Here is a 115,343-nt window from a genome sequence, read left to right as displayed (position 1 = left end):
CAGCGTTCGCTGTGCTGGGCCTTGGCGCTGTGACCAACGCGCTGCGCGCCATAGGACTGCTGCCCAGCAACGTTTTCACTGCCAATGCCATGCAGTTTGGATCGGCGCTGGAAATGATCTTGCTGGCGCTGGCCCTGGCCGATCGCTTCAACCAGATGCGCCGCGAGCGAGCAGACATGCAGGCACAACTGCTTGCCACGCAGAAGACGCTGATCGACACGCTCAGGGGCAACGAGCAACGCCTGGAGGCGCGCGTGGCCGAACGCACTGTGGCCCTCGAAGCGGCCAACAGCCGACTCGAATCCCTGAGCCGCACCGACGGCCTCACAGGCATCGCCAACCGGCGCCGGTTTGACGAAGTACTGGCGAGCGAATGGGCGCGCTCGCTGCGCAGCGGCGAACCGCTTGCGCTGGCCATGCTCGACATCGACTGGTTCAAGGCCTACAACGACCAGTACGGCCACCTGGCAGGCGACGACTGCCTGCGCAGCGTGGCGGGCGTGCTGGCACATTGCGCAGTGCGCAGCACCGACCTGGTGGCGCGCTATGGCGGGGAGGAATTTGCCATCATCGCCCCCAGCACCACGGCCGCGCAGATGCAGGCCGTGGTGCTGCAAGTCCAGCAGGCGCTGGCGACCCTGGCGCTGCCCCATCCCACCACACCGGGCGGCTGCGTCACACTCAGTGTCGGCGTCTGTGCGCGCGTCGCCCAGGCAGGCCAAGCACCCGAAAGCCTGGTGGCGGCGGCCGACCAAGCGCTCTACCAGGCCAAGGCCACGGGGCGCAACCGGGTGGTGCTGGCCTGATTGCTATTTATAGCAAAAATCGCCTCTGGCGCTTATAGATAAAGCGCCTACAGCTCTCAAATAAATAGCGAATCACAGATCCCGCGCCAGGCGCACACCACTGAACTGCCAGCGGGCCGTGGCGGGAAAGAAGTTGCGGTACGTGAGCCGGGCATGCCCCGGCGGCGTGGCGCATGCGCTGCCACGCAGCACGTATTGGTTCACCATGAACTTGCCGTTGTATTCGCCCACCGCCCCTTCGGCGGCGCGAAACCCGGGGTACGGCGCATAGCTCGACTGCGTCCACTGCCAGGCCTCGCCCCACAGTTCACGCAGGCCACTGCCCGGTGCGGCCTGCGGCTCGATCCGGGCACGCAGTGCGTCGGCAGGGGCCAGCAAGGCAGGCGCCAGCGGCGCGGCGGCCACCTCCCACTCGGCTTCGGTGGGCAGACGGGCACCAGCCCAGCGCGCGTAGGCGTCGGCTTCAAAGTACGACAGATGCGCTACCGGGGCCTGCGGGATGAGCGGCTGTTCGCCGTGCAGGCCAAACACCGTCCAGCCGCCACCCGGCGCATGGCGCCAGTACAAAGGGTGCTCGATGTGCTGCGCTGCCAGCCAGTCCCAGCCCTCGGCCAACCAAAGCCCGGGCCTGCGGTAGCCGCCGTCGGTAATGAAGGCCGCAAACTCGGCCTGGTTCACCAGCCGGGTGCCCAGGGCGTAGGGTGCAAGGTAGGTGGTGTGGCGCGGCAGCTCGTTGTCGAACGAAAAACCGCGCCCCCCGTGCCCTATCTCGCACAGCCCCCCCGCAAACTCCAGCCAGTCCTGCACCTGCGCAGGCGCGGCAACAGGTGGCGGCGCATCGCGGTAGGCCGGGGCCAAGGGGTTGCCTGAGAACAGGTGCAGCACGTCGGTGAGCAGCAGTTCCTGGTGTTGCTGCTCGTGCTGCAGCCCCAGTTCTACCAAGGCCTGCAGCGCGGCGTTGTCCCCTTGCCGCGCCAGCAAGGCCTGTAGGCGCTGCTCCACGTTGGCACGGTAGGCCAGCACGTCCGAGAGCGCCGGCCGGGTGAGCAGGCCGCGCTGCGGGCGCGGGTGCTTGGCGCCCACGCCGTTGTAGTAGGAGTTGAACAGCACCCGAAATGCTGGGCGGAAAGGCTCAAACCCCGGCTCATTCGGCTCGAGCACAAAGGTCTCGAAGAACCAGGTGGTGTGTGCCAGATGCCATTTGACGGGGCTGGCGTCGGGCATGGACTGGACGCAGCAGTCCTCGGCAGACAGTGGCGCTGCGAGCAACGCCGTGTGCGTACGCACCGCTGAGAAGCGGGAACCCAGGTCGGTCATGGCGGCATCCTTTCTCATGCTTGGGCGTGTACCAGGGCAAACCACTGGCGCGCATCCGTCCACGCGCGGGTGCGTGCAAAACCGGCGTGCGCGAGCATTTCACAAAACGGGGCCAGCGGGTATTTGTAGCTGTTTTCGGTATGGATGCGCTCGCCCGCTGCAAAGGCCCGCTCTCCACCGGGCCAGCGCACGACAACGGGCGTGCAGGCCTCCAGGTGCATCTCGATGCGCGACTCTGCGGCATTGAAGAAGGCGCGGTGCTGCCAGTCATTGGCCTCGAAGTCGCTGCCGATCAGGCGGTTCACATGTGCCAGCACGTTGAGGTTGAACTGCGCCGTCACGCCCTGTGCGTCATCGTAGGCGGCTTCGAGCACCGCCACCTCCTTGGGCAGGTCGATACCGATGAGCAGCCCGCCATCATCCCCCGCCAGTGCGCGCATCTGGCGCAGCAAGGCCAGCGCACCGGGCGGGTCAAAGTTGCCAATCGACGAGCCAGGGTAGAAGACCAGGCGCGGCGCGGCAGGTAAATCGCCTGGCAGATCAATCCCCCGCGTGATGTCGCCCCCCAGCGCACGGGCGTCCATGCCCGGAAAGCACGCTCCCAGCCGTTGCACGGCCCCTGTCAGGTAGTTGGCCGAAATATCGACACCCACGAAGCAGCGCGGTGCAATCAGCCCGCACAGCACGGCCGCCTTGGCACAGCTGCCCGCGCCCGGCTCGATCAGCGTGCAGCCCTGGCCGATGGCACGGGCAATATCAGCGCCCGACGCTTGCAGGATGGCGTGTTCGGTGCGTGTCGGGTAGTACTCGGGCAGGCGCGTGATGGCTTCGAACAGCCGGGAGCCGCGCTCGTCGTAAAAGTATTTGGGAGAAATGCAGGCGGGGGTGCGGCGCAGGCCTTCAATGATCTCGGCATGGCGGGGCTCTTGCATGAACGGAGGGGGCTTTCTCGGCGTGGCCGCTGGCAGAAAGAAGCACCTGCTACCCCGCGCAAGGGGCCGCAGATTCGCCAGCCCATTGTGCCGGGCTACTGCAATCTGCGCTGTAGGCCTTCGCCCCACAAAACACCGCCCACAAAAAAAGGCCGGGGGAAACCGGCCTTGCACCCTATGCGCTGTGTGATCAGAAACGCCAGCCCAGGCCCACGCCGAACAGCACGGGATCGACCTTGAAGCTGCCCACCTTGACTCCGCCCGCACTGACGTCGGTGCCGATGTACACCTTCTTCAGATCCAGGTTCAGGTAGAGATTTTTTTGCAGCGGAATATCCACACCCACCTGCAGCGCCGCTCCAAAGCTGTTGCGGTCAATGTCTACGCCTGCGGGCGCGCGCACGCTGCTAAAGCGTGTGTAGTTCACGCCAGCCCCCACGTAAGGCTTGAAGCCGCCCATATCGTGGTGGTATTGCAGCAGCAGCGTGGGTGGCAGGTGCTTGAGTGAACCGATGTCCGTGGCGCCCGAGCGCAGCGTGTGTTTTTGCGGCACCGAAAGCACCAGTTCCGCCGCCAGGTTCGGGCTGAAGAAATAGCTCACATCGACGTCGGGCATCCATTTGTTGTTGACCGACAGGTTCAGGCCTGTGGTGTCCTTGTTGGCGCTGTCCAGGTGCAGCGCACGCACGCGCACCATCCAGGGGCCTTCGGCCTGCTGCGCCAATGCAGTACCGGCGCTCAGGGCACACACAACAGCGACCGCCAGAAGATTCTTTTTCATGCTCGACTCGGGAATTGGCACGGGGAAATACCCGCAACGCCATTAGGCCTATATTTAGTAAGGCCATCTTTGCCCCAAATCAAAAACAAGGGTTTACCCGCAACTTCAGCAGTAAAGAGAACACTCAGCGGGAGACGCCGCCCGGTTTGCGCAGCCGCTGCACCAGCAACACGCCTGCCAGCACCACCCCGCCCGCCGCCAGACCTGCCAGCGCATTGAGCAGATTGGTCGCAAGCGCCTGCCACAGCCCGCCCATGGCACCGTGCCCCACAGCCGCCCCCGCAGCCTCGACGGCGTGGTGCACCCAGGGAATGCCGTGCACCAGAATGCCGCCCCCCACCAGAAACATGGCCGCCGTGCCGGCCACCGAAAGAAACTTCATCAACCACGGCGCCATGGCGAGAAAACCCCGGCCCAACGCCTGCGCAGCCCCACTGGCCTTGCCGCTGAGCCACAGCCCCAGGTCATCGAGCTTGACGATGCCGCCGACCAGACCATAGACGCCCACGGTCATCAAGAGGGCAATGCCCACCAGCACCGCCACTTGCTGCGAGAAACTGGCCGCCGCCACGGTACCCAAGGCAATCACGATGATTTCGGCCGAAAGAATGAAGTCAGTCCGCACCGCACCCTTGATTTTTTCCTTTTCGAAGGCCACCAGGTCCACGGCCGGATTGGCATTGGCCTGCAGGTGCTGGGCAGTGCCTACAGCGTCCTCTTTGGCGTGCAGAAACTTGTGGGCCAGCTTCTCGACCCCCTCAAAGCACAGATAGGCGCCACCCAGCATGAGCAAGGGTGTGATGAGCGAGGGCAAAAAGGCGCTGATAGCCAGCGCCGCCGGGACCAAAATCGCCTTGTTCACCAGCGACCCCTTGGCCACGGCCCAGACCACAGGCAGTTCCCGCTCGGCGCGCACACCGGTGACCTGCTGGGCGTTGAGCGCCAAATCGTCGCCCAACACACCCGCCGTCTTCTGCGTGGCCACCTTGGTCATGGTGGCTACATCGTCCATCACAGCCGTGCTTTTATGGGCGGCCACCTTGGTCATGGCGGCCACGTCATCCAGAATCGCGGCAATATCGTCGAGCAAAGTGAGCAAACTGGCTCCGGCCATGGAAATCCTTCAAGGGGTGATGGGGGATGGGATTATGAAGGCCCCGTTCATCCCTTGAGGAGCAGCGCTCAAACCCATTCGCACTCACAAGTGAAATGGCGCAGGAACTGCGGCTGCTTGGTGATTTTTACGCCGCGGATGCTGGATGCCTTCTCTTTCACCTCGGCAATCACCTCGGCCGCATAGTCGAAATGCGACTGGGTGTACATGCGGCGTGGGAACGCCAGGCGCACCAGCTCCATGCTGTGGTACGTCTCCTGGCCATCGGGCAGGCGCTTGCCGAACATCACCGAGCCAATCTCGACACCGCGTATGCCCCCCTCCAGGTACAGCGCGTTGCACAGCGCCCAGGCCGGGTAATGCTCCACCGGCATACCGGGCAACACCGTTTTGGCGTCGATATAGACAGCATGGCCGCCGGTGGGCTTGACAAAGCCCACGCCGGCCGCCTCCAGGCGCTCGCCCAAGTATTCGGCAGTGCGCAATCGGTAGCGCAGATAGTCCTCGTCCATGCCCTCCTCCAGGCCCACAGCCATGGCTTCGAGGTCGCGCCCGGCCAGACCGCCGTAGGTGGGGAAACCTTCCATCATGATCAGGCCATTGCGCACGCCGTCCATCCATTCGCTGCTGCGCAGCACGATGAAGCCGCCGATGTTGACCATGGCGTCTTTCTTGGCGCTCATGGTGGCACCGTCGCAGTACGAGAACATTTCTTGCACAATCTCGCGGATGGGGGTGTTCTCGTAGCCCGGCTCGCGCATCTTGATGAACATGGCGTTTTCCGAAAAACGGCACACGTCCATGATGAAGGGCTTGCCGTACTTCTTGAGCAGCTTGGAATATGCGCGGATGTTGGCCATCGACACTGGCTGGCCGCCGCCCGTGTTGTTGGTGACGGTGAGCATGCCAAACGGAATGCGCGCACCCTCCTTTTGCAGCACCGCTTCGACCCGCTCCAGGTCGATGTTGCCCTTGAAGGGGTAGATCAACGCGGGTTGCAGGCCCTCGGGAATGACAAGGTCTACCGCCTCGATCCCCAAATATTCGAGATTGGCCCGCGTGGTGTCAAAGTGGCAGTTGTTGGGCACCAGGTCGCCTTTTTTGCACACTGCCGTGAACAGCACTTTCTCGGCCGCACGGCCCTGGTGCGTGGGCACGAAGTGCTGCATGCCGGTGATGTCCTGGATGGTTTTTTCCAGCCGGTAAAAGCTGCGCGCCCCGGCGTAGCTTTCATCCCCTTCCATGATGGCGCCCCATTGGCGGCTGGACATGGCACCCGTGCCCGAATCGGTCAGCCAGTCGATCAGCACGTCTTCGGCGCGCAGTTTGAAGACGTTGAGTTTGGCCGCTGTCAGCATGTTCTCGCGCTCGGCGCGGCTGGTCATGCGAATGGGTTCCACACTTTTGATGCGGAAGGGTTCAATCAGGGTTTTGGGCATTTTGGCTCCTTGGTGATCGGGTGAGGGACGCAAAGTTATCACCGGGTCGAAGAGCGTGGTGTCGGTTAAAAGCAACGACACGGGAGAGCGATGCCAGCAAGATCGCTTGCCCAAGAATTTCAATGAAAACAGTCTGTAACGCTTACTGCATAAGCGCTAACAGCTATTTATTAGATAGCATCAAAGATAGGGTGACAACAACCACACCAAGCGGTTGCGCAAGCGCGCAGGCAGGCTCTGGCGGGCCAGGGTGTCGGCGTCGAGCAGTGTGGCCTGGGCAATGCGCCCATCAATCAACGGGTCGAGCGCGGCCACCAGTGCCTCGTCGTAGCACTCGAGGTTGTATTCAAAGTTCAGCCGCAGGCTGCGCGCATCCCAATTGGTCGAACCGATCAACGCCCAGTCGTCATCCACCACAAAGAGCTTGCCGTGATCAAACGGTGGCGGGGTCAGATGGATTCGGCAACCCGCTGCCAGCAGCTCGTCGCACTGCGGCCGCATGGCCCAGTCGAGCAGCGGCAGGTTGCTGCGTGCGGGCAGCACAATATCGACCGCCACACCCCGCAGCGCCGTGGTCTGCAGCGTGCTCAGCACCACTTCGTCGGGTAGAAAATACGGCGTGACAATGCGCACCCGCTGGCGGGCCGCAGCCAGCGAGCCCAGGATGACCTGGCGCATGTGGTCGATGTCGGCATCGGGCCCGTCGGTGACACCGCGCGCCAGCAGCGACCCGCGGGGCACGGGCGGTGCAAACCAGGGCGCACCTTGCAGGCGCTCGCGCGTGGTGAAGGCCCAGTCGGTCGCAAAGGCGCGCTGCATGTCGGTCACCACCGGGCCGCGCACCTCGAAATGCAGGCAGTGCACGGGGGTGGATGGCTGGGTGCTGAACCAGTGGTTGGCGCTAATGTTCATGCCGCCGGTAAAACCCACTTCACCATCGACTACCAGAATCTTGCGGTGGTTGCGCAGGTTGACATGCGAGAGCAAGCGCGTAATCGAGGGCCGCAAAAACGACGCACAAGGAATGTCCAAATTGCGCAGCCGCCTGAGCACCCCGGTGGGCCGGTAGCGCGCGCCGACGGCATCCACCAGCACGCGCACCTGCACACCGCGCGCATGGGCGCGTGCCAGCGCCTCTACAAAAGCTTGGCCTGCCTTATCGTTGTGAAAGATGTAGGTCTGCAGCGTGATGGAGTGCTCTGCAGCATCCATCGCCGCCAGCATGGCCGGGTAGGCGTTGTCGCCATCGGTCAGCGGCTGCACGCTGTTACCGCCCAGCAGGGGCTTGCCGGTTACCTGCTGCCCCACACGCGCCACACCGGCCAGCACTGCATCCACCGCGTCGAAAGACACCGCAAAGGCTTCGGCCGCGTCGCCATCACTGTTCCAGGCTTGGCGCAGGCCCAGCGCCACACCAGTGCGCCCGATACGGTTGATGCCCAGCAGCCAATAGGCAAATGCACCACCAAACGGCGCCAGCCAGGCCAGCCCGATCCAGGACACGGCCTTGTGCACCTCTTCCTTTTTCATCAGCGCATGCAGGGTGACCGCCAGCGCCAGCGCGATGTGCACCGACGACAGCAGCCACAGCGCAAACCCGTGCAGCCACTGCAGTAAAAAGAAGGACTCGGGCGTTTCCATGGGGACATGGTAGGCCAGGATGCGCTGCGCGCAGCCTTAGCCTATTCCTGCACGCTCAGGCCAGCGCCTCTGCCTTGCCCGTCAAGCGCTGCACCAGCCCCTGGGCCAGCCGGTTGGTGATGCCGTAGATCGACAATTGCGGGTTGGCACCCACGCTGGTGGGAAAAATAGAACCATCGTGCACCGACAGGTTCTCCAACTGCCAGTGCCCGCCATCGGCGCGCACCACGCCCTGCGCTTCGCTTCCCGCCATGCCACAACCGCCCATGACATGGGCGCTCACCACCTTGGTCAGGAGCGGCTGCATCGGCAGCGCATTAATCGCGCTTTGTGCCTGCGCCCACGAGGTATAGGGCTGCGCCCTCTCGTGCACCGGCAGCACCTCCTGCGCACCAGCGGCAAACTGGATCTCGGCCATGGCCAGCAAGGCGCGGCGCGCGCCTTCCATGACGAAATCGTTCAGTGGGTAGTCCAGCACCGCCGAACCATCACCGCGCAGCTTGACGCGGCCGCCCGCCGCCTGCGGGTGGAAACCATCGCGCAGCAGTGCCAGCAGCACGTGCGTGTGCGGGAACTTGGCCAGCAAATCCGCATGCGGCTGGCCATAGCCCGGCATGGTGGTGGCCAAAATGACGGGATGCAGGGGCGGTGCCTCCAGCTTGAAGCCCATGGGCCCATCGATGGGCTGGGTGTCCATGAAGTGGTCGGTGTAGACCGTTTGCGGCGCACCGGCCCAGCCCTCCACCTTCTGCTCCAGCACCGCGGCCGACATCACCACCGGGTGCAAAAAGGTGCGCGTGCCCACCAACCCATGCGGATCGGGTGCCTTGGAACGCAGCAGCACCGCCGGCGAATTGATGGCGCCCCCCGCCAGCACAAAGTGCTTGGCCACAATGGTGGTGGTCTTACCACCTTCCACAGGCGCGCTGTTGGGTTGCACGGCCACGCAGCGCAGTGCCTGCACCTTGCCGCCGCCCAGCACCAGCTGTTCAGCGCGCGTTTCCACCAGCAGGGTGGCGCCTTTGTCGAGCGCTACCGGAATGGTCGTCACCAGCATGGACTGCTTGGCATTGGTGGGGCAACCCAGACCACAGGAGCCGAGGCTCCAGCAACCTTTCACGTTGCGCGCAATGGCGGCCGCTGGGATGCCCAGTTTGTGCGCGCCGCGCTGGAGCAAGGCATTGTTCTCATTGGGTGGCGCCAGCCAGGGCGAGATGTGCAGACGCCGCTCGGCCTGCTCGAAATACGGCGCCAGTGCGTCCTGGCCGTAGTCCTTCAGCCCAAAATGCTCTTGCCAGAAACGCAATGTGGGCTCGGGCGTTCGGAAGGAGCTGGTCCAGTTCACTGTGGTCGAGCCCCCCACGCAGCGCCCCTGCAGGATGGAGACGCCCTTGTCTTCGGTCTTGCGGCTGCCGCTTTCCTGGTAGAGCGTGGGGTACGCCTCGGATTCGCGCTGGCGGAAGTCGCCGCTGCTCTTGAGCGGCCCCTCTTCCACAATGACGACGGAAAGGCCTGCCCGGGTCAGCAGCTCGGCAGTGATACCAGCACCGGCACCGGAGCCGACGACGGCCACATCGCAGGTGATTTTTTCAGGCAGCGGGCCCAGCGCGCCGCCCAGGACTTTCCAGCCGCGCTGCAGTCCCTCGCGGATGGGATCAGGAAAATTGCTCATGGAATAAAGCTCAAATAGCGAGAGGCCCTGGGTAGCCCACAGCGGCCCAGGTGCTTTCATCAGACAGATAGGCGCCGCCCACGATTTCGTGCAGCGCCTGGTACGCCTGCTGGCGCAGGGCCAGGCTGGAATAGCGCATGCCTTCCAACGCGGCCTGCACCTGCGCCTCGCTGGCATCCGCCCAGGCAGGCGTCAAACCCGCCAGACCCAGACGCCCCGGCGCGGTGCACAGCAAACCCAGAAGTTGCGACAGCTCGGCCTGCACCGTGGGCGGCAGGTTGGTCGCCAGCGCATCAATGCGATCGACCATGCCCGCAAGTGCGCGGCTGCGCGCCTGTGCATCGGCAGGCAGGGTGCCCTGGAGAATGGCACGGCCCAGGCTGGTAAACAGTTCACGGGCCGAAGCGGTCAGTCGCCCCTGCTCCAGCCCAGGCTGCAGCAGCACCGCAGCCCCACCCGCCAACGCCAGCACCGCGCCCGATACCAGGCCCAGCTTTAAAAGAGATCTTCTTTGCATCTTTTAACTATCGCATGCAACACAACACAAGCTCTAGAGGCGGCCGCCTAGAGGAAATGGGGGTTTTCATCGATGCCGCAAACCTGTGTTCACGTCACCTTGCTCCTGATTGATTGGGCTCGGAAAGCACAAAGCCCGAACCGTTGCCAGTTCGGGCTTTGTGAGGATCGCTTGGAGACTGGCTTACTTGCGCGCCGGAGGTACGTCGGTACAACTGCCATGCGCAATCTCGGCCGCCATGCCGATGCTCTCGCCCAGCGTGGGGTGCGGGTGAATCGTTTTGCCGATGTCTACCGCGTCGGCGCCCATTTCAATGGCGAGCGCAATCTCGCCAATCATGTCGCCCGCATGCGTGCCGACGATGCCGCCGCCCAGGATCTTGCCGTGGCCGTGGGCCTCAGGCGAGTCGTCGAACAGCAACTTGGTAACGCCTTCATCGCGGCCGTTGGCGATGGCGCGGCCCGATGCGGTCCAGGGGAACAGGCCCTTCTTGACTTTGATGCCCTGCGCCTTGGCCTGATCTTCGGTGAGGCCGACCCATGCCACTTCGGGGTCGGTGTAGGCCACGCTGGGGATGACGCGGGCGTTGAAGGCGGCGCTGGCCAACTCCTTGTTGCCCTGCAGCTCGCCTGCGATGACTTCCGCTGCCACATGCGCTTCGTGCACTGCCTTGTGCGCCAGCATGGGCTGGCCCACGATGTCGCCGATGGCGAAGATGTGCGGCACGTTGGTGCGCATCTGGATGTCGACGTTGATGAAGCCACGGTCCGTCACGGCCACGCCCGCTTTTTCGGCAGCGATTTTCTTGCCGTTGGGCGTGCGGCCCACGGCCTGCAGCACCAGGTCGTAGATTTGGGGCTCAGGCGCAGTGCCGCCCTCTTCTGCTGGCGCAAACGTGACTTTGATGCCGTCCGCAGTGGCCTCGGCGCCCACGGTTTTCGTCTTGAGCATGATGTTGTCAAAACGCTTGGCGTTCATCTTCTGCCAGATCTTGACCAAATCACGGTCGGCGCCTTGCATCAGGCCGTCCATCATTTCCACCACATCCAGGCGCGCACCCAGCGTGCTGTAGACGGTGCCCATCTCCAGGCCGATGATGCCGCCGCCGAGGATCAGCATGCGTTTGGGCACGCCTTGCAGCGCCAGAGCGCCGGTGGAATCGACCACACGCGGGTCGTCGGGCATGAAGGGCAGGCGCACGGCCTGGCTGCCTGCGGCAATGATGGCTTTTTTGAAGGCGATGACCTTCTTGACACCCGTCTTGTCCTGGCTGGTGCCGGTGGTTTCTTCCACCTCCAGGTGGTTGGCGCCCACAAAGGCACCGTATCCACGCACGGTGGTCACCTTGCGCATTTTGGCCATGGCGGCCAGGCCACCGGTGAGCTTGGCGATGACCTTTTCCTTGTGGCCACGCAGCGTGTCCACATTGATTTGGGGGGCACCAAAGTCGATGCCCGCCGCCGACAGGTGGCTCACCTCGTCCATGACGGCGGCCACATGCAGCAGCGCTTTGGAGGGAATGCACCCCACGTTCAGGCACACGCCGCCGAGCTGGGCGTAGCGTTCGACGAGGACGACCTTGAGGCCCAGGTCGGCCGCACGGAATGCCGCCGAATAGCCGCCAGGACCGCCACCGAGCACGACGAGGTCGCACTCGATATCCGCAGTGCCACCCAAACTGGCTGCTTCATTTTTAGGAGCTGGTTGCGCTTGATTGCTGGCGGTTTCAGGTATTTTTTTATCTGAAACACTTGTAGATAAAGCGCTAGCAGCTCCATTTTCAGGAGCATGAACGGTGGTGGCAGCGGGCGAGGATGCTGCTGCAGTAGCGGTCTCGAGCGTCAGCACCACCGAGCCTTCGGCGATCTTGTCGCCCAGCTTCACGCGCAGCTCTTTGACCACGCCGGCGTGGCTGGAGGGGATTTCCATCGAGGCCTTGTCGGACTCGACCGTGACCAGGCTTTGCTCGGCCTTGATGGTGTCGCCGGGCTGGACCAGCACTTCGATGATGGCCACTTCGGCGAAATCGCCAATGTCGGGTACCTTGATGTCGATGATTGCCATGTGCATTGCCCCCCGGTTAAAGCACGATGCGGCGGAAGTCCGCCAGCAGCGAGGCAAAGTACACGTTGAAACGCGCAGCGGCAGCGCCGTCGATCACGCGGTGGTCCCAGCTCAGGCTGAGCGGCAGCGAGAGGCGCGGCACGAACTGCTTGCCGTCCCATTGGGGTTCAATGCTGCTCTTGCAGACACCCATGATGGCCACTTCGGGCGCGTTGATGATGGGCGTGAAATACCGCCCGCCAATGCCACCGAGCGAGCTGATGGAGAAGCACCCGCCGCTCATCTCGGCCGGGCTCAGCTTGCCTTCGCGCGCCTTCTTGGCCAGTTCGCCCATCTCCTGGCTGATCTCGAAGATGCCTTTCTTGTCGGCATCCTTGATGACCGGCACCATCAGGCCGTTGGGTGTATCGGCCGCAAAGCCGATGTGGAAGTAGTTTTTGAACACCAGCTGCTCGCCATCGAGCGAGGCGTTGAACTCGGGAAACTTCTTGAGCGCAGCCACGGCCGCCTTGATCATGAAGGCCAGCATGGTGACCTTCACGCCACTCTTCTCGTTCTCTTTGTTCAGTTGCACGCGGAAGGCTTCGAGCTCGGTGATGTCGGCATCGTCATGGTTGGTGACGTGCGGGATGACCACCCAGTTGCGGTGCAGGTTGGCACCGCTGATCTTTTTGATGCGCGAAATATCTTTGCGCTCGATGGGACCAAACTTGGCAAAGTCCACCTTGGGCCAGGGCAGCAGGTTCAGGCCCTCGCCCGAACCACCCGCCGCCGGGGCCTTGGCAGCGGCAGCGCGGGTTTGCGCTGCGCCGCCCATCACCGCCTTGGTGAAGTTCTGCACATCGTCCTGGGTGATGCGGCCCTTGGGGCCTGTACCGACCAGTTCGTCCAGCGGCACGCCCAGCGCCCGCGCAAACTTGCGCACTGAAGGCGATGCATGGGGCAAGCCCGCACTGGGCGTACCAGGCTGATGGGCCGGTACTGCGGCGGCGGCCAGCGGCGCCGCCGCGGGAATGGCGGCGGGTGGCGGTGCCGCAGCGGGCGCTGCTGCAGGTGCAGCTACAACTTCTTCTGTTTTGATAGCTGCTTGCGCTTGCACGGCGGGCGCTGGAGCCGAATTTGATGCAGATTCTGAGCCCCCCGCCACTTCAAGTGTCAGCACGACGGAGCCCTGCTTGACCTTGTCGCCCACCTGCACGCGCAGCTCCTTGACCACGCCTGCATGGCTCGACGGGATTTCCATCGACGCCTTGTCGGATTCCACCGTAATGAGCGACTGCTCGGCCTTCACCGTGTCACCGGGTTTGACCAGCAATTCAATCACGCCTACTACGTCAACGTCCCCGATATCCGGGATCTGGATGTCTACCAATGCCATGTTATGCCTCCTGCCGAACCGCCTCGAAGGAGGCATGCGCCCCCTTGGGGGGCAGCGAATGAATATGAGCGTGGGGGTTCACGGTTTGCCTCCGGTTCTGGTTATGCGTGCAGCGGATTGATCTTGTCGGCCTGAATGCCATATTTGGCAATCGCCTCGGCCACCTTGGTCGCAGGCACGGCGCCTTCTTCGCTGAGCGCCTTGAGCGCGGCAACGACGATGTAGTGGCGGTTGATCTCGAAATGCTCGCGCAGCTTGCTGCGGAAATCACTGCGGCCAAAGCCGTCTGTGCCCAGCACTTTGTACGCACGGCCTGCGGGAATGTACGAACGAATCTGCTCGGCAAACGCCTTCATGTAGTCGGTCGAAGCCACCACCGGGCCGCTGCGGCTGGCCAGCTGCTGCGTGGCAAACGGTACACGCGGTGTCTCCAGCGGGTGCAGCAGGTTCCAGCGCTCGGCGTCCTGGCCTTCGCGGGTCAGCTCGTTGAAGCTGGTGCAGCTCCAGACATCGGCCTGTATGCCCCACTCCGCCGCAAGCAGCTTTTGCGCTTCGAGTGACTCGCGCAGGATGGAGCCCGAGCCCAGCAGTTGCACGCGCTTGTCGCCTTCAGCGCCTTGTTTGCACAGGTACATGCCCTTGATGATCTGCTCTTCGGTGCCGGGCGTGAGGCCGGGCATGGCGTAGTTTTCATTCAATAGGGTGATGTAGTAGTACACGTTTTCCTGGCGCTCCACCATGCGCTTGAGGCCCTCATGCATGATGACGGCCACCTCGTGCGCAAAGCTCGGGTCGTAGCTCACGCAGTTGGGAATGGTGTTGGCCAGAATGTGGCTGTGGCCGTCTTCGTGCTGCAGGCCTTCGCCGTTGAGCGTGGTGCGGCCCGAGGTGCCGCCCAAAATAAAGCCGCGCGCCTGCATGTCGCCCGCCGCCCAGGCAAAGTCGCCAAAGCGCTGAAAGCCGAACATCGAGTAGTACACGAAGAACGGAATCATGATGCGGTTGTTCGTGGAATACGACGTTGCCGCCGCGATCCATGAGCACATGCCGCCCGCTTCGTTGATGCCTTCTTGCAGGATCTGGCCGTCCACCTGCTCCTTGTAGTACATCACCTGCTCGCGGTCGACCGGGGTGTAGAGCTGGCCACGGGGGTTGTAGATGCCGATCTGGCGGAACATGCCCTCCATGCCGAAGGTGCGCGCCTCGTCCACCAGAATGGGCACCACGCGCGGGCCCAGGGCCTTGTCGCGCAGCAACTGCGTCAGGAAGCGCACATAGGCCTGGGTGGTGCTGATCTCGCGGCCTTCGGCCGTGGGCTCCAGAACGGCCTTGAACGTCTCCAGCGACGGCACGGTGAAGTGCTCGTCGGCCTGCTGGCGCCGCTTGGGCAGGTAGCCGCCCAGCGCCTTGCGCCGCTGGTGCAGGTATTGCATTTCCGGCGTGTCGTCGGCCGGCTTGTAATACGGCAGCTTTTCCAGTTCGCTGTCGGGGATGGGAATGGCGAAGCGATCGCGGATGTAGCGGATGTCCTCGTCCGCCAGTTTCTTGGTCTGGTGCACCGTGTTCTTGGCCTCGCCGGCCTTGCCCATGCCATAGCCCTTGACGGTCTTGACGAGCAGCACGGTCGGATGGCCCTGGTGGGCGTTGGCCGAATGGAAGGCGGCGTACACCTTTTCAGGGTCGTGGCCACCACGGCGCAGCTCCCAGATGTCATCGTCGCTCAGGTGCTCTACGAGCTTGAGCGTCTCGGGATACTTGCCAAAGAAATGCTTGCGAATGTAGGCGCCATCCATGGCGCGGTAGGTCTGGTAGTCGCCATCCAGCGTTTCCATCATCACTTGGCGCAGCTTGCCGCTCTTGTCGCGCGCCAGCAGGTCGTCCCAGCCCTTGCCCCACAGGAGCTTGATGACGTGCCAGCCGGCACCGCGGAAGTCACCCTCGAGCTCCTGGATGATCTTGCCGTTGCCGCGCACCGGGCCGTCGAGCCGCTGCAGGTTGCAGTTGATGACGAAGATCAGGTTGTCGAGGTTCTCGCGCGCCGCCAGGCTGATGGCGCCCTTGCTTTCTGGCTCGTCCATCTCGCCGTCGCCCAAAAACACCCAGACTTTGCGGTTGGCCGTATCGGCAATGCCGCGGGCGTGCAGGTACTTGAGAAAACGCGCCTGGTAGATCGCCATCATCGGCCCCAGGCCCATGCTGACGGTAGGGAACTGCCAAAAGCCCGGCATCAGCTTGGGGTGCGGGTAGCTAGAGAGCCCCTTGCCGCCCACTTCTTGCCGAAAATTTTCCAGCTGGTCTTCGGTAATGCGGCCTTCCAGGTAGGCGCGGGCGTAAATGCCTGGCGCGCTGTGGCCCTGGAAGTAAATGCAGTCGCCGCCGTGGTTTTCGCTCTCGGCGTGCCAGAAGTGGTTGAAACCGGCGCCCCACATGCTGGCCAGCGAAGCAAACGAGCCGATATGGCCGCCCAGGTCGCCGCCGTCGGCCGGGTGCAGGCGGTTGGCACGCACCACCATGGCCATGGCGTTCCAGCGCATGTAGGCGCGCAGGCGTTTTTCAATCGAAATATTGCCCGGGCAACGCGCTTCCTGGTCGGGCTCAAGCGTATTCACGTAGCCGGTGTTGGCAGAAAACGGCAGGTCGATGCTGCTCTGGCGGGCATGCTCCAGGAGCTGCTCGAGCAGGAAGTGGGCACGCTCAGGGCCTTCTTTTTCGATGACGGCGGAGAGTGCCTCCATCCACTCACGGGTTTCCTGTTGGTCGATGTCGGTGGGCTCGCCGTGAACGGCCGGGGAATCGGGTTGAGTGGACATGTTTTGTCTCCTAGGTAATTGCCACAATTTAGTGCGTTCGCCCTATTTTTGCACAATTTTTCTATTTTTCAAATTATGCTTTTCATTTTTACTATGTGATATTTTGCTGCAAACGCACATTTGCTGGGCGAAGGCTCGCCCGGCGCTCCCCTACACTCGGGGGCATGTTGGAACAACCACCCGCCACACCACCGCGAAAGCTGTCCCGTGCCGCACTGGCCCAGTGGTGGCGTGTCTGGTGGCGCAGCCTTTCTCCGGTGCGCCAGGACCGGTTTGCCGCCCTGGCGCCGCTGGCCGCCGTGCTGATCTTCATGGCAGCCATCGTGGCCGCTTTCTGGTACCTGCGCGTGGAAGAAGGCGAGCGCGAGCAAGAAGCTTTGCGCCGCGACATCGAATACGCGCAACAGCGGGTGCGCCTGCGCCTGCTCGAGCGCCAAGAGCAGATCATGCGCATCGCACGCGACCTCTCCAACCAGGACATGGAGCGCACCCAGTTCGGCCAGCGCGCCGAGTCTCTGGTCAGCCAATACCCTGAACTGCAGGCCATCACCTGGATCGACGAGCGCGGCCGCATCCGCGCCAGCCACTCCGCACCCACACTGGCGGGTAGCCAGGTGCGCGTGGCGGGTGAAGTGCTTAAGCCCGGCCCCACCGCAGACAACTTTGGCCTGACCCGGGACCTGCAGCAGCCCGTGTATGTCCAGCCATCGGCCGTCGCTAACGAGTCAACGCCTTTGCTGCAGGTGCTTGTTCCACTCAACGTGCAAGGCAAGTTCGGCGGGGTGGTGCTCGGCGAATACTCCATTGACAGCCTGCTGCGCTATGGCACGCCCACCGAGGTGCTGGCACGTTACGCCGTGACACTGCTGGACGACAAGGGCCAGGTGCTGGCGGGCACTCCCCTGCAGAACCGCAACCGGGCCGCACAGTGGATACCCTGGAGCGCTAAGGCCAACGAGTACGCCGTGCCTATTTCACCAGTGGGCAACGGCCTGGTGCTGCGTGCGCAGGCCTACCGCACGTCACTCGGTGTGGTGGGCAGCGGCTTGTTCTGGCTGGTGGGTACCCTCAGCGCCATGACGGCCTGGATGCTGATTGCCACCTGGCGCCACACCCGCCGCCGCATGCAGGCCCAACTGGCCCTGGTGGCTGAAACCAATTTCCGCCGCGCCATGGAAAACTCGGTGCTCACCGGCATGCGCGCGCTCGACCTGCAGGGGCGCATCACCTACGTGAACGCGGCTTTCTGCCAGATGACCGGCTGGACCGAAGCCGAGCTGGTGGGCCAGACCGCCCCCTTCCCTTACTGGCCCGAATCCGAATATGAGCAGCTCAGCGCCCGACTGCAGGATGAGCTGAACGGCAAAACCGTCTCCGGTGGCTTCCAGGTGCGGGTGCGGCGCAAGAACGGGGCCCTGTTCGATGCGCGCCTGTATGTGTCGCCCCTGATCGACGCCCGGGGCCAGCAGACAGGCTGGATGACCTCGATGACCGACATCACCGAGCCCAACCGCATCCGCGAGCAGCTGTCGGCCTCGCACGAGCGCTTCACCATCGTGCTCGAATCGCTGGACGCCTCGGTCTCGGTGGCCCCTTTGGGCAGTGAAGAGCTGTTGTTTGCCAACAAGCTCTATCGCTTGTGGTTTGGCTCGCAAACCGGCGGTCACCTGCAACTGGTCGCCCAGGCCGGTGTCTTGCCCGCCTCCAGCGCCAGTGCCAGCGGTGCGGACGACGAAGACGGCCTGATGGGCCTGCCCGCCGACCCGCTGACCAGTGCGCACTCGGAAAACGCCGAAATCTACCTGCCCGACCTGGGCAAATGGCTGGAGGTGCGCTCGCGCTATCTCAGCTGGGTCGATGGGCGCCTGGCGCAGATGGTGATTGCCACAGACATCACGCCGCGCCGCCTGGCCGAAGAACAGACGGCGCGCCAGACCGAGCGCGCCCAGTCGGTCAGCCGCCTGATCACCATGGGCGAGATGGCGTCGAGCGTGGCCCACGAACTGAACCAACCGCTGACCGCCATCAGCAACTACTGCAGCGGCATCATTTCACGCATCCACAGCGGCAATATCACCGAAGAAACCTTGCTGGCCGCCCTGGAGAAAACTGCGCACCAGGCACAGCGCGCGGGCCAGATCATCCAGCGCATCCGCGATTTCGTGAAGAAAAGCGAGCCCAACCGACAGCTGGCCGACGTGGCCGCCATGGTGAATGAGGCCGTAGAGCTGGCCGACATCGAGCTGCGCCGCCACAACGTGCGCCTGACCCACTATGTGGCCGCCCGCCTGCCTCCTGTCATGGCCGACACCATCCTGATCGAACAGGTGCTGGTCAACCTCATGAAGAACGGCGCCGAATCCATTGCCCACGCCGAGCGCGCCCTCGCAGGGCGCAGTGTGGAACTGCGCGTGGTTCCGCGCCAGATCGAGGGCCTGCAGGTGGTCGAGTTTTCGGTACAGGACACGGGCAAGGGCCTGGCCACTGAAGTGCTCGAACGCCTGTTCGAAGCCTTTTTCTCCACAAAAAGTGAAGGCATGGGCATGGGTCTGAACCTGTGCCGTAGCATTGTCGAATCGCACCAGGGCAGGATGCAGGCCGAGAACATCTACAATGGTTTAGAGGTCACGGGTTGCCGATTTTCTTTCTGGTTACCGCTCGCTGCGCCTGCCAACGACACTACAGAACCTGTAGCAAACGCACATACCCCAAGGACAATTGCATGAGTTTGATTCCCAAAAAAGGCACCGTCTATGTGGTGGACGACGATGAAGCCGTCCGCGATTCGCTTCAATGGCTGCTCGAAGGCAGAGACTACCGGGTACGATGTTTCGACTCGGCCGAATCGTTTCTGTCGCGCTACGACCCGCGCGAGATTGCATGCCTGATCGTCGATATCCGCATGGGCGGCATGACCGGACTGGACCTGCAAGACCGCTTGCTGGAGCGCAATTCTCCCTTGCCCATCGTCTTCATCACCGGCCATGGCGACGTACCCATGGCTGTCGACACCATGAAGAAAGGCGCGCTGGATTTCATCCAGAAGCCTTTCAACGAAGAAGCACTGGTGAACCTCGTCGAGCGCATGCTCGACCACGCACGCGAAGCCTTTGCAGGCCACCAACAGGCCGCCAGCCGCGACGCCCTGCTTTCCAAACTCACCAGCCGCGAAGCACAGGTGCTCGAGCGCATCGTGGCCGGCCGCCTGAACAAGCAGATCGCCGACGACCTGGGCATCAGCATCAAGACCGTGGAGGCGCACCGCGCCAACATCATGGAAAAGCTGGGCGCCAACACCGTGGCCGACCTGCTCAAAATCGCCCTGGGCCAGAATGCGCCCAAGGCTTGATGACTCCTCTTTTTATAGCTTTCAGCGCTTACCAGTAGTGCGTTAGAGTCACTTTTTATTTAAATTTTGAGCATGACAGCCCAACTGATTGACGGCAACGCCCTCTCCCGCCAGCTGCGCACGGAAGTGGCCGAACGCGCCCAGGCCCTCAAAGCCCGTGGCATTACCCCTGGCTTGGCCGTGGTACTGGTGGGCGATAACCCTGCCAGCCAGGTCTATGTGCGCAACAAGGTCAAGGCCTGCCATGAGGCGGGCTTGCACTCGGTGCTGGAGCAATACCCCGCCGACCTGGGCGAAGCCGAGCTGCTGGCGCGGGTCAACGCCCTCAACAAAGACCCCGCCATCCACGGCATCCTGGTGCAGCTGCCCCTGCCCGCGCACATCGATGCGCAAAAGGTCATCGAGGCCATCTCGCCCGCCAAGGACGTCGATGGCTTCCACATGGCCAGCGCAGGCGCATTGATGACCGGCATGCCCGGTTTCTGGCCCTGCACGCCGTACGGCTGCATGAAAATGCTGGAGAGCATCGGCTACGACCTCAAGGGAAAGCACGCCGTCGTCATCGGCCGCAGCAACATCGTCGGCAAGCCCATGGCACTGATGCTGCTGGCCCAGGACGCCACGGTCACCGTCTGCCACTCGCGCACGAAGGACCTCAAGGCGCAGACCCTACAGGCCGACGTGATCGTCGCCGCCGTGGGCAAGCGCAACGTGCTCACAGCCGACATGGTCAAGCCCGGCGCCGTGGTGCTGGACGTGGGCATGAACCGCAACGATGAAGGCAAACTCTGCGGCGACGTGGACTTTGACGGCGTCAAGGCCGTGGCCGGCCATATCACCCCAGTACCCGGCGGCGTAGGCCCCATGACCATCACCATGCTGCTGGTCAACACCCTCGAAGCCGCTGAACGCACGGCTGCACGCTGACACCGCGCCCCCGCCTTGAACCTGCGCCCCGCGCCGCCATCTAAGCCCGCATGAGCAATCCCCTTCTCGACTTCTCCGACCTGCCCGCATTCGACCGCATCGCGCCTGCCGATGTAGCACCCGCCATCGACGCCCTGCTAGGCCGCGCTGATACGGCGCTGGAAGCGGTGACAGCCACCGATTTCCCTGCGCGCTGGGACGCCATCGCCCAGGTGCTGGACGTTGCCACCGAGGAACTGGGGCGCGCCTGGGGTGCGGTGAGCCACCTCAACAGCGTGGCCGACACACCTGAGCTGCGCGCCGCCTACAACGAGGCCTTGCCGCGCGTGACCGAGTTCTGGACGCGCCTGGGCGCCGACGAACGCCTGTATGCCAAGTACAAAGCCATCGACCCGGTTCTGCTCAATGCCGAACAGCGCCAAGCCCTGAAGAACGCCGTGCGCAACTTCGTGCTCTCGGGCGCCGAACTCACTGGGGCCGCCAAAGAGCGCTTCGCCCAAATCCAGGAGCGCCAGGCCGAGCTGCAGCAAAAATTCAGCGAAAACACGCTCGACGCTACCGACGCCTTTGCCTACTACGCCCGCGCCGAAGAACTCGACGGCGTTCCACAAGATGTGCAGCAGGCCGCACGGCAGGCTGCCGAGGCCGAAGGCAAAGAGGGCTACAAGCTCACGCTGAAAATGCCGTGTTATCTGCCCGTGATGCAGTTTGCCCGCAGCAGCGCCTTGCGCGAGCGGCTCTACCGCGCCTACACCACCCGCGCCTCTGACCAGGCCGAAGGCGATGCCACGCGCTTTGACAACAGCGCCTTCATCCAGGAAATTCTGGCTTTGCGCCAGGAAGAAGCACGCCTGCTGGGCTACGCCAATTTTGGTGAAGTGTCCGTGGTACCCAAAATGGCACAGTCGCCCACCGAAGTGGTCGCTTTTTTGCGCGACCTGGCCCGCCGTGCGCGCCCCCATGCCGAAAAAGACGTGGCCGATCTGCGCGCCTTTGCCGCCGAACAGCTGGGCTTGAACGACCCGCAGGCCTGGGACTGGCCCTATGTGGCCGAGAAGCTCAAGGAAGCCCGCTACGCTTTCAGTGAGCAGGAACTGCGCCAGTATTTCCCGGCCCCCACGGTGCTGGCCGGCCTGTTCAAAATTATTGAAACGCTGTTTGAAGTGGCCATCCGGCCCGACCAGGCTCCGGTATGGCACCCGGCGGTGGAGTTCTACCGCATCGAACGGGGCGGCACTCTGGTCGGCCAGTTCTACCTGGACCAGCCCGCGCGCACCGGCAAACGCGGCGGCGCCTGGATGGACGACGTGCGTACCCGCTGGCTGCGCCCCGACACCGGCGCCTTGCAAACCCCGGTGGCCCATCTGGTGTGCAACTTTGCCAGCGGTGTGGACGGCAAACCGGCCCTGCTCACGCACGACGACGTCATCACCCTGTTCCACGAATTTGGCCACGGCCTGCACCACATGCTGACGCAGGTGAATGAACGCGATGTTTCGGGCATTGGCGGCGTGGAGTGGGATGCGGTGGAGCTGCCCAGCCAGTTCATGGAAAATTTTTGCTGGGAATGGGAGGTTCTGCAGCACATGACCGCCCATGTGGACACGGGGGCGCCCCTGCCCCGGCCGCTGTTCGACAAAATGATCGCCGCCAAGAACTTCCAGAGTGGCATGCAAACCTTGCGCCAGATCGAGTTCGCATTGTTCGACATGCTGCTGCACACCGAGCACGACCCAGCGCAGGATTTCATGCCCCTGCTGGACCTGGTGCGCGCCGAAGTGGCCGTATTGCAGCCACCGGCCTTTAGCCGCACGGCGCACACCTTCAGCCATATTTTTGCAGGCGGCTATGCCGCTGGTTATTACAGCTACAAATGGGCCGAGGTGCTCAGTGCCGACGCCTACGCCGCGTTTGAGGAAACCGCGGCCCCCGATGGCACACCCAATGCCGAAACCGGGCGCCGTTACCGCCAGTCCATTCTGGAGGCGGGCGGTAGCCGCCCTGCCATGGAATCCTTCAAAGCCTTCCGGGGCCGCGAACCCAGCCTGGATGCGCTCTTGCGCCACCAGGGAATGGCTTGAAAATACTGCGATTGCCACCGCTTTTGGAGACCGTCCGATGAACCTGATGCGCCCATCCTTCGCCCTGCTTTCCTTGCTCTGCGCCGCCAGTGCCTGCAACCTGGCCTTGGCCCAGTCTGTTCACCGCATTGTCGGACCGGACGGCAAGGTCACCTTCTCGGATCGAGCCCCCAGCAAGGCCGCTGCGACCGAGAGCATGGTGATGCCGGGACCCGCATCATCAGGCGCTACGGCATCCCTGCCCTACGAGCTGCGCCAGGTGGCATCCAAGTTTCCCGTCACTCTCTACTCGGGCCCGGACTGTTCGCCTTGTGTCAACGCACGCAACTTGTTGACGCTGCGCGGTGTGCCGTTCACCGAACGTACCGTCGAAACGCAAGACGATGTCGCCGCGCTCCAAAGGCTGAGCGGAGACGCCAGCCTGCCCTTTGGAACCATTGGTGGGCAACAGCTGCGCGGTTTTTCTGACACGGAATGGACGCAGTACCTTGACTTGGCCGGGTACCCCAAAGAATCGAAACTGCCACCCAGCTACCGGCGCCCCGCCGCGACGCCGCTGGTCGCTCTCAAGCGTGCTGAGCCAGCTTCAGCCCCTGCCGAAGCCGCAGAAGCCCAGCGTGCGCCTGTGCGCGCACGCCCCGCACCGCCCCCACCGGAACCAGGCACTCCAACGCCATCCAACCCGGCCGGCATCCGATTCTGAGCAAACGGGCCACGGCACCGGAGCCCGTTAACACGCTCAATAGGTCAGCGTCTGCACACCTTGGGCCGTGCCCAGCAGGCAGACCTGCGCCTTCTGGTGCGCAAAAATACCCACGGTGACCACCCCAGCCCACTGATTGATCTCTGACTCGATCGCAAGCGGATCAGCAATGCGCAGACCTGTTACATCCAGGATGTGCTGTCCGTTGTCGGTCACCAGCGGCTGGCCATTCTTCAGGCGCAGCGTGGCCTGGCCGCCCAATACGGCAAAGCGGCGGGCAATATGCGCCGCTGCCATGGGGATGACCTCTACCGGCAGGGGAAAGCGCCCCAGCGTATCCACAAGCTTGGATTCATCAGCGATGCAGACGAATTGCCGCGCCAGCGACGCCACGATTTTCTCTCGCGTCAGGGCAGCGCCGCCGCCCTTGACCATGTAGCCCTTCCCATCGATTTCATCGGCGCCGTCCACATAGACCGCGAGCTGCTCGACCTCGTTGGCGTCGAACACCGGGATGCCGATAGCGCGCAGACGCTCGGTGCTGGCGATGGAGCTGGAAACAGCGCCGCGCACCTGGTCCTTGATCGTGGCCAGTGCGTCAATAAACTTGTTGACGGTGGAGCCGGTGCCCACGCCCACAATGTCGCCGGGCACCACATAGCGCAGGGCAGCCTGGCCAACCAGGGCCTTGAGTTCGTCTTGGGTCAGGGGGGTAGGTGTCGTCATGGGAGAGAATCAAGGGGTGAACACTGAATTATCCCCATGTCGCTGATCCCCTACGCCCTTACCCGCCCATTCCTGTTCGGCCTCGACGCCGAAACCGCTCACGACCTCACCATGGACATGCTGGCCCGCGGCCAGGGCACGCCCTTGCAGTGGGCCTGGTGCAATGAAACCGTGCACGACCCTATCGAGCTGGCGGGGTTGCTCTTCCCTAACCGCGTAGGCCTGGCGGCCGGGCTGGACAAAAATGCACGCTGCATCGACGCACTGGGCGCCATGGGCTTTGGTTTTGTCGAAGTGGGCACGGTCACGCCCAAGGGACAACCGGGCAACCCCAAGCCGCGCATGTTCCGCCTGCCCGAAGCGCGCGCGCTCATCAACCGACTGGGTTTCAACAACGACGGGCTGGACGCCTTTCTCCACAACGTGCAACAGGCGAAATTCCGCACCAAGCAGCAGCACCCCCTGCTGCTGGGCCTGAACATTGGCAAGAATGCCACTACGCCCATCGAAGAGGCCACGCGCGACTATCTCACCTGCCTCGATGGCGTTTACCCCCATGCAGACTATGTGACAGTGAACATCAGTTCGCCCAATACCCAGAACCTGCGTGCACTGCAAAGCGATGCTGCCCTGGACAGCCTGCTCGGCGCCATTGCCGAGCGGCGCGAACAACTGGCCGGAAAGCACCGCAGGGCCGACGGTCAACCGCGCCGCGTGCCGATTTTTGTAAAAATTGCGCCCGATCTGGACGAAGCCCAAGTGGCCGTCATTGCCGCAACGCTGCAGCGCCACGGCATGGATGGCGTGGTTGCCACCAATACCACCATCAGCCGCACTGCGGTGCAAGGTATGCGCCATGCCGAAGAAGCCGGCGGCCTGAGCGGCACCCCTGTTCTGGAGGCGAGCAACCAGGTCATCCGCCAGTTGCGCTCCGCCCTGGGCAGCCGCTTCCCCATCATCGGGGTAGGCGGCATCATGGGCCCTGAAGATGCCGTCAGCAAGATCCGCGCAGGTGCTGATGTGGTGCAGATTTACACCGGGTTGATCTACGAAGGCCCAGCAATCGTGGCGCGCACGGCGCGCGCGCTCAAAAACCTGGCCTGACGAGGCAGGCGGGTCTTATCGCCCGCGCAACTGCATGACGAGGGGCAAAATCACCCCCGCCCAGCGCACCAAGCGCCGCGGCCCCGCCGCCAATGCGGCGCCCAGCACGGCCGTCACAACCACAGGATGCAGTTTGGCAAAGACCGCTAGCCGTTGAATCACAGGCGCATCGGGGGAAACGCCTGGGGTATTACGGGCTTGGGTCTGCAGCTGTTGGCGCTGCGCGCTACGGGCACGCAGTCTGGTCCGCTGGGTTGCAATACGCTCTAGCACCCGTTGCTGCTGAGCGGTGGGGCGCCGAGCGGTGGGCACGGATGCAGGGGAAGACGACATGCTCACAGGTGCTCCTTGATTTCGCGCCAGTCTTGTTGCAACTCCTGGCGGGTCAGTGCAAAGGCATTGCCTGCCTGGCGGGTTACCGACAGCAGTGCGGCCAAGGAGCCGCCCCAGACCAACAACCACAGGGCCGCCAAAATCCAGGCCACCAGTGAACGGTGCGGCGTGTCCCAGAACTGCACCAGCAAAGCCAGCGAAAGCACAACCAGCGCCACCACGGTCAGTGCGGCCACGGCAATGCCGAGCAGCAGCAGCTGACGCAGCCTGCGTTTTTGCTCCTGCCATTCGAGACGCGCCAACTCAGCCCTGTCTTCGATGGCCATGGCACCTTCCATGGCTGCGGCGCGCCAGCGCAAGACAAGCGTTTCAAGCCCGAAAAGGGAAATCCAGTTCATGACACCTCCCTCCCCACTTGCAGTCTGTCTATTGCCAGAACGCTCGCTTCAACGGCGTGCAAGCAGGAATCCCACCAGCGCGCCCACAGCCATGGCGGCACCTGCAACACGCCAGGGCTCGTCGTGGGCATAACGGTCGGCAGCGCGTGCGGCATCCTTGGCCTGGCGCGCGGCTTCCTGGGCTGCACGCACGGCGGAATCGCGGGCGTTGTGCAGGCCATCGTCCAGGCGCTGGCGCAGCATCTTGATTTCGGGTACGCCGTCAAAATCCTTGTTGGACATCAGGGCACGCAGGTCGGAGACCAGTTTCTCCAGTTCGGACTGGGTGCTTTGGAGTACATCGTTTGCAGAAGTCGTCATATCAGCCTTTCATGAAAAATACAAATCAGGCATGCCCGCAGGTGCCAATTTGCGACCACCATGGGCTCATCTTAGCGATGATGGGCAAAACCCCGCAAGAAAGTTGGTCGGATGCGGCTATCACCCGTCAGTCTTGCAGCAGGGCAGCGACATGGGCGCCAATGGCCAGCGCACTGGTCAGGCCGGGCGATTCGATGCCGAACAACTGAACCAGTCCGGGCACCCCGTGCACTGCCGGCCCCTGGATACAGAAGTCGGCCATCAGTCCCTGCGGGCCACGCACCTTGGGCCGAATGCCGGCGTAGCCCGGCGCCAGCGCACCATCGCGCAGCCCCGGCCAGTATTTGCGTACTTCGGCATAGAACGCATCGCCCCGCGTGGCATCCACCAGCAGGTCGTTGGCACTGTCCACCCATTGCACATCGGGACCAAACTTGGCCTGGCCACCCAGGTCCAGCGTCAGGTGTACACCCAGGCCGGAGGCTTCGGGCACGGGATAGATCAGGCGCGAGAAAGGTGCCCGGCCAATGAGCGTGAAATAGTTGCCCTTGACGTAACACGCCTGCGGCACGTGCACCGGGTCCATGCCCGCAAACCGCGCCGCCAGACCGGGAGCGGCCAGACCGGCCGCGTTCACCACGGTTGTTGCACGCAATCGCGTACCGTCCTTCACTACCAATTCAATAGCTTCTTGCGCGCATTGGGCTTGCTCTAGAGGCGAATTCAATGCCAAAACACCGCCTTGACTCTCCAGATCACCCAGCAAGGCCAGCATCAGGCCGTGGCTGTCCACAATGCCCGTGCTGGGCGAATGCAGGGCAGCTACGCATTCCAGGGCAGGTTCCAGCGCCTGCGCTGCATTGCGATCGAGCCACTCCAGGTCGAGCACGCCATTGGCCTGTGCGTGGCGCTGTACCGCCTGCAAGGCGGACAGCTGCGCGACATCCGTGGCCACCACCAGTTTGCCGCAGCGCTGGTGGGGAACATGGCGCTCGGCGCAGTAGCCATACAACATCTCGCGGCCCTGCACACACAGGCGCGCTTTGAGCGAACCCGCAGCGTAGTACAGGCCCGCATGGATAACCTCGCTGTTGCGCGCACTGGTGCCGGTACCCATGGCGTTCGCCGCCTCCAGCACCAAGACCTCGCGCCCCTGCAGCGCCAGCGCACGCGCCACTGCCAGCCCCACCACACCAGCACCCACCACCACGCAATCGACCTGGTCCACCATACCCATTCCTTCTGCCGTCAAGCCTGTTCAAAACCATCGAGCACGTTCACGGCATTGGTGCCCAGTTCTGCAGCCGCATAGCCCCCCTCCAACACAAACACCGTCGGCATGCCCAGCCGCGCCAGGCGTTCGCCCAGCCGCAAGAAGTCGGGCGACGCCAGCGCAAAGCGCGAGATCGGATCACCCTCATAGGTATCGAGCCCCAGCGATACCACCAGGGCATCGACACCATCCGCCGCAATGCGCGCACAGGCCTGATCCAGGGCGTCAAACCAGGCCACGACAGAGCTCCCCGCTGCCAGCGGAAGGTTGAGGTTGAAGCCAGCCCCGGCGCCTTCACCGGCTTCATCGGCATGGCCCAGGTAGAACGGATATTCGGTGCGCGGGTCGCCGTGGATGCTGACGAACAGCACATCGGCGCGGTCATAAAAAATGCCCTGCGTGCCGTTGCCGTGGTGGTAGTCGACGTCCAGCACGGCAACGCGGGCGGCGCCCTGATCGCGCAGCGTTTGCGCGGCCACCGCCGCGTTGTTGAGAAAGCAGTAACCCCCCATAAAGTCAGGCCCTGCATGGTGACCCGGCGGGCGTGTACAGCAGAACGCAGCGCGCGCACCACCGGCCACGCGCACTGCTGCGCTGGCAGCAGCATCGGCGCCGGCCTTGGCTGCCTGCCAGGTGCCAGCGGCCAAGGGTGAGCCGTTGTCCATGGAATACAGCCCGAGGCGGGCAACGAAGTTGTCGGGTTCGATGTCGCTGCGCAGGGTACGCACAGGCCAGACCGACGGAAAGGGCTGGACATCGGCGTTGGCCGGATCGAGCGCCAGCCACTGCGACCAGGCCGTCGTGAGGAATTGCAGGTAGCGCAGCATATGCACCTGGGCCAGCGCAGGGGTGCTGTCGTGGTCAGGCGCCAGCAGCACATGGCCTTGCTCGGTCAGGCGGGTCTCGACATAGTCAACGCGCGCAGGCTTCTCGAAACACGGCACCCGCTCACCCCGGAAAAACTCATAGGCCGGAGCGTGCAGGTGGTGCAGCGGGTTGTGAAAGGTGATCATGCTGCTGAGTGTAAAAGCGGCGCAGCATGATTTAAGCCCGCATCAGGGCAGTATCTCGGCCCAGGGCTGGTGCCGCACCCCATCCGCGAACAAGGGGTGCGCCTGCGCTTCTTCCAGCGTGAGCACCGGCGTTACGCAGGCATCGGCCTGTGCAAAGCGCTCGCTCCAGTACTCCAGCGGGTGCGACGCCACAAGCCGCGCCACCGCATCGCGCAGAGCGGCGGACTCGGGCGAGCCCGGCAGTTGCCCGCGTTGCCAGTGCTGCGCCACCCAGTCAGCGCGGCCAAAGACCTCGCACGCTGCCTTCCAGAACTTGAACTCCAGCGCCCCCACGGCCAGGTGGCGCCCGTCCTGCGTGGCGTAGAGGTTGTAGCAAGGCAGCACGCCGTTGAGCAAGTCTTCGCCCGCGCCGGGGCGGCGCCCCAGCAGCGGCGCCAGCATGGCGCCCGTGGCCTGGGGCATGACCAGTTGGGCGTGCAGGCCATGGACCATGCTCACGTCCAGGTGCCGACCCTGCCCCGTCTTCTGTGCCTCGAACACGGCCGCCAGCACGGCGATGCAGGCCATGGCGCTGCCGCCCGCGAGGTCGCCCCACTGCACGTTGGACAGGGCCAGTTCGCCCGTGGGCGCGCGCATCTGGTCCAGCACGCCCGACAGCGCCATGAAGTTCAGGTCGTGCCCCGCCTTCTGCGCCCAGGGGCCGTGCTGGCCGTAGCCGGTGATGGACACCATCACCAGGCGCGGGTTCAGCGCGTGCAACGTGGCCGCATCCAGCCCCAGGCCCTGCAGCACACCGGGGCGGAAGCTGTCGAGCAGCACGTCGGCCTCCTGCACCCAGGCGCGCAGGCGGTCCAGGTCGGCGCTGCTGCGGAAGTCGATGCTGCGGCATTCCTTGCCGTGGTTGAGCGCCTCGAACAGCGCCGCCAGCGGCCGCGCCGGGTCACCCTCGGGCGGCTCCACCTTGACGATGGTGGCGCCCAGGTCGGCCAGCAGGCGCGTGGCGAAGGGACCGGGCAGGTTGCGCGTGAGGTCGAGCACGCGCAGGCCGGACAGCAACGGTGGCAATGCGGTATCGCCCATCAGAGTCCCAATTGCTTAGAAATGATCTCGTTCATGATCTCGTGCGTGCCGCCACCGATCGAGAGGATGCGGTTGTCGCGGTACAGGCGCTCGACCAGCGACTCGCGCATGTAGCCCATGCCGCCAAAGATCTGCACCGCCTCATCCGTGACCATGGTGGACACCGAGGTGGCGAAGTTCTTGGCCATGGAGACCTCGGCAATCGCCGACTCGCCCGCCTGCATGCGCGCGGCGCAGCGGTAGGTGTACTCCCGCGCCACGTTCACCTGCGTGGCCATTTCGGCCAGCTTGTGGCGGATGACCTGGTGCTTGGACAGCGGCTTGCCGAAGGTGGTGCGCTCCTTCACGTAGGCCAGGCATTGCTCCAGCGCGAGCTGCGCCGTCATGGTCGCCATGATGGCCAGGCTCAGGCGCTCGGCCTGGAAGTTGGCCATGATGGTGAAGAAGCCCGAGTTCTCCGGCCCCAGCAGGTTTTCCGCCGGCACGCGGCAGTCCTGGAAGAACAGCTCGGCCGTATCCGAGGCCCACCAGCCCATCTTCTTGAGCGTGCGCCCCACGGTGAAGCCCGGCGTGCCCTTCTCGATGAGCAGCAGCGAGACGCCGCCAAAACCCGCCTCGCCCGTGCGCACGGCCACGGTGTAGTAGTCGGCGCGCGCGCCCGAGGTGATGAAGGTCTTGGAGCCGTTGACCACATAGTGGTCGCCATCACGCACCGCGCGGGTCTTGAGGTTGGCCACGTCCGAGCCGCCGCTGGGCTCGGTGATGGCCAGGGCGATGATCTTCTCGCCCGCGAGCACCTGCGGCACGATGCGCTGCTTGAGCTCGTCCGAACCCGTGCGCCAGACCGGCGGCAGGCCGATGTCCAGCGAACCCAGGCTGGCGACGAAGCCACCCGAGCCGCTGCGCATCAGTTCCTCGCTGGCGGCTACCTTCAGGAACACGTCCTGCTCGCCCGAGCCGCCGAACTCGGTGGGGTGGCCTATGCCCAGCAGGCCCAGGCTGCCGGCCTGCTGGTACACCTCGCGCGGGAAACCGCCCGCCTCTTCCCATGCGTCGATGTGCGGCTTGACCGCCTCGTTGACGAAGCGGCGCATGGTGTCGCGCACCATGCCGTGCGTTTCGTTGAAGTAGTCCACGTACACGCTGGCCAGGGCGGGATCACGCATCCTGGAACCTCGCGTTTTCCTGCGCCATCTGGACCAGAATGGCCGCGGGCTCGAAGCGCGCGCCATGCTGCCGCGCCAGTTCACGCGAGCGCGCTACGAAGCGCTGTACGCCCATGGCGTTGATGAACTGCAGCGCGCCGCCCTGGTGCGGCGCGAAGCCCCAGCCGAAGATGGAGCCGATGTTGGCGTCGGCCACCGAGCGCACCACGTTTTCCTCGAAGCAGCGCGCGGCCTCGTTGGCCTGGATGAACATCAGCCGGTCCACCAGCTCCTGCTGCGTGGGCTGGTCGGCGCGCGGCGGGTACAGGGTGGTCAGCTCCGGCCACAGGCTCTTTTCCTTGCCCTGGTAGTCGTAAAAGCCCTTGCCGGCCTTCTTGCCGACGCGGCCCAGTTCGGCGCAGAGCTTGCGCAGCACGGCCTCGCCAGGGTGCGTGGGGTAGCTCTTGCCTTCGGCCTCCAGGTCGCGGCGCGTCTGGTCGCTCACGTGCAGCGACAGGCTCAGCGACACCTCGTCCTGCAGGGCCAGCGGCGGCATGGGCATGCCGGCCTTGACGCCCGCCACCTCGATGGAGCGCGGATGCACGCCCTCGGCCAGCATGGCGATGCCCTCCATCACGTAGGTGGCGAACACACGCGAGGTATAGAAGCCCCGGCTGTCATTCACCACGATGGGCGTCTTGCCGATCTGCAGCACGTAGTCGAAACCGCGCGCCAGCGTGGCGTCCGACGTCTTCTCGCCCACGATGATCTCGACCAGCGGCATCTTGTCCACGGGCGAGAAGAAATGCAGGCCGATGAAGTGCGCCGGGCGGCGGCTCACCTGGGCCAGGCCGGTGATGGGCAGCGTGGAGGTGTTGGAGGCGAACACCGCGTCCTCGCCGATCACGGCCTCGGCCAGCTTGGTGCAGTCGGCCTTGATGGCGCGGTCCTCGAACACGGCCTCCACCACCAGGTCGCAGCCCTGCAGGTCTTCGTAGCGCGTGGTCGGCTGGATGCGCGCAAGCAGCGCATCTCGCTTGTCCTGCGTGGTCTTGCCGCGCGACAGGGCCTTGTCCAGCAGGCCCTGCGAGTAGGCCTTGCCCTTGTCGGCGTTCTCATGCGTGGTGTCGAGCAGTACCACGTCGATGCCAGCCTTGGCCGAGACGTAGGCGATGCCCGCGCCCATCATGCCCGCACCCAGGATGCCGACCTTTTTGACTTTGCCCTGCGGCTGGTTCGCGGGGCGCGACTGGCCCTTCTTGATGGCACCCAGCTGATACCACAGCGTGCCGATCATGTTCTTGCTGATCTGCGAGACGATGCAGGCCGCGAAGTAGCGCGACTCGACCTGCAGCGCGTTGTCGATGTCGAGCAGGCAGCCTTCGAACAGGCAGCTCATGATGTGCGTGATGGCCGGGTAGTTGCCATGCGCCTTGGCGTTGGCCATGGAGGGCGCGATGGCCAGCATCTGCACCACGGACGGGCTCTTGCTGTCGCCGCCGGGGATGCGGAAGCCCTTGGCGTCCCAGGGCTGCACGGGCTTGGGGTTGGCCAGGCACCAGTCACGCGCCTTTTGCAGCAGCTCCTCGCGCGTGGCCGCCAGGTCGTTGACGATGCCCAGGCCCTTGGCCTTGGCGGGGCTCAGCTCCGTGCCCTGGGTGATGAGTTCAAAGCTCTTCTGGATGCCGATCAGGCGCGGCAGGCGCTGCGTGCCACCGGCGCCGGGCAGCAGGCCCAGCTTGACCTCGGGCAGGCCGATCTTGGCCTTGGGGTCGTCGATGGCGAAGCGGGCGTGGCAGGCCAGCGCCAGTTCCAGGCCGCCGCCCAGCGTGGTCCCGTTGAGGGCGGCCACCACGGGCTTGCCGCATTTCTCCATGCGGCGCAGCAGGGCCTTGAGTTCTTCGCCGAGCTGGAAAGCCTGCTCTACGGTGGTGATCTGGCTGAGCTGGTCAATATCGGCGCCCACGATGAAGGAGGGCTTGCCGGAGGTGATGACCAGCCCTTTGAGAGAGTCTTCTTTCTCCAGCCGCTCCAGAAGGGTGGCGAAGCCGCCCAGCAGCTCGGGCGTAAGCACATTCATCACGCGGCCAGGCTGGTCGAAGGTGACCAGGCCGATGCCGCTGGCATCCACGTCGAAGGCGATGGTGTTGTTCTGTGTCATGGTTCGGCCTTTCCTCAAACGCGTTCGATGATGGTCGCGATGCCCATGCCGGCACCGACGCACAGGGTGGCCATGGCTGTGGCTTTGCCGGTGCGTTCCAGCTCGTCCAGCGCCGTGCCCAGGATGATGGCGCCCGTAGCGCCCAGGGGGTGGCCCATGGCGATGGCACCACCGTTCACATTCACGCGGTCGAGCGAAACGCCCAGGTCGCGCGCCGTCTTCATCGGCACGGTGGCGAAGGCCTCGTTGATTTCCCACAGGTCGATGTCAGATGCCGCCATGCCCGCCTTGGCCAGGGCCTTGCGCACCGCCGGCGTGGGGCCGGTCAGCATGATGGTGGGCTCGGAGCCGATGACGGCGCACATTCGCACCTTGGCGCGGGGCTTGAGGCCCGCCTTATCGCCCGCAGCCTTGCTGCCCAGCAGCATCAACGCCGCGCCATCGACAATGCCCGAGGAGTTGCCCGCGTGGTGGTGGTGGTGGATCTTCTCGATGGTGGTGTACTTGTCCAGCGCCGTGGAATCAAAACCCATGGCGCCCATCATTTCGAACGAGGAATTGAGCTTGGCGAGCAATTCGACCGAGGTCCCCGGGCGGATGGTTTCGTCATGGTCCAGCCAGGTCATGCCATTGATATCCGTGACCGCGACCAGCGATTTTGCAAAGCGCCCCCCGGCCTGTGCGGCCGCCGCACGGCGGTGCGACTCGGCTGCAAAGGCATCCAGGTCCTGGCGGCTGAAGCCCTCCAGCGTGGCAATCAGGTCGGCGCCGATGCCCTGGGGCACAAAGGCCGTTCCGCTGTTGATGCGTGGGTCCATCACCCACGCTCCACCGTCACTGCCCATGGCCCAGCGGCTCATGGATTCGACACCTCCCGCAACGACCATGTCCTCCATGCCGGACATGATCTTGGCCGTGGCCAGGTTCACAGCCTCCAGGCCCGAGGCACAGAAGCGCGAGAGCGTCACGCCAGCCACACTTTGCGCCCAGCCAGCATCCAGCACGGCTGTACGGGCGATGTCGGCACCCTGCTCTCCTACCGGGGTGACACAGCCGAGAACGAGATCGTCCACCAGCGCGGTATCGAGCTGGTTGCGCTGCTGCAAGGCCTGCAGCAGCGTGCGCAGCAGCCACACGGGCGTGGCCTGGTGCAGGCCGCCATCTTTTTTACCCTTGCCGCGCGGGGTACGCACGGCGTCGAAAATATAGGCTTCGGTCATGGAAGCTCCTTCAATGGTTAAAGTTTTTCTGGTCTGGCATCACAGAAAACGCGAAGCCAGTTCCTTCATGATTTCGTTGGTGCCGCCGTAGATGCGCTGCACGCGGGCATCGGCATACAGGCGGGCGATGGGGTATTCCTTCATGTAGCCGTAGCCACCAAAGAGCTGCAGGCATTCGTCGATCAGCTTGCACTGGTTGTCGCTAATCCAGTATTTGATAAGCGCGGCACGGTCCACGCCTAGCCCACCCTGGAGGTGCGCCACCATGGCCGCATCGACCAGCGCGCGCGAGGCCATCAGCAGTGCCTGGCATTCGGCCAGCTTGAAACGGGTGTTTTGGAACGAGAAGATCGGCTTGCCAAACGCCTTGCGCTCCTTGGTGTAGGCCAGCGTTTCCTGCATGGCCAGCTCCATGGCGGCAATACCTGCAAACGCCACGATCAGGCGCTCCTGCGGCAACTCCTGCATCAGTTGCACGAAGCCCTGTCCCTCATGCTCACCCAACAGGTTGGCAGCCGGAATCACCACATCGTCAAAAAACAACTCCGAGGTGTCCTGCGCATCCATACCCAGTTTGTCGAGATTGCGGCCGCGGCGGAAGCCCTGCACCTGGTCGGTCTCAACCACCATCAGCGACATGCCTTGCGCTCCCTGGTCCTTATCGGTCTTGCAGACCACAATGACGAGGTTGGCCAGCTGCCCATTGGTGATGAAGGTCTTGCTGCCGTTGATGCGGTAGTTTTCGCCCTCTTTGATCGCGGTGGTGCGCACCGCCTGCAGGTCCGAGCCCGTGCCCGGTTCGGTCATGGCAATGGCGCCAATCAGCTCGCCCGTGGCCAGGCGCGGCAGCCAGCGCTTCTTCTGCTCTTCGGTGCCATGGTGCAGGATGTAGGGCGCCACGATGCCCGAGTGCAGCGAGCCGCCAAATCCCGAAACGTTGGCCGAGCCCTGCGCCAGGATGAGCACCGCCTCATGGCCAAAATCTCCCCCGCCACCGCCGTATTCCTCGGGCATGGAAGCACACAGAAAACCATTGGCGCCTGCCTCTTCCCAGGCTTCGCGGTCCAACATGCCCGCCTTGCGCCAGGCTTCGTCCTTGGGTGCCCACTGCTCCTTGAAAAAACGACGTGCCGAGTCGTACAGCATCTGGTGCTCTTCGGTCATCCAGGCAGGGGCAAAATTTTGAATAGCCACGGGTTCAAATCCTCCGGTAATGCAAACAAAAGAACTTGCATCGATGTATCGCACCACCAAATTAGTAATTTCAGTTACCGAAAATTGGTGTGCCGACACAGACCCATCTGCAAGCTCTTGCATGTGCCATCACCCTTTTCATACAAGAGAATATGAGGGTGACGCAACAGTCCGTATCTTGACCAAACCGGCTCTGGATGACAAGTTGACGCAATTTTCTTCCGCTGCCATAGCTCATTTGGTAATATAAATTTCCATGACAGCTCCCCCCCTTGCTCCGACACCCGACGCTCCGCCTGCACAGACAGGCGCCAAGCTTCACCGCAGTGCCCAGCTTTCGCAGATGCGCAGCGACACCCAGGCGCGCATCGAAAAAGCAGTTCTGGCGCTCTTTTCCAGCCGTGATTTCCATGAAGTAGGCCTGATCGACGTGGCGCGCGCCGCCAATGTCTCATTGCAGACGATCTACAAGTACTTCGGCAGCAAGGAAGTGCTGGTCTACACCATGCTCGACGTGATGCTGGGCCGCCTGGCCGAACGCATGATCGACCACCTGCAGGGCATTGACGGTGTCCGCGAACGCCTGCGCAAAACCTGCTGGGTCACTCTGGACTACATGGACAAGCACCCCGCCTTGATGCTGCTGATGTTCACGGCCGTGCCCGTATCGCGGTACAAGAACATCGACATCTACGAAAGCCCCAAGCTGATGGGTGCTTTTTTGGGGGTCTTCAAGGATGGCCAGTCCCGGGGCGTGCTCAACAGCAAGGTGTCATCCAAGGTGCTGCTGGATGTCTTCATGGGCATGATCGGCCGGGTCGTGCTGATGCACATCGTGCGCGAAGAAAAAACGCCACTGACCGATCAGTTCAATGAACTGTTCCAGATTTTGTGGCGTGCAATGTCGGCCGACTGATGTCTGATTGGGCTTGGTACAACAAGCAAAAGGTTGGGCCCATGCCCATGCCCACGCACTGGCCACACAGCGCCTGAGCGGGCCCAGGAACATGCGTACCATTGCCAGTGACGACTGGAGACTGGCCAGCCCGAGCGCAGCGTGGGCGGCAGGTGGTAGCGAAACCCGAAGTAGGCCAGCACCATACCCATCGGGCCGTACACCGCCCAAGCGTGAAATTCCCAGTAAGAGAAGGTCAATTCAAGCGCCTCGCGTGCAGCCGCTGGTGTGCCACCCGTTTTGGTCGGGCGCGGCGGCGTCCGGCCCCAGGCGGATGTCGTCCAAACGGCTGGTCGCGATCAACACCAGAACCCCGTGACGGCTACGGTATAGAACCAGTCGGAAACCCCCCTCAGGTCTGTACACCGGAGAAAAGCTGGTCTGTACTGTCCGGGTACAACCCGCAAAACACCAGCAACGCTGGCACGACCACCGGGGCGCCAGCGTGGCGAAGGGCTGAGCCTCTGCAGTGACGGGAGGGTACAGGAGCGCCTTCTTACGGCTCTGTAGATTTCACAGGTGTTTGGACCGTGGGTCAGCCTCAAAGGAATGGATGAACCACACTGCCCCCGATAGGCCGCAGGGACGCATCGGCGAAAAATACCACGCCAGACGGCGCAACGCGGGGCCGATTCCATTGCCAGTGAATGCGTCCGTTACGGGCGATCTTCCTCTTTGCAGTAGCCAAAAACAATGCCAGTCCGCGATGAGCGGACTGGCAGGGGTGCGAGGCGGCAATGTAAATGGTGGGCGATACATGGATCGAACATGTGACCCCTGCCGTGTGAAGGCAGTGCTCTACCGCTGAGCTAATCGCCCGTCAGGTCTGCAATCGAGAAAGAATGCAGACTGAGGAATATTGGTGGGTGATGCAGGGTTTGAACCTGCGACCCCTGCCGTGTGAAGGCAGTGCTCTACCACTGAGCTAATCACCCTAATTATGCTAACTGCAACAAGCCTTCAATTATGGCACAGCTTTTTTAGGCGCCTTCCAAACTACGCCAAATTGTTTTGCCTTTGCTGTCCTTGTCGATCTGAACCAGGATTTGCTCGTGGGCCGTCAACTCCTGTGCATTGGCACGAAGAACCTGCAGCGCCAGGCTACGCAAATCGACTGCAGGCACGAACACACCCCCTGCGGAAGCACCGGCAGAGTCATCGGTCATCAGCAGCGCATCTTGACCGCGGGTGAGATTGATGTAGACGTCTGCCAGCAACTCTGCATCCAGCAGTGCACCATGCAGGGTGCGACTGGAGTTGTCCACACCCAGGCGATCGCACAGCGCATCGAGCGAATTGCGCTTGCCGGGATACAGCTCCTTGGCCATGGCCAAGGTGTCGGTCACCTGCGCAACGTGGGTGCGGAACGCGGGTCGACCCGACAGCTCCAGTTCCTTGTTGAGAAAGCTGACGTCGAACGCCGCGTTGTGGATGATGATCTCAGCACCCTGCAGGTATTCGAGCAGCTCGTCGGCCACGGCCTCGAAGCGGGGCTTGTCGCGCAGGAACTCATTGCTGATGCCGTGCACCTTGAGCGCATCCTCGTGGCTGTCGCGCCCTGGGTTCAAGTAGAAGTGCTTGTTGTTCCCCGTCAGCTTGCGGGCCACGAGTTCGACGCAGCCAATCTCGATGATCCGGTCGCCGCCTTCTGCCGACAGGCCCGTGGTTTCCGTGTCCAGAACGATCTGGCGCATCATGCGCTCCGCCGGGCCGCCCCAAAGGGGGCGTGCGCCGCCTCAGAGGCGAGCAGTGAATAGTCAACGTGGGGGTCAACAACCATCAGTGGTTTTCCTTGGCGTGGTTGATCGAGTATTTGGGAATCTCTATGGTCACATCCCGGGTTGTCAGTATGGTCTGGCAGCTCAGGCGTGACTGCGGCTCCAGGCCCCAGGCGCGGTCAAGCAGGTCTTCCTCTTCTTCTTCGGCCTCATTGAGCGAAGAAAAACCATCGCGCACGATGACATGGCAGGTCGTGCAGGCACAGCTCATGTCGCAGGCGTGCTCGATGTTGATATGGTTTTCCAGCAAGGCCTCGCAGATCGAGGTGCCCACGGGGGCAGTGATCTCGGTGCCTGCGGGGCAATACTCGGGGTGGGGCAGGATTTTGATGACAGGCATGGCGTGTATTGAATGTTAGAGGGTCTGGACGTTTTTACCGGCCAGCGCCTGGCGGATGCCGCGGTTCATGCGCTGAGCAGCAAAGGCCTCCGTACCCTTGGCCAGGGCCTGCGTGGCGTCTTCCAGCGTGGCGGCGCTATCGGCCACCGAAACTGTTTGGCGCAAGGCGTTCATGAGAGCGTCAATGCTGTCGCGCTCGCTCGGAGACAGGATATCGCCATCCGCGTCGAGTGCACTTTGCGTGGCGATCAGCATGCGGTCGGCATCGACACGGGCTTCTACCAAGGCGCGCGCCTGCATGTCCTGCGCGGCCGTGGAGAAGCCCTCCTGCAGCATGCGGGCGATCTGTTCGTCACTCAGCCCATAGCTGGGCTTGACGTCGATATACGCTTCCACACCGCTGATTTGCTCGCGCGCACCCACGCTGAGCAGGCCATCGGCATCGACGGTAAAAGTGACACGGATGCGCGCGGCGCCCGCCGCCATGGGGGGAATGCCCCGCAACTCAAAGCGTGCCAGGCTGCGGCAATCCTGCACCAGATCGCGTTCGCCTTGCACTACATGGATGGCCAGGGCGGTCTGGCCATCTTTATAGGTGGTGAAATCCTGGGCCTTGGCGGTGGGAATCGTCTCGTTGCGCGCAACGATGCGCTCCACCAACCCGCCCATGGTCTCCACACCCAGTGAGAGCGGGATCACGTCCAGCAGCAGCAAATCACCCGTGGTGTTGTTACCCGCCAGCTGGTTGGCCTGGATGGCGGCGCCCAGGGCGACCACTTCGTCAGGGTCCAGGTTGGTCAGAGGTTCACGGCCGAAAAAATCTCCAACGGCACGTTGCACCTGCGGCATACGTGTGGAGCCACCCACCATGACCACGCCCTGCACGTCATCGCGGGTCAGCTGGGCATCGCGCAGCGCCCTGCGCACGGCGGCAAGCGAGCGCGCCGTGAGCGCAGCCGTAGCTGCCTCGAAATCATTGCGATTGACATCAAAACTTACTCTAGAGCCCGCCAATAGGGCGCTATAAACTACATTTTTGGTAGCAGTCAACGCCTCTTTGCAGGCCCGTGCAGCCAATTGCGCCGCCGTCTTGTCGGCCGGGGTGTGCACCTGCACACCGCACTGCGCCAACACCCAATCGGCCAGCGCCGTGTCGTAGTCATCTCCTCCCAGGGCTGAGTCACCACCCGTGGCCAGCACCTCAAAAACCCCTTGCGTCAGCCGCAAGATGGAAATGTCAAAGGTTCCGCCGCCCAGGTCATAAACGGCATAAACGCCTTCGCTGGCGTTGTCCAGGCCATAGGCAATCGCGGCAGCCGTGGGCTCATTGATAAGGCGCAGGAGGTTGATACCCGCCAGTTGCGCGGCATCCTTGGTGGCCTGGCGCTGGGCATCGTCAAAGTAGGCCGGCACGGTGATCACGGCGCCATACAGGTCGTCATCGAAAGTGTCTTCGGCCCGCTGGCGCAGGCTGGCCAGGATCTCGGCGCTGACCTCTACCGGCGATTTGGTGCCATCGGCCGTGGCAATGCTGACCATGCCGCCACCCTGCCCTGCGGCCACCAGCTCATAAGGCAACTTGTCGACCTGGGCAATATCGGCCAGGCCCCGCCCCATCAGACGCTTTGCGGAGGCAATGGTGTTACCGGCATCACCCTGCTGCGCTGCCACGGCAGCATACCCAATCTGGCGGCCCCCGCCCTGCAGGTAACGCACGACCGAAGGCAGCAGCACCCGGCCTTCGCCATCGGGCAGGCATTCAGCCACGCCGTTGCGCACAGCGGCCACCAGCGAATGGGTGGTGCCCAGGTCAATACCCACAGCAATGCGTCGCTGGTGGGGTGCGGGGGACTGGCCGGGTTCGGAAATCTGCAACAGCGCCATGGGTTCCTGTCTTGTCTGGGGGATGCGCCTGCACGCTCGGCGGCACGAAAAATCGATAGGTCTGGGCGCTATTGTCCCAGTTGCTCCTGCTTGCGCTCGATGTCGAGCGCAAAACGCGCAATGAACATGAGGGCTCTGACCTGGCGGGCTGCAGCAGCATAGTCCTGCTGCTGGTCGATGAAATCGGCGCAGCGCTCCAGGGTGGTGCGCCGGGCCTGGTGCACCTGGGCTTCCAGCGCATCGACTTCGGCCAGATTTTCTGCATCTTCGAGCGCTTCGCGCCATTCCATTTGCTGCACCAAAAAATCAGCGGGCATGGCGGTGTTGTCCTCAGCGCGGATCGGCGCACCGTTCAACTCACACAGGTAGGCCGCCCGGCGCAGCGGGTCCTTGATGCGCTGATACGCCTCGTTGATGCGCACCGACCATTGCATGGCCTGGCGTTGTACTGCGGCATTGCTGGCGGTATGGCGGTCGGGGTGGGCTTCACGCTGCAGTTCTTTCCAGCGTGCATCGAGCGCACTGCGCTCCTGGGCAAAACGCCTTGGCACACCAAACAACTCAAAATCGTCGGATTGAAGGTTCATATCAGCAAAAAAACCGCCAACACGGTGCGCGATGGCGGTTTTACAGTTCAGCGGGCCAGGGTCAGACGCGGAAGCTCTCTCCACATCCGCAGCGGTCACGTTCGTTCGGGTTGCTGAAGCGAAAGCCTTCATTCAGCCCCTCACGCACGAAGTCCAGCTCCGTGCCGTCGATATAGGCCAGGCTCTTGGGATCGATCAGCACCTTCACGCCGTGGTTCTCGAAAATGATGTCTTCCGGCTCAGCGTCGTCCACGTATTCGAGCTTGTACGCCAGGCCCGAGCAACCGCTGGTCTTGACACCCAGACGCACTCCCAGGCCCTTGCCACGCCGCGACAGGTAACGGCTGACATGCCGGGCTGCCGCTTCGGTCAGGGTAATTGCCATGGTTTCAGGCGGCAACAGCGGTGCCGTGTTTGGTTTTGTAGTCCTGCACCGCCGCCTTGATGGCGTCTTCTGCAAGGATGGAGCAGTGAATCTTGACCGGCGGCAACGCCAGTTCCTGGGCAATTTCGCTGTTCTTGAGGGCCGCCGCCTGGTCCAGCGTCTTGCCCTTGACCCATTCGGTCACCAGCGATGATGAAGCGATAGCCGAGCCACAGCCATAGGTCTTGAAGCGTGCATCCTCAATGACACCCGTTTCGGGGTTGACCTTGATCTGCAGCTTCATCACGTCGCCGCAGGCCGGGGCGCCGACCATGCCGGTGCCCACGGAATCATCGCCCTTGTCAAACGAACCCACATTGCGCGGATTCTCGTAATGGTCGATCACTTTTTCTGAGTAAGCCATGGTGTTTACCTCCTCGATTCAAATAACGGGTGCTGCGGGCAATGCCTGCAGGCTCAGTGCGCGGCCCACTGGATTGTGCTCAGGTCCACGCCATCCTTGTACATGTCCCACAGGGGGCTGAGGTCGCGCAGCCGGGCTACGTTTTCACGGATCGTGCCGATGGCGTAGTCGATTTCCTCGGCCGTAGTGAAGCGGCCAATCGTCATGCGCAAGCTGCTGTGCGCCAGCTCGTCGCTGCGGCCCAGGGCACGCAGCACATAGCTGGGTTCCAGGCTGGCCGAAGTGCAGGCTGAACCCGACGACACCGCCAGGCCCTTGATCCCCATGATGAGCGACTCGCCCTCTACATAGTTGAAGCTGATGTTCAGGTTGTGCGGCACGCGCTGCGCCATGTCACCGTTGATGAACACCTGCTCCATATCGGTCAGGCCATCGAGCAAACGCTTTTGCAGGCTGTGCGCCTTGGCAAGGTCTTGCGCCATTTCCTCACGGGCGATGCGGAACGCCTCGCCCATGCCCACAATCTGGTGCGTGGGCAGCGTACCCGAGCGCATACCGCGCTCATGACCGCCGCCGTGCATCTGGGCTTCGAGGCGAATGCGCGGCTTGCGGCGCACATACAGAGCGCCAATGCCCTTGGGGCCATAGGTTTTGTGTGAGGCCAGACTCATCAGGTCGACCGGCAACGTGGCCAGGTCGATAGGCAGCTTGCCCGTGGCTTGCGCTGCATCCACATGGAAGATGATGCCCTTTTCACGGCACATCGCGCCAATGGCCGGAATGTCCTGGATCACGCCGATCTCGTTGTTCACAAACATCACGCTGATCAAGATGGTGTCGGGGCGAATCGCCGCCTTGAGCGCGTCGAAGTCCAGCAAGCCGTTTTCCTGCACGTTCAGGTAGGTGACCTCAAAACCCTGGCGCTCCAGCTCGCGCATCACGTCCAGCACAGCCTTGTGCTCGGTCTTGACCGTGATGAGGTGCTTGCCCTTGCCCTTGTAGAAATGGGCGGCGCCCTTGATGGCCAGGTTGTTCGATTCCGTGGCGCCGCTGGTCCAGACGATTTCGCGCGGGTCTGCGCCGATCAACTCAGCCACCTGGACGCGGGCCTTTTCCACGGCCTCTTCGGCTTCCCAGCCCCAGGCGTGGCTACGGGATGCAGGATTGCCAAAATGCTCGCGCAGCCAGGGAATCATGGCGTCCACGACGCGCGGATCCACTGGCGTGGTGGCGCCGTAGTCAAGATAAATCGGAAAGTGGGGAGTCATGTCCATAGCTGGCTCGGTCAGGTCTTCGGGCTGGCAATTGCAGTGCACAGGCGGGTAGCTTGCCGCAAACGCGCACCGCGCGCCGGTCGGCACGCAGCCACCCGCTTCTCTATCAGGGTCTTCAGGATTTGGCGAACACGTTGCCCAGGGCAAACACTGAATTGGGGGCATTCACGCGGATCGGTTTGATCACAGGCGTGGTGGAGATGGCACGGCGGGTCATCGGCTTGTCTTCGATCGTCAAGCCTTTGGCCAACTGCTCGTCCACCAGTTTTTGCAACGTGACGGAGTCCAGAAACTCAACCACGCGCTGGTTCAAGGTGGCCCAGAGGTCGTGCGTCATGCAACGACCGGCTTCGCCCATGCAGTTTTCCTTGCCGCCGCATTGCGTGGCATCGATGGGCTCATCAACCGACACAATGATGTCGGCAATGGTGATGTCACCGGCTTTGCGCGCCAGCGTGTAACCGCCGCCAGGGCCGCGGGTGGATTCCACCAGCTCATGGCGGCGCAGTTTGCCAAACAGCTGCTCCAGGTACGACAGCGAAATGCGCTGGCGCTGGCTGATGGCAGCCAGGGTGACTGGTCCATTGCCTTGGCGCAAGGCCAGATCGATCATCGCGGTGACCGCAAAACGGCCTTTGGTAGTGAGACGCATCGCAAGCTCCTTTATCTGGCTTGTTGGTTCGTGAAACGCCTGAATGGTTCATGACCTATCAGGACACCGTCTCCACCCGTCCCGCAACAAGTCAGTGGCTGCGGGTCTTCATCGTGGTTTTTTGTTTTCGGCTAAGGGCATTCTAGCACAATCCATATCAAATTTGTCGGGTAAAAAAACCAGATGGTCGCAATTGCGCCATGCAAGTTGCAAAAACCTTGTATTCCTAGCCTGCCAGAGGGGCATTGTCGCTACCATGGGCACCAAAGGCCATGTCTTTGAGGCGTGCCAACTGGTCGCGTACGCGGGCAGCCTGTTCAAACTCCAGGTTGCGGGCATGTTCCAGCATCAGCTTCTCCAGCCGCTTGATCTCACGGGCCAGGTCTTTTTCCGACATATCCTCCGCCCGTGCGCGCTGCAGTGCCTCTTGCTCCAGGCGTTGGGCGTCCTTGCCCGCCTTCTCGCTGTAGACGCCATCAATCAGGTCTCTTACCTGCTTGACAATGCTGCGCGGCGTAATGCCATTCGCGGTATTGAATGCGACCTGCCGGGCGCGCCTGCGCTCGGTCTCGCCGATGGCGCGTGCCATGGAATCGGTCACACGGTCGGCATACAGAATGGCCTTGCCCGAAACATTGCGTGCCGCCCGGCCAATGGTCTGGATCAGGCTGCGCTCGGAGCGCAAAAAACCTTCCTTGTCCGCATCCAGAATGGCCACCAGCGACACTTCGGGAATATCCAGGCCCTCGCGCAGCAGGTTGATACCCACCAGCACATCGAAGGCGCCCAGCCGCAGGTCGCGGATGATCTCCACGCGCTCCACAGTGTCCACATCGCTGTGCAGATAGCGCACCTTGACGCCGTTGTCGGTCAGGTAGTCGGTGAGCTGCTCAGCCATGCGCTTGGTCAGCGTGGTGATCAGCACGCGCTCACCCAGGTCGGCGCGGATGCGGATTTCCTGCAGCACATCGTCCACCTGGTGGGTGGCGGGCCGCACTTCCACCAAGGGATCGACCAGGCCCGTGGGCCGTACCACCTGTTCGACCACCTGGCTCGCGTGCTGCTTTTCGTAGTCGGCCGGAGTGGCAGACACGAACACCACCTGGCGCATGCGGGCTTCGAATTCCTCGAACTTGAGTGGCCGGTTATCGAGCGCACTGGGGAGCCGGAAGCCATATTCCACCAACGTGGTCTTGCGCGAGCGGTCGCCGTTGTACATGGCGTTGAGCTGGCCGATCATCTGGTGGCTCTCGTCCAGAAACATCAATGCATCGCGCGGCAAATAGTCGGTCAGCGTGCTGGGCGGGTCGCCCGCCGCCGTGCCTGCCAGGTGGCGCGAGTAGTTTTCGATGCCTTTGCAATGGCCCACCTCGCTGAGCATTTCCAGGTCAAAGCGCGTGCGCTGTTCCAGGCGCTGCGCTTCGACCAGCTTGCCGTCGGCCAGCAGTTGCTTGAGGCGCTCCGACAGTTCGGCCTTGATGGCTTCGACCGCCAGCAGCACCTGGTCGCGCGGCGTGACGTAGTGGCTGCTGGGGTACACGGTAAAGCGCGGAATGTTCTGGCGCACCCGGCCGGTGAGCGGATCGAACAGTTGCAGACTCTCGATCTCGTCGTCAAACAGCTCAATGCGCAGGGCCAGCTCCGAATGCTCGGCCGGAAACACATCAATGGTGTCGCCCCGCACGCGAAAATTGCCGCGCGAAAAGTCCATGTCATTGCGCTGGTACTGCATGCGCACCAACTGCGCAATCGCATCACGCTGGCCCAGTTTGTCGCCCGCACGCAGCGTCATGACCATGCGGTGGTAGCTCTCGGGGTTGCCAATGCCGTAAATGGCCGACACCGTGGCCACGATCACCACATCGCGCCGCTCCAGCAAGCTTTTGGTGCACGACAGGCGCATCTGCTCGATGTGCTCATTGATGGCGCTGTCCTTTTCGATGAACAGATCGCGCTGGGGCACGTAGGCCTCGGGCTGGTAGTAGTCGTAGTAGCTGACGAAGTATTCCACCGCGTTCTTCGGAAAGAACTCACGGAACTCGCTGTAGAGCTGCGCCGCCAGCGTCTTGTTGGGCGCAAACACAATGGCAGCCCGGCCCAGGCGCGCAATCACGTTGGCCATGGTGAAGGTTTTGCCCGAGCCGGTCACACCCAGCAGGGTCTGGAACACCTCTCCCGCATTCACTCCCTCCACCAACAGGTCGATGGCGGTGGGCTGGTCGCCCGCAGGGGGGTAAGGCTGGTACAGCTCGAAGGGCGAGCCGGGGAACTGGACGAACTGCCCCTTGGCGGGTTCGATGGCGGTTTCTTGCATGGACATGGTGCGGCACGGCCTGCGCGGGCCGCTAAAATCAGAGAGTGAACCCAAAAGCCTAACGCAGCTTGGGTTTGCCCGCCACCTACACCCTCCAAGGACGATCCATGTCTCTGTTCTCCGCCGTCGAAATGGCCCCCCGCGACCCCATCCTGGGTCTCAACGAGCAATTCAACGCTGACACTAACCCCCACAAGGTCAACCTGGGCGTGGGCGTGTACTTCGATGACAACGGCAAGCTGCCGCTACTGGCCTGCGTGCAGGCGGCTGAAAAAACCATGATGGAAAAGCCCACCCCGCGCGGCTACCTGCCCATCGACGGCATCGCCGCCTACGACAACGCCGTCAAGGGCCTGGTCTTTGGTGCCGACTCCGAGCCTGTGCAATCGGGCCGCGTGGCCACGGTGCAAGCCATTGGCGGTACCGGCGGCCTGAAAATCGGCGCCGACTTCCTGAAGAAAGTCAGCCCCGATGCCAAGGTGCTGATCTCTGACCCCAGTTGGGAAAACCACCGCGCCTTGTTCACCAATGCAGGTTTCACCGTGGATACCTACGCCTACTACGACGCTGAGAAGCGCGGCGTCAACTTCGACGGCATGCTGGCCAGCCTGAACGCCGCCGCGCCCGGCACCATCGTGGTGCTGCACGCCTGCTGCCACAACCCCACCGGCTACGACATCACGCCCGCGCAGTGGGACCAGGTCATCGCCGTCGTCAAGGCCAAAAACCTCACCGCCTTCCTCGACATGGCCTACCAGGGCTTTGGCCACGGCATCCAGGAAGACGGCGCAGTGATCCAGAAGTTCGTCGCCTCGGGTCTGAGCTTCTTTGTCTCCACCTCGTTCAGCAAGAGCTTCAGCCTGTACGGCGAGCGCGTGGGTGGCCTCTCTGTCCTGTGCGCTGACAAGGAAGAAGCCAGCCGCGTGCTGAGCCAGCTCAAGATCGTCATCCGCACCAACTACAGCAACCCGCCCACGCACGGCGGCGCCGTGGTGGCCGCCGTGCTGAACAACCCCGAACTGCGCGCCCTGTGGGAAAAAGAGCTGGGCGAAATGCGCGTGCGCATCAAGGCCATGCGCCAGAAGCTGGTCGATGGCCTCAAGGCTGCCGGTGTGCAAAAGGACATGTCCTTCATCACCCAGCAGATCGGCATGTTCAGCTACTCCGGCCTGTCGAAAGACCAAATGGTGCGCCTGCGCAGCGAGTTCGGCGTGTACGGCACCGACACCGGTCGCATGTGCGTGGCCGCGCTCAACAGCAAGAACATCGACTACGTCTGCGCGTCGATTGCCAAGGTGATGTGATGCCTTCGGGGGTGCGCAGCACCCTTGGAATTGCCAGCCGCCTACGGGCGGCTTTTTACTGAAAAATTGATATATTTTTAGCCTCTAGCGATTTACCAGTAAGCGCAAGCAGCTATATTTTTCATAGTAATTTTGTCGATAGAGCGATGCTGCCTGCACAAAGGCCCACACACTGAATGAACGACAACACATGACCAAGCAAGGCTCCATCGTTCGCTGGGACGCCACGCGCGCCTTTGGCTTCATTCGCAGCGGCGATTGCGCAGGCGATGTGTTCTTTCACGTACGCGACTACCGCGGTGCCACACCCCCGCGCGAAGGCCTTGCCGTGGTGTTTGAAGAAATCCACGTCGGCGGCAAAGGCCCGCGCGCCATGGCGGTGCGCACGGCGGCCAGCCCGCAGGGCGCCGAAGACGCACGCAGCAGCGACAGCAAGCGCACCCAACGCCCGGCACCCGCAAAGCGCTCGGCACCTACCCCCCGCACAAACCAACGCCAGGGCAAAGCGCACTCACCCGCCACCGGCGCATCCTTGGCCTATGGCCTGATGCTGGTATGGGCCGCTTTGCTGGCCTGGGGCGTGTGGACGCAGCGGCTGCCGCTGTGGACGCTCGCAGCCCTGGCGGCGCTGAACGTCGTCACGCTGTGGATGTACGCGGCCGACAAGAACGCTGCACGTGCAGGCCGTTGGCGCATTCCTGAGTCAAATTTGCACCTGTTGTCTCTGCTCGGCGGCTGGCCCGCTGCCTGGCTGGCCCAGCAAAACATGCGGCACAAAACCAGCAAGGCGGAATTTCGTGCGGTGTACTGGCTCACCATCGTGCTGCATTGCGGCTCGCTGGTGTTCTGGCTCTATCGTGACTTGTTCTAGGGATGTTCTGCACGAATTGCGCTGAAAGCGCAGCAATAGCCGACATCATGTTCGTTTGCCCCCGGAGGCAGGCAGGGTCCAACCCGGCTTCGATCATGGTCACACCGACACCAGGACGTCGCTTTGCGATTCGGCCAGAACGTACCTGGTGACGCTGCCCAGCAGCAGATCCTCCAGCACGCTCTCACCGTGCTTGCCCACCACGATCAGATCGCAATCCTGCTCCTGTTCTTGCTCGATGATGTGCAAGGTCGGATTGCCATGTAGGACGATCTGGTGGGTTTCGTAGGGCAACAGCCCGGCTTTCTCGCACAGTGCGTGGAGTTTCTGGATGGCTTCCTGTCTGGCAACGACCCGATAGTCGTTGATGGTGTCCTCATCCACGCTGGCGTAGCGCAACTTCCCCTCGAAAGGAGCCTCAAAGGTATGCAGCAGAACGATGCCAGCCTGTGGGGCAATGCTGCGTGCATGCCGGATCGCGCGCAGCGATGAAGGCGAAAAATCGACGGGCACAAGGAGCCGACGATAGGATTCGTGCGGGGGCTGCTTGACCACCAGAACAGGACATTTCGTCGTGCTCAACATCCGTAGCGCCGTCGTTCCCAGCAAATGGTGCCGAATGATGCTTTCCCCTTTGGCTCCGCAAACCAGCAGACCGGCATCCTGGCTATCGACCTGCCTGGCCAGTTCCGCCAACACAGGGCCGACCACCGCATGCGTGCCCGCAACCACACCGTAGCGTTGCTGGAGTGAAGCTGCCAGATCGTGGAGCCGTTGCCGCGCAGCATCGAGCACCCGCCGCTCCATCTCCTCTGGCGATGTGTCCATCAACTGCCGCAGCCGCTCCAGAGGCGCCAGATTCGCCACATGCAGCAGATCGAGCAGCGCAGCCGTATCCTTGCTCACGAGGGCGGCGCGTTCAGTCGCGTGGCGAGCGTGGGCCGACAAATCAGTGGCGGCGAGAATACGTGTGAGCGATGTCATGGATTTTTCTCCGGGGCGGTTTCATTTTCGAGCACGGGTTTGTAGTCCCAATCGCGCACATCCTGCAGCATGCTATCGATATCGTCGGTCGGAATCGACAGCATCCGCAACGCGGTCGCTCCCAGGCGCAAGCTGGCTTCAATCGCCTCCGGATAGGCGTGGGTGGCTCCGGCGTCAATGAGTCGTGAGCTCGATTCGAGGTCTTGCGCCCGCGCGATGACGGCAACATGGGGGCAGCTGCTGCGCAAAACCCCCACGGTGCGCAACGCGTTGGCGTGATCATCCAGCGTGATGACAACCAGGGCGGCCCGCTCCACATGAACCGCTGCCAGCAGCTCTGCATCGGTGATATCGCCATACAGCACCGGGTAACCATCGGCCCGCCCTTGCATCACCCGCTTCGGGTCGGTGTCGAAGGCCACAAACGGCACATTGCTGGCATGCAACAACACGGCAATGGTGTGACCGACACGACCATAGCCACCTATCACCACTTGCGGTTCAGGAGCATCCGACAAGGGGTGCGCAAGGCCCTGGTCTGCATCGCGGCGGACGCCCACCAGCCGGGAGGCGATGGCATGGTTGAAGCGGATGAGAAAGGCCCCCGCAATCATCGAGAACAGCACGGCGGTCAGCGCGATCTGCCCCACATCGATGTCGATCACCTTGGCATCGAGGGCAATGGCCAGCAGGGCGAAACCGAATTCTCCGCCCACAGCCAGCAACAACGCCGTGCGCCACGCCATCAGAGTGTCAATGCCGCTCTTCTTCACCATCGCCGCGACCAGCAGGATCTTGCTCACCAACAGCAGCAAGGTGCCAAGCAAAGCCCAATGCCATATGCGAGGGATCGCCGCCGGGTCGAACAACATGCCGATACCGATAAAAAAGAGGCCGAGCAGCACGTCTCGGAAAGGGCGGATGCTCGATTCAACCTGGTGACGAAACTCTGTCTCGCCCAGCATCATGCCGGCCAGAAACGCACCGAACGCCAGCGACATGCCGAGGCTGAAGGTCGTCCAGGCGGCGAGCAATGCCACTAGCAATACGGCCAGCGTAAACACCTCTGCTGAGCGGCGCCGCGTGACGAAGCGAAACAGCGGGCGCAGCAACCAGCGACCAACATAAAACACGAGGGAAAACGCCAGCAGGGCTTTGACCATTGCCCAACCCAGCTCGAGAGCCAGGATATCGGCCCCCACCGCCATGCCCAGCACAGGAATGACGACCAGAAAAGGCACCGCAGTGACGTCCTGGAACACCGACATTGCCAGCCCGAGTCGGCCGTGGGGTGAGTTCTCTTCCTTTTGTTCTGCCAACTGGCTGCCGATGATGGTGGAGGAGGACTGGGCAAACACCGCTCCGATGACGAATGCCACAGCGGCAGGCAGTCCCGCCAACCAAGCGGTGACACCGACCAAGGTGGTCGTGAAGACCACCTGCCCCGTGCCAAGCACAAGCACCTGATCGCGAAGGGCGTGCAACTGCGGCAAAGAGAAATTCAGCCCGATCGTGAACAGCAGAAAGACCACGCCAAACTCCGCCATGGTCTTGAACTCCGGTACATCGACAATCGGTCCGACCGTGTGCGGACCGAGAATGACCCCGACCAGCAAGTAGCCCAGGCTGGTGGGAATGTGCAGATGCTGAAAAATGAGCACCACGGCGACCGCAACGCCCAGCAGCAGCAGGATGTGTGACAGATGAACCATTGCGCGACTTGACCTTTCCCCTGTTTCGTACCGATCTTGGGGCACAGCGTACGCGGCCCATATCTGCAAGCACCAGACACCGCCGTTGGCTCACACCTACAGCCTCCCAACAGAGTTCATTCTGTGAGGGATGGCGTCATTCATCAAGAGAATGTCCAGCGAACCAGCCGTTCGGCAAGGTCTCCACCATGCCTACGGCGCTGCCAGCATGCCGTGCCCGTTCAGCGCGGCTTCTTCTTTGGCCCGGGTCGTGCGCTTCCGGTGACCCGGGGCAGCAGGCCGGTGTGCTGGCTCAAAATTTGCCCTGGCTTGGGCTGGTTCTTCGCCATCACCATCGAAGGAATGGTCAATAACTTCTCGTTCTTCTGGCTGCCGCAACTGCCGGCCATGGGCTGGTAGGTGGGAATCAAATGGCGCATACCTTTGCCGTTCTGACCGAACCGGCGTAGGCTTCAACCAGCCAACCCAAAGCGTTGGCGCATGGCACCCATCAGGGCTTCTTCACCGATATCCTTGCGGGTTTGCATCAGCGCCTTGGCGTCCTCGCCAATCACATAGCGCAGCTGCGCGCTGCCATCGGTCGCCGCGTCGTACAGCGCCTGGGCCAGTTGCTCAGGAGTAGAGGCATTGCTGGTGCCTCGATTGGCCGCAAACACGCCCATGACCTTGCCAATGGATTGTGCATAAGGGCCGCCGTCGCCCTCAAACGTGCGCACCAGCGAGCGGCCCGAAAAGTCGGTCGCCACCGCGCCGGGGGCAAACACCTTCACCCGTATGCCCAAGGGCCCCAGTTCGTGGCTGAGCGACTCTGAAAAACCCACCACGGCGAACTTGGACGCCGCATAGAGCGAGTACAGCGGCATTGCCACCAGGCCCGTGAGCGAGGCCACGTTGATGATGACGCCGCTGGCGCGCTCGCGCATGTGCGGCAGCACGGCGCGCGTCACCGCAAAGACGCCAAAAACGTTGGTCTGGAACTGGCGCTCGATGACCTCTTGCGTGGCGGTCTCGAACGGGCCGAACAGGCCGTAGCCGGCGTTGTTGATAAGTACGTCGATCTGCCCGAAACGCTCCGCAGCCTGCGCCACTGCCGCGTCGACTGACTTCTGGTCTGTCACATCAAGCGCAAAGGTCGCCACCTTGCCCGCGCCGTCCTCGAAGTGGGCGCTAGCGGGGTTGCGCAGCGTCGCGGCGACGTTCCAGCCCTGCGCGGCAAAGTGCTGCACCGCAGCCGCACCGATGCCCGAGGAACAACCTGTGATCAAAACTGTGTGATTCATGGATGAATCTCCAATTGGATGCGAAGGGATCGCATCACGGGAGCGAGTATGCGCGTGTCGGGCGTGAGGTGCACGTCGGCATCCTTCGCCAATCTCGACCATTGGCATCCAACGACGCAGGCATTTTTGGTTTGCGCACTGCTTCACAGTGACTTTTGACCGGCATGGCCCAAGTGGATTGGGTTTGGCAGTACTGACCCTTGCGAATTCATGCTGATTCGCTCTTGTCTTCTATGAGCGTAGAAAGTGATTTGGTGCGCAGCATTGCCGACCTGGCCACCACGGCCTGTTGGTGGAGGTGGGCAAGCACGACGATGCCGACTCGCTCAGGGCCAAGCTGCAAGCAGCAGGCGCGGTGGCAGCGTTCTATTGCCGAACTTTGGTCATTGAAGACCTGATTGAGCAGCCGCTGAGCGACACCAATCAATCGGTGACGGTGGGCACGCACACCGCAGCGCCCAACCGGACAATGAGTGAACAGCCCCGCGCTCCAGCGCCCCGTTCACACCATCAAAAACAATAGCTTTTAGCGCTTACCAGACGGGCGATAGCTTGGCTTTTTGCCTGCAGTTCCCGCACGCGGCGGCAGGCCCGTGTGCTGGCTCAGAATCTGTCCCGGCTTGGGCTGGTTTTTCTCCATCACCATCGACGGAATCGTCAGGAACTTCTCGTTCTTCTGGCTACCGCACGCACCCGCCAAAGGCTGGAAGGTGGGAATCAAATGGTGCTTGCCGTTGCCAATCAGGTCGGCGCGGCCCATGGCCTTGAGCGCGTCGCGCAGCAGCGGCCAGTTCTTCGGGTCGTGGTAGCGCAAAAAAGCTTTGTGCAGGCGGCGGCGTTTTTCGCCGCGCACCACGTCCACCTTTTCGCCCCGTTCATCGCGGTGCACGCCCTTGAGGGTGTTGATGCCGGTGTGGTACATCGCCGTGGCGCTGGCCATGGTGCTGGGGTAGAAGGTTTGCACCTGGTCGGCGCGGAAGCTGTGTTTCTTGAGCCAGATGGCCAGGTTCATCATGTCTTCGTCGCTGGTGCCGGGATGGGCGGCGATGAAGTAGGGGATGAGGAACTGCTTCTTGCCCGCCTCGGCCGAGTATTTCTCAAACAGCTGCTTGAATTTGTCGTAGTTGCCGATCGTCGGCTTCATCATCTTGGTGAGCGGGCCAGCCTCGGTGTGCTCGGGCGCGATCTTGAGATACCCGCCCACGTGGTGCTGCACCAGTTCTTTCACGTACTCGGGCGATTGGTTGGCCAGGTCGTAGCGCAAGCCGGAGCTGATGAGGATTTTCTTGATGCCCTTGATCGCCCGGCCGCGCTTGTAGATGGAAATCAGCGGGTTGTGGTCGGTCGTCAGGTTCGAGCAGATGCCGGGATACACACAGCTCGGCTTGCGGCAGGCCGCCTCGATCTCGGGCGTGCGGCAGCCCAGGCGGTACATGTTGGCCGTGGGGCCGCCCAGGTCGGAGATGGTGCCGGTGAAGCCCTGCACTTTGTCGCGCACGTCCTCGATCTCGCGCAGGATGGAATCCTCGGAGCGGCTCTGGATGATGCGGCCCTCGTGCTCGGTGATGGAGCAGAAGGTGCAGCCGCCAAAGCAGCCGCGCATGATGTTGATGGAGAAGCGGATCACTTCCCACGCGGGGATTTTCGTCTCGCCGTCGTGCCGGCCTTGCGCGTCGGCGTAGCTCGGGTGCGGGCTGCGGGCGTAGGGCAGGTCGAAGATGTGGTCCATCTCGGCCGTGGTGAGCGGGATGGGCGGCGGGTTGAGCCACACGTCGCGCGCGGTGGTGCCCTCGCCATGCGCCTGCACCAGCGCGCGGGCATTGCCAGGGTTGGTCTCCAGGTGCATAACGCGGTTGGCGTGGGCGTAGAGCACCGGGTCGCTCTTGACCTGCTCGTAGCTGGGAATGCGAATGACCGTGCGGTCTTGCGGCGGCGCCTTGCGTTTGGCTGCAAGCGCCGGATTGGGCACGAAGTTGAGCGCATGCGTAGTCGCGCTTTTTTCAGACTGTTTTTGGCCGTCAGCGCTTATCTGCTCTGCGCCAGCAGCTATCGAAATCGTAGTATCTTGCGAGCTGCAGGTACCGCCCTGCTCGGCCGCCTGCTCGCTGGTGGTTTGGTAGGGGTTGATGTGGTCTTCTACGCGGCCGGGCTGGTCGACGTCGGTGGAATCGATTTCAAACCAGCCGCCTGGCGTGCTGCGGCGCACAAAAACCGTGCCGCGCACGTCGGTGATGTCGGCCACGGGTTCGCGTGCGGCCAGGCGGTGGGCCACTTCGACCAGGGCGCGCTCGGCGTTGCCGTACAGCAGCAGGTCGCACTTGGCGTCCACCACGATGGAGCGGCGCACCTTGTCGCTCCAGTAGTCGTAGTGGGCAATGCGGCGCAGGCTGCCTTCGATGCCGCCGAGCACGATGGGCACGTCTTTGTACGCCTCGCGGCAGCGCTGGCTGTAGACGATGGCGGCGCGGTCGGGGCGGCGGTTGCCTTCGGCGCCGGGGGTGTAGGCGTCGTCGCTGCGAATTTTGCGATCGGCCGTATAGCGGTTGATCATGGAATCCATGTTCCCCGCCGTCACGCCCCAGAACAGATTGGGTTTGCCCAGCGCCTTGAAGGGCTCGGCGCTTTGCCAGTCGGGCTGGGCAATGATGCCGACGCGAAAGCCCTGCGCTTCGAGCGTGCGGCCAATCACGGCCATGCCAAAGCTCGGGTGGTCGATGTAGGCGTCGCCGGTGACGAGCACGATGTCGCAGCTGTCCCAGCCAAGCTGGTCCATCTCGGCGCGGCTCATGGGCAGGAACGGGGCCGTGCCAAAGCGTTTGGCCCAGTACGGGCGGTAGCTGGTCAGCGGCTTGGCGGCACGCGCAAAAAAGGACACATCAACGGGGGAATTCATGGGGGTGCGGCCTTGGGCAACCAGGCGACCATTTTGGGGCAACCTTTGATTTTACGGCGACTGCCTCTTTTTGTCGCAACCTGCAGGTTTGCCCCCATGCGGCGCAGGTGTTGCCTGCGCTTTGGTTGTCACCATTCGCCCAGGTCACGCACCCGCTGGGCCAAGTCGATCTCGTCCGCGTCTTCCACCACCTCGGGCGGCGCCAGGCGGGGGCGGGACACCACAGACACGGGGCTGTCGTGCCGCACGGCAGGCACAGCGCGCGCAGCAAACCGGCCAAACACATGGCTGGCCAAGGCATTGCGCAAAGGGGCGTTGGGCGGCAGGGCAAACATGGCAGTTCCTTCAAGGGCGGGGTACGGACAGCGTAGGGCGCCGGGTATCAATCCAGTGTAGGAAAGCAACCCCTCCTTGCGTGTGACTGAGCGCACATCCACACCCCGCCTGCCCTTTCTATGGCGGCCAGCGTGACGGAAATCACACACCCTCGACGCCAGGCTTCTCCGTTCTGTGTGCGCAAGGCAACAGTCAAGCGCTGGCCCGAGACGCCCGGTACTGCCCTGGCCCCTGGCCCTGCCACTGTTTGAAGGCGTGGTGGAAGGCCGACGCATCCTGGTAGCCCAGCAGGTAGCCCACCTCGGCAATGGGCATGGCCGAAGTGGCGAGGTAGTGGCAAGCCAGCTCATGCCGCGTGGCGTCCAGCAGCGCCTGGTAGGCCACGCCCGCATCCATCAGGCGGCGCTGCAGGGTGCGGGTGGACAAGTGCAGGTCTTGCGCCACATCGGCCAGTTTGACCATGCCCTGGCCCAATCGACCCGAGATGCACTGGCGCACCTGCGCCACGATGCCGCCCTCGCGCGGGTGGCGGGCCTGCAGCAGTTCGTCGGCGTGGGTTTGCAGCAGCGGCAGCAAGGTTTTGTTGGCCTGCGGAATCGGCCAGTCCAGCACCTCTGCCGGAAAGATTGCGCGGTGGGCCTGCGCGCCCCAGCGCACGCTGGCACCACTGGCGCGTGCAATGGCGGCGGCAGTTTCGGCATCGGTGTGGTGCATGAATTCCAGCGTAAACCCGGTCACAGGCTGGCCCACCAGCCACTGTGCGCAGGTCTGTATGCCGGAAAACACCGACTCGACCAGCGCTCCGGCGGCCGCGTGGCCTGGGCAATCGTTGCGCCAGGCATAAACCACCTGGTCACCCTGGCGCTCAAAGGACGAACGCCCCAGATCGTGCACCAGCGATTCGAAGCGCAGCACCTGCTGCAGCGCCTCGCCCAGTGTCGGGCAAGCCAGCAGCAGGATGCCGTTAACGCCGTAGGTGGTGGGTTTGACGCTTTGGCCCAGACGCCAGCCAAACCCCGGACCCGCATGCGCCACCGCCTGCTGCAACAGGGCCCTGTAGGCCGCCGCTGTTATGTCGGTCTCACCCAGGCCACCGGGGCCGAGCACTTGTTCCAGCACGGCCTGTGGCAGCCCCTCCGCACGGGCGGCATCCCACAAGGTATGGGCATAGGGCGCCACCACGCGGGGCGCACTTGGCGCGATCGAACAATCAATTGGCGGCATTGCGAAGTGGCAAACGGGCGGCGCAGGACTACATTGGCGGACCTGGGGAAGCATTGCGCCCCTTTTGCAACGGAGTATGTCATGCGACGCTGGAACGGCTGGGGCGACGACGCCACCTCGATGAGTCTGGGAGAAGGCGCACGCGCCATGATCGCCGCGCGCCTGGGCCCGGGTCTGCCGGGGCAGGATGCGCAGCGCGAAGACCTGCTGGCGCGCATCCCGCCGCCCCGCCTGCCCGCGCACCCCCTCATTTCGCGCGAGCCTTCGGAGCGCCTCGCCATGGCGCTCGGCGAGAGTTATGCCGACTGGATCAGGAAACGCTTTGGCGCGCTGCCCCCAGTGCCCGATGGCGTGGCGTATCCCGAGTCGGGCGAGCAGGTGCGCGAACTGCTGGACCTGGCCCAGGCGAACCGCTGGATGGTCATCCCCTTTGCGGGCGGCACCAGCGTGGCCGGACACCTCGATTGCCCTGTGAGCGATGGCCCCATCCTCTCGGTCAACCTCACCCGCATGAACCGGCTGCTACACCTGGACAAGAGCAGCCAGCTTGCCACTTTTGGCGCGGGCACGCCGGGGCCGTTGGTGGAGGCACAACTGCGCGCGCACGGCTACACGCTGGGGCATTTTCCACAGTCGTTTGAATACTCCACCGTGGGCGGCTGGGTGGTGACGCGATCGAGCGGCCAGCAGTCGCTGCGCTACGGGCGCATCGAGCAGCTGTTTGCCGGGGGCCGCATGGAAACACCCGTGGGCCCGCTCACCCTGCCTACATTTCCTGCCACCAGCGCCGGACCGGATTTGCGCGAGCTGGTGCTGGGCTCCGAGGGGCGCTTTGGCATCCTCACCGAAGCCACGGTGCGCGTCACGCCGCTGCCGGAGCACGAGAGCTTTCACGCCCTCTTTCTGCCCGACTGGGACCGCGCCGAGGCCGCCGTGCGCGCGCTGGTGCAGCGCAAGTTGCCGCTGTCGATGCTGCGGCTGTCCAACGGCATCGAGACCGAAACCAACCTCACGCTGGCCGGGCACGAGCGGCTGGTAGGCGCGATGGAAAAGTACCTGGCCTGGCGCGGCTGCAGCGCAGGCAAATGCATGCTGATGCTGGGTGTGAGCGCGGACAAGCGCACCGCCCGCCACGCCCTGCGCGAGGCCCGGCGCCTGCTGGCGCACTACGGCGCGGTCTACATCGGCACAGCCATGGGCAGCAAGTGGGCGGCCAACCGCTTCAAAGGGCCGTACCTGCGCAACACCCTGTGGGACCTGGGCTACGCGGCCGACACCATCGAGACGGCGGTGGACTGGCCCCAGGTCAAACCGCTGATGCTCGCCATGGAGCAGGCCGCGCGCGACGTGTTCGACAGTTTCGGCCAGCGCGTGCACGCCTTCACCCACCTCTCGCACCTGTACCCGCAAGGCAGCAGCATTTATTCGCAGTACGTGTGGCCGATTGCGCCGGGCGGCTTTGCACCCAACTTCGAGCGCTGGCAAGCGCTCAAGGCTGCGGTGGCGGGCGCCATTGCCGCGCACGGCGGCACGGTGAGCCACCAGCATGGCGTGGGGCGCGACCACGCGGTGCACCTGGTGGATGAAAAAGGCCCGCTGGGCATGGCGACGCTGGCCGGGCTGTGCCGCCACTTTGACCCGCACGGCATCATGAACCCCGGCAAGCTGCTGCAGGACGGCGGGCCATGGGCGAACTGAATCCACCAGCGCAACGGGCCGCCGCGCTCGCGCGCCTGTCCGCGCAGCCCTGGGATCTGGTCGTCATTGGCGGCGGGATCAGCGGTGCTGGTGTGGCGCAGCAGGCCGCGCGGCGCGGCTGGAGCGTGCTGCTGCTCGAACAACGCGACTTTGCCTGGGGTACGTCGAGCCGCTCTTCCAAATTAGTGCACGGCGGCCTGCGCTACCTCAAGGAAGGCGACCTCAAAACCACCCTGCACTCGGTGCGCGAACGCCAGCGCCTGCTGCGCGAAGCCCCGGGCCTGGTGGAACCGCAAAGCTTTCTGTTTGCCGACTGCGCGGGCCGCAAGCCTGGGCGCTGGCTGATGCAGGCAGGGTTAACGGTATACGACTGGATGGCCGGAAATCAAGGTGTGGGGAGCAGCCACTTTTACGCCGACCTCGCCGCCACCCAGGCCTTGGCGCCGGGCTTGGCACCGCCCGGCCTGCGCGGCGCCCTGGTGTTCCAGGACGCCAAGACCGACGACGCCCGCCTGGTCTGGCGCGTGCTGCTCGAAGCGCAGCGCGATGGGGCCACGCTGCTCAACTACATGGCGGTTGAACGCCTGCAAGCGGCCAACGGCCAGGTCACCGGCGTGGTGACCAAAGACGCCCTCACCGGCCACACCCACACCGTGCAAGCCCGCACCGTCGTCAACGCCACCGGCGCCTGGGCCGACCGGCTGCGTGCCGGTGTGGGCGCCGCGCCGCTGCTGCGCCCGCTGCGCGGCAGCCACCTGGTGCTGCCGTTCTGGCGCCTGCCGGTGGCGCAAAGCATCAGCTTCATGCACCCCAAAGATGGCCGCCCCGTCTTTTTCTACCCGTGGGAAGGCGCCACCCTGGTGGGCACCACCGACCTGGACCACCCCCTGGATCTGGATGTGGAGGCCAGAATCACTGCGGCCGAAGTGGCCTATTTGCTGGACGCCGTGAACGACCAGTTCCCTGCGGCGCACGTCACACCATCCGACATCAGCGCCTGCTATGCCGGCGTGCGTCCGGTGATTGACGACGGGGAGCAGGATGCGTCCAAAGCCACGCGCGACCATGTGGTGCGGGACGAATCGGGCCTCGTCACCCTCGCCGGCGGCAAGCTCACCACCTTCCGCCTGATGGCGCAGGACGCGCTGGCGCTGGCAGCGCCGCATGCAGGCAAGGCGTTTGAGAGGAGCGACGCCCCGCTGTTCACCCCCGCACCCACGCTGAACCCGCACTGGAGCCCGGCCGTGCGCCAGCGCCTCACCGCACGCTACGGCGCGTACGCGGCCGACTGGTGCGCAGACGCGCGGGACGGCGATTTGCACACCATCCCCGGCACCCAGACCCTGTGGTTGGAGCTGTCCATCGCCGCCCGGCGCGAATCCGTGCAACACCTGGACGACCTGCTGCTGCGCCGCACGCGGCTCGGGCTGTTGTTGCCGCGTGGCGGCCTGGACCACCTGCCACGCATCCAGGCCCTGTGCGCGCCGCACCTGGCTTGGGAAGCGGCGCGCTGGGCAGACGAGATAGAGCGCTACCGCGCCCTGATCGCCGCGCACTACCAGCCGCCGGGCGCGGCGCAGGCATTGGGGTCGCAGGCATTGGGGTCGGATCACGATTTCGCGCAGCGAAACTCGTGCTCAGACCCCAATCCCGGAACCGTGGGCGCAGTCTCCGCTCGCCCGCGCCACCGCTTCCAAGACAATTCAATAATTGGGTAAAAACGGCCTCCAACGCTTATCCATCAAGCGCGAGCAGCTATCAAAACAGAAGAACACCGGAGACACCATGCCCGCCCCCTACCTGCTCGCCATCGACAACGGCACGCAAAGCGTGCGCGCCCTGCTGTTCGACCTGCAAGGCAACCTGGTGGACAAATCGCAGGTAGCGATCACCTACCAGTCGCCCGAACCCGGTTGGATGGAAGCGGACGCCGACGTGTTCTGGCAAGCCCTGTGCCAGGCCTGCGAGCAACTGTGGCAAACCACCAGCGTCAACAAGAGCGACATCGCTGGCCTCGTCATCACCACGCAACGCGGCACCACCCTGGCGCTGGACGAGCACGGCCAGCCCTTGCGCCCGGCGATGATCTGGCTCGACCAGCGGCGCGCCGAGCACGCCCCGCGCCTGGCCTGGTGGTGGGAAGCGGCCTTTCGCGCCATTGGCATGCGCGATACCGTGCGCCACTTCCAGAAAGAGGCCGAGGCCAACTGGATTGCCCAGCGCCAGCCAGAAATTTGGGCGCGCACCCGCACCTACTTGCTGCTCTCGGGCTACCTGAACTACCGCTTCACCGGCCGCCTGGTCGATTCGATTGCCTCGCAAGTGGGCTACGTGCCCTTCGACTACAAAAAAGGCCACTGGGCGCCGCCGCACGACTGGAAATGGCAGGCCCTGCCCATCACACCCGACATGCTGCCCGAGCTGGTGGCGGCGGGCACCGTCATCGGCGAAGTGAGCCAGCAGGCCGCGCAGGACACCGGCATCCCCGCCGGATTGAAGGTGCTGGCGGGCGCGGCAGACAAAGCCTGCGAGGTGCTGGGCGCCGGGTGCCTCACGCCCGAGATTGCCTGCCTCTCGTACGGCACCGCCGCCACCATCAACACCACCACGCCGCGCTACCTGGAGGCCACGCCTTTCATCCCGCCCTACCAGGCCGCCGTGCCGGGCCACTACAACACCGAGGTGCAGATCACGCGGGGTTTTTGGATGGTCAACTGGTTCAAGGAGCAGTTCGGCCTGCATGAGCAGCAACAAGCCATGGCCGAGGGCGTGACGCCCGAGAGCCTGTTCGACGCCCTGGTCGGACGCGTACCGCCCGGCGCCCAGGGCCTCATGCTGCAGCCCTTCTGGAACCCCGGCATCAAGGTGCCCGGCCCCGAAGCCAAGGGCGCGGTGATTGGCTTTGGCGACGTGCACACCCGCGCCCACCTGTACCGCGCCATCCTCGAAGGCCTGGCCTACGCGCTGCGCGAGGCCAAGGAGCGGATTGAACGCCGTGGCGGAGCGCCGATCACGCTGGTGCGCGTCTCGGGTGGGGGCTCGCAAAGCGACGCGGCCATGCAGATCACCGCCAACATCTTCAACCTGCCCTGCGAGCGCCCACATTTGTACGAGACCAGCGGCCTGGGCGCCGCCATGATTGCCGCCGTGGGCCTGGGCCTGCACGCCGACTACGCCGCCGCCGTGGCCGCCATGGCGCACATGGGCGACCGGTTCGAGCCCGAGCCAGTACACGCGCGCACCTACGAGCAGCTCTACCGGCGGGTGTACTGCCGCATGTACCAACGCCTGCAACCGCTGTACCGCGACATCCGCGCCATCACCGGCTACCCTTCCCAAGACTGAACCACACCACCGGAACCCCGCCATGAAACGCCTCTTCCTCGCCGCCCTGCTGGCCCTGGGCAACACAGGCACTGCGCTGGCCTGGAGCAACCACGCCCTGGCCAGCTACCGCGCTTTCGAGGGCATGCCCGAGGTGGCGCAGGCCGCCCCGGTCGTGGCCGAACCGCTCGAATTATTTCTGGCCGCACAGGCCCAGCCCATTGCAGCGCTGCTGGCCCGGCAAGATGCCTGGGCACAGGCCCACATTGCGCACTACCCGCCGCTGCCCGCCGCGCTGCGCTTTGATGCGCAGGTGGCGCAGCAAGGCCCGCTGGCGCTGCGCAAGGCATTTTTGACGGCATTGCGCGTGTCGCCCGAAAGCCGCCTGGCCCTGTACGTGCAGCCCGACCCCTGGAGCACGGCGCCGCAGGCCGAGCCCTTGGCGCACAACACCGTCAGCGCCCTGCCCGAGCGCGACAAAGACGGCGGCGGCCACCACTTCGTGCGCCTGCGCCCAGGCGAAGCCGTGGCGCCGCTGGCGGTGCTGGCCTCGGCCAGCGACGAGCCCGACTACGGCATGGACCTCAACCTGTGGGAGGACAACCCCTCGCCCTGGGGCCCGCGCTATGGTTTTGGCAAAATTCCGTTCGGCAACCCCAACCTCGCGTTCTCCACCCAGGCGCCCTTCCACATGGGCTTCTTCCACGAGTCGCCCGTCATCTACATGGCGGCGGGTTTCCTCAAGCGCACCTACCCACTGCTGCGCATCCAGCAATACCGGGGCCTGTCCGAACTGGCCTTTCGCAACGGCCACCCCTATTGGGGCTGGCGCTTTGCCGGGCTGGCGCTGCACTACGTGCAAGACCTGACCCAGCCCTACCATGCCAGCCTGGCGCCGGGCTTCTCGGCGGCGCGGCTCATCGGCATCAACCTGCTGTCCCTGCTGGGCATGCCGGGCCCGAAAAACGACATGGTCATCCTGCTGTCCAACCGCCACTTCGTGCTGGAGCGCTACGAGAGCCAGATGATCCAGGCTGCCGCCCAGACCCGCCAGGCCAGCAGCGTGGAAAAGGCCCTGCACGACACCGGCACCGATGCGGGCTACCCCGCGTGGTCCGACCTGTACACCCGGGACACCGTGGCCCGCCAGGCACACGACCTGGGCGTTACCGTGACCGACCAGATGCTCGCTACCGTGCCCGTGGGCTATGTCAACGACCCCAGTTTCGACTTTGGCCTGCACGCCAAAGACATCGACCTGATGGCCGAGGTGGCGCGCCAGGGCGAAGCCCCCAAGGCCGCGCTGGAATCCACCATCGCCACCTTGATGCGCAACGTCGGCGCACACAGCCGCAACCTGGTGCGGGGCATCCTGAAAAACACCACGCCGCATTGACCACAAACACGCGACATTTTTCCGTTCATGTCAGTGTTTCTTCAGCATCGCCGTGGCCCGCTTGAGAATGCCGATCGGGGAACCAAGCGCCCGCCCACAGAACACTAAATAGAGGATTCTCGTCACGAATGGGGCAGCCATCGACTGATATGATCGATGGTTAGCGTTTATCGAAAACGCAATCGTTCGCGTTTCTCTCTGCTGGTCGCTCTTCAGCATCCGGCGGCGATGGTGCGAACCCCATCGCATGTATTGAACCCTCCCGATGAACTGCCCGCGCCACCTCAACATCATCGCTCGCCTCATGTTGGCCTGGCTGATGGTGTCCATGGGTGTCGCCACCGCATCGCCTTTTGTCCAGCCCAAGACAATGCAGGTGATCTGTTCCCAGGCAGGGCATTTCACAATGGTTGCGCTGGGCGATGACACCGTCGTAAGCTCCGCTCATGCAAGTCTGGACTGCCCCACCTGTCTGGCCGTCAGTCCTCCTGCCACTTCGTCACCGCCCAAGTGTGCGCAACCCCAGCTCTGCGGGTATGCGCTGCCACACTATGAATCCTGGCACACACCCCGCTTGGTGGGTGCCCAAATGCCGGCTCGCGGCCCCCCGCCCGCGCCTCTGGCTTGAGATCGTTTTCCACCGCGTAGTGCACGCGCTGTGGAGCACTGAAGCCCCCCCTTCCCTTTCCGCTTGAACCGCGCCGGTTCTGGCATCGCGCCTGTGCACGATAGCCCCGAACCCTTGCTGACGCTGCCCTGCAGCGCGTCGTGGTGCACCCGGATCTGCCCTCGCAAAAGAATGGCCTGCACGCATGCATGCGGCTTCGCCTCGAACACTCTCTGACCCACCATGTCCATTCAAGTCCCTTTCCCTCGCAGTGCCCTGGCGCAGCTCACCTGGCTGGCTCCTTTGCTGCTCGTGCACCAGCCCGCACAAAGCCAGGCCACATCTCCACTGCCGGAGGTCACCGTCACGGCCAGCGAGGCTCCCCGCCTGGAAAAACCCGCATCTACAGGCTCTAACCTTGACCTGACACCACTGCAAACCCCTGCCAGCCTCGACATCATCAGCCGCGAGCAGCTGGAAGCGCGCGGAGACGCCTCGCTCATCGACGCCATCACCCGCGCCACCGGCATCACCAGCATGGGCCACCCCGGCAACAGCGGCAGCGCCCTGTCAGCCCGTGGTTTTACCGACTCCACTTCAGTCATGCGCCTGTATGACGGTACGCGCCAATATGGCAACGTCTCTGTCAGTTTCCCGTTTGACACCTGGTCGGTTGATCACATCGAAGTGCTTCGGGGCCCTGCCTCGGTGATCCACGGCGACGGCGGTATTGGCGGTGTCATCAATGTTGTGCCCAAGAAACCCACCCGTGGGCCGGTTCAAAGCGAAATCCAGGCCACCGTCGGCACCCGCGACAAACAGGCCCTGGCCTATGGAAGTGGCGGAGCCATCAACAACATGCTCTCGTACCGCCTTGACGTCAGTGGCGACCGCTCGGGCGGCTGGGTCGATCTCGGCGACACCCACAACGCCAGCATCTCAGGGGCTATGCAGCTCGATGTATCGCCCGATTTGCAGTTCAAACTCAGCCACGCACAGGGCAAGCAAAATCCGATGCGCTATGCCGGCATGCCCTCGATCAATGGAGAGCATCCCGAAGCTCTGCGCGGAAGGAACTACAACGTCGAAGACAGCCAGATCGAGTACCACGACAAATGGACCGAATTGGCGGCCCAGTGGACGCCCAACAGCAACACGCTGGTTCGAAGCAAGTTCTACCACCTCACCAGCTACCGCTATTGGCGCAACGCCGAGGCCTTTACCTACAACACCAGCACCGGCTTGATTGACCGTGCCGATAACACCGAGATCGCGCACAACCAGTCCCAAACTGGCAACACGACCGACGTCGCGTTCACAGGCATGCTATTCGGCCTGCCCAATCGCACATCGGTCGGCTTTGACATCAATACCAGCCAGTTCCAGCACACGAACAATACCTACACAGGGACAACGACACCCGTCGACCCCTACAACCCGACACCGGGGTACTACAACAGCTCCGTGCCCTTCATTCCGCGCTACCGCAACAGCGCCGACCAATACGCATTCTTCGCCGAAGACCGGCTGGAGCTGAACGACAAGCTGTCCATCGTCGGTGGCCTACGTTACGACCGGGTCAGCATTCAGCGTGACAACCTGGTTGCCAGCACCCAGGATTTCGACAAAACATACTCCAGCGTCGGTGGTCGCTTGGGAGCCGTTTACCTGGTGCAGCCCGACACTTCGGTGTATGCACAGTTTTCGCGGGCAGCCGACCCGGCGCGGGCTTTGATGTTCCTCTCTGCCGCCAACAGCGCTTTTGATTTCACCACCGGCCGTCAGTTCGAGATTGGCATCAAACAATCGATCCTGGACAAGAAGGGCGACTGGTCACTGTCCCTGTACCAGATCAAGAAAAGTAACCTGACGACCCGGGACAGTACCAACCCGTCGTTGTGGGTTCAGGTTGGCCAGCAGTCCACCCAGGGCATCGAAGGCACGCTGTCGCTGCCAATCGCCAACAAACTTCAGTTTGACGCCAACGCAACGCTGTTGAAAGCGCGGTATGACGACTTCACGGAATCCGTAGGCGGAGTGGCCACCTCACGCAACGGCAAGGTGCCCACCAACGTGCCCGAACGTGTTGCCAATGCATGGCTGGGTTGGAAGGTTTTGCCAAACTGGACTCTCTCCGCTGGCATGCGTTACGTGGGCGAGCGCTACGCCAACACCGCCAACACGATCGCGCTGCCTTCCTACACCACCACGGACCTTGCAGTTCAATGGCGCGTTGGGCCTGCTACCACGCTCACCCTGCGCGGCTTCAACGTCTTTGACAAGTACTACTTCACAACGGCTTACTACAGCGGTACGCAATGGCTCGTTGGCGAGCGGCGCCGCGCCGAGCTGACCTTGAACCACCGGTTCTAAGGACGCGCGAGTCATGTCGCACGGCGTACACGCCAAGCGCTTCATCTACCTGTTTCACCGCTGGAGCGGCATCGGCTTTTGCCTGCTGATGCTGCTCTGGCTGGTGAGCGGCGTGGTGATGCTCTATGTTGGCTACCCCAAGCTGCTGCCGCAGGAGCGGCTGAGGGCATTGCCCCCGCTGAGCGCGCCCGGTTGTTGCGTTTCCGCAGAAGCAGCGCTGGCGCGCAGCCGTGCACCAGAACAGGTGCAGGAGCTGGTTCTCACCCGCATTGGCGAGCATTGGCGCTACCGGTTGCGCGAGGGCGATGGAACATTACAACTCGTCGACGCGATGACAGGCCAAGCACTGCCGCCTGCGGATGACGCCACTGCCCTTGCAAGCGCCCGCGCCTTCCTGCCCGGCGCCTCGGCAGAACTGCAAGGACAGGTGGACGATGACCGCTGGACCCACGGGCGCAGCCTGGATCCGCATCGGCCATTGTTCATGGTGCAAATGGGCGATGCGCAGAACACGCTGCTTTACGTGTCCTCGCGTACCGGCGAAGTCGTTCTCGATGCACCACAGGCACAAAGGTACTGGAACTTCGTGGGCGCGTGGCTGCATTGGCTCTACATGTTCCGTGACGGTTCGTCGGACCCCTTCTGGACCTGGTTGTTGATCGCTCTCTCTGTCCTCGGCACCCTCAGCGCCATTGCAGGCGCGTGCACTGGCCTGTGGCGCTGGCGTTTCCGCGGGCAATACAAATCCGGCCACCGAACGCCGTACCGCAACCTGCCCATGCGCTGGCACCATGTGGCCGGCTTGACCTTTGGAACAATGCTGATCCTCTGGATGTTCAGCGGCATCATGTCCATGAACCCTGTGGGCATCTTCAACCCTGGGCACGGTCGCCCCGACATCGTTGCCTATCGCCAAGGTACGCCTGGTGCAGTACACGCCACGCTACCCCCCAGCGAAGCCCTTGACATGCTGCAGCAAGCCGGCTTTACGGCCAGCGAACTGGAATGGAAAGTCCTTGCAGGCGCCGCCTATCTGCAGGCGCACAGCGCCGACGGCAAAAGCCGTCTCGTCGTGCAGCACAACAACGGCTGGGCCGTGCAGGAAAGCTGGCCAGACGGTGTGCTGGCGCAGGCGGCATCCCGTCTGCACAGCGCTTCCATCGAGTCGGTAGAGTTTTTGCAAGATTACGATGCGTATTACTACGCGCGACACGGTGCCTCGATGTATGCAGGAAATGAACGGCCACTGCCGATACTCAAGCTCACGTTCAGCGATATCGGCCGCACGCAGACCTACATTGACCCGCGCACCGGCGACGTGGTTCACAGCATGGATCGCGCCCAGCGCACCGGCCGATGGCTCTTCAATCTGCTGCACAGTTGGGATCTGCCAGTTTTCCTGCGCGCAGCCTTGGCACGGGACATTGTCATCATTCTGCTCACCCTTGGAGCATTTGCCATCGCTGCGACAGGCTGCGTGATCGCCGTCCGCAGGCTGCAAACATTCCGACGGCAGCATGAACGCAAGAAACCTGTGGAGGCCCAGGGTCTGCAATAGCGATAAGCAAGTGAGTTTCTCCCCCGATCGCGTGGCCATGGCGTTATGAACCCAGCAAAACCGCCCTTGCTGAATCAGCGCTTCGCTGTCGAAATCCACTCCTGAAAGCACTCTGAGTAGGGCGCAGGGTAAGCTCTACCGCTCCATGCCCTACACCCTTGCAGCCCCCGTCCACAGCGAACTCCTCATCAAGAAAAGCCGCTTCATCGGCTGCGTGCAGCCCATGCCGGACCGGGCCAGCGCCCAGGCCCATGTCGATGCGCTCTGGAAGGAACACCCCGGCGCGACCCACATCTGCTGGGCGCTGCTGGCGGGGGGCCAATCCGCCGCCGTGGACGACGGCGAGCCCGGCGGCACCGCAGGCCGCCCCATGCTCGACGTGCTGCGCCACCAGGACCTTGAAGGCGTGCAAGCCACCGTGGTGCGCTACTTTGGCGGCGTCAAGCTGGGGGCGGGCGGCCTGGTGCGTGCGTACACCGACGCCGTCGCCCAGGCCCTGCTGGGCGCGCACAAGGTCGCACTGCAGCGCGTCGCGCATTTGCACTGCAGCCTGCCCTACGCACTCGAAGGCGCGGTGCGGCGCGAACTGGCCGCTGCCGGGGCCTGCCTGGAGAGCGCCGCGCATGCCAGCGATGTGCGCCTGCACTTCACGCTGCCCGAATCCGCCGCCCCGGCACTGGTGCAGCGCCTGGCCGACCTCTCGCATGGCGCCATCACCTGCAGCAACGTACCCGATGGGGATGAGACGCTGGATTGAATGGCGCAAGCACTACTGTTTCGATAGCTATAAAAAGCCATCCTCAAAGCGGTAACGGCCTTTTTTCCTGATTGGGAACATATCTCAAATGGTTTTTACTCCCTACCCCCTTGCGGGAGAGGGTACCCAATCCGGGCGCCGCTATTTATACAGAGGCTGATGTCCCTGTCTGAGGTATATCGCTCATCAGGCTTTTTCCCTGGTGTTTTGGCTGCATGGGCCTACACCACACAATGCAGGCCCATGGCAGCATGGTGTAACCCCCGCAACCCCCAGGAGCCCACCATGCAAAAGCCCTTCGACGTCATCATCCTCGGCGCCGGTACTGCAGGCCTTGCCGCACTGAGCGAGGTCAAAAAGCACACAGACAACTTCCTCATCGTCAACGACGGGCCGTACGGAACCACCTGCGCACGTGTGGGCTGCATGCCCTCCAAGCTGCTCATCGAAGCCGCCAACGCCTACCACCGCCGTGGCAGCTTCGACACCTTTGGCATCCGGGGGGCAAGCGCCCTGTCGATCGACTTCCCGGCCGTGATGCAGCGCGTGCGGGCGATGCGGGACGATTTTGTCGCCAGCACCCTCGCATTGACCGACACCCTGGGCAAGCGCAGTGTGGCGGGCCGTGCCCGCCTGCGGGGGCCCGACTGTGTGGAGGTCAACGGCGAACGCCTCACGGCACGCGCCATCATCATCGCCACCGGCTCACACCCCTTCATCCCCAAGCCCTGGCAGGCCTTTGCAGACCGCGTGCTGACAACCGATACGCTGTTTGAGCAAAACCGCATCGGCCCCCGGCTGGGCGTGGTGGGGCTGGGGCCGCTGGGTGCGGAACTGGCGCAGGCGCTCGCACGGCTGGGCATCGAGGTCAGCGCCTTTGCCAGCAAAGACATGCTGGCCGGCCTGAGCGATCCCGACATCAATGCCGTGCTGCGCACCGCGCTGGCAGCCGACATGCCACTGCACACGGGCGCCCAGGCGCAGCTGGAGGCGGTGGACGGCGGCATTGCCATCACCAGCGGCGAGACCCGCGTGGTGGTGGACCAGGTGCTGGCAGCCGTCGGCCGCAAGCCCAACGTGCAGGGGCTGGGCCTGGAGACACTCGGCGTACCGCTTGACGAACACGGCATGCCCGCGTTTCACCCCGGCAGCACGCAGGTGGGCGATCTGCGCGTTTTCATCGCCGGGGACGTCAATAGCGACCGCCCCTTGCTGCACGAAGCCGCTGACGAAGGCCACATTGCCGGTATGAACGCACTGGCCGAAGAAGTGCGCTGCTACAAGCGCCGCACCCCCCTGTCCATCGTCTTCACCGACCCCGAAGTGGCCGTGGTGGGCGCCAGCGCCGCCCATCTGGCGCACCCGTCTTTTGTAGTGGGCTCCGCCAGCTTCGCTAACCAGGGGCGCGCCCGGGCAGGCCAGCGCAACGAAGGGCGCATCGCCTTGTACGCCGATGGCACGGACGGCAGGCTCCTGGGCGCCGAGCTGTGTGCACCGGCGGGCGAACACCTGGCCCATCTGCTGGGGCTGGCGGTGTCGCAAGGCCTGGGTGTGCAAGACCTTCTGGCCATGCCCATCTACCACCCCGTGCTCGAAGAAGGCCTGCGCACCGCGCTGCGCGACGTATCCCGCAAGCTCCCTGGGCCGCGTGTATCCGACCTTGCACACTGCGCGCCGATGGGCTCGGCCGCGCTGGAGTAAGGCCGGTCGCAACGCCGTCCATTCAAGAAATCACCCTGCAGGTCGATAAAGCCTTATTACTGGAGTTTTCTGCCATGGACGTCGCCCTTACCAACGCCATCATCAACACCGCCACCAACATGGCCAGCGCCAAAACGTCGGACGCGGTGAACATCACCATGCTGAAAAAGGCGCTGGACATGCAACAAGCCACAGCCACCACCATGATCGACGCCATGGTGCAGACCATGCCCCAGCCCGCGCTGGCCACCTCGGGCACGCTGGGCACGCAGGTCAATACCTTTGCCTGAAAAACCCCACGGCTGCGAGCACAGCGCCCGCTAAGGACGTCCTGCATCACTCTACGCGAGTGGGTGTAGTGCGGGTCGGAATGAAAACGTGCAAATTCACTCCCCTCACCCATCGGTGACTCCGTGGGCTTCGTTCGGCCCGATGAGGTACTGGCGCGCCTGAAGCTGCAAGCGGGTGACACGGTGTTTCTTGTTGAATCCCCCAAAGGCGTGCTCCTTACGCCCTTCAACCCGGCTTCAAAAGAGGAAATCACGGCACGTGGGTGATGCAGCGGTGCCGCCCTGCCCCCCGCTATCATCCCGGGCATGGGAGCCCACAACACCGCCACAGGCGCCAGCGCACCGGTTCACAGCGCCGCCGCGCAAGACTTCATTGCCCGCTGGAGCGGCACCACCGCCAGCGAGCTGGCCACCGCACAAAGCTTTGTCATCGACCTGTGCGCGCTGCTGGGCATGGCCAAGCCCCACCCCACGCCCGAGCAGGACTACATGTTCGAGCGCCCCGTCACCTTTGCCCATGGCGACGGCAGCACCAGCGCGGGGCGCATCGACTGCTACCGGCGCGGCCACTTTGTGCTGGAGGCCAAAAAGCTCAAGGCCGGTAGCCACACCAAAGGTTTTGACGACGGCCTGCTGCGCGCCCGCAGCCAGGGCGAGGGATATGCCCGCGCCCTGCCCGCCCACGAGGGTCGCCCGCCCTTCGTGCTGGTGGTCGATGTCGGCACCGTGATCGAGGTGTACGCCGAGTTCAGCAAAACCGGCGGCACTTACACCCCCTACCCCGACCCGCGCAGCCACCGCCTGCAGCTGGCCGACCTGGCCCGCCCCGAGGTGCAAGACCGCCTGCGCCGCATCTGGCAAGACCCCGACAGCCTGAACCCCGCACGCATCAGCGCGCAGGTCACGCGCGACGTGTCTGCACTGCTGGCGCGATTGGCCAAGTCGCTCGAATCGCCTGTCGCCCAGAACAGAACAGAACAGAACAGAACAGAACAGAACAGAACAGAACAGAACAGAACAGAACAGAACAGAACAGAACAGAAATTATACCACAAATACAGCAAAACCCAATACCAGCAATCGTTAATAGCTCCCGAAATAATAGCATCCTACCTCACCCGCTGCCTCTTCAGCATGTTTGCGGAGGATGTGGAACTGCTGCCCAAAGGTGCCTTCCTCGGCCTGCTGCAAACCCATCGCAACGACCCCGCCACGCTGCAGCAGATGCTGCGTATTCTGTGGGCCGACATGGACCGGGGCGGCTTTTCTGCCGCGCTGGCCAAGCCCGTGCTGCACTTCAACGGCAAGCTGTTCAAGGGCGCAGGCGAAGACGGCTACAGCCTGCTGCTCACGCCCGAGCAGATCGACCTGCTGATCGCCGCTGCAAAGTCCAACTGGCGCGAGGTCGAGCCCGCCATCTTCGGCACCTTGCTCGAACGCGCGCTCGACCCCGCCGAGCGCCACGCCCTGGGCGCGCACTACACGCCCCGCGCTTATGTCGAGCGCCTGGTGCTGCCCACCGTCATCGAGCCCCTGCGCGCAGACTGGGCCAACGCCCAGGCCGCCGCCCTGGTGCTGGCGCACGAGGCCGCCGCGTTGCAAGGCAAAGCGATGGAAGCCAAGCTGGCCGAGGCCCGCGCCGAGGTCAAAAAATTCCACCACCAGCTGTGCGCCACCCGCGTGCTCGACCCGGCCTGCGGCAGCGCCAACTTCTTGTACGTGACGCTGGAGCACTTGAAGCGCCTGGAGGGCGAAGTCGTCAACCAGCTCGAAGAATTAGGGCACACGCAAGACCAGCTCGGCTTTGAAGGCGAAACCGTCACCCTGCAGCAACTGCGCGGCATCGAGCTCAACGAACGCGCCGCCGCCCTGGCCGAGCTGGTGCTGTGGATCGGCTACCTGCAGTGGCACATCCGCACCCGAGGCAACACCGCCGTGGCCGAGCCCGTGGTGCACAACTACGGCAACATCGAATGCCGCGACGCCGTGCTGGCCTGGGACGCGCAAGAGCTGGCCTATGACGACGCCGACCAGCTGCTCAGCCGCTGGGACGGCACCACGTTCAAGACCCACCCTGTAACGGGCGAACTAGTGCCCGACGAAGCCGCCCAGGTGCCGCAATGGCGCTACGTGGGTGCACGCAAGGCCCAGTGGCCGCAAGCGGATTTCATTGTGGGGAACCCGCCGTTTATTGGAAACAAGCGGATGCGCGATGCCCTGGGCGACGGCTATGTGCAAGCCCTGCGCGGCGCGTGGCCCGAGATTCCGGAAAGCGCCGACTTTGTGATGTTCTGGTGGCACCACGCCGCCGCGCAAGTGACCGCAGGCCAAACGCGGCGCATGGGGCTGATCACCACCAACAGCCTGACGATGATCTTTAACCGTCGCGTAGTGCAGGCAGCGCTGGACCAAAACACCCATCTGGAAATGGCGATTTCCGACCATCCCTGGGTGGACAGCGCCAACGGTGCGGCGGTGCGGATTGCCATGACAGCGCTTGCTGGCGGCGCTGGCGACGGTCGCCTTCACACCGTGATGGACGAGCGTCCTGGTGAGCATGGAGAGACCACAGTGGAAATGTTGACACGTACTGGTTTGCTTCATGCCGACTTGAGCCTCGGCGCGAATGTCGCGAAAGCGCAACCCTTGCGAGCAAACGCCCAGATCGCCAATCGCGGGGTCATTCCACACGGTGCGGGTTTCATCGTTACGAAAGAGCAAGCGGCGGCGCTAGGCAGCCCTTCCATCCTGCGTGAATACCGTAATGGACGTGACCTGACGGACGCGCCCCGTGGTGTCCGCGTGATCGATGCATTTGGATTCAGCGCTGAGGATTTACGCACGCAATATCCTGCCGTCTACCAATGGCTACTTGAACGAGTGAAACCCGACCGTGACCAAAATCCGCGACCAAAACGACGCGATTATTGGTGGAGGTTCGCAGAAGATCAACCAAGGATGCGCCAGTCCGTCGCGTCGCTTGATCGCTACATCGCTACCGGTCAAGTCTCCAAACACCGCGTCTTCCAATTCCTGGATGCCAGCATCCTGCCGGACGACAAATTGATTGCTATCGCACTCGACGACGCTTTCTCCCTGGGCGTCCTCTCCAGTCAATTGCATGTCTGCTGGGCATTGGCTCTCGGTGGCCGGTTGGGCGTGGGCAATGACCCGGTGTACAGCAAATCCACCTGCTTCGACACCTTCCCCTTCCCCGACGAAGACACCGGCCTGACCCCGCCCCTGCGCGAGCGCATCGCCCAGCTGGCCGAGCAGATCGACGCCCACCGCAAGCGCGTGCTGGCGCCCGAATCCGGCAACACCGGCCTCACCCTCACCGGCATCTACAACGTGCTGGCGGCCCTGCGCGAAGGCCGGGCGCTCACGGCCAAAGAGAAAACCCAGCACACCCAGGGCCTGGTGGGCGTGCTGCGCGAGCTGCACGACGAGCTCGATGCCGCCGTGCTGGCGGCCTACGGCTTGCCCGCCACGGCCAGCACCGACGACATCCTGGCCTACCTGGTGCAGCTCAACACCCAGCGTGCGCAGGAGGAAGCCCAGGGCCGCGTGCGCTGGCTGCGGCCGGACTTTCAAAATCCGCAAAATTCAGTGCAAAAACAGGAGCTGCTTGCGCAAGATGATCAAGCGCCAGAGGCTGATTTTGATAGTGAAAAATCGCTATCAAAACCAGAGCAAACCAAACCCGCCCAGCACCCCTGGCCCGCCACCCTGCCCGAGCAGGTGCGCGCCGTGGCCGACGCACTGGCCGCCAGCCCCATCCCGCTCACATTGAGCGCCATCGAAGCCCGCTTCAAAGGCCGTGGCCCCTGGAAGAAAGGCCTGCCCACGCTGCTGCAAACGCTCGAAGCTCTGGGCCGGGCGCAGGCGGTGGCGACGGGGGGCGAAGTAGCCTGGCGCGGCTAACGCCCTCGGGCCGGGGTGGCGCCGGTGCAGAGCAAGGGCATGGCGGCCCGGCCCCGGCCTATGGGGTGTGAAATTGTTACCATGGTCGCATGACTTCCACGCCCCCGAAGCCTGCCGATGCAGCCCAGATTCAGGCCGCACTCACCGACCCCCAGCGTCTGGCAGCGGTGCGCGACACCGGCCTGCTGGACACCCCACCTGAAGAGAGTTTTGACCGGCTGACCCGCCTGGCGGCCCGGCTCACCGGGGCGCCCGTGGCCTTTGTGTCGCTGCTGGATGCCGACCGCGATTTTTACAAAAGCGCTTTTGGGTTGGGCGAGCCCTTGCGCACTACGCGGGAGCTGACGGGGCGCACGTTTTGCCACTATGCCCTGACGTCGAACGAGGCACTGGTTCTGGAAGACGTGACGCAGGCGGCCGTTTTCCGGGACGTCCCCACGGTGCAATCCCTGGGGGTCAGGGCCTACATCGGCATTCCGCTGCGCACCGACGACGGGCATGTGCTGGGGAGTTTTTGCGCGGTGGATTTCAAGCCCAAGCAGTGGACCGAACAGGATGTGGAGGTCCTCGTCGAACTGGCGCACTCTGCCCTGCGCGAAATCCGGCTGCGCAAGGCATTGCAGGACGCCGATGCGCTCAACCAGCAGTTGCTGGCACAGTTGCAAAAAGTCGATGAACTGAACCGGGCGCTGAGCGAGCTGGCAACCACCGATGCCTTGACCGACCTGCGCAATCGGCGGGCGTTTGATCACAGCCTTCAACTGGAATGGGCCATTGTGGAGCGCAGAACCACGCCCCTGAGCCTGCTGGTGCTGGACGTGGACCATTTCAAGCGCATCAACGACACCTACGGCCACGACGCCGGAGACAAGGTGCTGCTGGCGATCGCCCAGGTGCTCAGCGGCTGTGCCCGGGTCATCGATATCGTTGCCCGCGTGGGCGGCGAGGAGTTCGCCGTCATCCTGCCGAACACGGATGCTGTGGGCGCCCTGGGCGTCGCCGAGCGCATGCGCAACGCCGTGGCAAGGGCGGATTGGCTGGGCCACCCGACGACCATCAGCATTGGCGCGGCGACGCTGCAGGACCAGGAAGACGCTGGCGGCCTCTACGCCCGGGCCGACGCCGCGCTGTACACAGCGAAAACAGCCGGGCGAAACCGGGTGGTCAGCGCGCAGGGCTGAAGCGCCCCATTCCCCTCAGCCTCTCAGACCGGCGCTCCAAACAGCATCCCCACGCCCGCCGTGATGGCCATGGCCAGGGCGCCCCAGAAGGTGACACGCCAGGCGCCCACCAGCACACCCGCGCCACCCGTGCGCGCAGCTACGCCCCCGAGCAGGGCCAGAAACACCAGTGCAGTAACCGCCACCCAAGCCAGCAGGCTGCTGGCGGGCGCCACAACGGCTACCAGCAGGGGCAAGGCGGCGCCACCGGCAAAACTGGCGGCAGACGTGAGCGCAGCCTGCACCGGACGGGCTGCCATGGCATTGGATATTTCGAGCTCGTCGCGTGCATGGGCGCCCAGCGCGTCGTGCGCCATGAGCTGCTGGGCGACCTGCTGCGCCAACTCGGGGGCCAGGCCCCGGCGCTCGTAGATACCGACCAGCTCGTGTTCTTCGGCCAGCGGGTCTGCGGCCAGTTCGAGGCGCTCGCGCTCCAAGTCGGCTTTTTCGGTGTCGGCCTGCGAGTGCACCGACACATACTCCCCCGCCGCCATCGACATGGCCCCGGCCACCAGTCCGGCCACTGCCGTCATCACGATGGCGGACGGGCTGGCCTGCGCCGCCGCCACACCTACCACCAGGCTAGCGGTGGACACAATGCCATCGTTGGCGCCCAGCACAGCGGCGCGCAGCCAGCCGATGCGGTCGGTGCGGTGGCGTTCACGGTGCAGGCGGCGTGGAGCAGCTGACATGGCAATCCCCGTAGGTGAACGATGGGCTGAGTATGAACTCTGGTGCCGCGTTGTGCGGACACATTACCCGACCCTATCGTCCGGGGCGTTGGTGTGTGTTGGGTTGCGCCGCCGGGCGCACAGCCCGACACCCGCCTTTGGGAAAAGCATTCTGCTGAAAAAGAGAGCGTTATTGCTCCGGCCCGTTGATGTCTCAAATACCGTTCAGGCTGCGGTTTTCGAAACCCTTCGACAGACTCAGGGCGAACGGTTCAGACTTCATGGGGCGGGTCAATTGCGGATTTGTCGGCCGCATCCGATGTGCACGAGCCACGGGACACGCATGCCACTCCGGGCCAAACAGCGGCGGACTGGCTGAACGGCCGTTTGTGCGGCATGAGCGGCGCTCTCACCCGGCCTTTGGGGGCTGACGCACCCTGCTTTTACGATACCCTCTCAGTCCACGGGCGCGGCGGTGCCTGCCTTTTTCAGAAAGTGACGACATGGCAAAAATCCTGGAAGTGAAATACGAAAACCTGGCCAATGCCGTGGTCTGCGAAGTGCACTATGAAACCCAGGCCGACCTGTGCTGGTACGAGGTGGCCTACGCCCAGCAGGCCGAGGGCGATGCCAAGTGGTTTTTCGTGCTGCATGAGGCGCAGGCCAGCTTCAAGATTTTCAGAACCAAGTACGAGACGCAGGCTGATCTGAAAATCTTCAAGGTCAAGTACCCCGACAAGGCGGGCTGGCGCAACACCAGCCACAAGCTGCGCGGTCAGCTGGAAAAATAAGGCACTAGCCGCCCACGCAGGTCTGCTGCTGCTCGCCCAACCCGGTGCCGCCCAGCCGCACCACATCGCCAGGCTTGAGGAACCAGGGCGCCGGTTTTTGCCCCAGGCCTACGCCAGCGGGGGTGCCGGTCAGCACGATGTCGCCAGGCTCGAGCGTCATGAACTGGCTGATGTACGACACCACCGTGGGCACACCAAAGATAAAGTTGCGCGTGCTGCCGCTTTGCACGCGCTGGCCATTGACCTCCAGCCACAGGTCGATGGCATGCGGGTCGGCCACCGCATCGGCCGTGGCCAGCCAGGGGCCGATGGGGGCAAATCCGTCGTAGCTCTTGCCTTTGTCCCACTGGCCGCCGCGCTCGATCTGGTAGGCGCGCTCGGACACATCGTTGCCCAGCACGTAGCCTGCCACATGCTGCAATGCGTCGGCCTCGGTCACATGGCGGGCGCGGGTGCCGATGACGATGCCCAGCTCCACCTCCCAGTCGGTCTTTTGCGAACCCGGCGGGATGTGCAAGGGGTCATTCGGGCCGCTCAAGGCCGTGATGGCTTTCATGAACAACACGGGCTCGGCCGGTGGCTGCATGCCCGCCTCCAGCGCGTGGTCGCGGTAGTTCAGGCCCACGCACACGATCTTGCCCACCCCACCCACGGGGCAGCCCAGGCGCGGTTGACCTGGCACGGCGGGCAGGCGCGCCGCGTCAATGGCGGCCAGGGCCGCCAGGGTGCGGGGCGCAAGCTGCGCAGGGCCAATGTCGGCCAGCAGCATCGAAAGGTCGCGCAGCACACCCTGGGCATCGACCAGACCTGGGCGCTCTTCACCAGGCGCACCGTAACGGATGAGTTTCATGGAAAGGCTTTCGTACAGGGCAAAGCGCGCAGTGTGCCACGGGCGTACGATGGTGGCCGTTGCAGGCCCAATAGCTATTTTTATGATAGCTATCAGCGCTTGATGGATAAGCGCTAGGGTCACTTTTTATTCAATTTTTTATGCACTCTGCCCCCCTCCTCCCAGACGCCGCGCCCGTGGCGCCCGGCCCGCGCAACGTGGCGGATCTGTTCTGGTCTTTTACCTGGCTGGCCCTGCAAGGTTTTGGCGGCGTGGTGGCGGTGGTGCAGCGCGAACTGGTCGAGAAAAAGCGCTGGATGACGAACGAGGAGTTCCTGGAAGACTGGGCCGTGGCCCAGGTGATGCCGGGGCCCAACGTGGTGAACCTGTCCATCATGATTGGCGACCGCCACTTTGGCCTGTGCGGGGCCTTTGCGGCGCTGGCGGGCATGCTGTCGTTGCCGCTGGTGCTGGCATTGGGGGCGGCCATGGTGTACGCGCAGTGGGCCAGCCACCCCGCCATGGCGGGCGCCTTGCGCGGCATGGGTGCGGTGGCGGCGGGACTGATTGCAGGCATGGGCCTGAAGCTGGCCGCCGCGCTGCGCACCCACCCGCTGGGACCCTGGGTGTGCGCGGCCATTGCGGGGGCCACGTTTGCTGCCATGGTGTGGCTGCGCATGCCGCTGTACTGGGTGCTGCTGCTGGTGGGCGGCACCGCCTGCGTACTCACCTGGCGCAAGCTCGCACCATGACGCACGCCATCGTTTTACAGCCCCTCGACTGGCTGCACCTGTTTCTGTACTACCTGTCGATCTCGCTGCTGGCCGTGGGCGGAGCCATTGCCACGGCGCCCGACATGCACCGTTTTCTGGTGGAGCGCAATGCCTGGCTGACCGACATGCAGTTCAGCGCCAGCATCGCCATTTCACAAGCAGCGCCAGGTCCCAACGTGCTGTTTATTGCCCTGCTGGGCTGGCATGTAGGGCTGAACGCAGGCGGGTGGGGCTATGGCCTGCTGGGGGCGGCGCTGTGCATGCTGGGCATCATGCTGCCCAGCGCCACGCTGACGTGGCTGGCCACACGCTGGGCGCACCGCAACCGCCAGCGGCGCGCGGTGCGCGCCTTCAAACAGGGCATGGCGCCCCTGGTCATTGGGCTGCTGATGGCCACCACCTGGGTGCTGGGCCGTGCGCAGGGCCAGCCTGCCACCGACTGGCCACTGTGGTTGCTGACCGCGGCCACCGCAGTGCTGGTCTGGCGCACCCGGCTGCACCTGTTGTGGCTACTGGGCGCGGGCGCCGTGCTGGGGGCCATCGGCTGGGTATGAGGCCCCGCCAGCGTCCATGCATCAAATAGTTACGTCACCCTGCTTCCCTCTTGCGCGCCTTGGACAGGATGGCGATTTGATCCAGCGCAGTCGGGGCCGGATTTTTGGCCCGGCGCACCTGAAACCCCGTATTCTTTTCGGCGGCAAACACATCCGGTCACAGGCCACGAGAACACTGCGCCGGTTCGTCATCGCACCCGAGGAAGCGCAGATGGAAGCACAAGCAAGCATTCTGGTCGTGGACGACTCCCCGGAGAACCTGCAGATCATCTCGGCAGTGCTCAAGCAGGACTACAAAGTCAAGGTGGCCATCAACGGAGAGCGGGCCCTGGCGCTGGCCACATCGGCCGAGCCGCCCGACCTGATTTTGCTGGACGTCATGATGCCCGGCATGGATGGCTACGAGGTGTGTGCCCGGCTCAAGCAGAACCCGGCCACGGCGCGTATCCCGGTGCTGTTCGTATCGTCGCGCGACGACGAAGAGGACGAGGCCCGGGGCCTGTCGCTGGGCGCCATCGACTACATCGTCAAGCCCATTCGACCGTCCATCGTGCAGGCCCGGGTGCGCAACCATATCGAGCTCAAGCGCAACCGTGACCTGCTGGAGCGCCTGACCACGCAAGACCATCTCACAGGCATCAGCAACCGGCGCCGTTTTGACGAGGGCCTGGTACTGGAGTGGCAGCGCGCCGCACGCGAGCAGACACCGGTGTCACTGATTGCCATTGACATTGACCATTTCAAGGCCTTCAACGATCACTATGGCCATCCGGGAGGCGACGAATGCCTGATCCAGGTGGCCCGCACCCTGGCCGCATGCGTGACGCGGCCCACCGACCTGGTGGCGCGCTGCGGCGGCGAAGAGTTTGGCTGTTTGCTGCCGTCCACCGACAGCACCGGCGCCCACCGCCTGGCAGAGCAGATGCGTGCAGCGATTGAGGCGCAGCGCCTGGAGCACGCCCAGTCACCCACACACCGCCATGTCACCATCAGCCTGGGCGTGGCCACTGCCGTGCCCCGGGCCGACGAGCCCGCCCAGGCCCTGGTGGACCTGGCGGATGCGGCGCTGTACGAAGCCAAGGGCGCGGGGCGCAATCGCTTTGTGGTGCACACCCGTTAAGCGTTACTGCATCAAAGACAGCGCCGCTTCGAAGTCAAACCCGTCAATGGCGGCGGCGATGGCTTGGTGCGCGTGCGGACAGGCAACCTGCAGCAGCCCGCCGTGCCGGGCGACCAGATCCAGCGAGCTGGCATCACCGGCCACCAGCAGGGCCTGTAATTCCTGCCGAAACACCTGTACCTGCTGCACGTCCGGGGCTATGGGCGCAGCCACTGACACATCCTTGACTGCGGCATCCAGGCGGTCCAGCCCCGCAATGACTGGAGCCAAGGCCGCGTCCACCGCCTCCAGCAGGGCTGCAATGCGCGCAGGCGCCTCGTCTTTTCTGCAGGCACTCTCGAGCGCAGCTGCAGCGGCCTGCACACTGCGTGCACCAATGCTGCCGGCCACCGACTTGAGGGTGTGGGCCAAGCGCTCGGGTGCCGTGGCATCCCCCTGGCCTTGCACTGCCCGAAAGCCAGCGGCAAACCCCGCCTGACCTGCGCGGAATTTGCCCAGCAGTGAGCGGTACAGCACCTCGTTGTGCAGGGTGGTTGCCAAACCGGCGCGGGTGTCGATACCGGGCAGGTGCGGCAACCCTGGTGCGGCAAGCGGCAGCGACGATGACAACGGCGGCGACGCCGCTGCCGCGGTAGCACCCGGCACGGCGCAGCGCGCGCCCACCCAGCGGGTAATGGTGCGGAACATGCTGCCCACATCCAGCGGCTTGGCGATGTAGTCGTTCATTCCCCGGGCCAGGGCGCGTTCGCGGTCGCCTGCCATAGCGTTGGCGGTCATGGCAATGATGGGCAGGGTCTGCAGTGCCGGGTTGTCGCGGATACGTTGCGTGGCCTCGTAGCCGTCCATCACGGGCATCTGGCAGTCCATCAGCACACAGTCGAAACGCGCATCCCGGGCCAGCGCATCCAGCGCTTCCTGGCCGTTGGTGGCCAGCTCCACATCCATGCCAGCATGACGCAGCAGTTCCAGCGCCAGCTCCTGGTTCAGCTCGTTGTCTTCCACCAGCAGCACGCGAGCGCCTGCCAGCTGTTGCATGGCAGCCTGTGCGTCTTGCCCAATCAGACCTGACTGGTGCTCGGTCACCGCTTTGTGGTCCAGGGTACGGCCAATGGCGTCCAGCAACTGACTGGCCATGACCGGTTTGGTGAGCACCGAGCGCAGCGCCACGCCGCGCCGTTCGGCTTCGCCCAGGGCCTCTTCGCGGCCATAGGCCGTGACCATGATGGCGGCCGGCACCTGGAGCAGATCGTGCGCGTTCAGGTGTTGCAAGGTTTCGATGCCGTCCATCTGCGGCATCTTCCAGTCGATCAGCACCAGGCTGTAGGGTCGGTGCTGCTGCTCGGCGCTGGCCACGGCCGCCAGGGCCGCTGCGCCGTCCATGGCTGTATCCACCTGCAGACCCAGGCTGAGGGCAATGCTGGCGGTGATTTCACGGGCACAGGCGTTGTCGTCCACGACCAAGACCCGCATGGCTTGCAATGTCTCGCGCGCAAGGCGAGGCAGCACCACGTTATTTTCCTGGCGGCCGAATCGGGCTGTGAAGTGGAATTCCGAGCCTTGGCCCAGTGCACTCTCGACCCAGATGCTTCCGCCCATCTGCTCGACCAGATTGCGCGAGATGGCCAAACCCAGGCCCGTGCCGCCGTAGCGGCGGGTGGTGGAGCTGTCGGCCTGGCTGAAAGGTCGGAACAATTTGGCGCGTTCTTCAGGCGTCATGCCAATGCCGGTATCGCGCACCCGGAAGTGCAATTCCACGCCCTGTTCGTCCTCGGCGGTTTTTTCAATGCCGATCACCACCTCACCCTGCTCGGTGAACTTGACGGCGTTGTTGCCCAGGTTGACCAGGATTTGCCCCAAGCGCAGCGGGTCACCCACCAGGCCTGCAGGAATGTCCGGGGCCACATGGAAGAGCAGCTCCAGCCCCTTGTCTTCGGTCTTGAGGCCAATCAGGTTGGCCAAATGGTCCATCACCTCATCGAGCTGGAACGCGGTTTGCTCGATCACCATCTTCCCGGCCTCGATCTTGGAAAAATCGAGCACATCGTTGATCAGGCCGAGCAGGCCCACGGCGGACCGGTGCGCTTTTTCCACATAGTTGCGCTGGCGGGCGTCCAGCGGGGTTTGCAGCGCCAGGTGCGACATGCCGATGATGGCGTTCATGGGGGTGCGGATTTCATGGCTCATGTTGGCCAGAAAATCGCTCTTGGCGCGGGTGGCTTCTTCGGCCACGCGGCGCGCCTCGGCCATGGCATGTTCGGCAGCCTTGCGCTCGGCAATATCCTCAAACACCCAGATGGTGACGTGGCTGTGGTCTGTCGACTGCAAGGCACGCCCGGAGACCTGGGCAACGAAGGGGCGGCCATCCTGGCGCACAAACTCCCATTCCACGTTCACATCCTTGCCCGTGGCCAGCAAGGGGCCGACCATAGCGCCAAAGCGTGCGTAGTCGTCCTGTGAGTGGTACATCATGTGGCCTGGCTGGCCCACCATGTCCTCGGGCACGTAGCCCAGGTGTTCACACATGCGCTGGTTGACGCGCAGGATCACGCCGTTGGCGGTGTAGATGATGCCGTTGGGGGCGTTGTCAAAGATCGTTTGCTGCTCGTCCAGCAATTTGCGGTTGTGGGCCTCGCTCGCGCGCAGGCTGGTCTCGGCCATTTTCTGGTCAGTGATGTCCTGGTTGATACCGACCAGTCGGCGCGGGCGCCCGTCCGGCCCGCGCAGGGCGGCGTCGCCCGTGTCCTGAATCCAACGCCATTGCCCAGAGTGGGTGCGCATGCGAAAGGTGGCACGGTGCTCTTGCACTTGGTTCCCCAGAAAGCGCTGCAACCGTTGCTGCACGTCGGGCAGGTCGTCAGGATGAATCAGGTCGCTCCAGCACGCCAGGTGATCGGGGTAGCGGGCCAGAAGTTCTTCTTTGCCGTACCCGAGCATCTCGGCCCAGATGTCGTTCACCGTCACCTCACCGATACGCCCCTGGTCGTCGATGGTGCAGTCGTACAGGCCCAGATGGGCGGCGCGCAAGGCAAGGTTCAGGCGCTCCTCGCTGCGCGCGATGCGCTGCTCCACGATCTGGCGCTCGGTGATGTCATAGAGCCAGGAAACCAGGTAACGCCCATCAGAGAAATCCAGCAACATGGATGACAGCAGCACGGTGATGGGGGAGCCATCGGCGCGCACCAGATCGGCCTGGTAGGCCTTCACACTGCCGTCGCGGCGCAGTTGCTCCATGAACGTATCGCGGTCTGCCGGGTTGCGCCAGGAACGGTAGGTGTTGTACGACGGTATGTCCTCAGAGAGCACCCCCATCATTTCGGCATGCTGGCGGTTGGCAAACACCAGTTGCCCTTCCGGCGTGCCAATGACCACGCCTACGGGGCTGTTCTCCAGAATGCGGAGCAGGCGGTCCTCGTTCTCCTGGCGGTCGCGTTCGAGTTTCTTGCGTTCGGTGATGTCTTCGTAAATCCAAACAGCCGAGCGTTCGTAGCCCGCAATGCTGATGCCCTGACCCGACACCATGGCCACGAAGGATGTGCCATCGCTGCGCCGAAACTCCCACTCGGTGCGCACCACCTTGCCGGCGCTGAGCAGCGGCCCCGCCATGGCCGCAAAGGCCTGGTAGTTGTCCTCGCTAGAAAACAGTGCCTGCGCTACCGGCTTGCCCAGCAAATCCTCGCGCGCCATCTGCAGACTCTCGCACAAGCGCTTGTTGACCCGCAGCACGATGCCATCGGCGGAATAACAAATGCCATTGGGGGTGTTTTCAAAAATCACCTGCTGCTCTTGCAGCAGTTTGCGGATCTCAGCCTGCTGGCGGTCGATCTCCTGCCGCACACGGCGCTTCTCCGACACATCATCCACCGTGAAGCGCAGCAAAATACGGCCGCCGCAATCGAAGGCCATGAGATTGACCTCGGCATCGAAAATTTCACCATTCGCGCGCTGCGCACGCCAGAGAAAATTGGCAATGCCGTGCTCAAAGATGGAGCGCGTGATTTCCTCGCCCGCGGTCTGGGTGTCGGTACCGTCATATTGCGTTGGTGCCGAGAAATCCAGCGGCATTTTGCCCAGCACCTCGTCGCGCGATGAGAAACCGTAGATGCGCACCGCCGCCTGGTTGCAATCTACGATGCCAATGGCCGGGTCGATGATGACGATGGGCACGGGCGATTCTTGATAGACCCGCTTGTTATAGGCCGCGCCGCGCACCAGCGTGGCACGCGCCTCTTTGAGCGCGTTGTCGCTGCCCTCCAGCGCAGCCCTCAAGGCCTGGTTCTCGCGCTCCAGGCGCTCAATGCTCTTTTGCAGCGCTTCCTGCGTACAGGCTGTGTGCTCCATGGCCCCTCCAGTGACGAGCACAAGGGAGCAGCCAGGAAACGGCCCGTCTACCCTGACCCGCAGTCAGCAGGCAGTATCAACAACAGGCCCCTGCGGCGTCAACGCTGCGCGCAGCGGCAGCGGAGGCTGTTTGCGCTAGCGCAAGGTTCAGCTCAGGCGGCGGCCTTTTTCAGCGTAAATGGCGAGGTAGATCGAGTCGGTGCCCACATAAGGCGCCTTGTTGCCAAAGCCCACGCTGAAGTCACCAAAGGACAGGCTGCGCACGCTGGCCAGCCCTGTGCGCAAGCGCTCGCGGGTCAGGTCCTTGCCCGCATTCTTCAAGCCTTCAATCATCACCTGCGCATTGATCCAGCCTTCCAGCGCGCTGGCACTGCTCAGATAAGCAGGCGCGGCGCCCGTGTTCTTCATGGTGCTCTGGAACTTGCGTACCAGCACCGATTTTTGCGAGTTGGCGTCTGGAAACACCTGCACCAGCGCCATGCCGCGCGTAGCCGCGCCCAGTTTGGGCATTTCAGACGAAATCACCGTGACCGACAGGCCGGCCATGGGCACACCGGCGGCGCGTGCACGGAATGCGAGCATGAAGGCGGTGTTGGCCGTTCCCGTAGTGGCCAGCAAGACGGCGCTGGGGCTTCCAGCAGCGACCTGATCAGCCAATTCCACGGCATTCTTGCCATCCACGGCCAGGGCGAATTCACCAGCACGTTCAACCTGTGCGGCTTCCAGCGCCTTGGTCATGTCCGAGAGCACCTCCTTGCCAAACGGGTTGTCCAGATACACCACGGCAATGCGCTTGAGACCCATATCGCCAACCTGCTGGACCAGGCGCTGGGTTTCATCGCGGTAGCTGGGACGTACGAAGAACACATGCCGTTGCTCAGCCGTGCGCAGCGATGGCGCGCCGGTGACTGGCCCCACGGTAGGTATGCCCTTGCCTTCGATCAGCGGCAGGATGGCCGCGGTGTTGGCGGTACCCAACGGCGAGATGAGCGCAAACGCCGACTGGGCTGCCAGCATCGCGGTAACGTTCTGCAGGGTGCGTGCAGCCACGTAGCCGTCATCCTTCACCTCCAGCTGGATTTCACGCCCGAAAACACCACCGGCCTGGTTCAGTTCAGCAAACGCAGCTTTCATGCCGGCGACTTGCTCGATACCCGCCTGCCCCAGCGGGCCCGTGAGCGCGATGGAGCACCCCAGCGTGACATGCCGCGCCGACAAGGCTTCTTCGGCGGCCAGCGCAGGGAGGGCCCAGGTAGGCAGGCTGGTGGCGGCGGCGGCTTGCGTGGTGCGCAGGAGAAATTGGCGGCGACTCATGGATAACGAACCTTGAAAGATGCAAAGGGGCTGCATATTAATGACCACCCCCTCCCCTGTCCAGCCACTCAGGGACAGTGTGTGCAGAAATCACACACCGAGCAATGCAGGCAAGACCACGGCAGCGGGGCCGCGCACCACGGCATGCGCCACATCGTCCAGTGCACTGTCGGCGGTGTTCACCACCACCACCCGGGCGCCTGCGGCGCGGGCGCTGTGCGCCAGGCCTGCGGCCGGGTACACCGCACCGGCAGTCCCGACCACGAGCATCAGGTCGCACATGCGGGCCGCAGCCTGCGCAGCGTCCAGCACAGCCAGGGGCAAGGGCTCGCCAAACCACACCACATCCGGCCGAACCAGGTTGCCGCAGGCACCACAGTACGGCGGGCGCGCATCGACCGTGTTCTCCAGGTCGCAATGGGGGCACGGCAGATCGAGCCAGCGGTTGCGCTGCAGCTCTCCGTGCAGGCACAGCACCTGGGGACTACCCGCGCGCTGGTGTAACCCGTCCACGTTTTGCGTCATCAAGGTCATGCGCCCCGGGTGGTGCAGGGCGAAGTCCGCCAGTGCCCGGTGCGCGGCATTGGGCTGCACCTGCGCAACCAGGCCGCGGCGAAACTGGTACCAGTCCCACACCCGCTGCGGGTGGGACCGAAAACCCTCAGGGGTGGCCATGTCTTGGGCGCGGAACTGTGCCCAGAAGCCGGTTTGCGCATCGCGGAACGTGGGTACGCCCGATTCGGCGCTCACGCCAGCGCCGGTGAGCACGGCGATGTGTCGGGCCTGGCGCACCCCGGCGATGGCGGATTCGAGCGCTTGCGCCCCCGCCGCGGGTTCAGACGGCACGCTGGCGCAGGGCTTCGTACAGACACACACCGCTGGCCACGGACACGTTCAGGCTCTCGACCGCTCCCTTCATGGGAATGCTGACGAGCGCGTCGCAGGTTTTGCGCGTGAGCTGGCGCATACCGTCGCCCTCGGCACCCAGCACCAGCGCGACCGGGCCCTTCAGGTCTGCCTGGTAGATGGTTTGCGGGGCATCGTCGCTGGTGCCGATGATCCAGATGTTGCGCTCCTTGAGCTCGTTCAGCGTGCGCGCCAAATTGGTCACCATGAAATACGGCACGGTTTCTGCGGCACCACTGGCCACCTTGGCTACCGTGGCGTTCACGCCCACCGCATGGTCCTTGGGGGCAATCACCGCATGGGCACCTGCGCCATCGGCCACGCGCAGGCAGGCGCCCAGGTTGTGCGGGTCGGTCACGCCGTCGAGCACCAGCAGCAAAGGCTGCTCCACGCCTGCGGCTTCCAGGTCTTCCAGCAGTTCGTCGAGCGAGGTGGCCTGCGGCAGGGGCTGCACCCGCGCGGCCACGCCCTGGTGGCCATGGCTACCGGCCAGCTTGGCAATGCGCAGGCTGTCGGCCTCGATCATCCGGGCGCCCGCTTCCCTGGCGCGGTCCAGAAACTGGCGCATGCGCGCATCGCGGCGCGTGGCCTCGTAATAGATTTCAATAATGGATTGCGGCGCGGTTTTCAGGCGCACGCCCACGGCATGGAAGCCGAAGAGGACTTTGGGGCTGGACATGGCGTAATTATCCGCTGCACACGAATGCTATATAATTTATAGCTGCTATCGCTTATCCATAAAGCGCTAGAGGCCAAAAATACCTGATTAGCTACGTACCTCAGACACACGCAACATTTTCAATGGAAGAGGCCTTGTGGTTACTAGCGCCCGCAGCAGCCTTGGCAGCATGGCGGGCAGGTCAAAGCGGCGGTTGAAGCGGTAGCAGAACTCCGCCAGGTAGCGTGCAGCATATTTGGCATGATCAAACGAGTGGTACGTTCCCGCCACACTGGTCTTGAGATTGCCCAGCAGGGTGTTGACCCAGTGCAGCTGGGGCGTCTGCGCCCCCTGGCGGCCACCTCCCGTGACGTGGGGCTCATGAATAGCGCCCACCTGGCGCACCTGGGCAAAGGCAGGTGTGCCATCGCTGACCACATGACAGCCGGGCGCCAGATAGCGCTGCGCCCACTGCGCCATCTCCTGATTCGTGAAGTCCGCCACTGGCACCAAGCGCAGGTACAGCGGCCTGCCGTTCTCGCTGGTCTGTACGGCAGCTACAAAGGCGGATTTGTTGGCCGCCTTGCGTCCACCGTTGATACTGCCTGCGCGCTCGCCCCCAAGGTAGGCATCATCGATCTCCACACGCCCGCTCAGCAGATAGCGCGCATCGCGCTGGCCCATGGCCTGCATCAGCTTGTGTTTGAGCAGCCACGCTGTCTTGTAGGACACACCCAACTGGCGCTTGAGCGCCAGGGCGCTTGAATGGCGTTCTTGTGCTGGGTGAGCAAATACATGGCCAGGAACCACAGCCGCAGGGGCAGATGGGTGTGCTCCATCACGGTGCCCACGATGCTCGAACTCTGGTAGCCGCAGATAAAGCACTCCCACAGCTGGCGGCCGATGCCATTGCGGGTGAGAAAGAAGCGCTTGCAGCCGCAGTGGGCACACTGCCAGCCGTGGGGCCAGCGGGCGGCCACCAAGGCGCGTTCGCACTGTTCTTCACGGCCGTAGAGAGCCTGGAACTGGGGCAGCGACAGGCCGCGCTGGAACTGGATGGCATTCATTGACATTGCCTGCTCCTTGGCCGATGACTCGGCACTGGTTGTTGGAGGGCTGGCAATGGCGGAACGTTCACGACGAACTGAGGTATGTCGCTAATCAGGCAAAAATATCCAAAATTCAGGCCATCGCCACACGCCCGGCTTCTATCGTGATGCAGCGCTCGCAACGCTGTGCAATGCCCCGGTCGTGCGTGACCAGCACCAGCGTGGTGCCTTGCTCGCGGTTGAGGTCGAACATGAGCTGCATGATGGTCTCGCCAGTGGCGAAATCAAGGCTTCCCGTGGGCTCGTCGGCCAGCAGCACCGCCGGCTGCACCACGAAGGCCCGCGCCAGCGCCACACGCTGCTGCTCGCCGCCTGAGAGTACCTTGGGGTAGTGGCCCAGGCGCTGGCCCAGGCCAACGTGTTCCAGCATCTCGGTCGCACGCTTGCGCGCATCGCGCCGGCCTGCCAGCTCCAGTGGAAGCATCACGTTTTCCAGCGCGGTCAAGTTGCCCATGAGCTGAAAGCTCTGGAACACGAAACCAATCTTCTGCGCCCGCAAGGCGGCACGGTCGTCCTCGCCCAGAGCGAACAGGTCCTGCCCATCCAGGCGCACCGTGCCGCGCGTGGGGGTATCGAGCCCGGCGATGATGGACAGCAGCGTACTCTTGCCCGAGCCCGACGCTCCAACGATGGCCACGGTTTCCCTGTGCGCCAGCCGGAAATCAATGTCGCGCAGAATGTCGAGCGTACCCGTGGAGTCGCTGACCGACTTGAACACATGCTCGACAGCAATGACGGGGTGCGCAGGTGGCGTAGAAGAATCAGACATGAATGATGAAAGGTGTTCGAACGTGAGAACAGATCGGCTTCGGCGCCACTTTATCCTGGGCTTGGCAGCCAGCCCACTGGCGGGGCTTTGCCTGGGAACGGCGCAGGCGTCTGCCAAGGGCAGTGGGCCAACGATCCTGGTGCTGGGCGACTCCCTCAGCGCGGAGTACGGCCTGGCCCGTGGTACGGGCTGGGTGGCCTTGCTGGAGAAACGCCTGGCCGACGAAAAGGTGGCCGCCACCGTGGTCAACGCCAGCGTCAGCGGCGATACCACGTCGGGCGGCCGGGCGCGCCTGCCCGCGCTGCTGGACAAGCACAAGCCTGCCGTGGTGGTGATCGAACTGGGTGGCAACGACGCATTGCGCGGCTTGCCTATGAAGAACACGCAGGACAATCTCTCCGCCATGGCACAGGCAGCGCAAAAGGCCGGTGCCAAGGTGCTGCTGGTGGGCATGCAGGTACCGCCCAACTACGGTAGCGACTATGCGCGGCGCTTTGCCGCTGCTTTTGGAGAGGTGGCGCGCCAGCACCAAACGGCGCTGGTGCCTTTTTTGCTGGAAGGTGTGGCCAACGGGCCAGACGCTACGGCCCTGTTCCAGCCCGACCGTATTCACCCCAATGCCCAGGCACATCCGATCATGCTCGGGAACGTGTGGCCCGCACTGCGCAAGTTGCTGCGCTGAACAAGGGCCTTGGGCAGGGTGGGCGTTTATCAGGACGGGGCGTTCTCGCCACCAGGGGCGGCGGGCTGGCCGGGATGGTTCTCGGCGACTCCATCGGAAGGGGCACCGTTGGTGTCATAGCGGGGGCCTGACGCCTTAGCGCGCAGTTTTTCTTCTTTTTTCTTCTTTTTTGCCAGCTCACGCTGGCGTTTTTCGTATCCGTAATTGGGGGTTGCCAAGGTGATTGCTCTCTCTAAAGTGGAGTCCCACTGTAACAGCTTGCCCTGTGAAGAGCCTTCATGACCCCACAGCCACAGGCACCGCCACGGCCGCACGATAGGCATGCCAGCTGGCATGACCCAACAAGGGACCGACCAGCAGCAGCCCTGCGCCCCAGAAAACCATGGACGCCACCACCAGCAACGTGATCAATGCCCCCCAGAGCAGCATGACTCCGGTGTTTTCCACCACCACCCGCATGCTGGTGATGCCTGCGGTGAGTGCATCGGTGTCACGGTCCAGGATCATGGGGATGGACACCACGCTGACGGAGAACACGATGGCCGCAAAAACGCCACCCACCACGGTGTAAACAGCGACGAAGCTCCAGTTCTGCAAATTGAAAATGGCTTGCACCACGCCCGTGGTGGAGGGCATGCCAGTGTTGAAGAACACAGCAAACACCACCAGGGACGCCCGGCCCCAGAGCAGTTCCAGCACGATGAGCACCAGCACCAGCATGCCCATGCTGCCCATGTGTTTGTCCCAGCAGGTGATGGACTGGCCCAGCTCAGGCTCCAAGCCTGCCTCGCGGCGGCGGCTGGTGTCGTACAGGCCCATGGCCAAAAAAGGCCCCAACAGCAAGCAGCCGCTGGCCATCGACATGACATATTCAGGCCGCGACCGGAACACCCAGCCCAACAGCAGTGCCATGCCCCAAAAGCAGGCGCCATAGAACAAGGCAATACCCGGGGCGCAACGCATGTCCTGCCAGCCGCGCTGCAGCCAGCGCCAAGGGTCGGCCCAACGCAACGCCTGCAAGACAATAGGTTGGGTGTCGCGGTCAGAGGCAGTGTGGGTCGTCATGGCATCCAGAGGTTGTTCACCCAATGTATGCCCTCATTGCCGCTTCTTGATCTATCTCAACCGATACCCTACTCTTTCAGTCTGTTGATGGAAGGCACATGCAGCCTCAACCAAAGGCACGCTGCATGGCCTGCTCCACATCGGCTTGCAAGTCCTGCACGGCTTCCAGCCCCATGGAAAACCGCACCAAGGTGCCCGGCCGCAGGTGCGGCGAGGGCTGGCTGCGCATGCTGCCCAGCTCGTAGGGAACCACCAGGCTCATGGGGCCGCCCCAGCTGTACCCCAGCTTGAAATACTCCAGGCCATCGCAGAAGGCATCCACCTGGGCTTGGGAATACCGCGCATCGATGACCACGCTGAACAGGCCAGCAGCCAGGCCTTCGCCATCCCGGGTTGCACCGCACAGGGCTTTCCAATGGGCATGGCCCGGCGAATCGGGCAATGCGGGGTGCAGCACCTGGGCCACAGGGGTCTGCTGCTGCATCCACCGAGCCAGGGTGCGCGCGGCCTGGTCGTGGGCGCGGTAGCGCAGGCCAATGCTCGGCAGCGCGCGCAGTATGGCCTCGGCGTCGTTAGCCCCCACGCCCAGTCCCAGGTGCATGTGGGTGCGCTGGATCTGATGGTGTAAGGCGGGGTCTCTTGTAATAACGCTACCCATAAGCACATCCCCACCGCCGCTGGGGTACTTGGTGAGGGCGTGCACGGACACATCCACCGCCAGGCTGCCACTGCCATCACCCAACAGGTCGAAGGGTGCAAACGCCAGGCCCGCCCCCCAGGTATTGTCCAGCGCGGTGGGCACCCCGTTGGCGCGGCAAATGCGCACCTGCTCGCACAGGTCCGGAAATTCAAGCGTCACCGAGCCGGGTGCCTCCAGCCAGACCAGACGGGTCGCAGGCGTGATCTTGGCAGCCAAATCGGCAGTATCCAGTGCATCGTAGAACACCTGGCGCACCCCAAACTGGGCCAAAGTGGTCGAACCCATGGCCTTGTTCGGCCCGTAAGCGTTATCGGGAACCAGCACTTCGTCGCCCGCCCTGAGCAGCGCCAGGGCGACATTGCCAATCGCCGCCAGTCCGCTGGGCACCAGCACACAGTGCAAACCACCTTCGAGCGTGCACAAGCGTTCTTCCAGGGTGAAGGTGGTAGGAGTGCCATGCAGCCCATAGGTATAGCCGCTCTTGTCTTTCCACTCGCGCGTGCGCAGTGCGGCAACGCTGGGGAATATGACAGTGGATGCCTTGAAAACGCCGGGCTGCGGCGCCGCAAAGCCCACAGGGGGCTGGTAAGAATGGTGAACAATGCGGGTGGACAGGTCGGGCGCGGTATCTTTCATGGCGCCATGGTAGCGCGCAGCCACCCGCGCTTGTTCACACCGTCAAATGGTTGATGACGGAGGTGACACCCTTCACCTCCCGCGCAATGGCGGCGGCACGTTCGCGTGCAGCATCCGAAGGCGCGGTGCCGTTGAGAGTGACCACGCCACTGCGGGTGTCCACGTCGATCTTCAGCGCACTGAGGTCGGAGTCCTTGGCCAGGCCGGCTTTCACCTGTGCCGTAATGCCTGCATCGCTGGCCAGTGTGGCGGCCGAACTGGCGGCATCACGTGCCATGGCGCCCGCCTCCTGCGCTGCGGCCTCCATTTTGTCGCCCGCTTTTTCCAGTCCTTTTTCAGCCGATTGCATGGCTTTTTCACCTTGGACCTTGGCGTCCTGGGCGGCTTGCTCAGCTTTCACCTTGGCATCCTGGGCCGCCTGCTCGGTCTTTTCGACAGCGTTGTCAATCTTCTGGCCGAGCGTAGCGTCTTGGGGCTTGTCGCAAGCGACCAGTCCAAAGGCCAGTGCGGAGACAGCCACCACAGTGGCGATACGTTGGGCTGCTCGATAGGAAAAATGCTCGTTGTTCATGAAGAGACTCCTCTCAAAAATGGGATGACTGGAACTTTAGAGTCCCGACCCCGCCTGCCGGGTCAGACAGGACGGATCACAGCGTAGGACAAAGGCTCATCATCGGCACGACAATGGCGGCATGCTGCCCGTCACCATGACCCGCTGGTTTCCCTTTCTGGCCTGGCCTCGGCCCGATCGCGAGCTTCTCAAGGGCGAATTCTGGGCAGGCCTGACCGTTGGCCTGATGCTCGTGCCCCAGGGCGTGGCCTACGCCGCACTGGCCGGCATGCCACTGGTCACGGGCATTTATGCCTCGCTCCTACCGGGCCTGGTGGCGGTGCTCTGGGGCTCGTCCACCCGGCTGGGTGTAGGCCCCACGGCCCTGACGAGCCTGCTCATCGGCACGTCTCTCAGCGGCCTGGCGGTGCCGGGCAGCGCGCAATGGGTGTCTCTTGCGGTGTGGATTGCGCTGCTGTCGGGCGCACTCCAGCTCGTACTGGGCCTGGTGCGGTTTGGCTGGCTGCTCAATCTGGTCACATCCCCCGTGCTCAGCGGTTTCACACAGGCAGCCGCCTTGCTGATTCTGGCCTCGCAACTGCCGGGCCTGCTGGGGTTGCACGTATCGCTGACCGAACTGATCGGCAGCCCCAGCCTACAGCATTTCGATGTGGCGGGCGCAGCCATGGGCCTGGGCAGCATTGCGGCGCTCTGGCTGGCACGCAAGCGTTGGCCCAGATTTCCGGCCGTGATCGTTGTCATGGGTGGTGCTGCACTCATCAGCAAGACCATGGGCTACGCCGAAGGTGGCGGCGCCGTGGTGGGGGTTCTGCCCTCCGGCCTGCCTCACCCCTTCTGGCCGGGCGCTTTGCCTTGGTCCACGCTGGGCGCACTCATCATGCCGGTGCTGGTGATCACCCTGGTCAGTTTTCTGGAAACGGCCTCTAGCGCAAAAGTAGACCACCAGAGCAGCGGAACACGCTGGAATGAAAACCAGGATCTGATGGCCCATGGCCTGGCCAAGATCAGTTCAGGCCTGTGCGGCGCCTTTGCCACCAGCGCCTCGTTTTCGCGTTCGGCCATCAACCTGTATGCCGGAGCCCGCACCGGCTGGGCCTCGGTGTTCTCCTGTGTCGTGGTGCTTGTCGCCTTGCTGTGGTTGACCCCTGCGCTGCACCATGTGCCGCAATCGGTGTTGGCCGCCGTCGTAGTAATGGCTATTACGGGCCTGATCAAACCCGCGACGCTGCATAAACTGTGGCGTATATCGCGGGTCGAGGCCTCCATCAGCGCTACGACCTTCGCCATCACCCTGGCCACAGCCCCTTATTTGTATTGGGGCGTACTGGTGGGCCTGTTGATGAACCTCAGCCACTATCTTTACCAACGCCTGCACCCCCGCATCATTGAAGTCGGCCTGCACCCCGACGGCAGTCTGCGCGACCGGCAGCTGTGGCAGCTCGCCCCGCTGGCCCCCGATTTGCTGGCCCTGCGCATGGACGCGGAACTGGACTTTGCATCGGCCAGCGCACTAGAGCGCTCAATGGCCGACCGAATGGCGGCCCGCCCGGGCCTGACCGATGTCTGCCTGTTTGCCCAGCCAATCAACCGCGTCGACGTGACCGGCGTGGAAACTTTCGCCCGGCTGCAGGCACTGGTCTTGCGCGAAGGTTGCACACTGCACATCAGCGGGCTCAAACTGCCGATCGAGCAGGTACTGGAGCGCGCAGGGGTTTTAACCCCCGGACCCAAGCTGCGCATGTACCGCACCGATGCGGATGCCCTGCGAGCACTACGCCAGCTACAACCACCCGATGCACAGGTACACTCGGACTGAATTGACCCTTGTAACACGTGGCCAAAATCGCTCCCCTTCTCTCTGTTGACCTGCGCGACCTGCGCCTGGATACAGCTGCCGCTTTGCTCGGCCGTGGGGAGATTCCTCCGACGGGCACCACGCCGGCGCAGTACCTGCAAAGAATGATTGACGGGCTGTGCGACCTTTCCCTGCGCGACCCACTCACTGGCCTGGCCAATCGACGCCAGTTCCAGGCCGTACTCGAGCGGGAAATCGATCGCGTCACCCGATCGGGCGAAGCCGCATTGCTGCTGATGCTCGACATCGACCATTTCAAGCATGTGAATGACACCTACGGCCACCTGGCCGGTGACAAGGTGCTGCAGGCCGTGGCGAACACGTTGACACAATGCGTGCGGCCCATGGACACCCTGGCCCGGTATGGTGGCGAAGAATTTGCTGTGGTGTTGCCCGCCTGCCAGGCAGCCTTTGGCAAAGCGGTGGCCGAGCGCATCCGCCGCACCATCGCTACGACGCCCGTGCGCATCGACTCCAACACCGAGTTGAGCATCACCATCAGCGTGGGCGGGGCTTATGCCTTGCAATGGATTCGCTCGACCACTCCGCTTTGGACGGATCGGGCCGACCACCTGCTCTACCGGGCCAAGGCCGAAGGACGCAACCGCGTGTGCATCGAAGAACAGCCTGACAGCACTGTCACCGCAGAGGAAAAGGGCATGCTTTTTGGCCCTCTTTACACTCCATCTGGATGGGGCGACCTGAACTCCCTGAACCTCAATGACAGCGCCCACTGAAAGCAAGAAAATGAGCGACGCGCCGTCCCCCTCCACCACAGCGCCTGTCCCCGGCACACCGGCGACACAGCCCCCGGGCGCACGCATCATTGCCATCACCAGTGGCAAGGGTGGCGTGGGCAAGACCTTTGTTTCGGCCAATTTGGCTGCGGCACTTACCCGCCGTGGCCTGCGCGTGCTGGTGCTTGATGCCGACCTGGGCCTGGCCAACCTCGACGTGGTGCTCAACCTGCACCCGAAAATCACGCTGCATGACGTGTTCATCGGCAAGTCGAGCCTGGACGACGCCGTGATCGCAGCGCCCGGCGGTTTTTCCGTGGTATTGGCAGGCTCGGGCATGGTCGAATATTCGCGCCTGACGCCCGAGGTGCGCAACCAGTTTCTCAGCGTGATCCAGACGCTGGCGCCTCGCTTCGATGTGATCCTGCTCGACACGGGCGCCGGCATCTCCGATGTGGTGCTGTTCTCGGTGTCGCTGGCCTCCGAGGTATTGGTAGTAGCCACCCCCGAGCCCACCTCGCTCACAGATGCCTACGCCGCCATCAAGGTGCTGGCCATGCAACAGCAACGCCAACATATCCGCATGGTGGTCAACCAGACGGCCCGCCCGGGCGACGGGCGCGCCATCACCAGCCAGCTGCAACAGGTCCTCGAACGCTTTGTCACGACCCATTCGGGTCGCCCACTGCGCCTGATCCACATGGGTGATATCCCGGCCGATAACGCCGTGCGCGACGCTGTGATGCGCCGCCAGCTACTGCTGCTGCAGGTTCCGGGCTGTCCGGCCGCCATGGCCATCTCCCAGCTGGCGGGCAAGATCGAAGAAACCCTGCTGACCCGTGCGGCCTGAATCAGGGCAGCAAGTCAAACACCAGCACCTCGGCACCGGCGCCCTGGTCCAACCTCAGCGTGCTCTCCCGCTCCAGCAGGGCGGCATCACCCGCTGCCAAGGCTTGGCCATTGACCTGCAATGCGCCGCGCACCAGATGCACATAGCATTTGCGCTGCGGATCCAGTGCCATCTCGACCGCCTCACCCGCGTCAAAATACCCAGCATAGAGCGCTGCATCGGCGTGGATGCGCACAGATCCCTGCGCCCCATCGGACGAGGCCACCAGACGCAAGCGCCCCTGCCTTTGCTCTGCTGGAAAGGCTTTTTGCTCATAGCCAGGCGCAATCCCGTTTTGGTCGGGAAGAATCCATATCTGCAGAAAATGTGTGGTCTCACCCGGCGCATGGTTGAACTCGCTGTGCGTTACCCCCGTGCCTGCACTCATGCGCTGCACCTCGCCCGGAGCAATGGCCACCACGTTGCCCATGCTGTCCTTGTGGGCCAGGGAACCCGATAGCACATAGCTGATGATCTCCATGTCGCGGTGGCCGTGCGTGCCAAAGCCAGCGCCCGGGGCGATACGGTCCTCGTTGATGACGCGCAAGTTGCCAAACCCCATGTGGCGGGGGTCGTGGTAACCGGCAAACGAGAAACTATGGTACGACTGGAGCCAACCATGGTCGGCATAGCCCCGGTCCTGTGATTTGCGAATAGTCATCATGGTGTAGCTCCTTTTTGGGTGGCTTAATCGACCCCCCACTGTAGAAGCGACGACCGCACCTGCGGGCCTGCTGGATTGATGGAACAATTCAAATCATTTGAACCCTATGCGCTCCGCCCACGATGCTCTAACGCCCGAGAACCTGTCCATGCTGCAGGTGATTGCCGAGGTCGGCAGCTTTGCCGCAGCCGCACGGCAACTGGGGCTGGTTCCCAGCGCACTGACCTACCGCGTGCGCCAGATCGAAGACGCCCTGGATGTGCTGCTGTTCGACCGCAGCGCCCGCCAGGCGCGCCCTACCGAGGCCGGCACAGAACTGTTGCGCGAAGGCGAGCGCCTTCTGCGTGACGTGGAGGCGGTGGCCCACCGCGTGCGCCGCGTTGCCACCGGCTGGGAATCGCAGCTGACGCTTTCAATCGATGGCGCGATGTCACCCCACACCATGCTCGAACTGGTGGACGCCTTCTATGCCCTTTCACCCCCCACGCATCTCAAGCTGCGCGAAGAAATCATGACGGGGACACTGGAAGCACTCACCTCGGGCCAAGCAGACCTGGCCATCGGCATCGCGGAGGGCGGCAACACCGTAGCAGGCCTCCAGCAGGCACCACTGGGCGATCTGTTGTTTGTTTACGTGGTGGCGCCACACCACCCGCTGGCCAACGCCCCAGAACCCATCACCGATGCCACCCTGCGCGAGCACCGTGCCGTGGCCGTGGCCGATTCAGCACAGCGCGGCGGCATGACCATGGGCCTGCTCGGTGGGCAGGACGTGCTGACCGTGGACAGCATGCAAGCCAAGATACAGGTGCAACTGCGGGGGCTGGGCGGCGGTTTTTTGCCTGAGCCCATGGTGCGGCCGTATGTCGAAGCGGGCCGACTGGTGGTACGCAAGGTCGCACGGCCCGAGCGCAGCGTGCGCCTGCACTATGCCTGGGGCGGCCCGGGTTTTACCGTACCCGGCCGGGCACTGCAATGGTGGCTGAACCAGTTAAAAAGCCCTGCGACACGGCGTGCGCTGCTGGAAAACCACCACCATTTTTGATGCGCAAGCCCGCGCGAGGCGTGTAGAGTGGGTGCGTTGCACAACCCACCTGACTGACACCTGCCCGAAAGGCCCGAACATGCCCCCTCCCAAGCCCTCCCGCGCCACCCGTCTCCGAGTACCGCGCGCTGCACAAAATCCTCGTCGCATCGCCGTGATCGGCGCTGGCATGGCCGGAATAACATGCGCACGCACCCTCATGCAGGCGGGGCACCAGGTGACTGTTTTCGAAAAAAGCGACCGAGCCGGCGGCCGCACCAGCACCTTCGAAACCCCCTACGGCAGCTTTGACGCCGGAGCGCAGTACTTTACGGTGCGCGACGCCCGATTTACCCAGGCCCTGGACACGGTGCCCGGCCTGTGCCGCCCCTGGAGTGCCAACACCGTGCGCGTTCTCGACGCTGCAGGCCGCGTGGTGGCCGCCAGCCCCCTGCCCAAGGACGCGCACTGGGTTGCCAAGCCTGGCATGGGCAGCCTGGTGGCCGCTTGGGCGCAACCTTTGCAGCAGGCAGGCCGCCTGCAAACCCACACCCGCGTGGTGCGCATCGAGCCTGATCGCATGGCCCCAGGCAACTGGCAGCTCTGCACAGAAGAAACCGACGGTGCCCAGCACGTCGTCGCCGGTTTTGATGCCGTCCTCATCGCCCAGCCTGCAACCCCAGCCCGCGCCCTGCTGGACGCCAGCGGCACCGGCAGCGCGCTCTCACAGGCCATGGCCCACGTATCCCAGGCCCCCTGCTGGACACTGATGGCGGCCTTTCCGCAAGCCGTGCGCCCGGGCCTGACCACGCTGGGACCGCAATGGAATGCCGCCCGCAGCACCCACCACCGCATCGCGTGGTTGGCACGCGAGTCGTCCAAGCCAGGCCGTAACAGCATTGAGCGCTGGACGGTGCAGGCCAGCCCGGCATGGTCGGCAGAGCACCTCGAGGATGATCCCGATCGCGTGCAGGCCAAGTTGCTCAAGGCGTTTTCTGAGGTCACCGGCATCCGTGCCGCACCCGCGCATGCCGAAGTGCACCGCTGGCGTTACGCGCAGACCACCAAGCCCCTGGGCCAGAGCCACCTTTGGGACGAAGCCACAGGTCTTGGCGCCTGTGGCGACTGGTGCCTGGGCCACCGGCTCGAAGATGCCTTCATTTCCGGGCTGGAACTGGCACTCGCCATTGCATGAGCGCAGGGGGTTACGTTGGCCGGTTTGCGCCGTCGCCTACGGGCCCGCTGCATGCAGGCTCGCTGGTGGCTGCGCTGGCCAGTTGGCTGGATGCGCGCGCATGGAACGGCGGCCAGGGCGGCCGCTGGCTGGTACGTATCGAAGATGTGGACACACCCCGTTGCCTGCCTGGCGCAGGCGAACACATTCTTGCCCAGCTGGCGACCTGCGGCCTGGTGCCCGACGAACCACCGCTGTGGCAATCCCGCCGGGGCGCCCTGTACCAGCAGGCGCTGGATCAGCTTTTAGCTTGCGGACTGGCCTACCCCTGCGCTTGCACACGCAAGGACATTGAAATGGTCCATGAAGCCGCAGGCCACACACGCCAGCGCCACATTGAGCGCCCCTACCCCGGCACCTGCCGCAACGGCCTGCAGGGGCGCGCTGCCCGGTCGTGGCGTTTTGCCACCACCGATTTTATGAAAAAACAGGCTTCAACGCCCGCCTGTCAAGCGCAGTCAGCTACATTTTCGATAGCAAATAATACGCTGCACTGGACAGACCGCCGCTTGGGTTCGCAGCAGCAGGACGTACCATGCAGCGTGGGCGACTTCGTGCTACGCCGCGCCGATGGCCTGTGGGCCTACCAACTGGCCGTGGTGGTGGACGACGCCGCGCAAGCCATCACCCATGTCGTGCGCGGCGAAGACCTTGCCGACAACACGCCCCGGCAGATCCTTTTGCAGCAGGCGCTGCAACAGCCAACACCGCTGTACCTGCACACCCCGCTCGTGCGGGGTGCTGATGGCGAAAAGCTCTCCAAGCAGCATGGCGCCGCGCCGCTGGTGCTGGACAACCCGCTCCAGGCGCTGCAAGCGGCCGCCACTGTGCTGAATCTCCCCACATTGGTGCATCCTGACAACACAAGCCTGAACGATGTCTTGTCCCAGTGGGTCAAGGCATGGATGCCTCTCTACAATTGATCTCTGTGACCGCAACGCATTCCACCGCTCCCGCTCCCGCCGCTCCGTGCAGCAATGCTGCAACGCCGGACGATCGCTCTCCGCCCGCTGGCAACGCACCCGTCGGCGTAGCCTACCCCAAGACCATCAAGAGCTTTGTGCGCCGGGCCGGGCGCACTACCACCGGCCAGGCCAAAGCCTTCGAAGACCTGGGGCCGCGCTTTGTCGTCCCGTACACCGCCGCTGTGCTAGACGCCACAGCCTTATTTGGTCGCAGTGCCCCGCTGGTGCTAGAGATCGGCTTCGGCATGGGCGAAGCCACGGCGCATATCGCCCGTGTACGGCCAGAGGACAACTTCCTGTGCTGCGAAGTGCACGAACCCGGTGTTGGCGCCTTGCTCAAACGCATCGGCGAGCAGGGCCAGACGAACATACGCATCGTGCAACACGACGCCGTAGAGGTGCTGGACCACATGCTGGCCCCTGCAAGCCTGGACGGCGTGCACATCTTCTTTCCCGACCCTTGGCACAAAAAGAAACACAACAAGCGGCGCCTCATCCAGCAGCCTCTGATCGCCAAACTGGCGGCACGACTCAAGCCCGGCGGCTACATCCATTGCGCCACCGACTGGCAGCCTTATGCCGAGCAGATGCTGCAAGTGCTCGGCGCAGAACCCTTGCTGGCCAACACCGCCGAGGGTTATGCACCGCAACCCGAATATCGTCCGCTGACCAAGTTCGAAAATCGCGGCCTGCGCCTGGGACACGGTGTATGGGACCTGGTTTTTCGGCGCCGTCCGCTGGGCACTGACTGACACACCAAGCCCATGAAACCCATCCTGCAAAACTTGGTTGAAATGACCGGCCACCGCGATCACTTGCGGCTGGCGGTGTCGGTGCTGTCCACGCTGCAGTCGCTCAGCTCCGTCGTGCAGGTACGTTCACTGGAAGTTTTTACCGTCAACGACGCCTACTTCGTGCGCCCCATCACCTGGATGGACAAAGGCCAATGGGTTTCTGCCGAAAGCGAAGCAGCCCAAGACCCCTTGCGCCAGCCCATCACGGAAATACCCGCTTTGCTGGAATGCATCCAGGCGCGCAGCGCCAGTGCTGCCGCAACCCTGGGCCGGGGGCGCTATTGCCTATGGCTGCCCGTCTGGATGCATGACAAGGTGACAACCTGTCTCGAAGTCATCCAGTCGCGCCCCTTTTCGGCCCAAAAACTCGATGTGATCACCAGCGTCTTTCACGTCTACAAAAACTACCAGAGCTTGCTGGACTACAGCGAGCGCGATGCGCTGACCGGCCTGTTCAACCGCAAGACTTTCGACGAGCAGTTCTCACGCTTCACATCCAACGACCCTGGGGAGCGGCCCCAGGCCATCGCCAGCATGGAGGAAGACGCCGACGCCCCCCCGGACACCATGCAGCAATGGCTGGCTGTGGTGGACATTGACCATTTCAAAATGGTCAATGACCGATTCGGACACCTGTATGGCGATGAAGTGCTGATCCTGGTCGCCAACATTCTGCGCTCCTCGTTCCGCAGCCATGACCGCATTTTCCGCTTTGGCGGCGAGGAGTTCGTGGTGCTGTTGCGATCGACCAGCCTGTCAACAGCGCACAAGGTTTTCAACCGATTCCGCAAGAACGTCGAAGACTACTATTTTCCGCAGGTGGGGCAGGTCACCGTCAGCGTGGGTTTTGTCTCTACCGACAAAGGCTCCCCCGTGGAAATCCTGGGCCAGGCTGACCAAGCCTTGTATTTCGCCAAGGAAAACGGGCGCAACCAGGTGCGCTACTACGACGACCTCGTGGCCGAGGGGCATTTCCAATCCAAGGTCAGCAACGACGACGTGGAGCTTTTCTAAGGCGATGACTGAATAAGTCACCGCGATGGTGCGCGCCGTGCATCGAGATGGGATGCAAGGCGCAGTCATAGCCGCAGCTATGGCGAGAATTTGCAACGCCGCAGACCGCCCGAGGTACGAATGCGCAGCGCGTGAGGGACTTGTTCAGCATCGCCCTAAGCCCAGGCAACCGCACAAAGTGCGGTGCATGCAAGCGCCTCCCGGCGCAAACAAAAAATCAGATCTTCTGAGCCACCCAATCAGCCACCGAGGCCAGCGCTGCGGGTAGTTGCGCCGCATTGGTACCGCCGGCCATAGCCATGTCGGGCTTGCCGCCGCCCTTGCCGCCCACCTGCAGGGCCACAAAGTTGACCAGTTCACCGGCCTTGATGCGGCCCACGCTGTCGGCGGTCACTCCGGCAGCGATCTGCACCTTGTCGCCATCGACGGCAGCCAGCACGATGGCAGCCGTCTTGAGCTTGTCCTTGAGCTTGTCCATGGTGTCACGCAAGGTCTTGGCGTCAGCGCCCGGCAGGGCTGCAGCCAGCACCTTGATGCCTTTGATATCGACCGCCTGGCCCAGCAGCTCGTCACCCTGGCTGGAGGCCAGCTTGCCCTTGAGCGCGGCCACTTCCTTCTCCAGCGCGCGCGCGTGCTCCAGCGCCTGGCTGATGCGGCCCGTGAGTTCGGCCACGGGCGACTTCAGCACGCCTGCGGCCTGGTTTACCGTGTCTTCCAGGTTTTGCAGATAGGACAGTGCGTTGACCCCGGTCACGGCTTCAATGCGGCGCACACCCGCAGCGACACCGCCCTCACCCACCACCTTGAACAGGCCAATGTCGCCCGTGCGCTGCACGTGCGTACCGCCGCACAGCTCGCGGCTGGTGCCAATGTCGAGCACACGCACGGAATCGCCGTATTTTTCGCCAAACAGCATCATGGCGCCGGTCTTCTGGGCCGATTCGATGTCCATCACGCGGGCCTGCGTGGCGACGTTGGCGAGTATTTCCTCGTTTACGCGGCGCTCGATCTCGCGCACCTCGGCATCGGTCACGGGAGCGTTGTGCGCAAAGTCAAAGCGCGTACGCTCAGAATTGACCAAGCTGCCCTTTTGCTGCACATGGCTGCCCAGCACTTCGCGCAGCGCCTTGTGCATGAGGTGGGTGACCGAGTGGTTGCGCATGGTGGCGGCGCGCACGGCCTGGTTCACCTGGGCCTGCACGGTGTCACCCACGTTCAGGGTGCCCTCTTCCAGCGTGCCATGGTGGCCGAACACGTCGGCCTTGATCTTGAGCGTGTCGCCCACCGCAAAGCGGGCCGAGCCGCTGGTAATGACGCCTTCGTCGCCCACCTGGCCGCCGCTTTCGGCATAAAACGGCGTGGTGTCCAGCACCACCACACCGTTTTGCCCGATTTTCAATGCGGCAACGCTGGTGCCATCAACGTAGATTGCGGTAATTTTTGCGGATTCGGTGAGCTGCTCGTAGCCGGTGAAGCGGTTGACATCGCCCGTGTAATCAAGGGCCTTATCCATTTTGAACTTGCCGGCAGCGCGGGCCTGGGCCTTCTGTTTTTCCATGGCGGCCTTGAATCCAGCCTCGTCCACCTCGACGTCGCGTTCGCGGCACACGTCGTTGGTCAAGTCGAGCGGGAAGCCGTAGGTGTCGTGCAGTTTGAAGGCCACGTCACCAGGCAGTACCGTGGCGCCGCCGCCCAGAGTGGCGTCCAGAATCTCCATGCCGTTGGCCAGCGTCTCAAAGAAGCGCTCTTCCTCGGCTTTGAGTACCTCGGTGATGCGTTGCTCCTGGGCACGCAACGAGGGATAGGCGTCGCCCATCACACGCACCAGGTCGGCCACCAGCTTGTGGAAGAACGGCGTTTTCTGGCCCAGCTTGTAGCCATGGCGGATGGCGCGGCGAATAATGCGACGCTGCACATAGCCACGTCCTTCGCTGCCGGGGATCACGCCGTCGCTCACCAGGAAGGCCGTGGCGCGGATGTGGTCGGCAATCACGCGCAGGCTCTTGTTGTCCAGATCGCTCACGCCGGTTTCACGGCCAGCAGCCTTGATGAGCTGGTCGAACAGGTCGATCTCGTAGTTGCTGTGCACATGCTGCAGGATCGCGGCAAGGCGCTCCAGGCCCATGCCGGTGTCCACGCAGGGCGCGGGCAGTGGCGTCACCGAGCCGTCTTCCGCCATGTTGAACTGCATGAACACGTTGTTCCAGATCTCGATGAAGCGGTCACCATCTTCCTCGGGGCTGCCCGGCGGGCCGCCGGGGATGTGGTCGCCGTGGTCGTAGAAAATTTCGCTGCACGGGCCGCAAGGGCCGGTGTCGGCCATCATCCAGAAGTTGTCGGACTTGTAGCGCCCGCCCTTGTTGTCGCCAATACGGATCACACGCTCGGGCGGCAGGCCGATTTCCTTGGTCCAGATATCGTAGGCCTCATCGTCCTCCATATACACCGTGGCCAGCAGGCGGTCCGCCGGCAATTTGTAGACCTCGGTCAGCAGCTCCCAGGCCCACTTGAGCGATTCGCGCTTGAAGTAGTCGCCAAAACTCCAGTTGCCCAGCATCTCGAAGAAGGTGTGGTGGCGCGCGGTGTAGCCCACGTTCTCCAGATCGTTGTGCTTACCGCCCGCGCGCAAACAGGCCTGCACCGACACCGCACGGTTGTAGGGCCGTTTGTCAGTGCCCAGAAACACGTCCTTGAACTGCACCATGCCCGAATTGGTGAACATCAGCGTCGGGTCATTGCCCGGCACCAGGGGGCTGGACGCCACGACGGTGTGGCCCTTGGAGGCAAAAAAGTCCAGGAAAGTCTTGCGGATGTCGGCAACGGTGAAGCTGGGGGTCATGGTTTTCTTCTCGGAAGGGAGAGCGGCGGCGCTGAAAAAACAGGCGAACCGGTGATTTTAGGGGGTTTCAGCCCGCTGTCTGGCTGCGCAGGAATGCGAACACAGTTTCGTCCTGGCAGTGCGCCACATTGAAACGCAGCCAGGGGCTGGGCTGCAGATCCACGGTGAATAGATGCCCCGGCCCCAGCAGGATGTCCTGCTCGGCCGCCTTGTAGGCCAGTTCGCTGGAATTTTCGATGGCCGGGTGGCGCGCCCACTGCAGCATGCCGGCCTTGGGCTCGACGAACAGCTCGAAGCCCAGGTCCAGCAGGCTGGAGGCAACGCGCTGCTGTGCGACCGCCAGACGGTCGCGCAAGGCCTTGGTGTGCTTGCGCCAGCGGCCATCGAGCAAGGCACCATAGGCCAGGCGCTCGGTGAATTCCGAGGACGTCAGACCCGAGATCATCTTGAGCCGCGCCAGTTCTTCAAGCAGGTCGGGGTGTGCGGCCAGGTAGCCCACACGGATGTTGGGCGAGATGGTCTTCGAGAAGCTGCTGATATAGACCACGCGGCGCAACTGGTCCAGGCTGGCCAGCGTGGGGCGAGGTTCGGGGTCGAGATCAACGTAAATGTCGTTCTCCACCACCACGAAATCGTACTTTTCCGCCAGTTGCAGCAGGCGGTACAGGTGCGCCACCTGGGCCGTCGAGCCGGTGGGACTCTGCAGCCGGGGCTGGGTGAAGAACACCTTGGGGCGGTGTTCCTGGATACGCGCCTCCAGCAGGTCCAGGTCGTAGCCGTTGGCCGTGCGGGGCGCGCCCACCAGCCGTGCGCCCAGAAAGCGTAGCGCCGACAGCAGGTTGGCATAGCCCGGTTCATCCACCAGCACGGCATCGCCGGCGCGCACCAGCTGGCGTGCCACCAGGTCCATCGCCTGGCTCGACCCCTGGGTCAGCAGCACCTGCTCGGCCGTGACCACCACCTCGTGCTCGGCAAGCAGGTCGCGCACCAGTTGGCGCAGCGGCAGGTAGCCCTTGGGCTCGCCGTAGCCGCCCAGGTCCACTTCTTCGGCGGCCAGCGCGCGCAGGCCGCGGCGCACCCCTTCGGAGAACAGCCAGTCGCCCGGCAGCCAGCCGCAGCCGGGCTTGAGGCGCAACGCCCGGTTTTCAAAGATGCGCTGCATGTACCACATCGAGTCGAAGCTGTACTGGCCCGCCGGCCCGGGCGCCTCCAGCGCGGTGTCGGCCCGCCGCCGCACGAAGAAACCCGAGTGGGGGCGCGAGACAAAATAGCCCTGGGCGACCAGACGGTCATAGGCATCGACCACCGTGTACACGCTCACGCCATGGGCATGGGCAAACTGCCGTATCGACGGCAGCTTGGCTCCTGCACGCAACGTGCCGTCTTCGACCAGTTGCCGGAAGCCCTCCACAACCTGGAGAACCAGCGGCGTCGACGCTTGGGGATTCAAAGAAAACATGGGGTACCAGACATTGCGCCCGCAACCAAGGGTTTGTCTGTACAGGTTGTCTGAACAGCACAGTGCATTCCTGCTTGCAAGGTATCTGTATATGTTAGCCGCGCGGGGGCTCTCCTACAGTGGCGCCAGGATCAAAAACCTCTGCCATCGCACCCGAAGGACCCCCATGCAACGCGAATCCCACCTGAACAACGCCGCCCTGTTTGCCCGCCGCGAGGCCGCCATTCCACGCGGCGTCGGCCACTCCCACCAGATCTTCATCGAACGCGGCGAAAACGCCGAGATATGGGACGTGGAAGGCCGCCGCTACATCGATTTCGCCGGTGGCATCGCGGTGCTGAACACCGGCCACCGCCACCCCGCCATCATCCAGGCCGTCAAGGACCAGCTCGACCACTTCACCCACACCTGCTTCCAGGTGCTGGCCTACGAGCCCTATGTGGAACTGGCCGAGCGCCTGAACGCCAAGGCGCCGGGCCATTTCGCCAAGAAGACCATGTTCCTGACCACGGGCGCCGAAGCCGTGGAGAACGCCGTAAAGATCGCCCGCGCCCACACCGGCCGCTCCGGCATCATCGCGTTCACCGGCGGCTACCACGGCCGCACGATGATGACCATGGGCATGACCGGCAAGGTCGTGCCTTACAAGGCCGGCTTCGGCCCCTTCCCGGCCGAGATCTTCCATGCACGCTTCCCCACCGAACTGCATGGCACCAGCGTGCAGGACGCCATCGACTCGCTGGAGAGCATTTTCAAGAACGACATCGAACCCAGCCGCGTGGCGGCCATCATCATCGAGCCGGTACAGGGCGAAGGCGGCTTCAACATCGCGCCGCCCGCGCTGCTGCAGCACCTGCGCGCCGTCTGCGACCAGCACGGCATTCTGCTGATCGCCGACGAAGTGCAAACCGGCGCCGGCCGCACCGGCAAATGGTTCGCCGTCGAGCACAGCGGTGTGGCGCCCGACCTCATCACCATGGCCAAGTCCATGGCGGGTGGTTTCCCGATCTCCGCCGTGGTCGGCCGCGCCGACGTGATGGACGCCGCAGCCCCCGGCGGCCTGGGCGGCACCTATGCCGGCAGCCCGCTGGCCTGCGCCGCGGCGCTGGCCGTGCTGGAAGTGTTCGAGAAGGAAAACCTGCTGCAGCGCGCCGAGGACGTGGGCCTGCGCCTGGTGGCCGGCCTGCAGGAACTGGCCCGCAAGCACCGTTGCATCGCCGAGGTGCGCGGCCTGGGCGCCATGGTGGCCATGGAGCTGTGCCAGGACGGCAACCCGCACCAACCCGATGCGGCCCTGGCAAAGGCCCTGTCTGCCGAGGCCACGAAACGCGGCCTGATCCTGCTGACCTGCGGCACCTATGGCAACGTGATCCGCATCCTGGTGCCGCTGACGGCCAGCGACGCGCTGCTCGACGAAGGCCTGGCCATCATCGGCGCATCCCTGGAGGCCGCCGTCGCTGCCTGAGCACGACGGTTTGCTCTCTTGCGGGCCCACGGCCCGGCGCAGGATCGCCGCGCCGGGCCGTGGTCTTTCTGCCGGGGTATCACCGTACAAGCGCATACGGACGCCATTTTTCACGCCCTCCGTTTTGCGCTAATGGCGTAGTGCGTCGGCACCAAAATTGCTATTAAATACATAGCATTCAAGCTTAATCTTGTGGACCATCGTGGGGCATCGCTCTCAACCAAGGGTTTCTGTGTAGAGGCTTGCAGTACTGCACAGTGCGCACCCCACAGCGGCTTTCTGTATATGTCCGCATCCGCCTGAACGCCCTACAGTTCTCCCCATCGCATCCACAACCAGACACCCGCCCATGACCGCAAGCGACGCATTCGTCACATTCCGAGGGGTACAAAAAACCTACGACGGCACCAGCCTGGTGGTGCGTGACCTGAACCTGGACATCCAGCGCGGTGAGTTCCTCTCGCTGCTCGGCCCCTCGGGTTCGGGCAAAACCACTACGCTGATGATGCTGGCCGGGTTCGAGTCCCCTACGGCCGGTGAGATCAGTCTCAACGGCGTACCCATCACCCGCACCCCGCCGCACAAGCGCAATTTCGGCATGGTGTTCCAAAACTACGCCCTGTTCCCACACATGACGGTGGCCGAGAACATCGCCTACCCGCTGCGCGTGCGCAAGCTCCCCCAGGCCGAGCGCGAGACCAAAGTGGCGCGCGCGCTGGAGATGGTGCAGATGGACACCATGGGCATGCGCTACCCGACGCAGATGTCGGGCGGGCAGCAGCAGCGCGTGGCGCTGGCGCGCGCGCTGGTGTTCGACCCGCAGCTCGTGCTGATGGACGAACCGCTGGGCGCGCTCGACAAGCAGCTGCGCGAGCACATGCAGCTTGAGCTCAAGGCGCTGCACCGCCGCCTGGGCGTGACCTTCGTCTACGTGACCCACGACCAGTCCGAGGCGCTCACCATGTCCGACCGCGTGGCGGTGTTCAACGACGGCCGCATCCAACAGATCGACCGCGTGGACCGCCTGTATGAGACCCCGACCAACCGCTTCGTCGCCAATTTCGTGGGCGACAACGCGGTGCTCGAAGCCAAGGTGCATGCCACCGAGGGAGAAGAATGCGAAGTGGTGCTGCGCAACGGCGCCCGCCTGCGCGGCCTGAACGTCAACCGCGCCACGGTGGGCGACGCGGTGCAGTGCAGCGTGCGCCCCGAGCGCATCCAGCTGGCCGATGGCACGAGTAGTAACACCCTAAGCGGCACCGTGATGGACGTGATCTATTTCGGCGACCACCTGCGCCTGCGCTGCAAGATGGCCAACGAGGCCGAAGTGATGGTCAAGCTCTCACTTCACCATGCCGCCGTGCCCACCCCCGGCCACACCGTGCACCTGCACGCACCGGCGCAGCACACGCGCGTGTACCTCTGACCCCTTTTCCCCCACACCCTCAAGGAGACAAAAGCATGAAATCCACCCCCACCCTTCGCCCCCTGCTGCTCGTCGGCGCCCTGGCGCTGGCCCTGCCGGCCCTGGCGCAGCACAACCTCACGGTCGTGAACTTCGGCGGCGCCAATGGTGCCGCCCAGAAGAAGGCCTACTTCGAGGCCTACGAGAAAGCCTCAGGCGGCAAGATCACCCCGGTGGAATACAACGGTGAGCAGGCCCGCATCAAGGCCATGGTCGAGGCCAAGAAGGTCACCTGGGACGTGGTCGAGGTCGAGGGCCCGGACATCAGCCGCGGCTGCGACGAAGGCCTGTTCGAGCGCATGGACTGGAGCAAGCTCGGCAGCAAATCCGACTACCTGCCCGCCGCCGTCCATGAATGCGGCGTCGGCGCCTTCGTCTGGTCCACCGTGCTGGCCTACAACGGCGACAAGCTCAAGACTGCCCCCACCGGCTGGGCCGACTTCTGGGACGTGAAGAAATTCCCCGGCAAGCGCGGCCTGCGCAAGGGCGCGCGCTACAACCTCGAATTCGCGCTCATGGCCGACGGCGTGAAGGCCGCCGACGTGTACAAAGTGCTGGGCACCAAGGACGGCGCCGACCGCGCCTTCAAGAAGCTGACCGAGCTCAAGCCCCATATCCAGTGGTGGGAAGCCGGCGCGCTGCCCCCGCAGTTCCTGGTGGCGGGCGACGTGGCCATGACCAGCGCCTTCAGCGGCCGCATCGATGCCGCGCAGCGCGAGGGACAGAACCTCCAGATCACCTGGACCGGCGGCATCTATGACCTGGACTTCTGGGTCATACCCAAGGGCGGCGCCAACAAGGACGCAGCCATGAAGTTCATCGCCCTGGCCAGCTCACCCGACGCCCAGGCCGAATACGCGCGCCACATCTCCTACGGCCCGACGAACAACAAGGCTATGGCCAAAATCGACGCAAAGACCCAGGCCCTGCTGCCCACCTCGCCCGCGAACAGCAAGGATGCGCTGCGCTTTGACGTGGTCTTCTGGGCCGATCAGGGCGAATCTCTTGAAAAGCGCTTCGCCGCATGGGCCGCGCAATAAGTCTTGGCCAGCACCCTCCCGCATGAAGGCCTCCGCATGAATACCGCCACCATGGCCATTCCCCAGGACCAGGACGCGCCCCCCGATCTGGGGCGCCAGTTGCGCACCGCCGAGCGCAGGCGCCGCCTGCGCTCCATGGCGCTCACCCTGCCCTTGCTGGCCTTCCTGCTGGTGGTGTTCATGGTGCCCCTGGCGGGCCTGCTGATTCGGGCCGTGGAAAACCCCGAAGTGGCCGACACCCTGGTGCATACCGGCCCAGCGCTGAAAGGCTGGAACCGCCAGAGCGCCCCGCCCGACGCAGCCTACGCCGCGCTGGTGCGGGACCTCTCGGCCCTGCAGGAAACGGCCCAGGCCGGCGCCCTGGCGCGGCGCCTCAACAGCGAAATCAGCGGCGCGCGCTCGCTCATCATGGGCACCTACCGCGCGCTGCCGCTGGGCCCTGGCCTCACCGACGCCGAGGTGCGCGAGCGCATGCTGGCGCTCGACCCACGCTGGGCCGAGGCGCCCTACTGGCTGGCCATCGCCAAGAACGCCTCACGCTGGACGCCCGACTACCTGCTGGCCGCTGTGGACCTGCAGCGCACGCCGCAGGGCGACGTGGTGGCCGTGCCCTCAGAGGCGGCCGCGTTCCGTGACATCCTGGTGCGCACCTTCGAGATGAGCGCCACGGTCACGCTGCTGGCCATCCTCATCGGCTACCCGCTGTCCTACTGGCTCAGCACCTTGAGCGAGCGCCGCGCCAACATGATGATGATCCTCGTGCTGGTGCCGTTCTGGACCTCGGTGCTGGTACGCATCGCCGCCTGGATCGTGCTGCTGCAAAGCAACGGCCTGGTCAACCGCTTCCTGATATCCCTGGGCCTGACCGATACGCCCGTGCCGCTGCTGTTCAACCGACTCGGCGTGGTCATCGCCATGGTGCACATCCTGCTGCCTTTCCTGATCCTGCCGCTCTACAGCGTGATGAAGTCCATTCCCCCGAACTACCTGCGCGCCGCCATCTCGCTGGGCAGCACGCCGCTGGCCGCGTTCTTCCGTGTCTACGTGCCACAAACCTACCCCGGCGTGGCCGCGGGCGGCCTGCTGGTGTTCATCACCGCCATCGGCTACTACGTGACGCCTGCGCTGCTGGGCGGCCCGAGCGACCAGATGCTGAGCTACTACGTGGCGCAGTACACCAACGTCGAAGTCAACTGGGGCATGGCGGCCGCGCTCGGCTCGGTGCTGCTGGTGACCACGTTGGTGCTCTATGCCGTGTACCGCAAGTTCGGCAAGGCCGAGCTGAGCATGGGCTGATATGAAGAACATCCCCCTGTGGCGCTGCGCGCCTTCCCCCTTCTCTGACATTGCTACGCGATGCGGAAGGGGAACGCCCCCAGCGCGGCGAGGCGGCCCTTGCGCGGGGGCCGCTAACCTGGGCCGAGCCAGCGTCATGCATCGCGTCGAAACATCGACAACACTCCATCGAGTCTTCCCATGAAAACCGCCTACTTCCCCGCGCACTACCGCCTGGCCGACAAGCTGGGCTGGCTGGCGCTGCGCGCCTTCTGCATCGGCGTGCTGCTGTTCCTGCTGCTGCCCATCTTCGTCATCGTGCCGCTGTCGTTCAGCAGCGGCTCCTTTCTGTCGTACCCGCTGCCGGGCTGGTCGCTGCAGTGGTATGAAGAACTCTTTGCCTCGGCCGAATGGGCACGCGCCGCGCGCAACAGCTTCATCGTCGCTCCACTGGCCACATTGCTGGCGACAACGCTGGGCACGCTCGCGGCCATGGGGCTAGCGCGCACCCGCTTCGTCGGCAAGGGGCTCATCAGCGGCCTGCTGATCTCGCCCATGGTGGTGCCGATCGTCGTGGTGGCTGTCAGCACCTACCTGTTCTTCGCGCGCATCGGGCTGTCGGAAACCTACCTCGGCCTGGTGCTGGTGCACGCCGCGCTGGGCGCGCCCTTCGTGGTGACCACGGTGCTCGCCACGCTGCAGGGCTTCAACCAGAACCTGGTCAAGGCCAGCCTGAGCCTGGGCGCCGGGCCCGTGCGCACCTTCTTCAAGATCACCCTGCCGGTGATCGCGCCGGGCGTGATCTCGGGCGCGCTGTTCGCCTTTGCCGCCTCGTTCGACGAGGTGGTGGTCACGCTGTTCCTTGCCGGGCCCGAGCAGGTCACGCTGCCACGCCAGATGTTCACCGGCATCCGCGAAAACATATCACCTGTGATCGCTGCCGTGGCCACGCTGCTGACGCTATTCACCACGGCGCTGATGATGACACTCGAATGGCTGCGCGGACGGCGCAGGTAGTCCTTTGCGACACCCGCGCTCCGAATTTTGCGCTTCCCTTTTTACCTTTCCGACACGACCGAGCCTTGCCATGATCACCCCAAGCTCCCAGCTCTCGCTGCTCAAAGACCCCAGCCTGCTCAAGACCCAAGGCCTGATCAACGGCCAGTGGGTCGCTGGCAGCAGCCACTTTGCCGTGCATGACCCAGCCACAGGAGCCCACCTGGTCGATGTTGCCAACCTGGGCCCCAAAGACGCCCAGGCCGCCATAGCCGCCGCCAACGCCGCCTGGCCTGCCTGGCGCAGCAAGACAGCCAAGGAGCGCAGCAGCATCCTGCGCAAGTGGTACGACCTGCTCATGCAGCACCAGGACGATCTGGGCCGCATCATGACGGCCGAGCAAGGCAAGCCTCTGCCCGAAGCCAAGGGCGAGGTCGCCTACGGCGCCAGCTTTGTCGAGTGGTTTGCCGAAGAAGCCAAGCGCGTCAATGGAGAAACCCTGCCCCAGTTCGACAACAGCCGCCGTTTGCTGGTCTTGAAGCAGCCCATCGGCGTGTGCGCCGCCATCACGCCCTGGAACTTTCCGCTGGCGATGATTACCCGCAAGGTGGCGCCTGCGCTGGCCGCTGGCTGCACCGTGGTCATCAAGCCGGCCGAGCTGACTCCGCTGACCGCCCTGGCCGCCGCCGAGCTGGCCCAGCGCGCGGGTATTCCGGCCGGTGTGTTCAACATCCTGTGTGCGGATGCGGACAACTCCATTGCCATTGGCAAGGTGCTGTGCGAGAGCCCCATCGTGCGCCACATCAGCTTTACGGGTTCGACCGAAGTGGGCCGCATCCTGATGGCGCAAAGCGCGCCCACCATCAAGAAGATGTCGCTCGAACTCGGTGGCAATGCGCCTTTCATCGTGTTCAACGACGCCGACATCGACAGCGCTGTGGAAGGCGCCTTTGCCAGCAAGTACCGCAACGCCGGCCAGACCTGCGTGTGCTCCAACCGCTTCTATGTGCAAAGCGGCGTGTACGATGAGTTTGTGCAGAAGTTTGCCGCCAAGGTGGCGACCGCAAAAATAGGCAACGGCTTTGACGAAGGTGTGAACCAGGGCCCGCTGATCGAGGAAGCGGCCCTCGTGAAGGTGCAGCGCCATGTTCAAGATGCCATCGCCAAGGGCGGCAAGGTGGTGACCGGCGGCAAGCGCCTCACCACCCTGGGCTCGGGCCAGTTTTTTGAACCCACCGTGCTCGCCAACGCCAGCGCCGACATGCTGTGCGCTACCGAGGAAACCTTTGGCCCCTTTGCCCCGGTCTTCAAGTTCGAGACCGAGCAGGAGGCCATTGATGCGGCCAACAACACCGAGTTCGGGCTGGCCAGCTACTTCTACAGCCGCGATGTGGGGCGCATCTTCCGCGTGGGCGAGGCGCTCGAATACGGCATGGTGGGCATCAACGTGGGCATTTTGGCCACCGAGCACGTACCCTTTGGCGGCGTCAAGCAGTCGGGCCTGGGGCGCGAGGGCTCGCACTACGGCATGGACGACTATGTGGAGATCAAGTACCTGTGCCTGGGCGATATCCAGAAGTAACGCAGGCAGGCAAGGACATCAAAGAATCCTGAATTGATAGCTATTAACGCTTGATGGATAAGCGCTGGAGCCATTTTTACTTGAAACCGCCTCACCTTCTGGTGCAGGCGGTTTTTTCTTGTACGCATCGTCTGCCCCTGACCACACTCCCGCCAATCGCGCTCACTGCGCGCGCTTTCCATGGTTTACCCTAGTGCTATTTTTTAAATATCTTATTAATATATCAACAGTTCAACCCGTAGCACTAGGAGTACCCATGAGCAATCCCCGCTGGCAAGGCATCTTCCCCGCCATCACCACCAAGTTCCACGCCGACGAGAGCATTGATGCGGAGGGCACCGCGCGCCACATCGACTTTCAAATCCGCAACGGCATCCATGGCCTCGTCACCTGCGGCTCGCTGGGCGAGTTCAGCACCATGTCGCTGGAAGAAAAGCTCGAAGTCACGCGCATTGCCATCGAGGCCGCCAAGGGCCGCATCCCCGTACTGGCCAACGTCTCGGAAACCTCCACCAGCGAAGCCCTGCGCTTCATCAAGGGCGCCAATGCCCTGGGCGTAGACGGCTACATGGTCATGCCCTCGGTCATCTACGTGGCCGACGCCCGTGAAGCCATCGCCAATGTGCGTGCCATGGCTGAAGCGGCCAAAAAGCCCATCATGGTTTACAACAACCCCATCGCCTACCGCGTGGACTTGAAGCCCGAACACTTTGCCGAACTGGCCGACTGCGAATGGGTCGTGGCCATCAAGGAAAGCTGTGGCGACATCCGCCGCATCACCGACCTGCGCCTGGCGCTGGGCGACCGCTTTCAGCTGTTCCTGGGCGTGGACGATTTGGCGTTTGAAGGCCTGGCGCTGGGCTGCGACGGTTTGCTGGCGGGCGTGGGCTGCACCTTCCCGCGCGAAACCGTGGCGCTGTACGACCTGATGAAGGCCGGTCAGTACGAAGAAGCCCTCAAGCTTTATCAGTGGATGACGCCCCTGCTGCACCTCGACG

At 63.7% G+C, this 115,343-nt stretch carries 93 protein-coding genes, 2 tRNA genes and 2 pseudogenes (2 of these 97 cut by a window edge); 41 read left to right on the top strand and 56 right to left on the bottom strand.

Annotated features, from left to right (window positions below; translation table 11 throughout):
* Nucleotides 1-806, top strand: the 3' portion of a protein-coding gene (locus tag C8D04_RS04470; protein WP_199562968.1) for a diguanylate cyclase. Its footprint begins 1,084 nt before the window's first position; only the last 806 of its 1,890 coding nucleotides appear in the window; its start codon lies beyond the left edge, outside the window; its stop codon occupies nt 804-806.
* Between the two features lie 72 nt (nt 807-878).
* Here C8D04_RS04470 and egtB read toward each other — a convergent pair whose 3' ends face one another.
* The 11 genes from egtB to aceE form a co-directional block, all read right to left on the bottom strand.
* Complete coding sequence (gene egtB / locus C8D04_RS04465) at nt 879-2,141, bottom strand: ergothioneine biosynthesis protein EgtB (protein ID WP_233521104.1); 1,263 nt, start codon at nt 2,139-2,141, stop codon at nt 879-881.
* Nucleotides 2,138-3,055: an L-histidine N(alpha)-methyltransferase gene (gene egtD, locus C8D04_RS04460; protein ID WP_116003778.1), complete on the bottom strand. Its 918-nt coding sequence runs from the start codon at nt 3,053-3,055 to the stop codon at nt 2,138-2,140. Before egtD ends, egtB begins: the two co-directional genes overlap by 4 nt.
* Before the next feature lie 190 nt (nt 3,056-3,245).
* Nucleotides 3,246-3,836, bottom strand: a complete 591-nt coding sequence (locus C8D04_RS04455; RefSeq protein WP_116003777.1) for an OmpW family outer membrane protein — start codon at nt 3,834-3,836, stop codon at nt 3,246-3,248.
* Between the two features lie 124 nt (nt 3,837-3,960).
* Nucleotides 3,961-4,950, bottom strand: a complete 990-nt coding sequence (locus C8D04_RS04450) for a DUF808 domain-containing protein (RefSeq protein WP_116003776.1) — start codon at nt 4,948-4,950, stop codon at nt 3,961-3,963.
* Nucleotides 4,951-5,018: 68 nt separating this feature from the next.
* Nucleotides 5,019-6,389 carry a tryptophanase gene (locus tag C8D04_RS04445; RefSeq protein WP_116003775.1) on the bottom strand — a complete coding sequence of 457 codons (1,371 nt, stop codon included), beginning with the start codon at nt 6,387-6,389 and terminating at the stop codon, nt 5,019-5,021.
* 180 nt (nt 6,390-6,569) lie between these two features.
* Nucleotides 6,570-8,030, bottom strand: coding sequence for a phospholipase D-like domain-containing protein (locus C8D04_RS04440; protein WP_116003774.1), 1,461 nt, complete (start codon nt 8,028-8,030; stop codon nt 6,570-6,572).
* 55 nt (nt 8,031-8,085) lie between these two features.
* A complete protein-coding gene (locus C8D04_RS04435; RefSeq protein ID WP_116003773.1) occupies nt 8,086-9,702 on the bottom strand; it encodes a GMC family oxidoreductase in 1,617 nt (538 codons plus the stop codon).
* Nucleotides 9,703-9,712: 10 nt separating this feature from the next.
* Nucleotides 9,713-10,219, bottom strand: coding sequence for a hypothetical protein (locus C8D04_RS04430; protein WP_116003772.1), 507 nt, complete (start codon nt 10,217-10,219; stop codon nt 9,713-9,715).
* A 183-nt stretch (nt 10,220-10,402) separates the two neighbouring features.
* Nucleotides 10,403-12,283: a dihydrolipoyl dehydrogenase gene (gene lpdA, locus C8D04_RS04425; RefSeq protein WP_116006009.1), complete on the bottom strand. Its 1,881-nt coding sequence runs from the start codon at nt 12,281-12,283 to the stop codon at nt 10,403-10,405.
* Nucleotides 12,284-12,299: 16 nt separating this feature from the next.
* The gene (gene aceF, locus C8D04_RS04420; protein WP_116003771.1) at nt 12,300-13,661 is read right to left on the bottom strand and encodes a dihydrolipoyllysine-residue acetyltransferase; all 1,362 of its coding nucleotides are present in this window, start codon (nt 13,659-13,661) and stop codon (nt 12,300-12,302) included.
* Nucleotides 13,662-13,762: 101 nt separating this feature from the next.
* A complete protein-coding gene (aceE, locus tag C8D04_RS04415) occupies nt 13,763-16,471 on the bottom strand; it encodes a pyruvate dehydrogenase (acetyl-transferring), homodimeric type (protein ID WP_116003770.1) in 2,709 nt (902 codons plus the stop codon).
* A 164-nt stretch (nt 16,472-16,635) separates the two neighbouring features.
* On the opposite strand from aceE, the gene C8D04_RS04410 reads away from it, so the two are divergent.
* The 5 genes from C8D04_RS04410 to C8D04_RS04390 all read left to right on the top strand — a co-directional run bounded on the left by C8D04_RS04410 (nt 16,636) and on the right by C8D04_RS04390 (nt 23,531).
* The gene (locus C8D04_RS04410; RefSeq protein ID WP_116003769.1) at nt 16,636-19,197 is read left to right on the top strand and encodes a PAS domain S-box protein; all 2,562 of its coding nucleotides are present in this window, start codon (nt 16,636-16,638) and stop codon (nt 19,195-19,197) included.
* Nucleotides 19,194-19,820 carry a response regulator transcription factor gene (locus tag C8D04_RS04405; protein ID WP_116003768.1) on the top strand — a complete coding sequence of 209 codons (627 nt, stop codon included), beginning with the start codon at nt 19,194-19,196 and terminating at the stop codon, nt 19,818-19,820. The genes C8D04_RS04410 and C8D04_RS04405 overlap by 4 nt, the downstream gene beginning before the upstream one ends.
* A 72-nt stretch (nt 19,821-19,892) precedes the next feature.
* Nucleotides 19,893-20,747 carry a bifunctional methylenetetrahydrofolate dehydrogenase/methenyltetrahydrofolate cyclohydrolase FolD gene (gene folD / locus C8D04_RS04400; protein WP_116003767.1) on the top strand — a complete coding sequence of 285 codons (855 nt, stop codon included), beginning with the start codon at nt 19,893-19,895 and terminating at the stop codon, nt 20,745-20,747.
* Nucleotides 20,748-20,797: 50 nt separating this feature from the next.
* A complete protein-coding gene (locus C8D04_RS04395; protein WP_116003766.1) occupies nt 20,798-22,828 on the top strand; it encodes a M3 family metallopeptidase in 2,031 nt (676 codons plus the stop codon).
* Nucleotides 22,829-22,865: 37 nt separating this feature from the next.
* On the top strand, nt 22,866-23,531 hold the full coding sequence (locus C8D04_RS04390) for a glutaredoxin family protein (RefSeq protein ID WP_116003765.1): 666 nt from the start codon (nt 22,866-22,868) through the stop codon (nt 23,529-23,531).
* 36 nt (nt 23,532-23,567) lie between these two features.
* On the opposite strand, the gene rpiA is transcribed toward C8D04_RS04390, so the two are convergent.
* Nucleotides 23,568-24,257, bottom strand: a complete 690-nt coding sequence (rpiA, locus tag C8D04_RS04385) for a ribose-5-phosphate isomerase RpiA (protein WP_116003764.1) — start codon at nt 24,255-24,257, stop codon at nt 23,568-23,570.
* 36 nt (nt 24,258-24,293) lie between these two features.
* Here rpiA and C8D04_RS04380 point away from each other — a divergent pair, with 36 nt between their 5' ends.
* Nucleotides 24,294-25,361: a quinone-dependent dihydroorotate dehydrogenase gene (locus tag C8D04_RS04380; protein WP_116003763.1), complete on the top strand. Its 1,068-nt coding sequence runs from the start codon at nt 24,294-24,296 to the stop codon at nt 25,359-25,361.
* Nucleotides 25,362-25,696: 335 nt separating this feature from the next.
* On the opposite strand, the gene C8D04_RS04370 is transcribed toward C8D04_RS04380, so the two are convergent.
* The 9 genes from C8D04_RS04370 to C8D04_RS04330 all read right to left on the bottom strand — a co-directional run bounded on the left by C8D04_RS04370 (nt 25,697) and on the right by C8D04_RS04330 (nt 35,538).
* Entirely contained in the window at nt 25,697-26,092 is a 396-nt protein-coding gene (locus C8D04_RS04370; protein ID WP_116003761.1) for a phage holin family protein, read from the bottom strand.
* A 48-nt stretch (nt 26,093-26,140) separates the two neighbouring features.
* Nucleotides 26,141-26,452, bottom strand: a complete 312-nt coding sequence (locus tag C8D04_RS04365) for a DUF883 domain-containing protein (RefSeq protein ID WP_116003760.1) — start codon at nt 26,450-26,452, stop codon at nt 26,141-26,143.
* Between the two features lie 127 nt (nt 26,453-26,579).
* Entirely contained in the window at nt 26,580-27,683 is a 1,104-nt protein-coding gene (locus C8D04_RS04360; RefSeq protein ID WP_116006008.1) for an NAD(P)/FAD-dependent oxidoreductase, read from the bottom strand.
* 17 nt (nt 27,684-27,700) lie between these two features.
* Entirely contained in the window at nt 27,701-28,738 is a 1,038-nt protein-coding gene (locus C8D04_RS04355; protein WP_116003759.1) for a histone deacetylase family protein, read from the bottom strand.
* A 42-nt stretch (nt 28,739-28,780) separates the two neighbouring features.
* Nucleotides 28,781-29,818 (bottom strand): CoA transferase, encoded by a 1,038-nt coding sequence (locus tag C8D04_RS04350; protein WP_116003758.1) that lies wholly within the window; start codon nt 29,816-29,818, stop codon nt 28,781-28,783.
* Complete coding sequence (locus C8D04_RS04345; protein ID WP_197905059.1) at nt 29,818-30,927, bottom strand: acyl-CoA dehydrogenase family protein; 1,110 nt, start codon at nt 30,925-30,927, stop codon at nt 29,818-29,820. The genes C8D04_RS04350 and C8D04_RS04345 overlap by 1 nt, the downstream gene beginning before the upstream one ends.
* Before the next feature lie 49 nt (nt 30,928-30,976).
* On the bottom strand, nt 30,977-33,124 hold the full coding sequence (locus C8D04_RS04340) for a 3-hydroxyacyl-CoA dehydrogenase NAD-binding domain-containing protein (RefSeq protein ID WP_116003756.1): 2,148 nt from the start codon (nt 33,122-33,124) through the stop codon (nt 30,977-30,979).
* A gap of 14 nt (nt 33,125-33,138) precedes the next feature.
* On the bottom strand, nt 33,139-34,344 hold the full coding sequence (locus tag C8D04_RS04335; protein WP_116003755.1) for an acetyl-CoA C-acetyltransferase: 1,206 nt from the start codon (nt 34,342-34,344) through the stop codon (nt 33,139-33,141).
* Nucleotides 34,345-34,383: 39 nt separating this feature from the next.
* Nucleotides 34,384-35,538: an acyl-CoA dehydrogenase family protein gene (locus C8D04_RS04330; protein ID WP_233521102.1), complete on the bottom strand. Its 1,155-nt coding sequence runs from the start codon at nt 35,536-35,538 to the stop codon at nt 34,384-34,386.
* Between the two features lie 256 nt (nt 35,539-35,794).
* Between C8D04_RS04330 and C8D04_RS04325 the strand changes: the two genes are divergently transcribed.
* Nucleotides 35,795-36,454: a TetR/AcrR family transcriptional regulator gene (locus C8D04_RS04325; RefSeq protein ID WP_116003753.1), complete on the top strand. Its 660-nt coding sequence runs from the start codon at nt 35,795-35,797 to the stop codon at nt 36,452-36,454.
* 119 nt (nt 36,455-36,573) lie between these two features.
* Here the strand turns inward: C8D04_RS04325 and C8D04_RS18895 are convergent.
* The 12 genes and pseudogenes from C8D04_RS18895 to uvrB all read right to left on the bottom strand — a co-directional run.
* Nucleotides 36,574-36,834 (bottom strand): annotated as a pseudogene (locus C8D04_RS18895) (BCCT family transporter); the annotation flags it as partial.
* 403 nt (nt 36,835-37,237) lie between these two features.
* A tRNA-Val gene (locus C8D04_RS04315) sits at nt 37,238-37,312 on the bottom strand.
* 41 nt (nt 37,313-37,353) lie between these two features.
* Nucleotides 37,354-37,428, bottom strand: a tRNA-Val gene (locus C8D04_RS04310).
* Nucleotides 37,429-37,473: 45 nt separating this feature from the next.
* Complete coding sequence (gene dnaQ, locus C8D04_RS04305) at nt 37,474-38,190, bottom strand: DNA polymerase III subunit epsilon (protein WP_116003752.1); 717 nt, start codon at nt 38,188-38,190, stop codon at nt 37,474-37,476.
* Between the two features lie 82 nt (nt 38,191-38,272).
* Nucleotides 38,273-38,611, bottom strand: a complete 339-nt coding sequence (gene fdx / locus C8D04_RS04300) for an ISC system 2Fe-2S type ferredoxin (protein WP_116003751.1) — start codon at nt 38,609-38,611, stop codon at nt 38,273-38,275.
* A gap of 15 nt (nt 38,612-38,626) precedes the next feature.
* Complete coding sequence (hscA, locus tag C8D04_RS04295) at nt 38,627-40,495, bottom strand: Fe-S protein assembly chaperone HscA (protein ID WP_116003750.1); 1,869 nt, start codon at nt 40,493-40,495, stop codon at nt 38,627-38,629.
* 68 nt (nt 40,496-40,563) lie between these two features.
* Nucleotides 40,564-41,082, bottom strand: a complete 519-nt coding sequence (gene hscB, locus C8D04_RS04290) for a Fe-S protein assembly co-chaperone HscB (protein ID WP_116003749.1) — start codon at nt 41,080-41,082, stop codon at nt 40,564-40,566.
* 61 nt (nt 41,083-41,143) lie between these two features.
* Nucleotides 41,144-41,467, bottom strand: a complete 324-nt coding sequence (gene iscA, locus C8D04_RS04285; protein WP_116003748.1) for an iron-sulfur cluster assembly protein IscA — start codon at nt 41,465-41,467, stop codon at nt 41,144-41,146.
* A gap of 4 nt (nt 41,468-41,471) precedes the next feature.
* A complete protein-coding gene (iscU, locus tag C8D04_RS04280; protein WP_116003747.1) occupies nt 41,472-41,870 on the bottom strand; it encodes a Fe-S cluster assembly scaffold IscU in 399 nt (132 codons plus the stop codon).
* A 53-nt stretch (nt 41,871-41,923) separates the two neighbouring features.
* Entirely contained in the window at nt 41,924-43,144 is a 1,221-nt protein-coding gene (locus tag C8D04_RS04275) for an IscS subfamily cysteine desulfurase (protein ID WP_116003746.1), read from the bottom strand.
* 115 nt (nt 43,145-43,259) lie between these two features.
* On the bottom strand, nt 43,260-43,796 hold the full coding sequence (gene iscR, locus C8D04_RS04270; protein WP_116003745.1) for a Fe-S cluster assembly transcriptional regulator IscR: 537 nt from the start codon (nt 43,794-43,796) through the stop codon (nt 43,260-43,262).
* Nucleotides 43,797-44,022: 226 nt separating this feature from the next.
* Nucleotides 44,023-46,116: an excinuclease ABC subunit UvrB gene (uvrB, locus tag C8D04_RS04265; RefSeq protein ID WP_116003744.1), complete on the bottom strand. Its 2,094-nt coding sequence runs from the start codon at nt 46,114-46,116 to the stop codon at nt 44,023-44,025.
* Between the two features lie 101 nt (nt 46,117-46,217).
* Here uvrB and C8D04_RS04260 point away from each other — a divergent pair, with 101 nt between their 5' ends.
* Together C8D04_RS04260 and C8D04_RS04255 are read left to right on the top strand one after the other, a co-directional pair.
* On the top strand, nt 46,218-47,414 hold the full coding sequence (locus tag C8D04_RS04260) for an amino acid aminotransferase (protein ID WP_116003743.1): 1,197 nt from the start codon (nt 46,218-46,220) through the stop codon (nt 47,412-47,414).
* A 190-nt stretch (nt 47,415-47,604) separates the two neighbouring features.
* Entirely contained in the window at nt 47,605-48,285 is a 681-nt protein-coding gene (locus C8D04_RS04255) for a DUF1294 domain-containing protein (protein WP_116003742.1), read from the top strand.
* A gap of 99 nt (nt 48,286-48,384) precedes the next feature.
* Here the strand turns inward: C8D04_RS04255 and C8D04_RS04250 are convergent, their stop codons facing one another.
* From C8D04_RS04250 to C8D04_RS04220, 7 genes are all read right to left on the bottom strand, one after another.
* Nucleotides 48,385-49,269, bottom strand: coding sequence for a universal stress protein (locus tag C8D04_RS04250; protein ID WP_116003741.1), 885 nt, complete (start codon nt 49,267-49,269; stop codon nt 48,385-48,387).
* On the bottom strand, nt 49,266-50,981 hold the full coding sequence (locus C8D04_RS04245; protein ID WP_116003740.1) for a cation:proton antiporter: 1,716 nt from the start codon (nt 50,979-50,981) through the stop codon (nt 49,266-49,268). The genes C8D04_RS04250 and C8D04_RS04245 overlap by 4 nt, the downstream gene beginning before the upstream one ends.
* A 221-nt stretch (nt 50,982-51,202) precedes the next feature.
* Complete coding sequence (locus C8D04_RS18530; protein ID WP_106447812.1) at nt 51,203-51,400, bottom strand: hypothetical protein; 198 nt, start codon at nt 51,398-51,400, stop codon at nt 51,203-51,205.
* A gap of 33 nt (nt 51,401-51,433) precedes the next feature.
* Entirely contained in the window at nt 51,434-52,261 is an 828-nt protein-coding gene (locus C8D04_RS04240; RefSeq protein WP_158550279.1) for an SDR family oxidoreductase, read from the bottom strand.
* A 526-nt stretch (nt 52,262-52,787) separates the two neighbouring features.
* Complete coding sequence (locus C8D04_RS04230; RefSeq protein ID WP_116003737.1) at nt 52,788-55,154, bottom strand: YgiQ family radical SAM protein; 2,367 nt, start codon at nt 55,152-55,154, stop codon at nt 52,788-52,790.
* 128 nt (nt 55,155-55,282) lie between these two features.
* Nucleotides 55,283-55,489 carry a hypothetical protein gene (locus C8D04_RS04225; RefSeq protein ID WP_116003736.1) on the bottom strand — a complete coding sequence of 69 codons (207 nt, stop codon included), beginning with the start codon at nt 55,487-55,489 and terminating at the stop codon, nt 55,283-55,285.
* A gap of 193 nt (nt 55,490-55,682) precedes the next feature.
* On the bottom strand, nt 55,683-56,714 hold the full coding sequence (locus C8D04_RS04220) for an AraC family transcriptional regulator (protein WP_158550278.1): 1,032 nt from the start codon (nt 56,712-56,714) through the stop codon (nt 55,683-55,685).
* An 81-nt stretch (nt 56,715-56,795) separates the two neighbouring features.
* Between C8D04_RS04220 and C8D04_RS04215 the strand changes: the two genes are divergently transcribed.
* From C8D04_RS04215 to C8D04_RS04200, 4 genes are all read left to right on the top strand, one after another.
* Complete coding sequence (locus C8D04_RS04215) at nt 56,796-58,412, top strand: FAD-binding oxidoreductase (protein WP_116003734.1); 1,617 nt, start codon at nt 56,796-56,798, stop codon at nt 58,410-58,412.
* The gene (locus C8D04_RS04210; RefSeq protein ID WP_116003733.1) at nt 58,400-60,130 is read left to right on the top strand and encodes a glycerol-3-phosphate dehydrogenase/oxidase; all 1,731 of its coding nucleotides are present in this window, start codon (nt 58,400-58,402) and stop codon (nt 60,128-60,130) included. The genes C8D04_RS04215 and C8D04_RS04210 overlap by 13 nt, the downstream gene beginning before the upstream one ends.
* Before the next feature lie 67 nt (nt 60,131-60,197).
* Nucleotides 60,198-61,757: an FGGY-family carbohydrate kinase gene (locus C8D04_RS04205; protein ID WP_116006007.1), complete on the top strand. Its 1,560-nt coding sequence runs from the start codon at nt 60,198-60,200 to the stop codon at nt 61,755-61,757.
* A gap of 22 nt (nt 61,758-61,779) precedes the next feature.
* On the top strand, nt 61,780-63,132 hold the full coding sequence (locus tag C8D04_RS04200; protein ID WP_116003732.1) for a phospholipase: 1,353 nt from the start codon (nt 61,780-61,782) through the stop codon (nt 63,130-63,132).
* Nucleotides 63,133-63,162: 30 nt separating this feature from the next.
* Here C8D04_RS04200 and C8D04_RS04195 read toward each other — a convergent pair whose 3' ends face one another.
* Nucleotides 63,163-63,462: a hypothetical protein gene (locus C8D04_RS04195; protein ID WP_116003731.1), complete on the bottom strand. Its 300-nt coding sequence runs from the start codon at nt 63,460-63,462 to the stop codon at nt 63,163-63,165.
* 520 nt (nt 63,463-63,982) lie between these two features.
* On the opposite strand from C8D04_RS04195, the gene C8D04_RS04190 reads away from it, so the two are divergent.
* The 7 genes from C8D04_RS04190 to C8D04_RS04160 all read left to right on the top strand — a co-directional run bounded on the left by C8D04_RS04190 (nt 63,983) and on the right by C8D04_RS04160 (nt 75,523).
* Nucleotides 63,983-66,112, top strand: coding sequence for a TonB-dependent receptor (locus C8D04_RS04190; protein ID WP_116003730.1), 2,130 nt, complete (start codon nt 63,983-63,985; stop codon nt 66,110-66,112).
* 13 nt (nt 66,113-66,125) lie between these two features.
* Complete coding sequence (locus tag C8D04_RS04185) at nt 66,126-67,670, top strand: PepSY domain-containing protein (RefSeq protein ID WP_116003729.1); 1,545 nt, start codon at nt 66,126-66,128, stop codon at nt 67,668-67,670.
* A 145-nt stretch (nt 67,671-67,815) separates the two neighbouring features.
* Nucleotides 67,816-68,427 carry a YigZ family protein gene (locus tag C8D04_RS04180; RefSeq protein WP_116003728.1) on the top strand — a complete coding sequence of 204 codons (612 nt, stop codon included), beginning with the start codon at nt 67,816-67,818 and terminating at the stop codon, nt 68,425-68,427.
* A gap of 285 nt (nt 68,428-68,712) precedes the next feature.
* Nucleotides 68,713-70,128, top strand: a complete 1,416-nt coding sequence (locus tag C8D04_RS04175; protein WP_116003727.1) for a dihydrolipoyl dehydrogenase — start codon at nt 68,713-68,715, stop codon at nt 70,126-70,128.
* Nucleotides 70,129-70,202: 74 nt separating this feature from the next.
* Nucleotides 70,203-70,418 (top strand): YjfB family protein, encoded by a 216-nt coding sequence (locus tag C8D04_RS04170; protein WP_116003726.1) that lies wholly within the window; start codon nt 70,203-70,205, stop codon nt 70,416-70,418.
* A 306-nt stretch (nt 70,419-70,724) separates the two neighbouring features.
* Nucleotides 70,725-74,342 (top strand): DNA methyltransferase, encoded by a 3,618-nt coding sequence (locus tag C8D04_RS04165; RefSeq protein WP_116003725.1) that lies wholly within the window; start codon nt 70,725-70,727, stop codon nt 74,340-74,342.
* Nucleotides 74,343-74,431: 89 nt separating this feature from the next.
* Complete coding sequence (locus C8D04_RS04160) at nt 74,432-75,523, top strand: sensor domain-containing diguanylate cyclase (RefSeq protein ID WP_116003724.1); 1,092 nt, start codon at nt 74,432-74,434, stop codon at nt 75,521-75,523.
* A gap of 23 nt (nt 75,524-75,546) precedes the next feature.
* On the opposite strand, the gene C8D04_RS04155 is transcribed toward C8D04_RS04160, so the two are convergent.
* The gene (locus C8D04_RS04155; protein ID WP_116003723.1) at nt 75,547-76,254 is read right to left on the bottom strand and encodes a VIT family protein; all 708 of its coding nucleotides are present in this window, start codon (nt 76,252-76,254) and stop codon (nt 75,547-75,549) included.
* Nucleotides 76,255-76,736: 482 nt separating this feature from the next.
* Between C8D04_RS04155 and C8D04_RS04150 the strand changes: the two genes are divergently transcribed.
* Nucleotides 76,737-77,024 carry a DUF6150 family protein gene (locus C8D04_RS04150; protein WP_116003722.1) on the top strand — a complete coding sequence of 96 codons (288 nt, stop codon included), beginning with the start codon at nt 76,737-76,739 and terminating at the stop codon, nt 77,022-77,024.
* A gap of 4 nt (nt 77,025-77,028) precedes the next feature.
* Here C8D04_RS04150 and C8D04_RS04145 read toward each other — a convergent pair whose 3' ends face one another.
* On the bottom strand, nt 77,029-77,874 hold the full coding sequence (locus C8D04_RS04145) for a fumarylacetoacetate hydrolase family protein (protein WP_116003721.1): 846 nt from the start codon (nt 77,872-77,874) through the stop codon (nt 77,029-77,031).
* Nucleotides 77,875-78,014: 140 nt separating this feature from the next.
* On the opposite strand from C8D04_RS04145, the gene C8D04_RS04140 reads away from it, so the two are divergent.
* From C8D04_RS04140 to C8D04_RS04130, 3 genes are all read left to right on the top strand, one after another.
* The gene (locus tag C8D04_RS04140) at nt 78,015-78,605 is read left to right on the top strand and encodes a chromate transporter (RefSeq protein WP_116003720.1); all 591 of its coding nucleotides are present in this window, start codon (nt 78,015-78,017) and stop codon (nt 78,603-78,605) included.
* Complete coding sequence (locus C8D04_RS04135; protein ID WP_116003719.1) at nt 78,602-79,180, top strand: chromate transporter; 579 nt, start codon at nt 78,602-78,604, stop codon at nt 79,178-79,180. The genes C8D04_RS04140 and C8D04_RS04135 overlap by 4 nt, the downstream gene beginning before the upstream one ends.
* Nucleotides 79,181-79,391: 211 nt before the next feature.
* Nucleotides 79,392-80,300 (top strand): diguanylate cyclase, encoded by a 909-nt coding sequence (locus C8D04_RS04130; RefSeq protein ID WP_116006006.1) that lies wholly within the window; start codon nt 79,392-79,394, stop codon nt 80,298-80,300.
* Between the two features lie 3 nt (nt 80,301-80,303).
* Here C8D04_RS04130 and C8D04_RS04125 read toward each other — a convergent pair whose 3' ends face one another.
* From C8D04_RS04125 to C8D04_RS04100, 6 genes and pseudogenes are all read right to left on the bottom strand, one after another.
* A complete protein-coding gene (locus C8D04_RS04125; RefSeq protein WP_116003718.1) occupies nt 80,304-84,638 on the bottom strand; it encodes a PAS domain S-box protein in 4,335 nt (1,444 codons plus the stop codon).
* Nucleotides 84,639-84,785: 147 nt separating this feature from the next.
* Nucleotides 84,786-85,952, bottom strand: a complete 1,167-nt coding sequence (locus C8D04_RS04120) for an ABC transporter substrate-binding protein (RefSeq protein WP_116003717.1) — start codon at nt 85,950-85,952, stop codon at nt 84,786-84,788.
* A 90-nt stretch (nt 85,953-86,042) separates the two neighbouring features.
* Nucleotides 86,043-86,798: an NAD-dependent deacylase gene (locus C8D04_RS04115; protein ID WP_116003716.1), complete on the bottom strand. Its 756-nt coding sequence runs from the start codon at nt 86,796-86,798 to the stop codon at nt 86,043-86,045.
* Nucleotides 86,788-87,537: a 23S rRNA (guanosine(2251)-2'-O)-methyltransferase RlmB gene (gene rlmB, locus C8D04_RS04110; protein WP_116003715.1), complete on the bottom strand. Its 750-nt coding sequence runs from the start codon at nt 87,535-87,537 to the stop codon at nt 86,788-86,790. Before rlmB ends, C8D04_RS04115 begins: the two co-directional genes overlap by 11 nt.
* A gap of 87 nt (nt 87,538-87,624) precedes the next feature.
* Nucleotides 87,625-88,589: pseudogene (locus C8D04_RS04105) on the bottom strand (IS1595 family transposase).
* Nucleotides 88,590-88,698: 109 nt separating this feature from the next.
* Nucleotides 88,699-89,394: an ABC transporter ATP-binding protein gene (locus C8D04_RS04100; RefSeq protein WP_116003714.1), complete on the bottom strand. Its 696-nt coding sequence runs from the start codon at nt 89,392-89,394 to the stop codon at nt 88,699-88,701.
* On the opposite strand from C8D04_RS04100, the gene C8D04_RS04095 reads away from it, so the two are divergent.
* Nucleotides 89,393-90,076, top strand: a complete 684-nt coding sequence (locus C8D04_RS04095; protein WP_116003713.1) for an arylesterase — start codon at nt 89,393-89,395, stop codon at nt 90,074-90,076. The two genes, C8D04_RS04100 and C8D04_RS04095, sit on opposite strands and share 2 nt — an antisense overlap.
* Before the next feature lie 29 nt (nt 90,077-90,105).
* Here C8D04_RS04095 and C8D04_RS04090 read toward each other — a convergent pair whose 3' ends face one another.
* The 4 genes from C8D04_RS04090 to C8D04_RS04075 form a co-directional block, all read right to left on the bottom strand.
* Nucleotides 90,106-90,294, bottom strand: coding sequence for a hypothetical protein (locus C8D04_RS04090; RefSeq protein WP_116003712.1), 189 nt, complete (start codon nt 90,292-90,294; stop codon nt 90,106-90,108).
* A gap of 58 nt (nt 90,295-90,352) precedes the next feature.
* Nucleotides 90,353-91,141, bottom strand: a complete 789-nt coding sequence (locus C8D04_RS04085) for a DUF2189 domain-containing protein (RefSeq protein ID WP_116003711.1) — start codon at nt 91,139-91,141, stop codon at nt 90,353-90,355.
* 106 nt (nt 91,142-91,247) lie between these two features.
* The gene (locus C8D04_RS04080) at nt 91,248-92,477 is read right to left on the bottom strand and encodes a PLP-dependent transferase (protein ID WP_116006005.1); all 1,230 of its coding nucleotides are present in this window, start codon (nt 92,475-92,477) and stop codon (nt 91,248-91,250) included.
* Nucleotides 92,478-92,511: 34 nt separating this feature from the next.
* A complete protein-coding gene (locus C8D04_RS04075) occupies nt 92,512-93,048 on the bottom strand; it encodes a BON domain-containing protein (RefSeq protein WP_116003710.1) in 537 nt (178 codons plus the stop codon).
* Between the two features lie 121 nt (nt 93,049-93,169).
* On the opposite strand from C8D04_RS04075, the gene C8D04_RS04070 reads away from it, so the two are divergent.
* Genes C8D04_RS04070 through C8D04_RS04060 form a run of 3 tightly spaced genes read left to right on the top strand, consistent with a single transcriptional unit; the run spans nt 93,170 to nt 96,490 of the window.
* Entirely contained in the window at nt 93,170-94,864 is a 1,695-nt protein-coding gene (locus C8D04_RS04070; RefSeq protein ID WP_116003709.1) for a SulP family inorganic anion transporter, read from the top strand.
* Between the two features lie 17 nt (nt 94,865-94,881).
* Nucleotides 94,882-95,640 carry a GGDEF domain-containing protein gene (locus C8D04_RS04065; RefSeq protein WP_116003708.1) on the top strand — a complete coding sequence of 253 codons (759 nt, stop codon included), beginning with the start codon at nt 94,882-94,884 and terminating at the stop codon, nt 95,638-95,640.
* A 10-nt stretch (nt 95,641-95,650) separates the two neighbouring features.
* A complete protein-coding gene (locus C8D04_RS04060) occupies nt 95,651-96,490 on the top strand; it encodes a MinD/ParA family protein (protein ID WP_116006004.1) in 840 nt (279 codons plus the stop codon).
* 1 nt (nt 96,491) lies between these two features.
* Here C8D04_RS04060 and C8D04_RS04055 read toward each other — a convergent pair whose 3' ends face one another.
* Nucleotides 96,492-97,193 (bottom strand): pirin family protein, encoded by a 702-nt coding sequence (locus C8D04_RS04055; protein WP_116003707.1) that lies wholly within the window; start codon nt 97,191-97,193, stop codon nt 96,492-96,494.
* A gap of 106 nt (nt 97,194-97,299) precedes the next feature.
* On the opposite strand from C8D04_RS04055, the gene C8D04_RS04050 reads away from it, so the two are divergent.
* From C8D04_RS04050 to C8D04_RS04030, 5 genes are all read left to right on the top strand, one after another.
* Nucleotides 97,300-98,238, top strand: a complete 939-nt coding sequence (locus C8D04_RS04050; protein ID WP_116003706.1) for a LysR family transcriptional regulator — start codon at nt 97,300-97,302, stop codon at nt 98,236-98,238.
* Between the two features lie 79 nt (nt 98,239-98,317).
* A complete protein-coding gene (locus C8D04_RS04045) occupies nt 98,318-99,412 on the top strand; it encodes an FAD-dependent oxidoreductase (protein ID WP_116003705.1) in 1,095 nt (364 codons plus the stop codon).
* Nucleotides 99,409-100,374 (top strand): tRNA glutamyl-Q(34) synthetase GluQRS, encoded by a 966-nt coding sequence (gluQRS, locus tag C8D04_RS04040; protein WP_116003704.1) that lies wholly within the window; start codon nt 99,409-99,411, stop codon nt 100,372-100,374. Before C8D04_RS04045 ends, gluQRS begins: the two co-directional genes overlap by 4 nt.
* Complete coding sequence (gene trmB, locus C8D04_RS04035; protein ID WP_116003703.1) at nt 100,353-101,168, top strand: tRNA (guanosine(46)-N7)-methyltransferase TrmB; 816 nt, start codon at nt 100,353-100,355, stop codon at nt 101,166-101,168. Before gluQRS ends, trmB begins: the two co-directional genes overlap by 22 nt.
* 12 nt (nt 101,169-101,180) lie before the next feature.
* Nucleotides 101,181-102,224, top strand: a complete 1,044-nt coding sequence (locus C8D04_RS04030; protein WP_116003702.1) for a GGDEF domain-containing protein — start codon at nt 101,181-101,183, stop codon at nt 102,222-102,224.
* Nucleotides 102,225-102,441: 217 nt separating this feature from the next.
* On the opposite strand, the gene alaS is transcribed toward C8D04_RS04030, so the two are convergent.
* Both alaS and C8D04_RS04020 read right to left on the bottom strand, forming a co-directional pair.
* Nucleotides 102,442-105,063: an alanine--tRNA ligase gene (alaS, locus tag C8D04_RS04025; RefSeq protein WP_116003701.1), complete on the bottom strand. Its 2,622-nt coding sequence runs from the start codon at nt 105,061-105,063 to the stop codon at nt 102,442-102,444.
* 67 nt (nt 105,064-105,130) lie between these two features.
* On the bottom strand, nt 105,131-106,522 hold the full coding sequence (locus C8D04_RS04020) for a PLP-dependent aminotransferase family protein (protein WP_116003700.1): 1,392 nt from the start codon (nt 106,520-106,522) through the stop codon (nt 105,131-105,133).
* Between the two features lie 166 nt (nt 106,523-106,688).
* Here C8D04_RS04020 and gabT point away from each other — a divergent pair, with 166 nt between their 5' ends.
* The 7 genes from gabT to C8D04_RS03985 form a co-directional block, all read left to right on the top strand.
* On the top strand, nt 106,689-107,987 hold the full coding sequence (gene gabT, locus C8D04_RS04015) for a 4-aminobutyrate--2-oxoglutarate transaminase (RefSeq protein ID WP_116003699.1): 1,299 nt from the start codon (nt 106,689-106,691) through the stop codon (nt 107,985-107,987).
* Nucleotides 107,988-108,336: 349 nt separating this feature from the next.
* Nucleotides 108,337-109,413, top strand: coding sequence for an ABC transporter ATP-binding protein (locus tag C8D04_RS04010; protein ID WP_116003698.1), 1,077 nt, complete (start codon nt 108,337-108,339; stop codon nt 109,411-109,413).
* A 35-nt stretch (nt 109,414-109,448) separates the two neighbouring features.
* The gene (locus C8D04_RS04005) at nt 109,449-110,492 is read left to right on the top strand and encodes an ABC transporter substrate-binding protein (RefSeq protein WP_116003697.1); all 1,044 of its coding nucleotides are present in this window, start codon (nt 109,449-109,451) and stop codon (nt 110,490-110,492) included.
* A gap of 36 nt (nt 110,493-110,528) precedes the next feature.
* Complete coding sequence (locus tag C8D04_RS04000) at nt 110,529-111,788, top strand: ABC transporter permease (protein WP_116003696.1); 1,260 nt, start codon at nt 110,529-110,531, stop codon at nt 111,786-111,788.
* A gap of 180 nt (nt 111,789-111,968) precedes the next feature.
* Nucleotides 111,969-112,784: an ABC transporter permease gene (locus C8D04_RS03995; protein ID WP_116003695.1), complete on the top strand. Its 816-nt coding sequence runs from the start codon at nt 111,969-111,971 to the stop codon at nt 112,782-112,784.
* Between the two features lie 70 nt (nt 112,785-112,854).
* Nucleotides 112,855-114,345 carry an NAD-dependent succinate-semialdehyde dehydrogenase gene (locus C8D04_RS03990; protein WP_116003694.1) on the top strand — a complete coding sequence of 497 codons (1,491 nt, stop codon included), beginning with the start codon at nt 112,855-112,857 and terminating at the stop codon, nt 114,343-114,345.
* Between the two features lie 256 nt (nt 114,346-114,601).
* Nucleotides 114,602-115,343 carry the 5' portion of a dihydrodipicolinate synthase family protein gene (locus C8D04_RS03985; protein WP_116003693.1) on the top strand. 173 nt of this gene lie beyond the right edge of the window, so only the first 742 of its 915 coding nucleotides appear in the window; the start codon lies at nt 114,602-114,604; its stop codon lies off the right edge, out of view.

Origin of the sequence: Simplicispira sp. 125, assembly GCF_003096555.1 — a bacterium.
Lineage (GTDB): Bacteria > Pseudomonadota > Gammaproteobacteria > Burkholderiales > Burkholderiaceae_C > Simplicispira.
Note: the sequence above shows the minus strand (reverse complement) of the source record. Positions and strands in the feature narration are given on the sequence as shown.

What these genes read in the sequence shown, in the direction of transcription:
- C8D04_RS04125 (WP_116003718.1), bottom strand. Translation starts at nt 84,638, where the DNA reads ATGGAGCACACAGCCTGTACGCAGGAAGCGCTGCAAAAGAGCATTGAG.
- C8D04_RS04140 (WP_116003720.1), top strand. Translation starts at nt 78,015, where the DNA reads ATGCACTCTGCCCCCCTCCTCCCAGACGCCGCGCCCGTGGCGCCCGGC.
- trmB (WP_116003703.1), top strand. Translation starts at nt 100,353, where the DNA reads ATGGATGCCTCTCTACAATTGATCTCTGTGACCGCAACGCATTCCACC.
- C8D04_RS04190 (WP_116003730.1), top strand. Translation starts at nt 63,983, where the DNA reads ATGTCCATTCAAGTCCCTTTCCCTCGCAGTGCCCTGGCGCAGCTCACC.
- C8D04_RS04240 (WP_158550279.1), bottom strand. Translation starts at nt 52,261, where the DNA reads ATGAATCACACAGTTTTGATCACAGGTTGTTCCTCGGGCATCGGTGCG.
- hscB (WP_116003749.1), bottom strand. Translation starts at nt 41,082, where the DNA reads ATGAACCTTCAATCCGACGATTTTGAGTTGTTTGGTGTGCCAAGGCGT.
- C8D04_RS04005 (WP_116003697.1), top strand. Translation starts at nt 109,449, where the DNA reads ATGAAATCCACCCCCACCCTTCGCCCCCTGCTGCTCGTCGGCGCCCTG.
- C8D04_RS04080 (WP_116006005.1), bottom strand. Translation starts at nt 92,477, where the DNA reads ATGAAAGATACCGCGCCCGACCTGTCCACCCGCATTGTTCACCATTCT.
- dnaQ (WP_116003752.1), bottom strand. Translation starts at nt 38,190, where the DNA reads ATGATGCGCCAGATCGTTCTGGACACGGAAACCACGGGCCTGTCGGCA.
- iscA (WP_116003748.1), bottom strand. Translation starts at nt 41,467, where the DNA reads ATGGCAATTACCCTGACCGAAGCGGCAGCCCGGCATGTCAGCCGTTAC.
- C8D04_RS03995 (WP_116003695.1), top strand. Translation starts at nt 111,969, where the DNA reads ATGAAAACCGCCTACTTCCCCGCGCACTACCGCCTGGCCGACAAGCTG.
- C8D04_RS04440 (WP_116003774.1), bottom strand. Translation starts at nt 8,030, where the DNA reads ATGGAAACGCCCGAGTCCTTCTTTTTACTGCAGTGGCTGCACGGGTTT.
- iscR (WP_116003745.1), bottom strand. Translation starts at nt 43,796, where the DNA reads ATGCGTCTCACTACCAAAGGCCGTTTTGCGGTCACCGCGATGATCGAT.
- C8D04_RS04395 (WP_116003766.1), top strand. Translation starts at nt 20,798, where the DNA reads ATGAGCAATCCCCTTCTCGACTTCTCCGACCTGCCCGCATTCGACCGC.
- C8D04_RS04145 (WP_116003721.1), bottom strand. Translation starts at nt 77,874, where the DNA reads ATGAAACTCATCCGTTACGGTGCGCCTGGTGAAGAGCGCCCAGGTCTG.
- C8D04_RS04345 (WP_197905059.1), bottom strand. Translation starts at nt 30,927, where the DNA reads ATGGTGCGCGACACCATGCGCCGCTTCGTCAACGAGGCGGTCAAGCCG.
- C8D04_RS04390 (WP_116003765.1), top strand. Translation starts at nt 22,866, where the DNA reads ATGAACCTGATGCGCCCATCCTTCGCCCTGCTTTCCTTGCTCTGCGCC.
- alaS (WP_116003701.1), bottom strand. Translation starts at nt 105,063, where the DNA reads ATGACCCCCAGCTTCACCGTTGCCGACATCCGCAAGACTTTCCTGGAC.
- C8D04_RS04055 (WP_116003707.1), bottom strand. Translation starts at nt 97,193, where the DNA reads ATGATGACTATTCGCAAATCACAGGACCGGGGCTATGCCGACCATGGT.
- gabT (WP_116003699.1), top strand. Translation starts at nt 106,689, where the DNA reads ATGCAACGCGAATCCCACCTGAACAACGCCGCCCTGTTTGCCCGCCGC.
- C8D04_RS04085 (WP_116003711.1), bottom strand. Translation starts at nt 91,141, where the DNA reads ATGACGACCCACACTGCCTCTGACCGCGACACCCAACCTATTGTCTTG.
- C8D04_RS04245 (WP_116003740.1), bottom strand. Translation starts at nt 50,981, where the DNA reads ATGGTTCATCTGTCACACATCCTGCTGCTGCTGGGCGTTGCGGTCGCC.
- C8D04_RS04370 (WP_116003761.1), bottom strand. Translation starts at nt 26,092, where the DNA reads ATGAACTGGATTTCCCTTTTCGGGCTTGAAACGCTTGTCTTGCGCTGG.
- lpdA (WP_116006009.1), bottom strand. Translation starts at nt 12,283, where the DNA reads ATGGCAATCATCGACATCAAGGTACCCGACATTGGCGATTTCGCCGAA.
- C8D04_RS04350 (WP_116003758.1), bottom strand. Translation starts at nt 29,818, where the DNA reads ATGGGCGATACCGCATTGCCACCGTTGCTGTCCGGCCTGCGCGTGCTC.
- C8D04_RS04360 (WP_116006008.1), bottom strand. Translation starts at nt 27,683, where the DNA reads ATGGTGGACCAGGTCGATTGCGTGGTGGTGGGTGCTGGTGTGGTGGGG.
- C8D04_RS04160 (WP_116003724.1), top strand. Translation starts at nt 74,432, where the DNA reads ATGACTTCCACGCCCCCGAAGCCTGCCGATGCAGCCCAGATTCAGGCC.
- C8D04_RS04100 (WP_116003714.1), bottom strand. Translation starts at nt 89,394, where the DNA reads ATGTCTGATTCTTCTACGCCACCTGCGCACCCCGTCATTGCTGTCGAG.
- hscA (WP_116003750.1), bottom strand. Translation starts at nt 40,495, where the DNA reads ATGGCGCTGTTGCAGATTTCCGAACCCGGCCAGTCCCCCGCACCCCAC.
- rpiA (WP_116003764.1), bottom strand. Translation starts at nt 24,257, where the DNA reads ATGACGACACCTACCCCCCTGACCCAAGACGAACTCAAGGCCCTGGTT.
- C8D04_RS04120 (WP_116003717.1), bottom strand. Translation starts at nt 85,952, where the DNA reads ATGAGTCGCCGCCAATTTCTCCTGCGCACCACGCAAGCCGCCGCCGCC.
- C8D04_RS03990 (WP_116003694.1), top strand. Translation starts at nt 112,855, where the DNA reads ATGATCACCCCAAGCTCCCAGCTCTCGCTGCTCAAAGACCCCAGCCTG.
- C8D04_RS04260 (WP_116003743.1), top strand. Translation starts at nt 46,218, where the DNA reads ATGTCTCTGTTCTCCGCCGTCGAAATGGCCCCCCGCGACCCCATCCTG.
- C8D04_RS04225 (WP_116003736.1), bottom strand. Translation starts at nt 55,489, where the DNA reads ATGTTTGCCCTGCCGCCCAACGCCCCTTTGCGCAATGCCTTGGCCAGC.
- C8D04_RS04050 (WP_116003706.1), top strand. Translation starts at nt 97,300, where the DNA reads ATGCGCTCCGCCCACGATGCTCTAACGCCCGAGAACCTGTCCATGCTG.
- C8D04_RS04435 (WP_116003773.1), bottom strand. Translation starts at nt 9,702, where the DNA reads ATGAGCAATTTTCCTGATCCCATCCGCGAGGGACTGCAGCGCGGCTGG.
- C8D04_RS04135 (WP_116003719.1), top strand. Translation starts at nt 78,602, where the DNA reads ATGACGCACGCCATCGTTTTACAGCCCCTCGACTGGCTGCACCTGTTT.
- iscU (WP_116003747.1), bottom strand. Translation starts at nt 41,870, where the DNA reads ATGGCTTACTCAGAAAAAGTGATCGACCATTACGAGAATCCGCGCAAT.
- C8D04_RS04410 (WP_116003769.1), top strand. Translation starts at nt 16,636, where the DNA reads ATGTTGGAACAACCACCCGCCACACCACCGCGAAAGCTGTCCCGTGCC.
- C8D04_RS04255 (WP_116003742.1), top strand. Translation starts at nt 47,605, where the DNA reads ATGACCAAGCAAGGCTCCATCGTTCGCTGGGACGCCACGCGCGCCTTT.
- gluQRS (WP_116003704.1), top strand. Translation starts at nt 99,409, where the DNA reads ATGAGCGCAGGGGGTTACGTTGGCCGGTTTGCGCCGTCGCCTACGGGC.
- C8D04_RS04275 (WP_116003746.1), bottom strand. Translation starts at nt 43,144, where the DNA reads ATGGACATGACTCCCCACTTTCCGATTTATCTTGACTACGGCGCCACC.
- C8D04_RS04230 (WP_116003737.1), bottom strand. Translation starts at nt 55,154, where the DNA reads ATGAATTCCCCCGTTGATGTGTCCTTTTTTGCGCGTGCCGCCAAGCCG.
- C8D04_RS04445 (WP_116003775.1), bottom strand. Translation starts at nt 6,389, where the DNA reads ATGCCCAAAACCCTGATTGAACCCTTCCGCATCAAAAGTGTGGAACCC.
- C8D04_RS04340 (WP_116003756.1), bottom strand. Translation starts at nt 33,124, where the DNA reads ATGACACAGAACAACACCATCGCCTTCGACGTGGATGCCAGCGGCATC.
- C8D04_RS04210 (WP_116003733.1), top strand. Translation starts at nt 58,400, where the DNA reads ATGGGCGAACTGAATCCACCAGCGCAACGGGCCGCCGCGCTCGCGCGC.
- C8D04_RS04195 (WP_116003731.1), bottom strand. Translation starts at nt 63,462, where the DNA reads ATGGACACCATCAGCCAGGCCAACATGAGGCGAGCGATGATGTTGAGG.
- C8D04_RS04220 (WP_158550278.1), bottom strand. Translation starts at nt 56,714, where the DNA reads ATGCCGCCAATTGATTGTTCGATCGCGCCAAGTGCGCCCCGCGTGGTG.
- C8D04_RS04455 (WP_116003777.1), bottom strand. Translation starts at nt 3,836, where the DNA reads ATGAAAAAGAATCTTCTGGCGGTCGCTGTTGTGTGTGCCCTGAGCGCC.
- aceF (WP_116003771.1), bottom strand. Translation starts at nt 13,661, where the DNA reads ATGGCATTGGTAGACATCCAGATCCCGGATATCGGGGACGTTGACGTA.
- C8D04_RS04185 (WP_116003729.1), top strand. Translation starts at nt 66,126, where the DNA reads ATGTCGCACGGCGTACACGCCAAGCGCTTCATCTACCTGTTTCACCGC.
- C8D04_RS04200 (WP_116003732.1), top strand. Translation starts at nt 61,780, where the DNA reads ATGAAACGCCTCTTCCTCGCCGCCCTGCTGGCCCTGGGCAACACAGGC.
- C8D04_RS04380 (WP_116003763.1), top strand. Translation starts at nt 24,294, where the DNA reads ATGTCGCTGATCCCCTACGCCCTTACCCGCCCATTCCTGTTCGGCCTC.
- C8D04_RS04355 (WP_116003759.1), bottom strand. Translation starts at nt 28,738, where the DNA reads ATGATCACCTTTCACAACCCGCTGCACCACCTGCACGCTCCGGCCTAT.
- C8D04_RS04450 (WP_116003776.1), bottom strand. Translation starts at nt 4,950, where the DNA reads ATGGCCGGAGCCAGTTTGCTCACTTTGCTCGACGATATTGCCGCGATT.
- C8D04_RS04250 (WP_116003741.1), bottom strand. Translation starts at nt 49,269, where the DNA reads ATGACATCGCTCACACGTATTCTCGCCGCCACTGATTTGTCGGCCCAC.
- C8D04_RS04405 (WP_116003768.1), top strand. Translation starts at nt 19,194, where the DNA reads ATGAGTTTGATTCCCAAAAAAGGCACCGTCTATGTGGTGGACGACGAT.
- C8D04_RS04170 (WP_116003726.1), top strand. Translation starts at nt 70,203, where the DNA reads ATGGACGTCGCCCTTACCAACGCCATCATCAACACCGCCACCAACATG.
- C8D04_RS04030 (WP_116003702.1), top strand. Translation starts at nt 101,181, where the DNA reads ATGAAACCCATCCTGCAAAACTTGGTTGAAATGACCGGCCACCGCGAT.
- C8D04_RS04095 (WP_116003713.1), top strand. Translation starts at nt 89,393, where the DNA reads ATGAATGATGAAAGGTGTTCGAACGTGAGAACAGATCGGCTTCGGCGC.
- C8D04_RS04325 (WP_116003753.1), top strand. Translation starts at nt 35,795, where the DNA reads ATGACAGCTCCCCCCCTTGCTCCGACACCCGACGCTCCGCCTGCACAG.
- C8D04_RS04205 (WP_116006007.1), top strand. Translation starts at nt 60,198, where the DNA reads ATGCCCGCCCCCTACCTGCTCGCCATCGACAACGGCACGCAAAGCGTG.
- C8D04_RS04070 (WP_116003709.1), top strand. Translation starts at nt 93,170, where the DNA reads ATGCTGCCCGTCACCATGACCCGCTGGTTTCCCTTTCTGGCCTGGCCT.
- C8D04_RS04165 (WP_116003725.1), top strand. Translation starts at nt 70,725, where the DNA reads ATGGGAGCCCACAACACCGCCACAGGCGCCAGCGCACCGGTTCACAGC.
- C8D04_RS04430 (WP_116003772.1), bottom strand. Translation starts at nt 10,219, where the DNA reads ATGCAAAGAAGATCTCTTTTAAAGCTGGGCCTGGTATCGGGCGCGGTG.
- C8D04_RS04045 (WP_116003705.1), top strand. Translation starts at nt 98,318, where the DNA reads ATGCCCCCTCCCAAGCCCTCCCGCGCCACCCGTCTCCGAGTACCGCGC.
- C8D04_RS04335 (WP_116003755.1), bottom strand. Translation starts at nt 34,344, where the DNA reads ATGACCGAAGCCTATATTTTCGACGCCGTGCGTACCCCGCGCGGCAAG.
- C8D04_RS04180 (WP_116003728.1), top strand. Translation starts at nt 67,816, where the DNA reads ATGCCCTACACCCTTGCAGCCCCCGTCCACAGCGAACTCCTCATCAAG.
- C8D04_RS04150 (WP_116003722.1), top strand. Translation starts at nt 76,737, where the DNA reads ATGGCAAAAATCCTGGAAGTGAAATACGAAAACCTGGCCAATGCCGTG.
- C8D04_RS04365 (WP_116003760.1), bottom strand. Translation starts at nt 26,452, where the DNA reads ATGACGACTTCTGCAAACGATGTACTCCAAAGCACCCAGTCCGAACTG.
- folD (WP_116003767.1), top strand. Translation starts at nt 19,893, where the DNA reads ATGACAGCCCAACTGATTGACGGCAACGCCCTCTCCCGCCAGCTGCGC.
- aceE (WP_116003770.1), bottom strand. Translation starts at nt 16,471, where the DNA reads ATGTCCACTCAACCCGATTCCCCGGCCGTTCACGGCGAGCCCACCGAC.
- C8D04_RS04010 (WP_116003698.1), top strand. Translation starts at nt 108,337, where the DNA reads ATGACCGCAAGCGACGCATTCGTCACATTCCGAGGGGTACAAAAAACC.
- C8D04_RS04075 (WP_116003710.1), bottom strand. Translation starts at nt 93,048, where the DNA reads ATGAACAACGAGCATTTTTCCTATCGAGCAGCCCAACGTATCGCCACT.
- C8D04_RS04215 (WP_116003734.1), top strand. Translation starts at nt 56,796, where the DNA reads ATGCGACGCTGGAACGGCTGGGGCGACGACGCCACCTCGATGAGTCTG.
- C8D04_RS18530 (WP_106447812.1), bottom strand. Translation starts at nt 51,400, where the DNA reads ATGCGCCATTTGATTCCCACCTACCAGCCCATGGCCGGCAGTTGCGGC.
- rlmB (WP_116003715.1), bottom strand. Translation starts at nt 87,537, where the DNA reads ATGTCCAGCCCCAAAGTCCTCTTCGGCTTCCATGCCGTGGGCGTGCGC.
- C8D04_RS04175 (WP_116003727.1), top strand. Translation starts at nt 68,713, where the DNA reads ATGCAAAAGCCCTTCGACGTCATCATCCTCGGCGCCGGTACTGCAGGC.
- egtB (WP_233521104.1), bottom strand. Translation starts at nt 2,141, where the DNA reads ATGAGAAAGGATGCCGCCATGACCGACCTGGGTTCCCGCTTCTCAGCG.
- C8D04_RS04155 (WP_116003723.1), bottom strand. Translation starts at nt 76,254, where the DNA reads ATGTCAGCTGCTCCACGCCGCCTGCACCGTGAACGCCACCGCACCGAC.
- C8D04_RS04020 (WP_116003700.1), bottom strand. Translation starts at nt 106,522, where the DNA reads ATGTTTTCTTTGAATCCCCAAGCGTCGACGCCGCTGGTTCTCCAGGTT.
- C8D04_RS04130 (WP_116006006.1), top strand. Translation starts at nt 79,392, where the DNA reads ATGGAAGCACAAGCAAGCATTCTGGTCGTGGACGACTCCCCGGAGAAC.
- uvrB (WP_116003744.1), bottom strand. Translation starts at nt 46,116, where the DNA reads ATGTCCATGCAAGAAACCGCCATCGAACCCGCCAAGGGGCAGTTCGTC.
- C8D04_RS04060 (WP_116006004.1), top strand. Translation starts at nt 95,651, where the DNA reads ATGAGCGACGCGCCGTCCCCCTCCACCACAGCGCCTGTCCCCGGCACA.
- C8D04_RS04000 (WP_116003696.1), top strand. Translation starts at nt 110,529, where the DNA reads ATGAATACCGCCACCATGGCCATTCCCCAGGACCAGGACGCGCCCCCC.
- egtD (WP_116003778.1), bottom strand. Translation starts at nt 3,055, where the DNA reads ATGCAAGAGCCCCGCCATGCCGAGATCATTGAAGGCCTGCGCCGCACC.
- fdx (WP_116003751.1), bottom strand. Translation starts at nt 38,611, where the DNA reads ATGCCTGTCATCAAAATCCTGCCCCACCCCGAGTATTGCCCCGCAGGC.